The sequence below is a fragment of the Halobaculum halobium genome (assembly GCF_030127145.1).
Lineage (GTDB): Archaea > Halobacteriota > Halobacteria > Halobacteriales > Haloferacaceae > Halobaculum > Halobaculum halobium.
This window is the reverse complement of sequence record NZ_CP126160.1, coordinates 1-115,343: the sequence shown is the minus strand read 5'-3', so window position 1 is coordinate 115,343 and position 115,343 is coordinate 1. Positions and strand designations below refer to the sequence as shown.

Below are 115,343 nucleotides of genomic sequence, written 5' to 3'. Positions count from 1 at the left end.
TGATCCGCGACCGTGATGTACCCGTTCCGGGTGGTGCCGCCGATTGGATACTGACGGCTATCGTCGAGCGCAATCGGCGCACCAGTTTGATTGTCCCGCAGTTCGACCCTGAGCGTGGCTTGCGACTGATTCTGTTGGATGACCTCGACAGTGAGATTACTGCGGCGGAGCTGTCGCTCGGAGCCGGCGTCCGGCTCGACGATTGACGCATTCACTCCCCGGACGATTCCCCCAACGTGCAGCGCCTCTCGATCGACGTTCTCGGCTCGAACAGCGACGCCGTACGTCGTCGTGTACGACTGGTTGACGATGTCGATATTGATGTTCTCACCAATGGTCCCGACCGGAGACGGACGGTCAGTTCCCCAGGTCTCGATGAGTTCCGGCCCGTCTCGAACCGGCTCGGCACGCGGCCCGATCCGCGAGGGATAGGCGTGGACGTACACCGGAATCGCGTCTGACTCGACGGTGGCGCTATCCGTGCGGTTCGACCGAACGAGCGTGTCCCAGTTGGTGTTCCGAGCGGTGTAGAACCGCCAGATGCCACGGACCCGTGCCTCACCATCCTCCGTGAGCGTGTACCCCTGCCACGGCCGCGACTGGAAGATGGCCACGCCGGCATCGCCGTTTGGATACTCGGCGTAGTAGGGGTACGCCGAGAGGTCGTAGATCTCGACGGCGATTGAATCGGAGACGTTCCGTGTTTCCGTCCGATAGGTAACGTCGACGTCCGTCTGGTCACCCAGGTCGGTTCTGACGGTCTTCTTCAGCCGGACGCTAATCTCCGCTTCCAGCGTGAGATTCGCACTCCAGTCGTCCTCGATCTGGTAGTCGAGGGCAGGCGTATGGGCCCCGTCACGCTCGGCGATGGTCTCGCCGTTCTTCTTCAACCGGACTTCTTCGATCTCGTGCTCCGTGAGCGACCACGAGATAGTCGTGTTGCCGGAGGAACTCCCGTTGGGGACGCGAACGCGGTAATCAACGAACCCGCGCATCGTCCCATTCGGTGCGATGTACAGTGGGGTTTCACCGGACTCGAGGTGTCCACGAGTAGAGGGCTGGACCGCGAAGATCGTCGCGTGAGCATCCTCGATGAAGACGCCGTCCTCGAGGTCTGCATGCGGTGGATGTACGGACGTATCTGGGCCGCCGGCGTCGAGGTCCTCGAAGTCGTTCCGCGTCCACGTCGCCGCTGTCGCGGGCGGCCGTTTGAACGTAATGTCCGTCCCGTTCGCGACTTGATGGACAGCGGAGCGGTCCTCGCCGTAGCGCTGGCGGTACTCCTCTTGAGTGATGTAGTTGTCCGCATCACGTGACCACAGCGCTGCCGACTCGTTTTCCGTGAGCCCGTTCCCCTCCGTACCTGGTCGTGGCGGGTCAGCGGCGACGATACCCGTGACTAGGCTCGTCACGAGCAAGCCGGCCATGAGCACGGAGAGCTCTCGATGGTTCATGGGGCTCGCAACGGGGACTGTGGGGTGGTTACCAGGGGACGAGGTCGACGCACTGCGCCAGCGGGAGGCCCATCATCGACCCGGCGACGGTGTACAGCGGGCCGAGGACGACGAGGACGACCGCGGACTTCATCGCCGACCGTTTGTGGCGCTTGAGGCCCTTCTTTTGCTCGGGATTGAGGGTGAACATCTCGATGAGGGAGTCAGCCTGCCAGACGATGGCGAGGCCGACGATCCCCAGCGCGGTGGTCAGCTGGAAGAACCCCTCAATCATACTCGGGAGGTTGTCTGCGCTACAGACCGCGTTACTCTGGGCGGCGACCGGCTGGACAGCGAACAGGCTCAGGAGGACGACAGTGAGCGCTGCCTGTCGAGGGATCTTCCCGGTCAGCGGTGACTGGTTTTCGACGCTACGCTCAGGGTCGGAGGGAGTCTGGTCCTGTGACATAGCGGGCTAATCATCGGTGGCGTCTCCAGCCGTTGGCTGGCTTTGCTGCTCTTCGACGAGCGACTGGAGGTCGTCGAATCGGTTGGTGTCCTCTGCGATCTCTTCGAGTGTGTAGCCCTGCTCGCGGGCCCGTTCGAGGAGGTCGCGGAGTTCATCGGGGTCAACACCGCGGACTTCCATTTCCTCGCGGAGGGCGCGGCGATAGAGGGCGGAGGCGTTGATGTGGTCGTTCCACATCAGGTACAGGTCATCGATGTCTTCGATGGTGACTGACCTCGTAATCATACATGCGGGTATGGGTATGCACCGGCTCAGTCCCGGTACATATGGGCGCGGTAGTTGGATGATACCTAAATGCTTTCTGGCTATCAAGTGGTGCAAGTTTGTCGAGTAAATTATAACCAAATTACTTGTTGCCCTCGTAGAAAAAGGACTTAACCAACAGAGGGGGAGACGCGATAAGGAGATCGTTGGTTAAAGTCGAGAACTAGCTCGCTTACTCGAGCTCCACAACTTCGCCGCTTCCCTCGTCGAGGATCTCTCGAACTTCGGTCAAGAGTTCCTCCCCTTCCTCATGGAGGGCTGTACCTTCATCGAGGTCGCATTCGTCCGCGTCGAGCTGTTCAATGATCTCCTCGACGCGACTCAGTCGATCGTGGATTTCGGAGTCGTTTGCCACGGTTAGATCACCCCCAGCCAAAGTCCGGTGATGACCAACAACAGCAACAGCAGCACTACGATGGCGACCTTGTAGTAAATCGGTGGGAGGCCCTCGGGTGCGGTCGCTTCATCGACTGCTTCGGCGAGCTCCTGTTCGTGTTCGTGGTCCTGCTGGAAGGTCTCGTACGCGGCGTCGAGCTGTTGCTCCAGCGGCTCGATCTCGCCCGCAAGGAACTCTTGGCGGGAGTTCACGATATACTCGCCCGCGGCGGTCGGGGTGATCGTCGCGACGTCCGCCACCTGATCCGCGATGAGTCGGTCATCAGTGTGTCCAATGGCGGTGACTACCGGGGTATTGGCGGTGAAGATCGCCTCCGCGACTCGCTCAGTGTTGAACGCTTGGAGGTTCGAATCGCTCCCCCCGCCGCGACCGACGATGATGGCGTCGACGTCCTCCGAGCGGTCGAGATGGTGAATGCCGTTCGCGATGGACGTCGGCGCGTTCGACCCCTGGACGGTTGCGTCCTTCACCAGGATGTCAACGGTGGGGTCCTGTCCGTGGATCGCGTTCTGGATGTCGTACCGGGCGTCGCCCCGAAGCGAGGTCACGACACCGACCCGCTCCGGGAACGCCGGCGGTCGCTGTTTCTGCTCGTCGTCGAACCAGCCACGCTCTTCGAGTTCGCTTCGCAGTCGCTCGACGGCAGCCGCTTGGTCGCCGTCGCCGACGACGATCACTTCCCACGGTTTGAGGTCGATTTTCCCACCTTCGACCCAGTAGTCGATATCGCCCTCGAGGATGACTTCGGTCCCGTCCTCGAGGTCGGCATCCATCTCCCGGTAACGGTTTGCCCAGATCATACAGGGGAGTTCGGCGTCGCCGTCGGTCAGCGTGAAGTAGAGCGCCGTACTGTTTTTGTGGAGGTCAGTGACCTCCCCGATACAGCGGACGCCGTTGAGGGCAGGCGTGTCCTGGACGACCGACGCGATCCGGTCGTTCAGCTGTGACACGCTAAGGACATCTCCTGCATCGGGCTCGGCTGCCTGCCGTTCAGCATCCGGTGCGTCCGCCATACACGTCTACTAACTTTTGAACAAGATCCTCAAAAAGCTATCTTCGTGCTGAGTATACCACCTCACCAAGGGAATCGTAGTAGGGAACGACCCAGATATCAACAGATCATCTCGCTTGTGCAGCGTAGAACTACCCCGTTAGCTCCCCGTCGTCGAGTTCTTCATTTGCGACCTCGATTAGTTTCTGCAGTCTGTCGTTGAACTCGTCCTCGAACTCCGTATGTAGTGCGTCATCGTACATCCGAAGAGTTCGCCCCAGCCCAATCGCAGCAAGCCATTCTTGGAACTGGTTGTTGTTCATATCATCGACCGATTTACTCAATGCAGCCGTGTTCGAACCAGTCGCCCAGAGCTGAAGAAGATCGAGATCGTTGACCATTGCCAGACGAGCGAAATCCGCAAATGCAGCGCTCACCTCTTGCGACAGCTGTGTGTAGGAGACAGAATCTCGGTCAAGTTCCTGTTCTCCGCCTAGTAGTTCATTGACGTACGAGAGCGAACGCAGTGACAGGAATCCATCTCTCTCGACCGCCATTGGTGGATCGCTCTCCGACCCTGCAATCTCAGACAGTGCTTGGCCACAGGATCCGCAGTAGTGGTGAACCGCCTTGACTTGGCACCCACAATTCGGGCAGTAGGGCATACTGTGAGCTACGAGTCAGAGGTACTGAGATTTTACCGGTACAGAATCCATTTCGGTCTGGTCCAGCAACTCAGTCACCTGTACTAGAACACCCCTATTATTCTATATTGATAAATAAAATGTAGAAGGTGCTGAGAGAATACTGGAATACTCGACGATTCATCTGATGCAATTCCTCGCTTCGCGACTACGCTGTCAACTGCATCAAGTTGGTGTTCGTTTTGGATGATCGGACCGATAGTGACCAATCAATCCCAGCGTACTGACTATCGGGAAAGAAGCGGTTTCGAAGTGCTACAATTCAGTTAGATCGCCAGTCTGTGACCAAGACGTCGACTCGTATAGCTCAGCGACGGGAACCGAGGTGGAGAGTGACTGCTTTGAGCTAATTCGAACCGACCACGTTGTTGGGCTACCCAGATTTGGCACTTCGACTTCGTATAGGTAAGCAACGTCCTGAGGCACCGAATCACGCGAGTCGAGAACTCCCAACCCAAGGAGTCCGCGTGGCTGATCGAGGTCCGTGAGCCAATCCAGCGAACTCATATCGTCCTCCTTCGTGCAGTTGTCAGCGGCATCGGCCAGTTGCTGGAATTGTTCGAGAGTGATGAACTGGGCAGCAGCATAGGTGGGTCCACGGACACATCCTGTTGCAATTAGAATTACGCGTAGTGTCTGTAGACGTTTGATCACGCGCTCCGGAGATCCATCATAGTGCTTGTACACCTGTGCGACCTGACCGTGATCCGGACTTTTGAACCGGATCAGACAGTTTGTTGACATCGAATCGAGTAACGATGACCGGTTTTACGCACCGGCACCCATTCACGGTGCCAACAAACACAACCACCGCGGCGCGAGGAACTACACAACAAGTGTTTTTTGACGACGGCAGTGGAATTCCTCTGTATGCCAGCCGGGGATCCGTCGGGAAGCGAAGAAGAACAAGAGGCCAGCGGTGCTGACCTCGGTGACATTCTGGAAACGATCGCCGGTGATGTTCATAATCGGATGAGCGAGGGAGACGTCGAAGACGCGTTCATCGATCGTGGGTTCTTTGATGCGCTTGGTTTCGAACAACACGGTGGTGACATCCAGAAAGAACGACGACTCGAGGACGGAACGCGGCCTGATATAACGACCCTGCGAGATAGTAGTGCCGTCGTTGCAGTCTACGAATTCAAGTCACCGACTGAGTCGCTGAATGACCACACCTCCCAACTGGAAGGGTATGTATCCACGCTCAAGGCGGAGTATGGAGTGCTCACGAACGGTCGAAGCATCCGCCTGTACGAGCGAGATGGTGAAGGAATGGAACGAGTCGTCGATTTCGGGATGGGCGACGCATCCGGTGTCGATTATCTCGATACTGTCGCCGATGCGCTCGACAAAGGAGAGTGGTCGTTAGGGTCGACAGCCCACGTCGAGGAGTACCGGGAATGGATCGCGACGAACCAGCTGGGACTCGAGTCAGAGATTGCTCAAACATTCTTCTTCGATACTTTTCGATTCGATCGGCAGGGGTCATTCGGTGAACTAGTCGAGGCAACGATGGCGCTGTTAGCGGAACTTCGCGATGAGCAAGATCAATCGTTCGTTCGCGGCGCGTTCAAATTCTGGCGACAGAGCTACGCCGATATACCCAGCAAAAAGAACGTCCCACGGGCTTGGTACCCGTATGTCGTTCCTGACGGTGAAAACGAGATTCAGGACAACATCAGCCAGGATTTGCTTGCTGATTTCATGTTCTCACTGGAGACAGGATTCGCTCTCCTCTCACGGCTCTTTCTTGCCAAGGCTTGTGACGACTACGGCTTCTTTGAGAACGATCCGTTGCGTGGTCGACTTGACAGCCTCGGTGATCGGTCGGATAGTATTGACCCTGCTGAGTACCCTTCGCTCATCGATTCGGTGTTCGGTCAGCTTCGGAATGAGCTGATCGAGAGTCTCTTTGAGGACGATCTGTTTGTCTGGTGGACTGACGGCTATCGGGACACGATCGCCGAGTCGGAGCATGCTGCGCGTTTCGGCGATCTTAGCGGGGCGACCGACGTCGACCCGTCAGTTGAAGCCGTTCGCGACTCGTTCAGCAAGGCTCTCGGAGAACTGTTCTTTGCGGTCCTGAAGTTCGACTTCTCAGAGGTCGATAATGTTGACCTTCTCGGCGGGCTATATCAACGATATTTCGATGCCGACACTCGGAAAGCCCTCGGTGAGTTCTACACGCCGTCAGAACTCGTCGATTTGATTTTGGATCGGGTCGGCTACCAGCAGGGAGTTGGCCGCAAACGACTGATCGATCCCTCCTGTGGGTCGGGGACATTTCTTACGGAGGCGTTACAGCGACATCTCGACGATATCGAACGCCGCTCGGCTGACCCTGACTGGGCGGAAGAACTCCGTTCGCTCTGCCTTGAACCCCGAATCGTGGGGATCGATATTCACCCCTTTGCGGTGCTGATGGCACAGATCAGCTTCACGCTCACTATCCTCCCACAATATCGCGAGGCAAAACACAAGAATCCCGAATTCACGCTGCGGCGACTACCCATCTTTCGGGCAGACACGCTCGAAAACGAGGTAAGTGGACCTGGAGCGGACATCGATGGTGAGGGGCAGCAAACGTTCAACACGATCCAGGAAGACAGTACGGACGTCAGAGTACCGATCGACCTGCCGCTTACAGCCGACAGCGAGGCAGGCGAAAATGGTGATGACTTCCTCACTCGTGAGCTGACCCTTCCGACCTACGACGCCTTGAAAGAACGAGGCGGGGCGACAGTCGGCGTCGTCAACTACGGTGATTACTTCCGCGTGCTTCAGGCGATGCTCGACGTTACTCGAGCCCACGTCGATGCACCCACGCCAGGGGGAACGCTCACGGAATACGACGCGACTATCGCCTCACTCGATCGGGCGCTGGAGCAGTATCTCGATCATGCGGCCGGTCCCTTGTCGTCGTTCCTCGAATCGTACGTTGAGGAACTCCTCGAACTGGTGGCTGAACTACAGTCTGATCACGGTGACGGTCGGTTATTCAAGATGTTCGAGGACGTCACTCTTGGGATCGTTGTGAAGAACTATCTCGAATATGATTACGTCGTTGCGAATCCTCCGTATGTCGAGAGCGGTAAAATCCCTGCAGAGGACAAGGACACATACGAGCAGGTCTATTCAGAAACGTACCCAGACCGAAAGACGGACCTCTACTGTCCGTTCTACCAGCGCGGTGTCGACTGGCTCAAGCCGGACGGCACACTCGGATACATTACTCCAAACCAATTTATGGTCGCCCGGTACGGTCGTGGGGTCCGATCGTACCTCACCCAACAAACGGAACTGCAGGACCTCTTCGATTTCCGTGACGCTGGCGTCTTCCAGGATGCGACGAATTATCCAGCGATCGTCGTCGCTTCGAAACTCGCGGAGGGGCACGGAGCGCCTAAAAATGAGATAAACTGCGTTCGCGTCAAGGGCCGTGACGAGGAGGATACGGAGGTTGCGGCTGGTCAAGACAGTAACGAGGACGGGCTCGACATCGACCAATGGGTGGACACGCGCCATCAGTCTGAGGAAGAGGGAACGTCACTCGATATGGATCTGGATACCGCTGTTGTCTCCGAGATCCGCGATCACTGTGAGGACTCCGGACGCTACACACATATTGACACCTTCCCGTTTACACAAGGTGATCTCCGGGAGGAGTTCTGGGCACCGATGCCGGCCGATGAATGGGCTCTGTTCCAGCATTTAGAAGATCAGCGAGACACCCGGTTATCTGGGTTGATCGATCTCCATGCAGGGACCCAGACCGGTATGAACGACGTGTATCTCGTCGTCCCAACTGAAGGATATCGTATCGATGCCGATGAGACTGGAGGAACCGTTGAGGTCGTACCAAAGGGCCTGGACGAACCCGTCGAGATCGACAGGGCATTGCTCCGACCATGGCTCCAAGGTGAGGATGTGACTCGCTGGCGATCGGACTGGTCTGGTGAACACGTTATTTTCCCATACGAGCGGACCCAAGGGGACGGAGGCATCGCTTACGATGCTATTGCCCCGGAAACGATGGAAGATGCGTACGAAGCCACGATGGAATACTTCGAGCGATTCGAGGAAGACCTCAAAGGGAGAGAGGGTGGGAAAATGGAGGATGAGGAATGTTGGTACGAGTTTACCGCACCGAAGAGCCACAAAGAACACTCCGAACCCAAACTGATCTGTGCGGAGACTGCTGACGAAACCCGATTTATGATCGATGAAGACGGGACATGGCTATTCAAAGCTGCTTACGGTGCTCCGTATCCACCTGAGTATGCAGACCGTCGGGCGTATCTCTCCGCGTTCCTCAATTCGACGGTTTTCGATTATTACCTGAAGCATGTCACTTCGCTCAAATCGGGTGGCTATTACAAGTATACAACCCAGTACGTCGGCCGCATTCCGATCATTACCGACCCCGGCACACAGAAAGGGCGTTTTGAGGACCTCGTCGAGCAGATACTCGAACTACGCGACATTGAGCTTCGGACACAGCGGTTCCCGGAGGCATATCTGGACGCTGTAGACGGAGAGCAACGGATCTTGACGCACGAGTGGGACGAGAGTCACTCTCCTGTGTCTAAGGCCAATTATGATGAGGACCTTGAGGGGCCGATAGTCGACGCCGAGGGAGAACAAATCGTCGACGACTGGATCCGTGAAAGTGAGGCGAACGCAGCGTACGTCGCCGCTGCAATGATGAATCGATCTGTAAAGGCGGGTGACGTAACACGAATCGTCTACCCTGATAGCGACGCGACGGTCAAGGAGATGCTGGCTGCCTGGCGGACAGACCGGAAGAATGTCAAAGACATTGATGCCAAGATCGAGGAGTTAGAGACGGAACTCAACGATCTCATTTACTCGCTGTTCGGATTGGATGAGGAAGACGAGTACCGCGAGACACTCGAACAGTTCCTCGAAGCGTTTTAGCTTTCAGGACCAAGTTCCGTTGTCTCGGCAACCTTCGTGAGAGTCTCCTGGATGGTCGTGCGGATCTCACCGATCTCTTCAGGGGTGATTTTAGTTCGCTCTACCTGATCAGCATCGGTGAAGTAGAGCAGTGCGTGGATATCCCGTTCCCGCGGGTCCTGCTGTGCAAGGGCAACAGCGTACGCTCGTAGCTGTGGCCAGTAGCGCTCTGCGATCTCAGTAGGCGCTCTCGCTGAGGTATCACTCGTTTTGAAATCGAGGATGTAATATGCATCGTCAGTGACGGCGAGGTGATCGATATATCCGATTACCGCTCCGACATCCAACGAGGCCCTGACGAACAGCTCGTTGTACGTGAGTGGGTTCTGCAGCTCGCGGTGAAGCGTTTGGACGGCCGCAAGCCCCCGTCGGCTATGGGTGATAATCTCATCTCGGTTCGCTCGTGTCGGGTCGATATCATGCATTTCGAACGCTTCATTAATGATATCACCCCACTCTGATTCAGGCCGGTCAAGTTCACAGATCCGGTGGACAGCGTCTCCAAACGCGGCAGCGAGACCATCCTCACCGCTGTCCGTATCCGCATCTTCCTCGGTTTCTTCAGCATTAGTTACACTCCCATCATCAGTCGAATAGGACACAGGCTCAGTCGCTGACTGGTCGTCCGCGTTTTCAGCGGCGAGTGAAGTCGGATCGGGCTCACCAGGATCGAAGCTCACGCCCGTGTCGTCAGCATACCCGGTGACGATCTTTGCGTAGTTCGTCGCAGAGAGTTGCACTGGCCGTGAACGTCGCTCGGGGGAGAGGGTATCGATCGACGGCGCTGTCTCCGGTGTTGTATCGTCCGTTCCGCTCCACTCCGCTGGCGACGGGGGGAGCCGGATCTGGTAGTCGCTCGTCGATAGTTCGCCGTCGAGCGAGTCAGCCACGAGTAGCTCACTCAGGTCAACCCCTTCAAACAAGGCAGACTCAACAAAGTCACGCCAGCTGGAGGCGTCAGCCGGATTGCTACCCTTCGGATAGACGTCGTCTTCTACAACAGTCAAGCTGTTTGTCCCACTGAGAATGACGTGATCCCGTGCCCTAGTGAGTGCCACATAGAGGAGTCGCTTCTGCTCGGCACGATCCTCTCGCTGATGGCGAGCCTTTAGCCGATCGCGAACAAGCGTATCCTTCATAACAAACGGGTCGGTCTGTGTCGGCGCTTTCAGACCCAGGAACGGAACATCGTAGATCTCGTCGAGGTAGACCTTCCCGTACTCATCGACGTTCGCTCGTTGATTGAATCCAGTGTTTAGCTCCGGTACGACGACGATTCGCGACTCTAAGCCCTTGGCTGAGTGGACTGTCCTGATTTCTACACCCTCCGTTTCGGTGTGTATAGTCGCCTCGGGAGTACGTTTAGCCAATGTTTGCTGCCGGTCGATGCGATCCAGCAAACCACTTATCGTGAGTGCACGCTGATCCTCCCAGTTTCGGAACTGCTCGCGGAGCTTTTCGACGTTGACGACCGCCTGTTGTGAGCGATCGTCTGCGCTGATGCTTGCGAGGTAACCGGTCTCGTCGATCACGCGGGTAAGCAGAGAACTCCACATCGTGATGCCTGTTTGCTCCCCCGAGCTGGCATCGAGACCGGCAGCGGCTCGCCAATCTGTGAGGAGTTCGTATGCGTCCGCGAGATTCCCATCCGCATCCTGAAGGCCTGCCCACAGCGAGTCGCTGTCCCTATTCCCTGCCGCGAGCGAGCGTGCCAGTCGATCATCAGTGACCCCGAAAAGCGGTGATCGGAGTACTCCATAGAGGGCAATATCGTTAGTTGGATCTTCGAGTACTCGAAGTAGATTCACCAAGGCCGTAACCTCGGGGCTATCGTAGAATCCCATCCCGGAGACGACGGTATAGGGAATCTCGGCTTCATCAAAGGCGCGCTCGTAGAACTCTAGTCGGGTCCGAGCCCGGAGTAAGACTGTCACGTCACGGGGTTCGGCATCGCGGTATTCATCGGTCTCCTCATCGTAAACTTGTGGTGGGTCCGCAAACAGCTGTGAGAGACGTGCTGCGAGAGCGCTCGCTTCGCGATGGGCGGTATTAATGAACTGATCTTGTTCCAGTGGATTATCGGCGTCAAGCAGTCCGTTTCCGGATGACTCTGGAACGAGAAGATATTCACAGAGTCCATCAATATCTGTTCCCTCTCGTCGTTCAGCAGTGAGACGTTGTGGCTCGGCTTCATACGGCTGCCGCTCGTCACTTTCCGGTTCGAAAACCATCTCGAAGAGATCATTAATGAATGACAACGTCGGCTCGACGGTCCGGAAACTACCACTCAGGGGCAATTCCGCAGACACGCCCTCTGGGTTTGCCGCGGAGAGCCGATGCCGCGCTTCACTGAACGCGGTCACATCGGCGCCACGGAAGCGATAGATACTCTGTTTTTCATCACCCACGAGGAAGACGTTCTGCGAATCGAACTCGCGCGGATCGGTCCCCGTTAATGCACGGACTAGGCGCCACTGACGTGGGTCGGTGTCCTGAACCTCATCGACCATGACGTAGTCGAACTGTTCCTGTATCGCGGTCCGTGCGGCATCGTGATTTTTCAGGAACGAGATTGTCCTTCCGATGAGGTCCGTATAATCGAGAGCGTTGCGGTCAGCTTTGACCTCATCGTACGCGGTTTCGAGTTTGTCGTATACTCGTGCGAGCGCGAGAACGTAGTAACTGCTGTTGCGCTCCGTCGAGAGATCTTCGACGATTGTCAGCGTCTCCGGTTCGATCGTCTCAAGGATCGTGTCGATCGCAGCCCGCAACTCCTCCTGCTCGGCCTCAAAGTCATCCCAACCGTTCGAGCTCGCACCATAGATGCGGTAATCTTGACTGTACCGGTCGCCGTCGCCGGTTGTCAGTGCGTTTGCGATGGTATTCACTGCCGTCTGTCGGGAGCGTGTCGTCGCTTCTTCATCGAGGGCACCCGTACGTTGGAGAGTCTCATCGATCGTCTCGAGCTTCTCCATCGCATCGTCGCCATCATCGATCGCCAACTCACGTGTGTGGATATCTCGGAGTGTTTCAAGCGCGTCGACGAACATTGGATCGGCGAACCATGATTCAACCAACTCACCGTCGATCGGTATGAACTGCTCCCAGGCGACATCGAGATACTCGTTTGGGCTCTTGTCTTTCCAGTGGGTTGCCCAACGCGTGCTTTCGGGACGGGAATCGAGCAGACCGACTAAGACTTCCTCAAGTGAATCGCGGGACCACAGTCTCGCTAAGAGGTTGAGGCCGTGTTCATCTTCGTGCTGATCGATGAACTGCGTAACAACATCGCGCTGGAGGCGTGCGGCATCCGTTTCATCGAGCGTTGTGAAATTGGGATCGACAGGGGCCTCGACAGCATGCTCAGTTAGCAGCCGGCTACAGAACGCGTGAATCGTGTGAATATAGCCGTTTTCGAGTTCATCGCGGATTTCGCGCCAGTCGTCATAAGGGGTCTGTGAGTCGGCCGCTGTCAGTTCTTGGTCGACCGCAGCACGGATTCGCTCGCGCATCTCGTTCGCGGCGTCTTTTGTGAATGTGATCGTCACGATGTTCTCCGGCGTAACGGCACCGGGATCAAGCATCGTAAGGTACCGCTCGGTAAGTGTCGTGGTCTTGCCTGTACCAGCACCAGCGGTCACCGCGATATTGCGTGACAGATCAAGCGCGGCCTCCTGCTCGTCAGTGAGCTGGATCACGTCGTCGGCCTCAGAAGAGTCATCTTCCGACCCACTCATGCATCACTACCCCCCGGTAGACGATCCTCGACGGCAATCTCACGGCTCCGATCCGCGACGTATGCGGTCGCATTCTCCTCGTCGATATGTTCGATAAGATCGTAGCGGTCGTGGTGTCGGACATCACAGACATCGCTGTAGTCACAGTACTTGCACCCAGCCTCGCGCGGACCGAGAACCGACGGATGAAAGGCGCCGTTTCGGATCGCTTCGTCGATCTGGTGAACCCGTCGTGGTGTTAGATCTTCAAGGAATGCCTCGTAGGAAGGATCAGCCGGGCCGTCCCCGACGCGCTCAGAGAGCGGTCCTTTCCGTGAGACGCCATTCGGGACGTCGATATCGTAGAAATGAGCATCGACGGTTATAGCTGCCGATGGTTGGTCAGTTGTCGTCGCGATTCCATGTGTGGCGGCGATAGCATACAGCGGGAGTTGGAACTCGACGCCTTCAACCGTCCGCTTGAGGTTCGTGCTACCAGTCTTGTAATCGAACACTGAGGCAGGTTCCGATGTCACATCCTGCGTAATATCGATACGGTCGATGACTCCCGAAATAGTCGCCGTCGTTCCATCCGGAAGCGGAAGTTCGAATGTGGGGGTGTCGTGGTCAAATCCTACCGGTGTTTCGAACCACGCTGGGTGAAGTTCGCTATCGTTACTGTATTCCTCTTCTAAGAACCGCAGGAAGAATCCGCGATCTCGACGGCTATGTTCCGACTCCGGTGCTGGCTGTCCAGTCGTTGAGGCATCGTAATGGTCATTTTCGGCTGGCGTCGCCAGACCGGCAAGTAAGTGGCTCTTCCAAGTGGTATAGAACGGACTATCGTACGAGAGGTCGAGTTCTGCTTCGGCGTCGAGTGCTGCCGTGAGAAGTTGCATTTCGAGCATCTCGAAGTCATAGTCAGAGAGGTCAACTGGTTCGCCGGGGGTGGTTTGCAGTCGCGAAAAGAATCGCTCGAGTGTTTCATGAACGACATCACCGATGTCAAGCGTGTCCGGCTCCGTCGAAATATCGTCCGGTGCGTCAAGCCCAAGCCCTCGGTTCATGAAATAGGCGAATCCACATTTCGCGTAGCCCTTCAAGCGACTTGGGCTAAGCCGCTCGAGTTTCTCATCCGAAAATACTGCCTCGACGGTACTCGTATCGAGCTGGCCGTCATAGTCAGAAAGAGTAATATCGCTACGATGGGCCGCACACTCTGCGCCGTCTTTGAGCCGAGTGGCCTGTGAGTCAGTCAGATCACCGGCCGCGACGCAGGCCTGGACCATATTGTGCAACTCCGCAGTGTCAGATTTCGCGAGGGTCCGCTGGAGATCCTCAGCAGTTCCATGAACAGAGAGCGGTTCCGAGGGCTCGAGTTCAGTAACGCGGGCTAGTTCATCCAGGATCGGTGATGGAAGGACTGTGTCGTCATTGATCGTCGCTTCCGGCGTAGTGAAATGTGCGGTCTGAGTACTAGCTAGGAGAGTAGCTACCTCGTACCGTGCGTCTAGCTGCGGATCCGAGTCGACGACTGCGTCCGGATCTGTCTGGAGTGCCGGGACAATATCCTCGATTTCTTCAAAGAACAGCGGTCGCTGAGGAGATGCCGGAAGGGCATCTGCCGTCGCACCGATGAGATACATATGCTCGAACGCTTTGCCCCGTACGTCGAGGAGGCCCATCACCTCGACTCGTCCCGTCGTGTCTTGTTTGGGAGCCGGCGCGCGAACGTCGCTCAACGCTCGTTCAATACGGTCGACTGGATCGTCGACGAGGCCAAGTGCAGCGACCTCGGAGACGGAATCTAATACACTCTGGATCTGTGAGAGCGTCCGTTGTTCGAGGGTAGCGTCGACACGATCACCGGAGTTGGTGTGGTTGGAGATGTGTGACGCTAACCTGAGTTGATCGAGTAGCGTCTCGATCTGCTCCATAGCCGCCGCTGGGGTGATATCGGATCCCCGAACCATCTGGCAGTCGTTGAGAATCTGCTCTAACTGTGTCGCAGTCGTCCTGTACCCCTCGTTTGACAGCTCTGTGAGAAGCCTTGTGCAATCTTGTGAGGGGAGCCGGCGATTCATCGCCGCTACGGTGGACGGATCCACGTCATCGATACCAACAATTGGATTCGATACTAACTCGACAAGCGTGTCTGTCTGCGGATTCTCGCTGCAGAGAGAGACTAGTTGTAGGACTGCTTCCCCGACGTGTGTTTGCTGGAGTACTTTGTTGGCGTAGCTTACGTACGGGATCTCGTACGCGTCGAAGCTATCCGCCAGCTGTTCACGGTAGGAGATCAGGCCTGGGACGACGACTGCGATCTCTTCCGGAGGAATGCCGTCAGAAAGCTGCTGCCGGATGCTCCGTGCGACGTGACGCACTTCCCGCTCCGGTGTTGGAGCCTCGTGCCACACGATGTCGTCTAGAGCTGTAGCTGTCTCATGGTCATCGCGCTCGGAAAGGACGTATAGCTGCTGTGCGATCTCGTGAGTCGATGCCTCCTCTTCCGCTGGAGGAACGTACTCCGGGTCGCACCCGAGCGCCTGAAACGCCTCGAAGCAGTCGACGATTGCACGATCAGTTCCGATGCCATCGGTGTCTTCGTGGATGGCAGGCAGCGTCGCGAAGAACGCGAACTCGTTGGCGAGTCGGTCAATGAGCTGGTATTCCACGCTCGGTAGCGATCGACGATCAGCAACGATCACGACGTCAACCGAGGGGTAGCATGTCTGGAGCGACGGTTCGGCTTCAGCAACGGCCCTGATCCGTTCGTTTCGTGGCTGCGTCCGTTCGTTCGTGTAGTCGTCACGGAGAGCTGTGTACCGTTCAAAGGCTGTTACAGTCGGATCACGAATCCGCTCTGGGAGTGTCGTGTCGGCGAGCGATTCACGGAGCATCTCTACGGTCGAGATGCCCGCCGCCTCGATGGTCGCGAAAACCTGTGAGAATTCTTCGAGCAGTGCAGGGCCTCCGTTGAGATCCCCAGCCTCGTCGACGTCGATGAGTGCTTGCTCGATCAGGCGGAGTCGTTCCTGTCGTCCCAGCGTCTCTCCGACGCCGAATAGCTGCTCGTAGCAGTGGTCAACGACGTCGTCGAGCGTCGTCACCTCTATCGCGAGCGCCGGATGCTCAGCTGCCCATGCATCCGCAACGTCGTCGCTCGCTCGATTGTTTGATTCGATGTAGAGGACTCGTCTAATTCCTTCATCGGCAAGCTCCCATCCCCGATCGAAGGTGGCCTTCCGAAGCGTTGAAAACGAGGGCCCAAAGAGGAGTTTGGCGGTCTCAGACTCAGACATTTAAGGATAACATATCCTTTACTGCGGTCCACTTAGTGATTTGGCTAGCTGATATTGGCCAGATCGGCTTATCGACGTAAGTGACCCTCCAATCGATCGTGTGCAACCACGATTGCTCAGTGCTAAGATGTCGATAGAACACCCAACGTGATGGGATTATGGCCCTTCATCAGGAGCGAACGCATAGACTTCTAAGCACTACTACTCCAACTGCATCGCTTTGCTAGCGGCCTCGATCGGATCAGTGTAGAACACTAGCTCCAGCTCGTCGAGAAGCTCATCTGGAATCCTGGCGAAATCCTCTTTGTTTTTTGCGGGAAGCAGGACTGTTGAGGCACCAGCGTCGACCGCCAGCTGAAGCTTGTCTACGAGGGAGTCTACTTCAACGAGCTCTCCCGTGAGACTCAGTCCACCGAGTGCGACCATTTGGGACCGGACAGGCCGATCCAGAATGCCGGAGATGATGCCGATAAGAAAGCCCATACTGATCTCAGTTCCTGTCTCAGCGTCCGAGGGATTCAGCACCTGCACCTTGATATCGTAGTCGTCGAGCGACTCATCCCGGGACAACTCCCGGATGTTCGCTTGCAGGTAATTTGTCGCGGTCTGGAACTCCTCTTTCATCTCTGTGCCTGTCGAGCCGGCGATGCTCGTCTTCCCGGAGCCGGGCAACGCCTGTGTTTCGATTCGGAAGACGGCGTTCTTGGATCCGGATTCGCCGATCGTATAGAGCGTGCCTGGCTGCTGTGTCCCGGGGGGGATCAGGGACTCCTCTGCTTCCTCGGGCACACTCACGAATGTTTCTTCGCGTGTTTCAAGATCGATGTATGAGAAGTTCACTGCCCGGTACTCCATACCCCCCATCCGTTTGAGCTGCTCTTTCACACGGCGTCGCCCTTCCATCGCCAGTTCGAGGTACTCTCTGAGTTCCTCCTTCGTGTACTCACCGTGCGGGTGAAGTAGTTTCAGTAGTCCCGAGACGGTCTTGCGGACGGCCTTTTCGTCTCGCTGGTTGAGATGATCGCCGAACGTGAACACCTCATTGATTGCGTCCCCGTACGACTCCTTGCGGAGCTCGCGAACGAACTCCGCGAAGTAGTCGACGATGAAGCCGAACTGATCACCAAAGAACGACGACTGCATCTTTGGTACTTCCCAGCCTGGTAGGTAGTAATGGAAGCGGTCGATCAGTGCGAGGTCCTGCATGTCCTCTGGGAACGGCTTGAACAAGTGAGAGCTCTTGAGTACACCCTCGACGTCAAGGTCGATATTGCCGACGTAGACCATTGACGCCTGTGCGGTCAGCTCCTCAGTACCGCGCGAGAAGCTTCCGGACTCCATATAGTCCTTGAGCATCTGGACGGCCTCCGAGTCCGAGAACTGCAGACCGCCGACCTCGTCGAACGCGACGACGTCCCAACGTCCAACGAGGCCAATCCGCCCCGTGTTAAGGTTCAAGAACAGTTTTGCGACGGTGGTTTTCCCACCGGAAATTAGTATAGAATGCGGGCTGATCTCCCGGTACAGGTAGCTTTTCCCGGTGCCGCGAGGGCCGAGCTCCACGTAGTTGTAGTTCGATTCGACGAGAGGGACACACCGGAGCAGAAATAGCATTTTCTCCCTGCGGTCAAATGAGGAAGGGTCATAGCCAATACTCTGGAGCAACAAGTCGAGCCACTCGTCGCGTGTGAACTCCCTGCGGCGTTCTTTCAGCTGGTCGAGATCGAGATTCGACACCTGAATCGGTTTGAACGAGTCAATACCGAACAAGCTCTTCTGGGAATTTGCGTTGTCGGGCAGATACTCGAGATCGATAACCGCCCAGACACCGCCGCCGAGTAGCTTCGGATGCTTGCTAACGAGATGCTCGTTGATCTCAACGTCGCTGAGCCCCAAGTTCACGAAGGACCCGATGTAGGCGTCCTGTTGTTCGTCGAGCCTGACGGTCACTTTGTCGATGACGCGATAGCGACCGCGTTCACGGACTTCACTTTTGACGAATTCAGCCTCATCCGGGCGGACGTAATGCTTCGAGAGAATCTTCTTAACCGTCTCCAACCCTTCCTCCATCGATTGCTCGTCATCGGTGGCACAGTACTGTCCGACGAGATATTCGAGGACATACGTCGGGACGTTTGCCCCGGCCTTGATATCCTGAACAAGGTCCTTTCGGACTACGCGGCCGGAGAAGACGTCGAGGGCCTTTTGATCGACGTCTCGAATAGACATACAACGGCAGAGGATTGGTGGCGTCAAAGGAATGTCGGTTATCTCATTCACGGTATCCACTCTGAGCGAAGAGCCGCGATCCTGAAAATTGGCGACGGAGGGAATCGACTCCGTAGCCATCCACGACCGTAACCTACCGCTCCGTGCCAAAGGACGAACTAGGGATGATCAAAAATAGCGTATCAAAGAAGAGAGGGTGTCAACGTTAGCGAGACAGACGCGAGGTAGAGAATCTGAGACTGCCCAGCCGAACTCTAATGTTGACTCCCCCCAAAGAAGAGTCACGAACGCTTCTCCACTTTCGGTACCAGCCGTAACCGACAGGGAAGAGCAGCAGTAAAACCAACCAATGAGACGATTTGAGACCGGAGATCGGGTTCGAATTGATATTCCGAATGAGGATGATCCCGATCATGAGCGACTCCACCGAAAACAGGGTACAATCGTCGAAATTCTCGAGGATGACGCTGGCAAAGAAACCGGCGATCAACGCGACTCACACTTATTTGCCGTTGACATTGATGAGGACACAATAGAACACCTTCGATGGAGAGATCTCCGACCTGCCTCAGATCAATAACCGTCTGTGTCGACCTGTACTATGGTCTCTATAACACCCTCCGTGAATGATACGGGATTGAAACAGGGTGGGATTTTTCACCCAATAATCTGAACTGCGGTTATGGCAGAAAACGAGGGTGAACAGTGCCACGCACTCACGAACGCTGGCAGTCGGTGTAGTCGACTCGCCAAGGACGGGCAGTTCTGCTTTCAGCACGATGAGACCGATGAGACGATCAACAGCGCCCCATCCACATCAGAGGGATACATCAATATCGTTTCTGAGCAGTTAAACTCAGCCTCTGCCGAACTTTCGGGTGCTTCGCAGGATGTCGCTCAAAATGTACGTGATATCCTTAACGAGACCGGTGATGTTGGGGCGGCGCTTCGCTCATGGGAATTCGGTGATGCGCTCGATGGATTCAAACGAGTAGTCGGGAAGACAGGGCCAACCGCGGGAACAGGAGCGCTGATCGGCGGCGTTCTTGGATCGCCGTTTGGACCCGCGGGGATTGCGGCGGGTGTATCGGTCGGGAGCTGGTATGGTGTCTATCGAAGTATCGATGACGACCGGGCAGTCGCAGCGTCAGTTGCTGAGGATGTCCCTGACGATGCGCCGATCGTGTCTTCAGAGAATGCAGCGATTGCGGAGGTTGGCCCGATACAAATGGCGATCCAGAGTGCCGTCGAAACTGAAGAGGAAGGGAGTGTCGAGTGGCTGCGGAGTACGCTGACTCGAGAACGGGATATGGACTCTGTCGCTGACGCACTCGACCAGGTGGAAGCCTATGAGAGGGCTGACGAGGCAACAAAATACTTCATAAGAGATGAGCAGAGCGGAGGCGTACTCTTGCTGATTTTCGGTGTCCCACAGGATAATTAAACATCCGCCCTTGCGTGGCAGTTTAGACGGGAAATTCTCTACACGTCGAAACCCATATCGTCGTCACCGAACAGCAGATCAAGCGCCACGCTTCGGCGCTCGATCGTTTCCCGTGTGTCTGTACTCACGAGTTCGAATGTGACGCTCGATTCACCGGCGAGCGCGCCCTGTTTCAATCGGATGGACGCACTATTTGAGCCAGGAGAGATCTCTAGTTCCACGGGATCTGCGACAGGCTCGTCATCGATACTGGCGCGGATTTCCAAGGTCGGTGTTCGATCGAACGAAACCTGCTCACTTTTCGCTTCCACATCGATAGAAACGATCGTATTCGTGATCGGGTCCGGAATCGACACATCATACGAGATGCTCGCACTCTCGTCGAGTTCTTCGGTTGTGACGGTAAGACATGGAACAAGCAATTCTTGAATCGATATCCCACCATGGAAGTAGCGCATATTCCCACCGCGAGCCCTGAAGCAGGCGACGCTTCGCGGGAACAGAAACTGCACGTTAGGAGCATCGATGCCCAGTGATTCGAGTGCCGCGCTCTCGAGCGTGATGTACTCGGCATCGCCGACGAGCGGGGTGTCCACGTCTGCGGCTGCAAACCGACGTTTGACGATCGGGGCCAAATCTGGTGCGTCGAGTTTCAGATCGTCGCTCAGGCGATCAGTGAAGAGGAATCCGTGATCAGCAGTGACAATAAAGCGCTCGTAGCCGGCGTAACGAAGCCGCTGGATTGCCTTTTGAACCTGAGTGACGTGGCCTTCTGCGCGCGCTAGGGCCTCGTCGTCGTCGATATTCTCGCCGAGTTTGTCGATGATTCCGGAGTAGAGGATCCTAGGTACTGGCTCCGCAGTCTGAAGATCCTCCAACGGTGTATCGAGAATATCGGTCAGATCTGCTACCTCGAACCCAGCACGTGCAAACCGATCGACCCGGGACTGTTTGTTCTCAGTTGGCTCTCCGTCAACAGTGATCTGGAGTTCATCATCCTCGACTGCGAGGCCTAACTGGCCAGGGAGGTGGGCAGCCATACCGACCTCAGTCACGGATGGCAGCGCCGCACTGACGGCTTCGAGCTGATGATCGAAATCATAGCTCAACTCGTCACGAAGCGTTTCGGCCAGCTCGTACCGGAGGCCATCACAAATGAAGATGGCCGTTTTCTCATTGGTCGCGGCATATTCATCGAAAAACTGTGTCTGCGGAGTCGTGAGTCGTGGTTCGTCGCCTAACCCCTCCGCAAGTGGGCGATTGACTGCTTTGAGAAAATCCATATACTGCTGAGTGATGCGATTCTTGAGAGTACTAAGTCCAGGTACGGGCGCAGCATCTTCCGTCGTTGCTTGGATGTACTGTCGGTAGTCCCGGTCGACGGTCCACCAGTCAGCAACGTAGCGGTCATGAAGTTCGCTTGGAGAGAACACCTGCTCATCGAGGGCTGTCTGTGCGTCGCCAATCCCATCCAGAGCGCTGAGCGCCGGTGCTAGCACGTCCCAATACCCGGCGTAACCTTCCTCATACCAGAATCCACGTCGACGCTCGCTGACGACCGAGTGGAGGTCGGCAGCGATTTCGGGGAGATCGACGTAATCGGCATCGTTCAACCGGTCGAGACAGAGCCGGACGAGGCCCTCGTCAATTCCGCGGAATGCCGTCGAATGCCAATCGACATTGCCGGAGTCGAGGACTGCAGTCTTGAGATCGTATTCCGCTGCAACCGAACGGGCGTACTCGACGTACGTCGCTGGATCGTGTTGCTGCCAGTACTCGCACAGCCGCTTGCTTTCAATTCGCTCGTCGGCCGCAAGTTCATCGTAACGGCTTGTTGGCGAACTGACTGCGACCTCGCCAAACAGGATTTCCGTCGCGATGTCTTCCGGGTCGAGGCTAGCGGAGATCCCGTACCGCTCATCAAGCAATGCCGACCAGTCGTCGGTCTGTCCGTACTCCTGAATCGTCTCTTCGTAGGCGTCTGGATCGTCGAGATATCGGAGGATCCACTCTGCGGGGTTGTCCTCCTGAGTGCCGAACAGAACACAAAAGAACGCCTTCCGTCGGGTAGCTTCATTCTGCCCCCAGGTACTGAACTCGTCGGGAATCGCGGATTCGTGTTCGATAAGGTACTGCGAGGCCGGAGAGCTAGAATCGACGTCCGCCCCCGTCCGATACTGCTTGCCGAGGCTGTGGATGTCCATAAACCACTCGGCGTCGTTTTTCGACGTCGGGACGTAGAACAGCCATTGCTCGTCGAGATCGGGATCTTCCTTCCAGACTCGGTGTTTCAGCTCGAGGAAGCTGTCTTCGTAGACGGCAACGTTGATGTCATCCGCGGCGAGCCCCGAGCGGATATCATCGATAGCGCCTGTGTAGGTCTCTTGGGAGTCGTACCAGACCCAGACATCGTGGCGGTGGAACTTCTCCCGGAGCTCGGTCACGATCCGTGCGGCGGTGTCTCCCATTGTCGTGGCGTACTGCAAGTAGGTTGATGTCTGTTTCGGGAACTCAGTGCCGGATGCTCACCATCTTTACAGTTGATGGCTCACTTTTCTCACTCAGCAATTCGATGACCCATCGGATTCAGAATGACAGATTTACGCGGTAGACATCCTATGCGTCGTTATTTCCGAACACCTCCTCATATACCGAGAACCGTCGAGATACCAAACGGGCGCTTTCCTCGATCCCCTCCTCCGAACTTCTCCGATAGCCCTCATATTCCTCTTTGACGGTATCGTAATCCAACGAATGGATCAGCCCAACTTCTGCGATCGCCAACCCTGCGAAAGTCGTGATCCGGAGCCCCTCGTCGATAGCGAATTTGTAGCCCCCACCATAGAGCCGGCTGAAGATCCCTCCACGGTGGTAGTTTGCCCAATGTCGGAGGTCAAGAAGCAGGTCGAAGAATGTTGGGCACGGGGAATCGGGATTTCGATGGAATCGGTCTCGGAGTTCATATATCGCTTCCAGCTCGTGTTCTGCGTTGGTGGCCAATCGTGACTCCAGCCTTTCCGGCTGCTCTGCCCAAGCGGGATACGGAATCGTCCAGTCGAACGCCTCATCCGAAAACCGCCCGACTGGAAACGGCATAAACGGATAGGCGTAGAGCGCGTCCTCCAATTCCGTCAACATAGAGGTTCGATGCTTCTTCCACATCTGTCCGTGGCTCCCGCCTCCACCCGATGCTCGAATCTCTTCGAACGTCGCTCGCATCAGGCCACTAAACGCCTTGTAGATTGCGTAGTAACACATCGTGATTCGCCACTCGGCTGTTCGCATTCGGTCCTCCACCGAACCATCGAGTGGGTCATTAAGCGCGAACCATCGCGCCACGCGTTCGAGAGGTTCTGTAGCGCCTTGTCCGGCGACGGATCCTCATCAGGGTTGGCGAAGAATGCAGTCAGTGTCTCACGGTTGGACTGGGCGTTCGCAACAATATGGTAGAGGACGTGGTTCTGGACTGATCGGAGACAAGATTCCCCCCATGCGGGCGTATTGTGCTGAACGCAACCGAGGTCGAGACCCCAACGAGATTCAGGATACTCATCTGGATAGGTATCGTCAACACCCTCACCGAACGGCCGTCCCTCTTCGTAGGTGTCGAAGTAACTCTCGGAGAGCGTCTGGAACAGCTCACCGACAGGCTTCCCGTACTTATAGAAATCCTTCGCATCGTGAGGCATGATCGGACTATCTCCTCCGGATTTCAAATACCTCCGGGGATCAGCTATTCAGTCCTAAACCAGTGAGGATCTCACCCCATCTACAGAGCATACGTCTTAAACGTCAGACCATCACGTTGTACTCGGAGACTCCCCCAATTAATTTATATTTTGTTAGATACTTTGTTCAGATAGCGTATTATCTATATTACGATATGCTTCTTCAAGTAGACCTATGTCTGGAACGCCATCAATAATAATAGAACCCGTTGCGAACAAAATTGAAAACCAATCTTGTTCATCTGGTCGATAGAATAGCCCAGGAAATTGCTCAGGTTCGTACTCTGTCTCGTCGATCCCCAAGGCTAGCACAGCAGCAGAGAGATCTATTTCTCTCTCGAGGTCGCCAGTTGTAACGAAGTATCGAATTTCCAATTCTGGGTGTATCTCAAGTCCCGTTTCATTTGTAATGCTAGAACAAAATATGTCAAATGCCTCTTTTGTTTCAGAGGTGGATTTGCCACCGGCAATATTGGATTTGCCAGATCGGTGTAATATTATAGTGGGTTCTAAATTATCGGAACGGAATACAACACCTGGAAATGACTCCGGTTCATACTGGGTATTGAACGGTTCAAACTCTACTTTAGCTATCGAATATAGATCAATTTCTGTACCGATTTGACCTCCACCAACAACATTCTGAATAGTAAGTTCACCCATTATTTCTGAATCGTTATAACCATCATCTCTTCAAGAGATTTCAGTTGAAAATCTAATTCTTATTTATCTGGAGTAGCTCGATTTTAATTTTGGCAGTCCTGTTTCAAGAATTTCGTATTGATCCCATTCTTTAATGTTCTCCCAAATTCCTTCGTTAGCATCAACGGAAACACCGTCGTCAATCATTTCGTCAATTGTATTTCGGAATTCTCTGATATCGTTGAGATCGTTTTGAACTTTCTCTTTTCGGTTCAAGAGTTCCTTGTCTGGGCTATCACTACTAGTCTGTGCGTCCAGGGTCTCAATTTCGTTTTCAAGCTCTTCTATGCGTGGGTCAAGGTATTGGCCGCGAAGTTTCGGAAGCGTGTTCGCATCTATTTCATGATAGTAAACGAAGCAACTGAATGCGCCTTCCGGACTTTCGAGTTGCCAGTAAATCGGAATACGCTGCCCTCGACGACGGTACTCTTTGCAATGATGATATCGGAAGAAGGATTCACGTAGCCAGTCTTCTATTGAACTTCCTAGGGAATCTTCAAGAGATGCCTGCATACTCGAACTTTCATCGAAAAGCCTTTCAAAGCAGGTCAAGATCTGCTCCCTTACGTTTTGACCGGCACTCTGGTCGAAACTTAATATCCCATCATCAACAGTTTCTATCTCCTGATTGACATCCCATCGTTCAAATATCAAACCTAAGGTAAATGATATAATATGGCCTGCAGATTGTTCGAGCCTCTCGTCACGATAAAGGTTCTCTCTATACCGAGCATCTGCGATTGTTATAGGGGATACTTCCAAATCTTCAGCTGCATCACGAACGTTTTCTGGGCCTTCAGCAATATTAGAAATCAGTTCCTCATATCTCTCTGATGTTAGCGTCTCTTCCGGAATTTTGTCACTGATGTTTTCATAATCAGTTTCTAAGTTTTCAACGGTGGGATATGATGAAAGGTTCTTAGGTAGATTATTGTAAAGTCGGTCACGCTCTTCTGTTGGGATTGAGTATTCGTCGTAGATTATCGGATCAATAAGTCCATGGATCACACCCACTTCTGCGTTGAGCTGATCCTTTTGATACAGAAGGTCTCTTACCCCACTCTGGATATGGTCGGTGAAAACTTCCGGAGCAAATTCATCACTGGTCTCATCCAATGAGACTAATTGCCTCCTGCGGTCCAATGCTTGGTTGACGAGATCCTCTACCTTTTTTTGTTGTTCAGGATCCGGATCAATTGGTAGTCGCTTTACGTCTCCAACTTCAAAATTCAATGACGGATTGATGCCATTTAGGAGGAATCGAACTAGGGTAGAGTTACCATATCCAAGTAAATAATTATCACTTATCTCATACGAGTATACGAAGTGCGATTTATGATAGAAGATAGTGTCATCTGGTTTTTTGCGAGCAACGGCATAATTTCCGAAACCCCGGAATGAGATTCCTTCTCGGAAATAGTAATCAGGGTTTTGGGGACGACTTCCGCTATATTCCTTTACTGCTTCACCTTCATTCTCCCAATTGAGATAATCACGTTGTGTATCATAGTATGGAGAGGAAGACCCACTTTTCTGATATGGGACATACTGACTTTCCAATTCTTCAGGTGGGACCTCCCAGTGCTTTCTTACAAACCGGTCATCGTCCCCCGTAGCTAGTCCTTGCTTCACTTCAACCGACTCTTCTATTGCAGGATATTTGGAGAAGAGATTAAGGATAGAATCACCAAACCAATACAGGAATGGCTGTCTTCCAATTGATAAGAAATCATCGGAATTAATCACATAAATGTCGTCTGGATTATTGTCATTCCTGATTTGTCCGACTAAGTTTTGCAATCCCTGTATTTTCTTCTCATAGTCCTCGTATTGATCTTGTTCATGGGTCATACGGTAGAAGCGTGTTTTGTCAAGTTTCTTCGGCTCACTATTGCGAAGAAGGAATGGAATAGTGTAGGCATCTTTTTGCTGGTCAAATCCATAACGAGAGAGGTGGACACCCTCGACAAATTGATGATTTTGGAGTAAAATACGGCGGAGTTTCCGGTAGCTATACGAGAACATATAGTTCTCCGGTGTGACTAGTGACGCATATCCCTCATCCTTCGCGAATTCCCAAGATCGTTGAATGAAGGCGGCATACAAATCGCGGGTCCCAACATATCCATCCTTAACATATTGTTTCAGATTCTCCCCCATTTTTGCGCTACCTAAGTAAGGCGGATTAGCGACCACAACATCATAATCATGAATGAGAATATCAAGAAGTTCAACAGTCTTTGATACCTCTGAAGCGAACATTTCGTCAACCGGGTTATCCTCATCGAGAGCAATGCGAGCAATTTCACGGGTATTCTCAAGTAACCGCTCTTTCACAGCCTCCCAGGACTCAGATTCACCATCCGAGAACGAAACAACAGAAGCCTGCTTTTCAAGTCCTCCGCTTTGCGTAAACTTGGATTGACCCGCTGATTCGAGTTCGTCCCGATATTCGTCGATGATTTCCTCGATACGCTCTTCTACTCGAACAAGGCTACCCCACTCACGGATATGTTCAAAGCTAGTCCATATCTGTTCGAGAATTTTTCTTTCGAACTCCGACTGTGACCGGCTGAGGACCTCCTGTTTTTTCTCACCGTTTATTAAAACAGCATCTGCCGAGGCGATATTTATTTGCTCAACTTCTGTATCGGGAGCCCGTGCTTTCGCTTTAAGATATAGTGACAATGCTGCGATTTGTGCTGCACCGGTATCAATATCGATCCCATATAGATTGTTTCGAAGAATCTCGCGTGGGATATACTTTTCAGGGATTTCTCCCTCCTCCAGATACATCTGGTAGAGTACGTCGAAGGCGTAGAAGAGCATATGTCCACTGCCACAAGCAGGGTCAACCACGGTAATGTCTTTCACCGCCTTTGTTTCTCTATCAATTAACGAGTCTTCCAGCGGGGCAAGATAGAAGCAATTCTCCTCATCATCGATATTCGTCCGTTCGCCCTGCATTTCGAGCCACGTCCGGCCCAGTGAGTTATCCACCATCCACTCGACGATATACCGGGGAGTGAACAGCTGGGTCTTCGTAGCGATGTCTGTCCCAGCGATTTTGTAGTTCTCTTCGTCGACGCGGTCGTCGATCTCTTCACGTTCTTCCTCACCAAAGTACTGGTATACCCAGCCCAGTGCCTCGTCGCTCTCCCAAGCCTCATTATCAATCGCATCCAGTTCGTCGAGAACGTCTCCCCGAACCTGCGCATCCAGATCGATAGCGGTGTGTTCGGACTCCTCGAAGATCATCCGAATCTCCGCACCGATCTCCTGATACGCAAGATCAAGTGCGGCACCGAAGCCGTCGTCGGGAGCAGCGGTTAGCTCGCCGGCGATCTCGGCCACGGTGTGATGCATATACGATCGACCGCCATACTCCGGGCGCTCGGTGATAGTCTCCTCGACGAGCCCGCGAACTTCGATGCATTTCAGTGCGACAAATCGGTTGAGATAGGCCTTCGTCGCTTCGCGGACGTAGTTAGTGATCGACCGCTCCAGATCCCCGTCTGTTGATTCGAGTTCCCGTTCGAGCGCGGCATCTATTGTTCGCCGCGTGTGGCGGTCCTCCAGCGAAAGATGAGAGAGCTCTTCCAACGGTAGCCGCTCATCCTCATAGACCCCATATCGTTCCAGCTGCCGGCGGATCTCCGACTCAAGCGTATTCCGGGCCGAAAGGATGGTACTGCGAATCGTCGAGCGTTGCTCCGAACTCAAACCAGGTTGGCCGTGTGTCGTAGACATGAATTGAGGAGGATCGGACTCAGTAAGCCGCAGACGGGGGACTCGGTGAGAAAGTCACTCCCACCGCGAATCACCCATCGGCGGCGACATACCCTCAGTGAGCGCAGCCGGGGGCTTATACTTAGGGGAGTAGGATTGTTTCCCTCGATTCCAACGACAGATGGAAAACCCCCGACAAAAGCGACAGCCTAAGAGAATCGAACCTCGACGTCTTCCTCTTCGTCAAGGGCCGTGGCGACCGCATCACGAAGCTCGTCGATCGGTTCCTCAAGCTCCTCGATATCGGTGATCGTCTCGCTTCCGAAGATCGACTGGAGTTCGACCGTCTTGTGAACCGTGTCCTCGGGGCGCCGGCGATCGACCGCCTCGCGTGCCTGCTTCTCGTAGGAGTCGACCGTCTGAATGTGTTCGACTAACCGCCCGATGTCAGGCGAACGATCGAGATGATCACCAGCACTCACGTCAAGTGAGATCGATTCGTTACCGAGCCGACTAGCCAACGGCTGGAGTGCTGCCTTGAGGTCGCTCTCTTCCAATTCACCGTCAGCATATGACTGAACGCGGCCGATTGCGTCGGTATACACCTCGTGACGCTGCTCGTACAGATCCGTATAGGCGGATGCATACGCCTGAGCAGCCTTCTGGTATTCCGTCTGGGCGTTAGTCCAGTCGTCGACGACCTGCTCGCTCGAGAGAATAGTGTCCAACTTATCCGCCGCTTTGCGGGCCTCTGCGGAAACGGTCACGTGATCGGGTGTCTCGTCGGCCTGTTCGATGAGCGTCGCCCACTCATCGTTGAGGAACTTCGTGTACGTGCCGTACGTCTCGAGTCGGTCGGCCTCCACAAACGACTTGACGGCCTTGACTTTCGGTGTGAGTTGTTCCAGCTCATCCTCGAACTCGACGAACTGCTTGATTCGCTTGGCTGCCGTCGCCTGCTGATCAAGATTCTGGAGACGAGTTTCGAACGAATCCACAGCACCAAGGAGTGGGAACTGTACGCGTTCGAGCTCGCGCTTGATGCCCGCAGTCCAGCTCGTCCACGTGTCTATCACCTCACGGATCCCACCCTCGACAGCTTGGTCAGTGCGCTTGACCTTCTTGTCGAAGAGGCGGTCGAGGAGCTGCTTAGCGGCGTTGCGCGTGTCGGGATCAACCGTTTCTCGCTCATCGAAGGACGTATGCTTGAATTTGGAGACCTGCTCGAACAGCTCAGTCGCTCCGTCCTCCGTGTAGTTCTCGTAGGGGCGTTCCTGGTGAGTGGCGACGATCGATCCATTACGGAACAGCACTGCTGTCGCGAGACGCACGACGTCACGGCTCCATCCATACGGCGGCTGGCCGAAGTGTGCCACGAGGTCGCTTCCAGTGCGGTCCTCGCCGTCCTGTTCCCGCTGTTGGATCTCATCTTCGACCTCCGACGCGATTCGTGCCTCCGGGTTTAGCTCCCCGTCGAGCACGACATCCAGCTCTCGGAACACGCTCGGAGCTGAGGAGCCTTCGAGATCCTCGAAGATCTGCTCGAGATGACGGTCTTTGACGTTCGCGAGCCCGTGTTCCAGCTTCGTGAACACCCGCGGAATCGCCTCAGTAACGGGATCGCTGACAATCGAGGCGAGGTTCTTGTTCGACTCGTTGAGCTCCGTCGCGGTCCCGTTGTAGATCAGCGTTCCCTTCCGGAAGGCATCCGTCAGACGACGTTCGACCTCGTTTTGAAGTCGGTTGACGTCTTCCTGCTTCTGGGCGACCGCATCCTGCTGTTGTTCGCTGAGTTGCTCGCCGCGTTTATTGCGGAGAGTCTGCTCCACCTGTTGGATGCGCTCGAGATCGGACTTGAGATCGGCAGCCTCCTCGGCGTCAGCGATCCAGTAGATCGTATCTTCCTGAGAGAAGCTCTGCTGTTTGAGCGTTCGTTCGTCGACGTCTTCGTACAGCTGTTGGATCGGCGAGTATGCCTGGAGGAAGATATGCCCACCCGTGGAGAGCGTATCATCATCGACTTCGACCGTCACGTCGAATGACTGGCTTTCGTACCTGACGGAGGTGGTGCTATCGAGGAGATCATTAAGCAAGCGTTTCGAGAATCGCCGAACATCGCCCGGGCGAACATCTACGGACTTGATCTCGTTTTCGAGTTTTCGCTCGGTTTCCCTGAGGAACCGATATCCTTCCTCGCTCCGACCGACATACCCCGCCTCGACAAGGGCATCGAGGGCATCGTCAACGTCGTGGTGCAGCGAGGTGAGATCGGATGCATCCGTGATCTCCCCCTGTAGCGTAGTCGCAATATTGTCGGCCGTGTTCGGCACCCAATCGAGTTCTTGGAGGAGATACAGTGACTTGAGCACTCGTCGTGCGAGTTCATTGTCGGAGTTTTTCGGGGCGGCCTCCTCGATAGAACTGACGTCGGCGTCCGGAATCTCCTCTTTGATCTCGTCGAAGATTAGATCAAGCGTGACCAACTCGCCAAGCTGGCTATTATACAGCAAGTCCGAATCCTTGAGAACGCTTTGAGTGACGTCGATGAGTGTTCGCTCGCGTCCAGTCAAGCGATCATCGGATCCCTCACCCCTGAGTGCTCCGAAAATTGCGGGGAGGATATCCAGCTGATACGGGAGGAATGGGTAACACTCGATGAAGTTTTCGCGGCTGATCTCTTTGAGATCGCGGCCGGAGTCGATCTTGTAGCGGGCCGAGAGCGTTCCATCCCGCTCGTCGAAGAGTTGCCCGAGTTCCTCGTGGTACTGCGGATCTTTCTGGAGAATGCGCTCGCGGACGATTTTGTCAAGATCCTCCGACCGAAGGTTGTACCGGTTCGGGAACCGGTCACGGACCTTATTCTGCTCCTCCTGGTTGACGAGCACTCCTTCGACAAGTTCCTTCAGTTCCTCTTGGGAAGTCACGCCGAGCCACAGTTTACCCTGGCCCTGCCGGCCGAATTCCTCGACAATACTCTGGAGTGTGAGGATCTTTTGCTGATCGTCACCGATGAACTGAGAGATCTCGTCGATGAAGACGAAGTATCGGTGGTCGTTCCCTGTTTCTTCCTCCTTCCGCTCGACGTGATCGAGGATCTTTTCAGTTAGCGTGGTTGCGTTGATGAGCACACCTTCCTCGACGTCCTCGATTGCTTGTTCAGCGTTCTCCTCATCAAACGCTGGCGTACAGGCAGCGAGCGCCTGTTTCACGTGCGGCCGTAGGAAGGCTGCACGGGTACGGACCTCCTCCCAGGGTTCCCCACGCTGTTCCTCGATGGCCTCTTTGAACGCTTCATACCGGCCTTCAGCTTCGAGGTCCTCCTCGAGCGCTGCAACCCACGGCATCGCTGCGTAGCCACGTTGGATATTGAACTCGCGATGGATGATCTCCGTGATCGACTCCGCTTCCGTCGCATCGGCTTTCGCGCCGATCTGGAACATCATCACTTCGGAGTCGAATTTCCGGTTGACACCTCCCACTGATCCCCGGAGCATCTCGTTTTCCGTCCGCTGGGTGAAGATCTCGGAAGCCGTGTTCCCTCCTGGAAGTTCCTCGTTTTCGAGGATATAGCCGAGAATCTTCATGAAGTGGCTCTTCCCCGAGCCGAAGAACCCCGAGATCCACATCCCGATGTCCTCTGTTTGGTTGTGTTCGGTGTCCGTGATCGCCTCAAGGGCGTCGAGGAAGTATTGCTCGAGCTGCGGCGTGAGGATGTATTCTTCGAGTTCCTGCTGAACGAGCTCCGGGTCGTCATTATCGACTTTGACGACCTCGTTGATCTCACGGGTGATTTCCCGGTAGAAGATCTCGTTTATTTTGGTCGCGGATGTGGTTCCACTCATATTAGAATACCTTGGCGCGGTAGTACGTTCCTTCTGTCCCGTTGAGGAATCTTAAACTCTTATCCTCTGTTGTCGCTGGATAGAAGAACACGATCGGGACATCCGACTCGACTTCACCCTCCAGCAACGACATAAGCAGTGAGGCGCTCGCGAACGGGTACAGAATTCCCATCCGGTATATGAGTACGGTATCGGCAGCTTCAGACGCTTCGATAATTCGGGTCGGCAGCGGGCCCAGAGAGTTTCCGGGTTCGAGCAGTGCCTGCTTGAGCCCATCTGACAGTTCATCCGGTGCGTGCTGTTCGCGCTCAAACACCCCCTCAGTAATGCCCTGATCCTCGAGTGTCTGGAAGAACAGATCACGCATATCGATGAGATCGACGTTCTGGTCGTTGAACTGTAACTTCTCAGCGAACCCCTCGATTTCGGGTTCGACGTCGAGTTCGTCGTTCGGTGGGTATGTGAATACAATGAACGGTACGCCGGTTCGTTTGCCCACTTTATCTCGATTCCGCAACACAAGATCCTCTAGCTCCTCGAGCCGATCGTTGATGTTAGAAGGCATTGATGAGTGCCTCCGTATCGTCGTATAATCGTTCGAGCCGTTCGGTGCTACCTAGCTTCTCGTATCGAACGTATGAGGAACTAATATCCTGCAGTCGGCGGCGAACGTCTTCTTCGTCGAGGAGAAGCAGCTGCCAATCTTCATGCTCGATGATACCAGCGGCCGTATCCACGCCAGCATCGAACAGGCGATACACCACGTACGCGATCGCCTCGTCTGGAATGTATGTGATCGCGAATTCCTTGCGCTGGCGTCCTTCGAGCAGTCCGAAATTTTTCATCGCAGCGAGATACTTGCTTGCCGCTTCCTCAATGGTCGTATCCGTCCGATCGCGCAGGCCGTCGTACTCGTCCTGAATATTTTCGAGGAACTCTACGACTTCCTCCGAGCGAACCGAAAGGGTTCCTTGTTCGAACTCCGGATATAGGTATTCGAGAGTCACCAGCCGGATGAACGGATCCTGTGCGAACTCGTAGTAAAGACACCAGTTCTCAACATCATCCCGCAAATCCGCATCGAGCACACGCATCAACGGCGTCGTCGTGTATGTCTCCTTGTCGGGAATATACCGCCGTGCAACCTCTCTGAGGATGTTTTTACGATAGTAGTCGGTCGACTTGTTGAGAATGTTCTCTTCGACGACGCGTTCCTTCAGGGCATCAAACGACTCGAGCCGTCGGTACTCACGGAGCAGAAGTTTCGTCTCATCGAGGTATGCGCCGTGGTGGGCGATTTTCGGATCCAATTCGAGTGTTGACTCTTCATCCGATTCCTCCTGTTGCTCATTCTGGTCGTCAGGGGCATCCGAACGCCCCGATTCGACATCACCGCCAGCTGGTTCGTTATCTTGTGGTGTCATGCTTGGATACTGAAGTATGGAACTCGTAGCGTCTCCTGTGTCGAAGCTCCGTATGCCCCAAAGCACTGTAGGGCGACGTCGCGGAGAGAGTCATGATCTTGCAGCGCATCGGCATCGATGGAACCAATCTCGATCGGCCCTTGAGTTCCAGTCTCGATATCACTCATCTCATCGACTACGGATGCCGTCCAGCCTGGCTCAGTAAACGCCGCCTCCAGTTCTTCCAGATGCGAGAACGTAGACTCACCGTCAATATCCTCGAGTAGTGCTTCGAGCTGGGCCTCACCCGTCGGGCCAAGATAGAACAGCGACAGTGAATCATCAGGGGTCGCTTCGCGTTCGACCTTCCGCCCGACCTGCATTGCAAGATCAAACCGCGCCTTTACGCGGGTTTTTGGCGTCACTTCGGCTAATGAGTCACGCCCCAGCGACGTGAACACACGGGAGTCCCACCAGGAGTTGTTCTCCGACTCACCAAGACGTTCGACGAGCAGTCGAACCGCGAGCACATCGCGGAACAGATCTTCCTCGATACCTAAGGCCTGCAGTTCCTCCCGTGTAGTCTCGAGGACATCATCGAGCGCAAATTCCGACATAGATATCGCCACACGGGGTGGAATTATAAGGCTACGGACTGCCGGATCCGGGCTTCGTCACAACTCATAATGAATCGACTGGTGTCTCCAACACTCCAAACTCATCGACGGTTTTGAGGTTCTCGTGGATTCCATCATTAAAGTCGGGATCGAAGCCGCTATCGATGACTGCGTCGAGCCGCCCGCCGAACGTTTCCAGCTCGTCAATCTGATCCTGCAACGTCTCCATCTCACGCCGTTCGTTCGGCTCTAATTCGTCGCTCGGAGTCGCCTGTAACGTATCGAGACGCTGGGTAAGCTGGTCCAGGCGTGCATCGAGATACTGTCCCCGTAGCCTCGGGAACGTGTCGGCATCGATGGCGTGGTAGTAGAGATAACAACTGAACGCGCCCGTTGCACTTTCAAGGTGCCAGTAGATCGGGACACGTTGACCGCGCCGCGAGTAGTCGCTGTTGTGCTGGTACCGGAAGAACGTATCAAGAAGCCAATCAGCAGGCGATTTTCCGAGATCTCGGGTCAGTCGGGATTCCAGTTCGTATGGATCTTCGACCGCGAGTTCCATCGCGTCACGGAGCCGCGCCTCGATACCCTTCCCTTGGGAAGCTTCGAACAGGAGGATGCCGTCATCAACTCGGTCGAGATCGGGGATAGCCGTCCAGCGACCAAATAGCTCGCCGAGGAGATACGAGACGATTCGCGCAGCGGCGTTCTCGCGTGCCGCTTCACTGTAGAGATCGTGCTTCTGCCGAGCGATTGCAACCGTGTACGGCGACACTTCAAGAGCGGAAGCGACCTCGTTGACGGGGTCATCAGCCCGTACCTCGATCTCTTCAAGAAGCTTCTCGTAGGCCTCGCTATCGTACTCTTCCCGCGGTACGCGATTTCGGTGGTCGTTGGTCTCGGGGATGGTACCTACGTTCGTTACGTGTGGGTACCCACCGTGACGTGCTGGGAAATCCTGCGTAACGCGGCTCCGTTCCTCGGGGGAGATATCATAGTAGTCGAACACGACCGTATCGATCTGATGGCTGATCGTCGCGATATCGGCTTCCATCACCTCCTGTCGGTATGGGAGTGATCCGATCGCATTAAGGAAGGTTTGGGGTTCGAACTCCACTTTCGACTCGACGAGTTCGAACCACGTATTTCGTGAGTCTATAGCCGCACTTGCGAGTTCGCTGAGTCGAGACGGATAGTCGGCGATCGTCGTCGACGGTAGTTTCTCGACATCACCTTTCTCGAAGCGTAATCCTGGATTCAGTCCGTCGAGGATGTATCTTGATAGGGAACTATTCAGGTAACCGAGCAACGTCCGATCGGTCTCCCGAGTCTCCGTCGTAACCATATGCGCGGTATGAGAATGAATATGCCCATCAGGGTGGTCACGCCCGATGAAGTGCGAAGAGCTGTACCGGAACGTGAGTCCGGCTCGCCCGTAGAACGAGGGGTTGCGAACGTAGCTGTTGTCATACTCCTTCACGGTAGCACCGTTGTTCTCCCAGTCGATCACCTTCTCGGTCGAATGGTAGAAGTCGACAGGATCGCCATTCATCGCGTACCAACGGTAGCGGTCCCCAAGGAGGCCACGTGGAACTTCCCACCAGCACCGGACGAAGCGGTCGTCATCGTCCGTCTGGAGTCCAGTTTTGATTGCAACGTCGTCATGATCACCAAGGCCATCGTAGTCCTCGAATAGCTGAAGAAGTTCGGCGCCGAACCAGTAGATGAACGGCGACCGATCGATCGCGGTGAACGACCGCTGGTCGACGGTGTACACATGCTCGGACTGAGCCTCGTTGCGAAGCGTCGCCATCAGCTCACGTGTCGCCCCTGGCTTGTCGTCGGCATCTACTAGCCGGAGGAAGCGGGAGGGTCGCGGCTCACCATCGAGCGGCTGCATGATGAAGGCGATATTCATATACTCCTCGTCGCGGTTACTCAGGTGCAGCGCGTCGATGAAGTTTGCTCGCTCGAGAAGGAATGGTCGGAATCCCCGGAAGACGTACTGATACATGAACGTCTCCATTGTAATCATCGCGACATAGCCATCGTCGTCAGCGAACTCTAGACAGCGTTCTATGAACGCAGAGTAGAGATCGCGGCTTGCCTTGTAGTTCGCTTTGACGAACTCCTTGAGCTCCGTACCCATCTTATTGCTGACCAAGTACGGGGGGTTCGTTACGACGACATCATAGCTCCCGAGGAACACTTCCGTCAGCCGAAGGCCAGTCGAGATCTCGTCGGCGACCAACTCGGCAGCGGGATCGGAGGTTTCCAGCGCCTCCATCGCTAAGTCGTCGACAACCGAGAGGAGATGGTCCTTCAGTCGATCCCACGAGTATGCCTCGCCACCGACGATGAACTCCGTGTCCGTCTCAATACCCTCACTTGTGAGCTTGGCCTCATCCGAGGGGCGAAGATCATCGAGCTCCTCCTGCTCTTCTTCCATAACCTGCTCTATGCGATCTTCAATGCGGATGAGGCTCCCTCGTTCCCGGGTTCGGCTGAATGCATCCCACACCTCCTCGATAACGCGACGCTCCAACTCCGTCGACACATTCGACAGCAACTCAGAACGCCGGTCGCCGTTGGTAAGAGTCGCGTCCGCGGCAACCACGTTGAGTCGGTCGATTTCGGTGTCCGGTGCCTGGGTCTTCGCCTTGATATAGAGCGCGAGCGCAGTTAGTTGAGCCGCACCTGGATCGACATCGACACCCACGAGATTATGCCGGAGGATCGCTCGCGGAATCTTTGACTCCGAAACGGAACCCTGTTCGAGATACATCTGGTACAACACATCGAACGCGTAGACGAGCATATGTCCGCCACCACAGGCAGGGTCGAGGATAGTGATGTCGCGCACATCGCGAACCGGTCGCTCTTGGAGTCCCTCGGAACCAGGCGCGAGGTTGAAGCAGTAGTCCTCATCAGACAGGACGGTATCTGGGTGCATCTCTGCCCAAAGCCGCCCCAACGAGTTATCGACGAGCCACTCGACGATATGGCGGGGAGTAAATGTCTGGGTCTTAGTACCGACATCGGCACCATGTACTCGGTAATCGTCGTCAGAATCGTTGATCCGGTTGTCAAGCTCCGACCGCTCCTCCTCGCCGAAGTATTGATACACCCAGCCGATCGTCTCGTCTGATTCCCAAATCTCGTCTTCAAGTGCATGTAGCTCGTTAGTCACCGACCGGATGACTGCCGGATCAATATCGATCGAGCGGCTCCTTGACCTAGAGAAGATAGATCCTAACTCTGCTTCAAGTTCCTGAAATGCAAGTTCAAGAACAGGCTCGAGTCCGTCAGCCGTTCCAGCCGTGAGTTCACCAGCGATTTCTCCAACCGTGTATTGGAGGTACGACCGTCCGCCGTACTCAGGCTGCGTATCGAGCGTGCCAACGAGTAAATCGCGGACCTCGCAAATTTTCACCCCGATAAGTCGGTTCAGTATCCGGCGAACTTTCTCAGTGACGTAGGTATCGTATGCTTCTGTAGCCGTTGTCTCGCCACGGTAGTAGTGATCGATCGCTGCCTCCACGTGTCGTCGCTGATGCCGGTCGGCCTGCGACAGGTGTGGTAGATCCTCAAGAGGTGTACGATGAGAACGTTCGATACCGAGACGCTCGAGGGAACGTTGGATCTCGGTTTCGAGCTGCTCACGTGATTCGAGGACTGTCTGCCGGATCGCCGACCGCTGTTCGTCGCTCAGCCCTGGGGAATCGAGTAGAGGTACCATTTGTGCTGAATAGAACTGCTGACGGAATTGCGCCTGGACAATTAGTCAAAGGAACGTATTGTATCTTTTTCGCTTGGGGTGCGCTACGAGAACCCGATGGATGTCAACCGATTCGTTAAACCAACCGGAGACCGATCGTAGTGTCCGATTTTACTCATATTCACGACACTCGATGATGCATAGGATGTTGAGCGGTCACCTGATGAGATTGAATCGATGAGGAAGCAGATCAGCGAGGCGATCCGGAAGCAGTTTGACTCTCTTGAGCGCTAAAGCGTGAGTTGAACCCGCTGATGTCGAAGCGAATTCGCGTCTTGAGTGAAGAGTCCGACTACGGGCTTGATCGAAGCTTGGCGGGCTCGCTGCGGCTCCGTGGTCCCGCCGAGTACGAATGGCAGTCCCTCGTTCCAATCAATACCCGTGCGGTGGAGATGCCCAGCAGCAATTACATGGACGTGAGGCCCAACAGTTGCGACGACATCATCGACCGTACACTCGGGCCAATCACTATTGCTAATCGGCTTGATCGATTGGTGAATTGCAGCGATACCGAACCGATCAGTGGAGGGGGAAGTGGGTGACCAGCTTGTAGACTCCCATCCCGTAGCTGGAGTGAAATCGCGACCATAGAGGGCCAACCCCTGACCGACTAGCTGTGGCGTTTCGTTAAGCTGCGTAACGAGCCCGTCTCGTTCGAACTCTTTGAGAACTTCTCGACCGGCATCGCGCTCGTGATCCCCGTCTATCGAATAGAAGGGAATATCTCGCTCAGCCAACCGTGTGAGTTGATCCTGTGCCGCGTCTTTCACCGTGCGAGGGATACCATGCCGGTCATTATGGAAGAGATCTCCCGTATTGAGTACAGCGTCCACCTCGCGCCCTATCGCGATGTCTATCGCACGACAGAAGCCCGTTAGACACCGGCTGTCGGACGAATACTCTCCTGTCTTGGTTAGTGACGCTCCTAAATGAGAGTCTGAGAGATGCAGCAGAGATGTCTGCGACTGCAGCTCATGGCCAGTAGTCGAGATCTTACGCTTGTACGCATTTGCACCAGCGTATCCAAGTTGACTCCAATCATGTTGTGAGTCCCGCTTGCCACTCACATGGCCGGCCACCGATGCTGGTTCACCGGTGTATTCACAGCCGGAAACAGGACAAGCGACCGTTCCCGAAGAGGATGTCGGCAGTTCATCATACAGTTCGACGTCGCCTATGACTGAACCTTCCCGGCCGCCGGTCGGGGCGGTGTGCTGATCGACAGGAGTTCCGGTAGCTGTGACCCATTGTGAATTAGATCTAGAAATTTCCTCGATTTTGATTTTGACCTCCTCGTTAAGCTCTGCTCCGGGAACTTCGATGCGGATACCCTCCTTCTCAAGTAGAGCAACCCCCTCGGCGGATTGCTTGAGAATACGCCCCGAAACGATATCGCCCTCTGAGAGGTCGGAATCCGTAGATTCTGTTCGTTCAGCGTACACGTCCTTCCGCAAATCAGAGTCCACAAGTTCGGCCTCATTCGGTCCAACCATCCGAACTTCGACCGTCCTCCCTACCGCCTCTTCCCGGACTGGACCGACAATGAAATGGCCGCCGTCGTCCTTCTCGACTACGCCATTCCCTTGATTACTGATCCGGTCAATCGTAGCCCAAAAAGTCTGACCACCTGAGTTACCCATTATCGATCAGACCTCCGTGTTCGTCAAAATGTTTTCCGACAATTTTGGGATGAAGCTCATTTCGTCGCCTCGTATTCGGTTGTGACTGCACGATCACGTCGCAGTTTCTCACGAACGTTCTCGCTTCGGCAATCGATATCCAGACGCCGGCGTTGCCAATCCTCCCCAGATTTGCCGTTCCACACCCCGTATAGCGTTACCTTTGGGAGTCGCAGAACGCCGAACAGCACCGAGAGCGTGTAGAGCGTATCCTGCAGTTCATCCCATGTAACGGTCACCTTCCGTGGAATGTCAACTGGGAAGCTCACATGCTGTGCGAGTACCCCCTCCTCACGAGCCAGCTCGACGAACCCGTGGTCATTGCTAAGGAGAATTACTCGCTTTCGACTATCTTGGTCGTACTCCGCGTAGGCGTCTACGATGGCTTCGTCGCCCGTCTCACTCTCGATCGTATCCGCATACCGATGGTCGCGGAGACGGCGGTACTCATAGAGCCCGAGGAACCCTTCACGATTGGCCCCAGCCGGCTGATTGTCCAGACGCGCGAACTCGGAGCCGAACGCATCCTCGAGGGCTCGCGTCTCGTAGTGATTGTAATGCCAGTTGAGTTCCTCGTAGATACCCGTCGCGAGGGCAAAGCCATTGACTGGGTTTCGTCCCTTGTCGTCACTGTATCGCTCCGGATCCAGTCGGAGTACATCCGGCATCCGCCAGGCGAGGAGGTTCGTATCGATGCCCAAGGCCACAGGCTGATGGCCAGCGTCAAGATCGGGATACCCCTGTCGGCGGAAGAACGTCTCCACGTCCTCGCGGTTTTCGGTGTCGATAAGGCCACCAGCAACGAGCGCTCGGATGTAGGTATCCTTGTCAGGCAGGTCGTCGTATGCCTGTTCGCCGTATGTCGTGTGGAGTTCCTCGCGGGAATCCTGGTACGTGAGCGCGCCCTGCGTGAATCGGACCGTGGTTGCGACGGGATCGGAAAGGTCGATTTCGAGGAGTTCTCCGATCTCCTCACACGGGTGCCGAACACTAACCGACGTAATGCCCTCCGTGTACAGCGCGTTGAGGAGGTGCGTGATGTGGTGGCGAGCAAGCTGCATTAGAAGACCTCCTGGAAGTCGACGAGTTCGACAACTGGTCTGGGGACATCGGGGTACAATCGGCCGTAGAAGCGGTTGTTCGAGACGTAGAGATAGAAGACGTGGTCGGCCTCGAACTGAATCCCCGCCTGAAACGCGATCGCCGACATGAACTTTCGACCAGGGGTGACGTCGACCGCCGCCGTACCCCCCTCATCCTGTATCTGGGCGATCGGTTCACGGAAGTGATCGACGATACCCTGAAAATCAGTCTCCGTCTCAAGGTTCGTCACGGAGAGGTCCGGGTCCTCACCGCCGTATTCGACGACAACACGCTCCATCATGGACGTGATGTCGTCGAACTGGTCACCGACCCCAGGATTCTCCAGCACGTACAGTTCGTCGGGGAGGAATCCCTCTTCACAGGCCGCGATGAGAGGATTGATGACCGCCTCCAGGTTCGTGCTCATAGTTGTGAGCCACGCATCGACCATTGCTCATCGACCCCCCGACTGAGCGGTGCTATCTTGCCATTGCTCGTGCTCGATCTCTGGATGCCGGACAGCTACTCGTCGAAGCGATTCGTACATGACGTGGAGTTCTCCGACCATCGTTTGGGCCTTATCGCGGAGGTCCGCAAGTTGAGCCTCTGGACTGGTGTCCGTCAACGTCTGTTGCTGCTGCGGGGGACGAATCTGCGTGAGGTAATCCAGAATAGCGCTCGTACCGCTTGCTAATTGCGGGAAGATCTCGGCAACTTCGTAGACGGCACGTGGGTGGTCAGCAATGACCTCCTCAGCGACCGAGATATCGAAGGTTGCTTCGATCTCCGCTGGCGAGTCGTAGCCACCGCTCTCGTTGCTTCGCAACAGTGCTTCGCCGGCGTCGGCGAACGTGCCGACTAGCACTCGCGTCGACCCGGCAATCGGATCCATGCGTTCGATGCCGACTGTGTCGGTCTCGGTTTCGGTTATCGGGTGCCGAATCCCTGCGAACGCCGCGTACGCCCGAACGAATGCATCCGCTGCTGCCTGCCCGTCACGCATGATTCGTTGCTGGTCTTGTTCGGGAAGTTCATCGAAGGCGTCGACGAACGGATACTGTGGCACAGGGACGAGCGTCGGCTGCGAGAAGCCCGGTTCCTCATCGAGATCAATTTGTGGGCCAGCGTAGGTGGAACATCGACCACTGTCGACCGCGTACGCTCGCCGTTCCCAGTCGAGCATCGCAGCTGTCGCCGGCGTCAGATCGTGGTACTCGGTTCTGATAGTGCGATGTGGCGCGGGATGAGGACGGTGTCCGATGGTCGCCTCCTGAAATTCGCGAGCGGAAATGTACGCAGGTCCCTCGATAGTCCGTTCCTTGAAGATGAGGGTACCGTCATCCATAGTCGTGCATCCTCTACCAGGAATCTGTATCCGAATCGTCAGCAATCGCTGCGCTAATCGCTTGAGGCGGTCAGATTCCTCGATCTCTTCCGTCCATCGATTCGGTATATCGGTCGATCCGAATCGAGCGCCAGCGACAGCGCCGGCGATCGCACCGACAGTGTCCGTGTCGCCACCGCTGTTCACCGCCTGAACGATCGCTGTTTCGGCGGACTCAGCGGTCAAACCATAGTAGAGCCCAGCCTGGAGCGAGTTGACGACGTATCCAGTAGTCGCAAGCTGGGCTTCGAACGCTGCCGAGTCGCGGTCGACAGTGACGACTTCCTGCACCTGAGTGAGTGCCGTTCGAAGTTCGTCGGGAGCTCTATGGGTATCCTTGAGCGCGGTCCCGAGTGGGTCGCGTTCGTCGCGAATCAGGTTTGCAAGCGTCCGGTTGAGAATCACACAGCCCCACTGGCAACGCGGGTCGGCATGTGTGATCGCCGACGAAAGCTGACTGACCTGGGTGAGTTCTACATCGAAGTGCCGAAACGCGATAGCGTGCGGCGCACATCGCATCACGCTCCCGTTGCCGGCGTTAGAACCCTCAGGCCGCGATTCCCAGACGTCCGCGCCAGCGTCGTCCCACGACGTTCCCTGCCTGATCTGTGACAGGGAATCGCGCGTCATCAGTCCGATATCGAATGGATCAGAATCAAGCCAGTCGACGAATCGATCCGCCACATCGGCCGGATCGAATCCACGGCGGTCGACGAGACTCTCCGCGATACAGAGCGCCATCTCAGTGTCGTCAGTGATCGTCCCCGGGGGCTGGCCGTGCGTGCCGTGACCGAGCATCTCCGTCACTTCGCCGTGCTGGGATGCGATCTCCTCGACGCTCTTGAATTCGACTGGTCGACCTAGTGCGTCACCGCAGGCCAACCCGAGGAGACATCCCTCTGCGTTACGTTCAATTGTCATGGAATCACGATGTCATCCCACCCGTATAACTCTGGACCAGCGAAGCCTCTAGAAGCCCTTAAAATTGAGAATCTCTCCGCCCAACCCTCTCACGGTAGTTGCAAAAGAAAGGAATTGTGCAAGGTTCCAGCGATCAGACCAGATTGATATCCTTCAGTATCAGGGGTGTGAGTTGTTTTGGCGCAAGTACTGGAAGAAACGGAAGTTGGTTGTTTCCAACTACGAACGTGCAGCGCGCTCACACTCGCGTGCACTCTCAATCATCTGCTCTGCAATCTCCTCCCACTCCTCATTCGTCGCTACACGTTCACCATTGCGGTCTGTGTCTGTCTCGATGAGAAGCGGTGCAATATCGTCGACATCGAACTTCCCCCAGTCGTACAGCTCGCCCACACCGAGTTCCTCCTTCACATCCTCATAGGCGGCATCAACGACCTCTCGCTGGTTCGGTGGGGCATCAACAAAGACATTCACAGGGATAGCAGCGAGCAGGTCACGGACTCGAATCTTCTTTCCGAGTAGGTTGTCGATTGCCACCTCAGTTACAGCACGTGAGCTATCGCCAGTCTCGAGGAACTCAATTGCATTCACAGAATCGCGTGTCCACTGAGGCAGGTGTTTGCGCGCTGCTTCCTTGGAGGGCTCATACGCGGGCGTCTCCACTTTGAGTTCGTAGGCACTCACCAATCCCCCGTCCAGTTCATCATCGGGAATCAACTCCGTGACGTTCTCTAAGAAGTCATTCGGGCCTTCGTAGTCACGGTCGGTGAAGATGACATCCGTGGTAAGGTAGATGTCTTCTGGAAGCGCGGAAACGTCGTTTTTGTTCTTTGTTCGTCCGAATTGTATGTGGTCCGGAAAGCGGTTATAGACGCGCTCTCGAGCGTTTCCGCTGGAGCTTTTCGAGAGCCCGGCATCCAGCGATAAAAGCAGGTATGCATCCCGTGTATTGAGTTCGTCTCTTACCCGTTTCCGCTCGATCTGGATTTTTTGCTCGACATCTCTTGCGACCGCGGATTGATCCAGCTCGCCCCGGTCAACAACGTCGATGATGGTGGCGACGAGTTCTTCGGAGAGGGCGTTCCGGTCACGAAACGGTAGGAAGTACTCTAGGAAATCGTCGTAGTACTCTTTCGGTGGTTCAGCCGGTGTTCCGTCGAGTGGGTCAGACGAAAGTGGTTCGTCGTGGTGGATTGCGTCGTAGGCGGTGCCGTACGCTGCGAGGAGCTTCTCGGCTGTATCGTTCCACTGCTCGAAGTCACAGCCGGACGCCGATAGTGCCCGGGAGATACCCGATTGTAGATCGTGGATTGTCTCGCCTGTTTCGAGGGTATCGTCTGCCTTGATGTACTCTCGGCACAGGACGAGAATCAGACGGATGTACCGCTGTTCATCGGGTTCGTTCGCGAAAACTGATTCCGCAAGTAGGCGGTACCCATCGCGTTTCAGGTGTGTGGTGTCAGTTGAGATAGTATCCGCCATCTGATCTATCTCGTCAACCGACGGGCGGAGTGACTCATCCATAGCGAGTTCATCGAAGGCGATAGTCACAAAATCGTCAACGACTCGGAGAGCTTGCTGACGCGAACGGTTCTCCTCAAAGAACTTCACTACATAGTCCAGTGATGGAATGCGCTTAGCCAGTTGTTTGAACGCGTCTTTTCCAGCGCGGGAGCCCGGAAGTAATACCCGGTGCTTCACGAGAGCGCTGTGGGTGTGGTCGGACTCATCGATTCCGTGGTAGCCCCAAAGAAACGCGAGGCCGGCTAGCAGTGAGACGAGCCATAACTGTAGGGTAGTGAGCTCAACGAATCGAATCTCGAAGAGGTTGATGTAGAGCCCACCAACTGTGATAACTGCGCCGAGTTCTGCGAATAGTCGCTGGAGTGGGTTGATGCTGGTAGTCATGGTGTTGGTGGTGCTTTCAGGCCCAACACAGAGGGCTGTCAATAACCAAGGATAGTTGGCCGTACATAAAAGAATTCGAGATAAGGTATACCGACCACCCCTCTCGAACTCCATATAGCGATATAAGATTTACAGTGAGACCGGGTGACCAAGCATCTATTTTCGGTTTTCACACAGACTCCAACAGTCTGTTTGTCCCCAAAATCTATATTCTATCTGTGATAAACGCGCTACCAACCAAAAATGGCAGGCTTAGAATTGAGAACTGACTCAGTGAGGGTTCTCTCGCCGAGTCATAGCCTCGAACAGCGGACACCGTGGAGGCCAACACAGTGAGCGACGCAACGACACCAGAAATCGATCGGGACTGGGAGGACGTCGACGACATCTCGTGGACCCTCCTCGAACTCGAGGAGCTCGTCGACGCGTACTGGGCTGTCGTCGCTCCGGTGATGGAGACAGACGGGCTCGATCCAAAACGAGAGAAACCGACACACAGCTGGCTCCGCGACCACGGCTTCCGACCGCTCCTTTACGCCCTACGGGAGTATCACGACAGGACCTTCGCGGAGTTTTGGCGCGAGGACCTCGAGCTCGACGCCGTAGAATCGGGCTACGACTGGGCAACCAATCACGAACGGACGATCGAGGCACTCGAGTCCTTCCTCACGTCACGGCGAGAGCGCAAGGGCCTTGCAGACTCGTCAATCGATACTCTCCGCTACCGATTGAACCGCTATGTCGCCGCCTACTGCGAGGAAAATGACACCGATGACCTCGTGACCCCCGTTGCTCGGGATGGTGATATCCCAGCCTACAAAGCAGTCGATGCGTGTTGGGCAGCGTTCGACCGCCTGCACGCGGATCTCGACGGTGGGCAAACCAAACGCCGGATTCATCTCGCGGTTTCGAACTGGTATGCGCATCTGGTGCGACGGAAATGGGCAGCGGTGAATCCCGCGGACGGCCTCGACGACGAGTTCGACTGGTCGAACGGTAATGACGATGACACGGATACACCATGTCTCGCAACCGAGCACGTTCGCGCACTCTACAAGGCGGCAGACGACCAGGAGGATCGCCTTCTGGTACTCGCCCTGTGTGCATGGGGTCTACGTCCGAATGAGGTGGCTAGCCTACGAGCGCGTCAGTTCGTCCTCGACGTCTCTACCGACGAAATCCCGTATATTACGTTCGAGGAGCGGAAGAACGGGCCCGGCGAGGTATCTCTCCTCTTCGGTAAAGAGGTACTCGAGGACCGCCTCGCGATGTTCGCCGATTACGAGGACTGGGATGGCTATCTATTTCCGTCGCCACACGCCTCAGGCGACTCGATTTCCCGGTGGACAGTCTGGAACCGCTTCACACAGCTCGCTGACCAAGCCGGACTCCCTGACGAGATTGGTGGTGCATCACCCTCGCCAAAGATGGGGCGACGATTTTGGTATGACGCCTATTCCTCGTCACTCGACGTCGTCCTCGGTAGCCTTGACGAGATCGCGGCCGAGCAAGGAAGCGCGAGTGCCGACGTCGTATTGCAAAATTACCTCTCAGATTCGCGGGCTCGGAAGCTTCGTCGAGAGTATATGCGGGACCAGCTAGCTGCCGCCTTCGGGGAGGAGTGACTGACGCCAGAGCGATCTCATCCGTGTCTGTTATCCGGTGAACGGTTGAGGACATAGCTCAGTGAATCACAGAGTCAGTGAATCAGTGAATCAAAGAGTTATTGAGTGGTTGATTTTAGGATTCAGTGAATCATAGAGGAGCGCTGAGAATATGTGAAGCACTAAATCAATGAATCAGTGAGTCAAAGAGATAGAGATTCAATGAATCACCTACCACGAGAAGTACAGAGTCACTGATTCAGTAACTGCCAGTAGCAAGCTCCAGTCCCCGAGGAATCAACAAGCGAGGATTCCAGAATGTGTTGACTCAATGAATCAGTGATTCTTTGATTTTCACTAAGTACAACGCCATAAGCGCCTGTTAGCGGTTTATACCGCGGAATACAGCACTTTACCATTCCCAGAGCGGGATTAGATGTCTGACGTGGATTTATGAGTCATTGAATCAATGATCGTACTATGACCGAGTCACCTCGTGGCTGGGGCGTCACACCATCGACTGGCATTCCCACGATCGCCTTCGGTAATCAGAAGGGTGGGACTGGGAAGACAACGGCGACAATAAACAGTGCAGCGGCACTAGCCTCGCGAGATCACGATGTTCTTGCGATCGATATGGACCCACAGGCCGACATGACGAAAGGGCTTGGACTGGGTCCGGGCGATGACAACGATCCATCAAGCCCGAAGAACGACATTCCAAATACGCTCGCTACGGATGATGCAAATCTTCTCGACGTCCTCGTCGACAATCCGCGCACGGACGACACGACTCTTTCAGAAATCATGATCCACAGCGACGATTACGAACACCTGAATTTCGATCTCGTACCGAGCCACAAGGACATGGGGCTTGCCCGGGATTGGATGGACGACGCAGGCGCTCGTCTCTCGTTGAAAGTTGCTCTCGAAGAGTTGGTCGACGACGGCTACGACTACGATTTTATTTTGATCGACTGCCCCCCTGATCTCTCGGTCCTGACAGATGCAGCGTTCATCGCGGCGCAAAACGTCTTCCTGGCTGCGCAAACCCAAGCGACATCCCGGGATGCTCTAGACGATCTCTGGGATCAGCTGGAATCCATCGAGGACAACCAACAGATCGAGATTGCGATCGTGGGACTGCTGGCAAACATGTACAGAGACGATGGTCAGTCACAGAAGTTCCTGGAGGCATTTGACGAGTCATATGCATCACTAGCGCCGATTTTCAAACTTCCAATGCGGGTAGCGATACAGCGCGCGTGGGACAACGGCTGCGATATTTTCGAATGGGAGGACGCGAACGATCAGCAAGTTGAGCGCGATCTTTTCTTGGAGGTTGCTGAAACAATGGAACGGGCGTTCGACAAAACGCAGGTGGAGGTGTAAGTATGCCCCGAGGAATGGACGAGCGATTTGAGGACCCATCAGAGGAAGCAGAAGACGAAGAAGTCGCCGGCAGCGACGAGACAGCAGAGGCGACATCGGAAACAGAGAGACAAGACCGTGAACCTGGAGCCGCCACAGAAGAGCAATCAGGTCAGGGGAAGGGTGCTGGCTCGGCGGATACTAAGTCTCCCACTGAGGAGGCAACAGAAACGGATGATGAACCATTGAACATCCGCGAGGACTGGGACTCAGCCACAATATACGTTGAACCGGAACAGAGCGAGGATATCGAGGTCACATTCACGCGGCTGAAGAAACAGTTGAAGCGAGAGGACGTCACGCTCGAGAAGAACAAGCACTTCTACCGGGGGATTTTCGAAGTGGCGTTCGGCGAGCACCGCGAAGAGACGAAGGAAAAGATCCGCGAACTAGCAAAAGAAGACGGTGATCAATGAATCACTGAGTCTTGGATTCAACGAAAGGAGATCAACGTTGTGACCCCTGAACTACAGGAGTGAAAGTTACTGTCTGGTTCAGCACCTCCTCAGCTGGATTTCCTCCGTTGAGAGCTTGGTTCGGTCGTTCCTGGTTGTAGTTTGACGGGAGGGCGAAGGAGCCGGACTCGTACAACAAGGCGTATCGACCCTACCTTTTATTTAAGTGGGGAAAGACCGCACAGGCTACAGGTTTAGAGTTTCAGTGAGTGGCTCAGGGTCCCCAAAGCAGACGGTCGAAGAATTATGTCGCACTGAACATCAAGACCTCCTCGGTGCATTAACGAACGAAAGCCGATGGAGCAAGGAGGCGGATCTTGGCGTCGGCAATCAAGTCGTCGCCTCCACGCACGAGAGTCGGACGGTTTTGGAACTCATCCAGAATGCGCGGGACGCGATTCGCGACGGATCCGACGATGACGGACGAGTGGCTGTTATCGTCGGCCCAGAATCCTTACTCATCGCGAACACTGGTCGGCCGTTTGAACTCGACGATGATGATGTGTTCGAGGCGGTCACTGGACTCGGCCGATCGGAGAAACTCGACAACAGCGACTCGATCGGTGAGAAAGGGGTTGGTCTCAAATCGTTACTCCAGCTGAGTGAGCGGTTTTCCGTCCATTCGGTCGTCGATGACGATCAGCTCTCGGCGCAGTTCTCTCGCTATCGCGCGGGCCAGATGCTGTTAGCAGGGTACGACCATTACCTCAAGACAAATCTCAGAAATGAACTCGATGTCGAGAGTTCCGTCATCGAGTCGTATCAGTCTATTCTCGACGAAATCCTAGATGAAGAAGCATGGTCGAGACTCCCATCAACGCCGGATATCGACACCATCGCTGAGCGGGAGTCGACCGAGGAGCAGGCGCCGCCAGCGCCAAGCGAGTTCCTCACCGATTTGCCTCGACTCTCTTTATTCCGGTACCCATTCCTCATCAGTACCGACCGCGAGGAGTCAGATGCAACAGGCCGGCTCGTTGACGCCCTCCTCAAGACAGGTCAATCCTCTTCATCAACCGCAACGCCGGACAACAAATGGCTCGAGGACCATGCCGACACTTACCAGACGGTCGTCCGGCTTGATTATGATGACCCGGAATGGACCGGGTTGCTCGATTCTGTTCAAAACGCACTCGCCGAAAGTGGTCGCGATATCGTCGACGCCTTTGAGACTAACCGGCGAAGCGCAAACGTTGGCGGACTGTCCAGCGACAAGACACCCCAAGCGCAATTCTGGGATGAGTGTACCGACCTCTCTGCGTCAACGCTAGTCCTCCTTGGGGAACTCGACGAAATCGATTTCCTCAAACTCGAGGGCGATGACACCGAGGAAACCGGTTCGCTTGAGATTAGTGACCGCCGGGAAGTGACTATCGAGACCGACAGTACCCACCAGTCGTCCATCGGCGATGATCCCGAACTCTCCCGAATTCCGCATACAGTCACAGAGGAAACGACCACTACTGCCGGCACAACCACCCATGAGCGAGAGTTCCTTCGATACTCACAGACACTGACCCCAGAGGTCCATCAGTGGTTGACGGATGAGGACCGCGACATCGACGCCGAATCGGCAACGATAGATATCCTGCTGGAACAGCCGCGCCCCGAGGCAGCCGATTGGGAACCAACGCCAGAACCTCTCCACCTTTACTACCCAATTTCGGATGTTTCGACGCCGTTCCCGTTCGTAATTCATGCTCCCTTCGAGGTGAGTTTCGATCGCCAACATCTCGCGACTGCTGAAAAAAACCAGACGCTCCTCAAGGAGCTCCCGACGCTCATCGCGACCGTAAGCGAAGACCTCATCCAAAGCAACGAGGCAACTCACGCTCCACCGTCGGGATATCGATCGTGGATGCCGTGGCTTGTTGCCCCCATCGACGTCGCCGAGACTGACGCCGAGACATCGCTCGCAAATGGAATCGCTGACACCCTCAGTCGACTCCAAGACACCGCGATCGTCCCGACTGACTCCCAGGAACCGTTGCAGCCGACGGCGACACTGCTCGACCCGACGCGGTTGGAAGCCTTCGAGGCATTGCGTGGGCGGGATGCCGCGCCGCCGATCCCTGCTACAGAGGTCATCGCGAATGGGAAAGCGTGGAAAGCCGACCTCCCCGAATCGGGGCCGAGTGACCAATCCCAGTTCAACGGGTTCCTTTCCCAGATCGGGTTGACCACGATTATCGAGACGATTGCAGCAGATGCATCGGAGGATGACCTCGTGACGGTCCTCTGTGACTTCTGGAAACGAGCCAGTACAACCACACCGGATGGTGGGTTCGATGCGTGGCATGTGACTGTCGAGCAGCCAACCCACGCAGAGCTGTACTTCGAGGCCATAGCGGAGGCGCTAGCCGGCCACGGCGCAGATGCGGATGACGACGATGAAAACGATGCAGAAGTCGATGCAGCGACCCGCCTCGGTAGACATGGTGTCCCCCTATTGCCGGCAGAGAAACACAAGGAAGGCACATCGACGACTGAGTCGGAGGAGGCAACCGTAACCAGATTAGTTCGCGCGAGGCCTAGCGAGGGGCAATCCGATGATGGATCCCGCCAACGGAGTGAACGCATCGTCTTCCGCCGCCAGGAGCCCGGTGAGTCACAACAATCCATGGCGGAACTCCCCACTCCACCCCAACAATTACCGGTCTATATCATTCCGTATCAAAACGAGTGGGTCGGCCCGCTCAAGCGGCATAACCGACGCTGGGGAACCCGAGAGCTGGAAGGGCAAGCAGCTTTCTATCGCCGTGTCGGCGCCGAAGCGGGTGGGTTCTCGGGCGACGAAAATGGCGACCCAGACGTCGTCGGCTACCTAGCCGATCTATACAAGCAATCCACAGCCGGACAAACTGCCGAGTGGGTGACCCCCCAGCCGTTCCACAACAAGCAGTTCGACGACGTCGAGGAAGTCTTCGCGTATGATACACTCACCGGTACCCCAACGGACTACGATGCGTTTCTCGAGCGACGATACGTGCAGACGATCCCGCTTCCGACCGACGACGGCAACCAACTCCCAGCCGAGCGACTGGTGTTCGGCCCCGAATGGGCGGAGAGATTCAGCGCCGTTGCGGATTCGCTCGCAAGTGAAAATGGCGTCGAGTATCCATTTTCCGGGACTGATGATGGTGAGGCCGAGCCGGCCGCGAAGTTCCGACGATGGGCCGCAGCAATCGAGTGCCGCCAAGACTTCGAACCCACGGACACCCCAACCCTCGCGCCGCCCAGTGACGAGCAGTGGGAGGCCATCCATGCACAGATGGACCTCTCAGAGGCAGAACGCAAGCGGTGGGAACTCTACTTCTTGTTGCATCTGGGCGTCCAGGTCGGCCCCCACATCGATTGGGGATGGCTCTTCCCTGGCCGAGGCACCGACGACCGTCGTACGGGCGCGCTATCACTCTCGGAAGTACAGTCCCTCGCGGATGCCGATCCCGAGTTCGAAGCCAATCCACCGATTTCCCCACCCGAAGACCTGCTGGAGCGGTACCAAACGATTAGTTGGCGCTCAGAACACCATCCAGCGTTCAGTGCCGGCCACTCGGGTAGCTGTCAAAAAGATTGGTTAGACTGCGATATTGAGGAGTGGGAGTACAACAAGGACTTGGCGATCCCAACGTGGTGGCATCTCACGGAACTCAATCCAGACGCTGACCGGGGTCATCGGGAGGCAGTTCGGGATGCGACGGCGCTTATCTGGCCAGAACTCACGGCGACCATCACAGACACTGCTTGGTACTGTGACGGTACGCATTACAGTCACCAACCGAATACACACGACGCCACGATTCCAGCGCTCGGGGTCGTCCAACTACAGGATGCGGCACTCTGGCCGGTCACGGAACCAGATACAGATGACGATCCTGCGGAACCGCCCGGTGGGTTGATGCCAGAGGACCTTCACACAGCAAGGCCACTGATCACCGCCGATGAGCAACGCGGTGCGGCCAGCTATCTGCCACGACTCGATCTCGACGAAATTATCGCAAGCATCGAGTCGCGGTTCGATTCGGATGGAGAACTGCCGAACGTCGACATTGCATCGCTGCCGACAATGCTTGGTGCACGGCCGCTTGATGGACTAACCCCGGCCCAAGCGGCCGATCGACTCAACGAGTTCTTAACCAGCCGTGCGGTTGCCGATACACATCGCACATACGACCATCAAGCGCTTTCGGCGATGGAATCAACATGGGATTCCCAGTCGAATACAGTGCCCACCTATGGATTGTTACGGCGGCTCACGGCGACCTCGCAAGTCAGTCGAAAACTCACTGATGAGGAACCCAAGCGCCAGTGGATTCGTCGAGATATCTGGCATACTGGCGTTCGACTCCCGGTCCGATGGGCCGACGACTCGCTCATCCTCCACGTTGAGGAGGACGTCCCACAAGTCGAGGAGCCTGAGCTACGAATCTACACGCAGCAAATCCCACAGCATGCACGCGAGCAGTTCGCCAATGACGAGTCCATTGCGATCGTCGAACGGCCCAGTCGAGAGGCACGAGCCATTGCATACCTGCTCGGGGGTGCCCCCGATGGGCCAATACCTCCGTTTGGAATTCAAACAGAGACGGAACAACCGGACCTCGGAGTTCCCGAAGACGAGTCCGAGCCAACAGCGCAAGAACAAGATGCGATAGAGGATCTCAAATCCACACTGAAGCCCCGGATAATCTATCTGCTAGCCGCATACGATGCAGATGTATCTGAGCCCGACCATAGATCGGTCTACAACCAGCTTAATGCGATCATCAACAATCCAATCGGGATTATCGAGAACCCAGAAGGTACGAGTTCGAGACGATCAACGCAGTGGTCACCGCCAACCACTGCTGAGGAAAAGCCTAATCAGATCGCTATCTATCGGAGCGCAATCGACGAGCACAGTGACGATTCGACAGAGATCCCGCTATACCTCGTAGCAGATGGCCTTGCCCAAGTTATCGACCAATATTCGCTTAGGGATGTCTTCGAGAACATCCTCATCAAGCCAGATTACGCACTTGATTACGATTACGCCGAACAGAAAGAGAATGTCCGCAAAGAACTCTCTGAGCTCCGAGAACAGCGATTCAAGCTGGTTCAAGCGGCACTAAGAACACTGCTTTCGAACATCGACGAGACGGCAAGCCCACCGGAGTTGCATATCGATCCGGACGACGATGTCGAACCCACGTTGGAGAAAATGGCGAACGCACCGAACGGGACGGAGGACACTGTCGTCAATGCGTGGGTGGAGGCATTCACGACTGCGGGGCTTGCCGAACCGGTCACCCGGCATTGTATTGCGGCCGCAGCGACGGAGGAGTTCTACTCACGACTCCAATATATTGCTACAGCACTCCAGAACGCCTCAGAGCTTCATCGCGATGACTTAAGAGGCCACCAAGTTTGGGATGAACTCGATTCGTGGCCGACCGACAGCGACGTCGAGCCCCTCCGAAAGTACCTCACTGCCGTCGCCAAAATTGACGCCTTCTGGGCGACGTACACAGATAGCGAATCAGATGTAGAAACCGCCTTCGCCCTGGCCGTCGAAACAGCTGCCAACCCAACAGCGCCACCGGCGCCACTGACACCAGTCATAGAGGGCATTCCCGCAGGCGACCGCGTGGCGACAGCGCTCAGGGACCGCTTGCTGATCGAACTCCCAAAACAAAGTGACGGGCCCATTCCCGAGTCCATTATAACGACCGTCGCCGAGTGGCACGCAACCCGCCACGAAACGTTCGCCGCCTCACTAAGTGAGGACGATGACACCAGCAAGCTCCTCAAGGCGTTCACAACGGCGCTCGAGAACCCCACCGAGTCGCTCGCGACTGTTATTGACGCACTGAACGGGTATCGTGAGGACACTGGTGGCGGTGGCGGCACTACGAGCCACGCCAAGCGACGGGAGCTCACCATGCAGTGGGTGTCAGCGTCGGATGCCGAGCTGGATGACGCGGTTAACTCATCTCTCACACTGGAGGATGCACCTGAAGATGGGGGCGCTCCCAGTATTGGATCGACTTCATCTAGCACCCCGACATCAAACGCAGAGATTGCTGATGACCGAGGGCGTGAAGCCGAACTGCTGTGTCTGGCGCGTACGTGGAACCAGTTCCGGACGCAAGACCAATCAACACGAGAGCGAATCCTCAAGGAACTCACTCGATGGCGGAGCGCCGATATCTGGCGAATGAAACCGGTTGAAGCCATCGCCGATATCGAGACAGATGAGCCAGCAATCGTGGGCGAACGGCCGGAAGTGGTCCTTCGACAGGCAACAATCCCAGATGAATCAGCGTATCGGACTGCATTCCGCCTGTTGTTCGACGTCTCTGACGAGCGTGGGCCCGGATTCGATTATATCGACCCTTTCGCCGGCATGGACGAAAAAGCGAACTCTGACTGGCGTCCGGAACATATGAGACGGGTCGAAGTCAAGGCCGTTACACCGGATCGAGCGACTAATGGCCGCGTCAAATTGACCGGAAACGAATTCCGGATGGCCCGCCGGCGAGGTCCCGAACCATTGGCGGGTGAGTTACCGAAGCAAATCCGTGAATCAACAGACCGCTACCTGCTCCGCTTAGTGAGTCTCCCGCGTGCGTGGCGCAGTAACAGTGCGAATGGCATCACAGTTAGAGACATTCAGGACTTCATTGACTACGGGAAATTTGAAGAGGATGATGAACCCCTCTGGGAGAAGCTGCGGGGTGGAGAGTTCTACGTGAGCTTTGGATCTGGCGACTGACTTGCTCCTCGATACATTCGGTGACTTGTCTGCGATCCAACCCCTCCCCCACACCACTACACGTTCGGCGCTATCGACAGAGTTCCTTTCTCAGCCTCCATTTACTTAATAGATCGAGTTCGTGCGTGTCTGTCAAAGAGGACTCAAGACATCCTCCTGGAAGCAGACGGTTTCAGCCGAGATTTGGAATACACATTCGTCGACCAACTACCCTACACACTCGCTGAGCAGGGTAATTAAGGAACTGATAGGTCGTGTTTTGTTGAGCGGAAAAGTTTAACAGTACTTTGGGAAGGTCGCCGCGACAGCGACTTCAAGATCAGAGGTATCGAAGCCCGACAGCGCTCAACCCCGCCGTTCATCGAGGACGTCCAGCGGGACTGTCTCGAACGGCTCGACGCGACTCGATCTCCGGACGCCGTACTCGACTGTCTTCAGGACGCGATCAAGCGCCTCCACGCTGGGACGGTGCCGGTCGAGCAGCTCGTCGAACGGAATCGTGTCTCCAAGCCGCTGGAAGGGTACACGCAGAATACACAGAACGTGTCGGCGCTGAAGCGGGCTCGGGATCAAGACCTCGCCATCCACCCGGGACAGGATATCGAGTACGTGGTCGTCGACGACGAGAAGAGTTCGCGAGAGCGGGTCGCGTTGGCTCACGAAGAGACGGAGTCGTACGATGCGTCGTACTACGAGACGCAACTCGTCAGAGCTGTCGAGAGTGTGCTGGCACCGCTTGGCTGGGATCGGACAGAGATTCAACGCGAGATCGCGGAGACTCGGGAAATGGACTTGGCCGCCTTCACCGAGATTGAGAGAGGTTAACCAACACTATCGAGGTATCGGGAGATTTGTTGGTTAACACTGAGTGGAGGCACAGAAGGGAGTTAGAGAGAATACCTCGCCCACACACCCCTCGTCCAGAGTGAAAACCAATCAGAGGTGTGGGGTGAGGTCCACGGGAAATAGGGGTTCTCGTGAGAGGAGATCAGCGAGAATCACGGAAGGACAGCCTGAGACGGGTGAACACGGAGGAAATGGAGCAGCAAACACGAGCAGCGGTTCGAAACCACCCGGACGAATGCCGCCTACGTCCTCTTCCCTGTGCTGAATGCACTTGGGGAGTGGTAGGAGGTAGATAGTAATAAAACCTCTAGGTAATACTATGCAGGTTGGTATGTTTGGAGGATCTTCGACTGTGTGACGACTACTGTTCGAGGGATACTCGTCTCACGTCTTGTGATTTCGATACTTCCCAGCCGACTCGTCGTGTGGTTTCTGCTGGATCAACCGAGGGACTCTCGTAGCGTTTCACTCTGGACGAGGGGTGTGGGGGTTCGATTCTGTCGTCCGTGTATTATGAGACGTTGAAGGAACAATCGCCATTCTGACTATTCGCCAACCACCGAAGCGGCATCAAAGCCAAAATCGGGATTGGTATCTCCCGATCTTCCTCGTCAATCGGAATCAAGACACCCGATCCCGACAGTTCCGATTGTACCCTGCTTTGCTTCGGCTGGAGATCTGACCTGCGTCTTCACTCTTGATTGGGGGTGCCGATGAACGCTCGTCACCATCACTTGAGGCTCACACTCCACTCCAGCTCGTCACACCGTCGCTTTCACTCTGGACGAGGGGTGTCTGCCGTGCGTCAGACGCCCAGTGCCGATGTGTCTTCTCATAGAAATGATTGATTACCTGGTTCGGGAGATACACTCTGGACGGGGGGTGTCGTCTCAACCAAGTACTTTGCTCACCGGGTGGCGGGCTATTCACTCTTGACCAGGGGTGTGTCAAACCCGCTCCAGTCCGGCGTTTTCACTCTGGATTGGGGGTGCCGGTCTGCGTCGGTAACTCACGCTCGGAATCCGATTTCACTCGGGACCGACTCGACCCTTTGTGAGGATGATACGCCAGCGACAAAACATCAGAAGACGACCATAGCCCGATTTACACTCTGGTCGAGGTAGCCAAATCATTAAGTAGGTCCCATCCGCGATGTCTGATATTGATGGCTGAGGAACCGTCCCAACTCTCTGACTTCGACGGCCGCTACGAGGATCCCGCCGACGATCCCCTCTTTGACTTTGATGAAGACGACCCCGACCGGGCCAATATTTTCGCTCGAAAGGAACTGCTGAAGGTTGGCCACGTCCCTGAAAGCGGCCGTATCGTCGGCCGGGATGGCGAGATCAAGGCCGTTGCTGCTGAACTTAGGCCGATCGTTCGTGGCGATCCGCCCAACAACGTGATTATTTACGGCAAAACGGGGACCGGGAAGTCGCTCGTTGCCCGTCACGTCACAGAACGAGCCCGCCGAGCCGCGGAGTCGAACGGTGTGTCCGTCGGCACGGTCTACGTCGACTGCGCGCAGCACAACACACAGACACGCGTCGCGAGGACGGTAACTCGTTCACTCAACGAGACGGACGAGACTGACTTCGATATTCCACGCGCAGGGATTGGCAGCGGTGAATACTACGACTATCTCTGGGAGATTCTGGATACTGCCTACGAGTCAGTCATCATCATTCTCGACGAGGTGGACCGACTCGATGACGATGATATTCTTATGCAGCTCTCGCGGGCTCGCGAATCGGGAAAAGCGGATTGCCACCTGGGCGTCATCGCAGTCAGCAACAAGATTGAGTATCGCGACCAGCTGAACGAACGCGTCAAGTCGAGTCTTCGCGAGGAAGAGTTCGTCTTCCAGCCCTACGATGCGAATCAGCTGCGCGAGATTATGAAGCACCGACGGGACGCGTTCCACGATGGCGTTCTCTCGGATGATGTGATCCCGCTGACGGCGGCACTAGCCGCTCAAGAACACGGTGACGCCAGAAAGGCCATCGAAATTCTTCGTCACGCCGGCGAACTAGCCGAACGAGAAAACGTCGACACAGTCGTTGAGGAACACGTTCGTGATGCTCAGGAGTGGGCTGAAATCGATCGGTTCGAGGAGCTGCTACGCGGATCGACGACCCAGGTCAAATTCATCCTCTATTCGCTCGCGCTGCTCACCGAAGAGAATCCGAACGAGGATGGATTCTCTACCAACCGGATTTACGAACGGTATCAAGCGACGACAGAGAAGGCCGATGCGAAGACTCTCAGCGAGCACCGCGTCTATGAGCTGTTGAAAGAGCAGGCGTTCCTCGGCGTCGTTGAATCAACTCGGACCGGGGGTGGCCGGGGTGAAGGCAGTTATCTCGAGCACCGGCTGGTTCAGGACACCGGTATCGTGCTGAAATCTGTCCTCCGGGATAGCCGGCTGGAAGACCTGGCCAGCTCCCGTTTCGGTCGCTGACCACACCCCTGATCACGAGTGTATCTCTCGATACGTCGGAAACGTGGGGTGGGTGATCCGAGGTCATCTTCTACTCCCAATAATCGACTTTGGCCGGGTGACGAAACGACGGAAACGTGGGGGGTGTGATCCCCTCGATCGTGGCTGCGTTCCCTCCACCAACCTCCAGTTACGACGGAAACGTGGGGTGGGTATCTTCTCTCCGAGTGTTACCTGTTTGGACTGACCGGACCCATTCACACTGAGGGGTGTGGGGTGGGTTGAACCCATTCACACTCTGGGGGGTGTCCTCTGCTACGCTACTAATTGCGCTTGACAAACCTCCGGCTACGGTTCACCACCGTCTACTCGTCGGGACTGACGGGGCCTTTATACTGGGAACGAACTTTTTCGCCTTCTCGCCACTGCCAGTAGTAGTAGCGGTTGTCGTTAATCTCCTTGATCGTGATCGTTGCTTTGGCCGGGACGTCGTCCGGGAGATCGTCTGGCCGCTCCTCAACCTCTTCTTGATCTTCCGACTCCTCGAGACGGGCCTCTCGCTCCTTGTGCTCGGCGAGCGCTTCAGCATACGTCGCAACGTCTCGGAGTTGCTCCGGATCCGACTCGTTGAGCGTCTTGACGATCTCTGTCGGTAGGTTCGCCGGTGGGGTCGGGGGTTCGTAGGACATCAGCTACTCTCGTGTTAACCAACATGACCCACGAATCCATAGTTTTGTTGGTTAAGACGGTGGAGACGGCTCGCGTGCTCGCTGGCTGTAACACTACTCGAAACTTCTTTATATAGTAGTTTCGTACTATGTTACACCGTGCTCCGGCGCATCGAACTCGAGGTCCTCGCCACGGTCGACCGCGGCGACACGATCTCCGAACTCGCGACGAAACTCGACCACAGCGAGAGCTACCTCTCTCGTGCCGTCGCCGACCTCGTTGAGAAAGGGCTCGTCTACACGGAACGCGATGGCCGGCGAAAACGAGTCGCCCCGTCGGATGCTCGCGCCGTCGAACTCTATCGGGACCTCGTCCGCCAGCACTCCCACATCGACTTCCCCGAACTGCTGACCGGGAAGGCACTCGAGGTGCTGTACTACCTCGACCAGCCGCGAACCGTCTCCGAGATCGCCGACCGGAGCGACAACTACCGCAACACGGTCAACCGTATCCTCAAGCGGTTTCGTGACCGTGGTCTCGTCGGGACGGCCGACGGCCGCTACGAGTTCAACGCCGACTTCGACCGCCTACACGCGTTCGCCCGTGAACTCGCACACCATCTGCATCGCCAACGCCTCGAAGCCGTCGCCCCGAAGGGCACGATTCTCTGGGAGGACTACGACGAATTCCTCGCACAGGCCGAAACGGAGATCGACGCGGAGGCGTTCCACGAAACCGGCCTCGCTCGATTCGCGGCCTTCGACCTCCAGTTCCTGCTCACCGAGCACCGCTACTACGTCTACTCCGAAGACCTCGACGTAGTCTCACCGGCGGAGCTCTGCTGTCACACGCTGCTGATCGACGACGGCAGCCGCCACCGCTCGTACTGTCTCCTCCTGCTCAGCCACGTCGACGTCGACGAGGAGGATCTCCGAGAGCAGGCGGCGAAGTATGGCCTCGAAGACGAAATCGACGCCTTGCTCCGCTACCTCGAGACGCACGGCGAGGTCGACGACGACCGGCTCCCGGAGTGGGACGAGTTCCAGGAGTTGGCGGCTGACTACGAGGTGCCACTACCACCATGAGACCAACATTCGGACGTGAGTACATCGAGAACGAATTCCAGCGAATCGGAGACGGGCTATCTGAACCGCTCACGGTCTACCTGATCGGTGGTGGCGCGATGTCGCTGCGCGACCTCAAGGGGGCGACGAAAGATATCGACCTGGTCGTCCCAGATGGCGACGCGTACGGTCAGCTGTGGGCCGTCCTGATGGACCTCGGGTATGCGGAGGTTCAATCGCTGGATCCAGATTACCGGGCGCTGGGGGCGACGAGCTGCGTCGAGAACGACGATGGGTGTCGCCTCGATATCTTCAACCAGCAGGTCGCGAACAAGCTCGTGCTCACCGACGGTATGCAAGAGCGCAGTGAGCCGTTCCTCGACACAGATCGACTGACGGTCCGGCTGGTTAGCAACGAGGATATCTTCCTGTTCAAGGCGATCGCAGGCCGCGACGACGACATCGAGGACATGAATATGCTCGTGCAGGCCGGCCTCGATTACGACGTCGTCCGGGATGAACTCGAAGCCCAAATCGAACGCTTAGGAGATGATCAGTTCGCCACGTTCGCGAACGAGGCGTTGGTCGAACTCGAGGAGCGGTACGGGGTAACCACGCCGATCGAGGCCCGCGTCCAGGAGCTCACGAATAGGTACTACCGGGGGCTCGAAGTCCTCCAGGCACTCGATGAACCGATGACCGTCGACGAACTGGCCGCCGAACTGGAGCTGGATACCGACGAGGTTCAGGACCGGATCGCGTATCTCTCAACGTTCGACCGAGTCCGTCGGGATGGCGACACGGTCCGACCTGTGGAGTAGCTCAATCGCTACCCTACGGGGAAGGAAGGCGGCCGTCTGGGCGGGGAACGCGGCCCCGTTTGATCTCGTGATCGACGCGACGAAGGTGCTTGCAGCCGCCCTCGGGTGAGCGCTGCTGCCAGTCGGGACAGGTACACGATTCGTCGATGACGTCGACTTCGTACCTGTTACCGGACGCGGACTGCACCTCGTAGCAGCCACCTTTCGAGAGGAGCGAGACGTCCATCGCTTCGCCGACGGCACGCCTCGTGCGAGGCTCAAGATCGTCCTTCGACTGTGCGTTCTCGTCGACGACCAGTCGGTCGCGAACGTCGCCCGTTCGGCCACCGTCCGGAGCGACGGCTTCCGCAGGGCCACTGAGCCGCTCGTGGAGCAGTTCCTCCACCGGATGGCCCCGGCCACAGGTAGTGGACCTCGCGGCGCTCGCGATGGTCGTAGGAGCCGCACGCCGCTGCGCTCCCGGTCCAGACGCGCCAGGCCCCGAGCGCGGCCATCACGTCGACGATGTCGCGGGGAACCGTCTGGTGGTCGTCCGGGAAGAACACCCGGAAGCGGGTACACGCCTCCTGCGGCGGGACGGTCTCCCACCAGTCTTCGCTGGAGCTCCAGCTGTCGTACATCGCCTCGTCGCTCCCGTAGCCGACGGTCACGCCGTTGATCGGCGTCCAGTCTGCTGGGAGGTTGTCCGCCTCGCCTTCAAGCACCCGGAGGACGGTGTATCGGAGGTACTCGTGAGCTTGGTTGTCTGTCGTTCGAGCGACTTGGTCGTGCTGCTCGGCAACGTTCTCGGCTTCCTCAAAGACCGTCGTGAGATATGGTTCAGTCATCATTCGACGGAGATCTGAATGCGCCTCCGCCCCTCGGCGGGCGCAGAAAAACTTAACCAACAGAGCGGAAGGAATCCATCACTCTGTTGGTTAACTGAGTGAGGACGAGGATTCGCTCTCGAGAACGTCGATGAGTTCTTCTGCCGTTCGACTAATCCGGCCGAGGCGCTCGCGAACGATCTCGGGATCGTCCGACTCCCACGCAGCGAGGTAGAACGCTGACCCGCTCGTGTCGAGCCCGCAGTAGCGCCCGACGACGTACGCAACGGCTTCGGCCTCGACTTCGCGTTTCGCCCGCTCGGTGTCGTCGTCGACATCGAAGTGGAGCAGGGCGTGTGCGTACTCGTGAATCAGCGTCCGCGCGAGGTCGGCCTCGTTCTCCCGATCACGCACCTCGACGAGCGGCTGAACGTCGACGAGGCTCAGCTGCTCGCAGATGCCCTTCGCCTCGCCGTGGGTCCACTCCTCGGCTGGAACGATCCGCACCGTCACGCCGAGGTCATCAGCGGCGTCAGTCAACTGTTCGACGAGATCGCCAGCGTCGCCGGTCGCTTCTGTGTCCAGGTCGGGAAGCGGCTCGCCCTCGGTCTGGGAGACATCGAACACCGGCGCGGGCTTGAACCCGACCAGGCCCTCGGACCACTCCTCGGGCGACGTCTCATCGTAGTCACAGTCGCTATCCTCGTGATAGCTCGGCGAATTCTCACACTCCGGGCACTGAGTGGTGATGATCGGCGCCCAGATCCAGATGGCCGACTCACCCTCCTGAACGTGGCGGTCGAACTCCTCCTGCCACGTCCGGTAGCCCGCCACTCGGCTCGCTTCGGGATACTGCCGCTTGATGAGGAGCGTGTTCCGGTAGGAGTAGTCGTGGAAGCGACTCTGGACGTCGAGCCACTCCTGGAACTCGTCGCTGGCCTGCGCGTCGTCGACGCCGGCGACGAGGTCGTCGATCCACTGTTCGATGGTACTGTTCATCTCGTCTGATCGCGTGTCGGTCTCCTCGAAGGAGACCGACGAGTCTCTGGTCGTGGACATCGTGTTCACCGAATCGAGTTCACGGCAACTGCGTTTGTTCAGATCGCGCCGCACCCCTCAGGGGCGTTCAAAAAACCGCTCTGTCGGTCAGCGGAGCTCGTGGCGTTCGTCCGCGAAGCCGACCTCGACAAGGTACTCAAGGAACTTGTCGAACCGCTCGACGTCACTGGGCGTGTCGGTCGCAAGATGACGCGTCCACTCGATGGCCCACTGGAAGGCAGGATCCGTGCCGCCCTTGCCGTGAATGTACCACCACCGGGCCGCTTTCAGCACGACCAGCGGATTCGTCGGCGGCTGCTCACCGGCGAGCCCACGGGTGATGGATTCGATTTCGTGGGGGACGTCGGCGGAATCGACCTCCGCTGATTGCGTGTTGTCGATATCGACCGGGATCTCGTCGATCGAGACGTTGTCGGGACTCTGTTGTTGACTCACTGGAAGTCACCTCTGAGGGCTCTCGAAGAAGCCCTCGCCCTCTTCGGGGGCACGAAAAACAGAGCAAGCTTATTAACCAACAATACTGAAGCTCTCGCGGAAATGTTGGTTAAGAACAGAGCTCAATCTTCTTCCTCACGCAGTTCTTCAGCTTTCCACTTGAGCCGGCGCAGAATCTGCGTTCGATTCTGGTGGGCGTTCTCGTAGGCAACACACTCCCGAAGCGTCTGCATATCGGGAATCGTCGCGATACCGGCCTTGACCAATCGGTAATTCGGTGCTTCAAGACGCTTCTCAGGTGGGAATTCGTCGTCACTCCCGTCGCTAATCGTGGACTGTTCCATCTCGGTAGCCCTCCACCCCTCTAGGGCGAGAAAGACAGAACAGGCGACTACATCACCGACGCGGCGTCAGGCCATCGCCTCTTGGAACCGCTCACGCAGGGCGTCCTCGCGTTCTTCGAATTGCTCAACTTTCTCCTGCAGGTCGTCACTGATGCGCTCTATGCTCGCCAGTGCTCGTTCGCCGGCCAGCGAGGCCTGTGACCCGTCGTCACCGTCCGCCTCTAGCTGCTGCTCGTACGCCTGCTCGACGCGCTCGATTGTACCTTCCGGGTTGAACAGAATGTCGTTGGCGATCCGAACGTATTGATCGAGGGATGCCCCCTCTTTCCCCTGGAAGAAGTGGGTGAGAGCGTACGTCGCGCCGGAATGCAGCGTCCACATATCGATCTCGAAGGGGGACGCCGCATTGGCTTCTGCATCGCCGGCGGCACGCTCGGCCAGGTAGTCCGGGAAGCCCAGCAGGGTGTAGAACTCCGTGACGGTGAACGGGAGCTCCGAGAAGTCGAGGTCGATATCCTGAGCGTCTCGGATGAACTCGAAGAGGTCGTCGGCGACGAGTTCGACCTGTGCGAGGAGTTCCTCCCACCAGGTGCGGAAGTTCCGTACGTCGCCGACGTGCTTGATAACCTCCTTGTCGGTGAGCGAGCGCATCGTGTTCGAGCAGTAGCCATCCTGGGCGAACCCCTCCACGTAGACGGCGTGCTCGCCGAAGAAGTCGTAGCCCGACGTGACGCCCATCGTAATCGGGTCCGACCGACCGGGGAGGCGCACCTCGAGGCCATCGAACATGATGTCCATGTGGACCTCGCCGCCGCCCCGGTAGCGCCGAATCTCGCCGAACATTACCTCGCCCAACGGCGTTCCGTCGATGGTCTCCTCGCGGAGGACCTCTTCTAGCGGCCCGTAGACGTCGACCGGGTTGATGATCGAGTAGCTGTCAGTGGGAACGTGGAACAACGGGTCTGTCTCCGCGTCCTCATCTCGGGCCTGCTCCCGAGCCCGACTCGGCTCGACGAGCGCGTTGAACCGCTCCGTCTCGACCCACTCGTCGGTGTACGGATTCTGGTACGCCACGGTCGTCTCGACGGCCTGCGGAAGATCACGAACCGCCTCGGCGAAGGTCACGGGGTCTGCATCTGCATGATGCTCTCGGTACCACTCGGGTAGTTCGGTGTCGGTACGTCCATCGACGCCAGCCAAGATGGTTCTGGACTCTGGATCTTTCATTGCAGTCACCTCACTGCAGGAATCCTCGTCGACGAGCGCCTGCCTCGTCTCGCGCCCTGCGCCCTCTCCCGGGCGCAAAAACAACACAAACGAGAAGAGGTGGTTGTCTGGTTGTTCAGATGCACTGTCCCCCCTGCTGAGGTGGATACCGCAACTGGATTCAATAGAACCGGAACGCTTACTCGCTATGACAAACTCCAGTCAACTATTGTGGCGTCATTCCTTGAGGCATTAGCCAAGCAACGAGTTTGGCACTGGCTGGAGGAGTCTAAGGGATACACAGTCGATGGTGAGGTCAATATCGGGACTGGTCGCATCGACCTGCTCGCGGAATCACCGTCGGGAGAGATTATCGGGGTCGAGCTGAAGCGAGCATCTGAATTCGGGCTCGATAGAGACGTATATGCCCAAACCCATCGGTATATCGACAGCGGAGCCCTCGATAAGCTGTACTTTGCTGCTCCCGACGCCGACAAACTTGGAACCAATCCAGAATCGGATCCTGTCGACCAGATGAGTATCCGTGCAATAAGCTATCGGTTAGCTGCGGGCGTTGATGAGGACTGGTACACACCATCGGAGGTTATCACTCACATTCGGGACGCGATCTCTGCAGACTTTCTTGCCTACTCGCTGGAGCATCGTACTGTCGAGGACCTAATTCGGCAACTGTTAGATCGTTCCCCGGAGGATAACGAGCCGATATCTCTCGACGAGGCTGTTCAAGAGCTAAGACGGACACAACTTCCAGAGGAGTTGGGTGTGATTCACGTCCCGATCGAAAAGAACGGATCCAAGTCCGACTTTTCTAGCCTGCTTACTTCCGGTGACGGTCCGATGCCCTCGATCGTCCGGGATGCCGAGCCAGTCTATGCTGGCGATGATACCACTGGCCAGATCTCTCCGACAGAAGAACCATCGGTGCGACATCATACCTGGACTCATTTTGGTGGCATCCCGGAAGCCCATATCCCGAACGACTTGGATTCGGACACTCCCACTCGCCCAATCGACATTCTGGCCTTCGAAGGGGATATTGATCCGACTGCAGCGGTCGAAACCCCCGAATCGAATGCGGTCATTGGTATCGAGGCAAAGGGTGAGAGCTCTTTTTCGGGTTCGCGAAAAACCGAGCAATTAGAACAGTTCTTAGCAACTGAAACTCTTTCAAAACTCTATCTTGCTGTTCCAACAACGCTAAGCGAGCGTGCAGTCACATTTCTTGAGAAGCACGGATTTGACACAGTTGGACTCATCACCGTAGACGACACCGGTGGCGTCAACATCGTTCGCGAAGCGACGCACCTGACGCCGAAATACGATGGCTATCTCGAGAATCATCATGATCGGAAGGTCGGGTATGGCGATCTCGACCTCCCGTGGCTTGAACCAGTCTCAAACCTATACCTCACCGACGAAGAAGCCGAACGGGTCAAGCATCCCGATCCAGTCGCCTACGCGAAACCCATTATTGAGGCAGCCGACTTGGACGCGCCCGCAGGGAGCTGGATTGACGTCGACGACTGGACGGGCGCCGAACGAACAGAAGATGAGTTCACAAAGGAGCGAGTGCGGTACTACCTCCTCCGTGGAGTGAAAGCTGGCCCGTACCTCCTCGACTCTGATGTCGACCAAGATGAGATGATGGGCGGCTACACTCGTTTGGCATTGGAGTGGTTCGAGGACACTGACGAACCAGGGCTGAAGTTGAACTTTGGCGGTGGCTCGTGGGTTGGGGGCTATCTCTGGTTCACTGGCAAGTCCATCCAGCAGCTGCTCTCGGTTCTCCTGAACATTTCGGACCTCAATGGGGCGACGATACGTGGACAGGGCAAAGTAATCGATTTGGAAACATTCCCGATTCGGGGTGACAGTAAACATCTTCGGCTACAGGGCCGTTTCGGAGAAGAGGATCTCTTAGAATTAGAGATCCGGAGTCTTGTCGACGAGGGCGAAGGCGACGAAATCTTCGAGGTGGACTTAGGTTCGGGTGAGAAAGCCGGCGTGACGGCGCAGTTTACCGAACCACAGTGGTACGATTTGGTGGCTACGTTGGATCACCTGCTGGCTGGTGGTACGTATCGAGGGCTGCCTGGGGAGTTTGACTCGACTCCACGTATTGGCCCGTTAGGTGAGGACACCTGGGACATCGGGACAGATATTGAGGAAACGTCGAATCCAGTCTCGATTGAGATGCGTAACTCGGATACCGACTTCCTCAGGGAATAGCCGCCGTTAGCTTATTCGTCGGTCGCTTGGTGCTTAGGCTCTTGCCGGTCGTTGTATCGCTCCAGTTAGCGCTCGATTTTCTCGAGCGCCTCGACACCACGTTCGAAGAGCTGGTGGGTGGCTCGCGCTAGCCGAAGTGTCTCCATCAGTGCTCCCCCTCCGGGGGTTCGATGAGGTCGTTGCTCTCTTCGGCGAGTTCCTGGATTACCCGTTCCACGTCAGCCTCCTCGGCAACCGCCCGATGTGCGAGCGGGGCAGGATATGCACGGTCGCCTTGGCTGCAGAGTACGACCAGCCACTCCTCCCTCCCATCCCCGAGTACGATGTAGTGGTCGCGATCAGCGCGCTGGAAGACCCGCCGGTCCGGGCGAGAGACGGCTCGCCAGTTCTCGGGGAGCGTCGGTGACGGCCGTCCACCGTCGGCGAGGGCGACGACGTCGTCGGTAAGGGTCGCCATCGCGGCGTCGATCTCCTCGCCGGGGAGGTGCCAGCACGCCGCGGCACCGTCGCACTCCAGCTGCGAAACCACCTGATTCCGGAACGCGATGTAGTGCTCACGGGCGAACTGCTCATCGTCGTAGTAGTCGAGGAGGAGCGCGCACGCGAGCTGGGCGGGCCCGCTACCACTATACCCCCACTCGAACCCGCTTGGACTGTGGTTGACGAGGTCCAGACTGCGCTCGAGGGAGAGTCGCCGATGCTCCGAGAGGTTCAGGATGACGGCTTGGCCGTCGACGCGGAAGCCGACGTATTCGACTGTGTCTCGGTGGGACTGACCGGGCGATGCGACTGGAACCGATTCCGAACTGGCCATAGGTACATTCCCGTTCATCGTTGCTCGCGGGCGGTTCGGTGACCCCCGCACCCCTCTCAGGGGTTCAACAAACAGGACGGCGCCGCGTTCGGCAACGTATTTGGCAGTTGCAACGTACTGTCCACATAATTGAGGATGGCTGTACTGGACGATCTCTCGGGGTTCGAGTTCGAGGACGTGATGGAGGACGTGTTCCGCAACCTCGGCTACGAGAACGTCCGCCAGGCCGACCGCACGGCTGACGAGGGGCGCGACGTCATCATGGAGGAGGTCGTCGACGGCACGCGGCGCGCGATCATCGTCGAGTGCAAGCACACGGGGACGGTCGGGCGGCCGGTGGTCCAGAAGCTCCACTCGGCGATCGCGACGTTCGACTTCGACGGCCCGAAACGTGGGATGGTCGTCACGACTGGCCGGTTCACGAACCCTGCTCAGGAGTACGCAAACCGACTCCAGCAGAACGACGACCCACACCCAATCGAGTTACTCGACGGCGAGGACCTCCGGGAGATTGCCGACGAAATTGGCCTCGACCTCTACAACGGTCGCATCGAGATCCTCTGCGACAAGACCCTGCGCCCGTACGACCCGGCCGCCGACGTCGACGCGCCAGTCACGGATGCGTTCCGCGACATCGAGAACATCGAAGCCGCCGACCTCCCAGAACCGCACTCATCGGTGACGTTCCGCCCAGTGGTCGCGGTCACCGCGAACACGAACGCCGTCTTCGAGACGTCGGTTGGCGTTATCCACCGAATCAACGACCGGACCCGATTCGTTGCCAACGCCGAACGCGGGCAGCCGCAGGTCGTCGAGGAAGACGTCGCGACGCTGGTCACCGAGAACCTCCACACGACGGTCGACCTCGACGCCGAGCAGTTCGGAGAGGTGTTCGACGACGTCGAGGAGCGCCGGTTCGGGCAGACGCAAACGGAGTACAAGGAGTGGGCCGTCGAGCGGCTCCAGCAGCACCACACGACGACGGTCACCTACACCGGCGACAACAACGTCACGTACAACAAGACCTGTGAGCCGAACCGCTCGGACATCTCTGTCCAGTCGATCGAACCAGTGTACCTCCCGGAAGTTCGGCACACTACCGACGTCCAGGAGTACACCTACCCCTACGAGTACTACGCGGCAGGCCCGTCGAGAGTGACCGCCGAGGACGGCATCCATCAGTGCGTCCACTGTGATACGAGTGGCGTCACCGAGACGTACACCTACTGTCCGAACTGCGGGGCCATCGCCTGCTCCAGCCACACCAAAACGGAGCGGCTGGAAGGCGAACCGGTCTGTACGGGCTGCGCGGTGACGGAACGGTTCGCATTGAAGACGAAGTACTTCTACGACGAGGAGAATCTCGAGGCCTTCCGCGAGGAGTACGCCGCGATGCCGATCCACGAGAAGGTGATGGAGAATAAGCTCCTCACTGCTGGTGGAGGAGTAGTTACGGCTGTTCTACTACTGCTTGGCATCCTCGCACTTGGTGGTGTAATCTGAGTATCGAGGTGTCGAATTGGTTATCGCTCGGCCCAGGTCCGACGGTATTCAATAAAGTCTCGAGGATGTTGATGATCTCTCGCCCACTCTTTTGCTTCGCCAGGTGAATCACACCGCTCAGCGGTTTCGCAGAGGGTACATTTCGCTGTTACCCGAATCACCATTACAGGATTTTCTGTTTCCGGCGGCTCATCCACGTAATCCATACTGGACCAATCGGACTTATCGATTAAAACGGGTATTGTTCTCTGTTGTCCTGGCAATGGTCTGCTCTGAGCGCAAACACCTGGTTCTGATACGACCCTTTGTTCCCCCTGTCAATTTTGTCGAGCAACGACTATTCTACAGGTATGCCTTCCAATCAGGTCGGAGATGAGTGGACCGTCGAGTGGATGACGCCCAAGCCGAACAGCGATGAATACCTCGATAACTTGGTGCTGAGCCCGGAACAAGCAGCTGAATACGGGGACGACCTCGTTATGGCTCTGCGTGTCGACGACGAAATCCTTCGAGAGCGGGGATTAGACCCTAAAGAACCGTTTGGCTGGAAAATCGAAAACGGTGAGCTACTGATGAAACAAATTTCTCGCCAAGCGTTTGAATGGGTCGCGGAAAGCGACCGAGAGGATTCACTCTATGCACAGCAGGTATTGGATTCTCGAGCTCGACGGCGGATTCGTAACTCTCAGTAGCAATCTGCAAATCATTCGTTCCGAAGAATCCTATACTGGGTGCTCCTTCTCTTCAGAACTCGAACCTTGGGAGTGTCCAATTAACGATTAGCTTGGTTGAGCTAGTAGTTCGTCGACGGCGGCCGAGAGCGGTCCTTCAAACTGCCAGCTAGCCCGATCGAAGGCTTCCTCGGTCGGACCATCCCAGCGCGGGAAGGCGGAGTGACCACTCACTTTGACGGTCCACTCGGACGGCTCCTCGAACGGATTCCGTGTCGGGAGTTCGACGACGTAGAGGTACTCTTCGTCGCCGTGGATGCCGTCGGCCGGATTCTCGACGCCGTGTCCGAGCAGAAACATCGGCTGGTTGAGGTGCTCCATATTGTCCGGGTCGAGGAGATCCGAGGGTTGGTCAGCGTGGATGCTCCGGTCACGCCCTTCGTCCATGTAGAGGGTCATCGTCGAGAGCGTGTCGAGGAACAGAAACTGGGCAGCGGCGTACGCAGCCCCGCGCTCTGTTCGTGTCTCGTCAAGCAGCTGCTTCAGCTGGTCCAGGTCATGGAGGACGCTATCGGGATACCCGTCCGAGTGGCGGTAGATTTGTGCGATGCGGTCGGTATCGGACTGTTCGCCTGCGGTCTCGCTCCGTTGGATGAATCGGAGTTGACTTCGTGTCGACATCGATCACCGCCGACGCGGGTGCGCCGGCACCCATCGCCGGCGCAGAAACAACCGTCAGGAAACCTTCTCTCCAGTCACCGCCTCTTCTCCTGCATAAGATTGAACGCCTGCCATTTTGCAATTCCTTCAATTGCCTCATCTATCGTTTTCGGTCCGTTCCATTGGCTACTGAGCGCCTGATTAAATTGGGCAAGGTGTGCGAGTGCATCTGTTCCGTCCTCTACTTCCCTCATCCACAGTGTCATCTCAGAGTCGCCCCGATAGTAATCCGCTGAGAGATCAAGATCTTCTAATCGAGGATCCTCGTGAAGCTGCATTGTGGGGATAGATTCCTCGAATTCGAGGTCAATTTTCACGATTGCTTGAAATGAGGCCATATCCAATATTCGCTTGACTCGATAACTGATCCCCGTCCCGTGTTCACGCACTTCTACATCCTTAATCCGATATGATAGGGTGTCGTGTTCGAAATCGAGATCACTCTTCTGAGGGGACATATACATATCAAATAGAAGGTCTTCATAATCTGGCCGTAGTCTAATTTCCTGAGCCTGTTCGATCGTGAATAAGGGCAAAAAGAACTTTTCACCACCAACTTGTTCGCGTAGATCCGATTCCATTGATTTTCTTCGCCGTAGTCGTTCTACAGCGCCTTCGGTTTGGACCATAAACGATGTGTGCAATTGGCAGAGTAAAAACAACCAGGCTTGGCGTATCTGCTAAGTTCTACGCCAGGTGCGACACCTCGTTTGGCTCCTCGACGTCGTCGAACTCGCCGCGTTGGACAGGTTCCCAATCCTCACCAGGCTCTGGACTCCACCAGTCGACCTCGTAGGCGCCCGGTGCGCCGAGGATCTTCACGCGGGCCGACCCATCAGGCAGGTCGCGACGTAGCTTCTCGTCGACGTGGAGGTTCCAGGTGGTGGTAGAATCGAAGCAGGCGAGCACGGCCTCCTCGTAGCCGCGTGTCTCGCGGGATTCTTGGAGTTCGACCTGGGTGTTGCAGTTCTTGCAGAACACCCCCTCGAAGGGGATGTGAGTGAAGACCTCCTTCCCGCAGACGGGACACCAGAGGAACTCGAACAGTGCCTCGCTGTGTCGGTCAAGTACTTCGAGACTCATTGGTTGACTAACCCGTTCGTACCGGGCCACCACCTCGTGCCCGGCCGAAAAACAGCGCCCACCGCTCACTCACTCACCGTTCGGCGCCGTAGACGATGCGTGAGGGGGCTTCGTACCCACAATCGGGGCAGTCATACCACCGCTGGACTTTCGCCCCGTCTGCCGCCTTCTCGCCGACGCGAACGTCGTCGTTCGGACACTCCGGGCAGTTGAGGTCCGGTGCGGGCCGCTCCCGGAGCTCGTCACGGAACGATGTCGCATCCTTCGTCTCGTATCCCCGCGACCAGACCGGGTAGCCGTCGACGAGAATCACCCCGCGCCACTTGTACCGATAGGAGTCCGGCGCACGATGCAGCACGGCTCGCGCACCGGTCTCGGTGTTCCGATACGCGAGTGTCGGCGAGCGGCTCTCGCGTCGCCAATTGGTGATGGGAGGCATTATTCAGAAGTGGACGTCAGCGGGTACGATCCAGAGCTCTTCACTCTCCTCGAGGAGTCGATCCAGCTGTCCACGGTGGCGAATGCCGGTTCCGTGTTCGGTGTACAGGAAGATCGTCGGGCCGTCGTACGCACCGACCTTGTGGAAGGCGTGCCGGGCGAGGTCCTCGTCGCGCATGATCTCCTCGTCGGAGAACTCCTGGATGGCCTCTTTCACCCGGTCGAGATTACGCTCGAATTCCTCCTTCGTCGCCTCCCAGCCACGCTCGAGCAGGTCTTCGCCGTCATCGGAGTCGACGGGGGCTGCCGTCGGCAACTCCCCCCATCGTGCCTTCCCCGCAACGGACGTGTCCTCCTCGTCGAAGGTCACATAGTAATCGAAGACGGCGCCGGCGTGTGGGTCCGCGCCGACCAGTCGGTCGAACACCGTCTTTCCGGTGGCCAGCGCGTCGTCGTGCGTCGATGCCTCTACCAGTGCGTAAATCACCATATGCATCTCGAACACCTCGAAACGCCGACGCACCGGGGGTCGTTGCTCGCTCCAGCTGCGCCGGCACCCATCGCCGGCGCTCTAAAAACTGCTCGTGACGGCGGATTCTCAGGCCTCGTCCGCTCGTTCGACAGTGATAGTCAGGTCGCCCGATTCGTAGTCGGCCTCGAAGTCGACGGCGAACGCGTCCGACTCGTAGGCGGCGTGGTAAGCACGGTGGCGTTCGAGCGAGCCTGTCGCCTTGAAGTGGAAGAATGCGGCCGCCGTGTAGGGCTTGCTCTGTGTTTCGACCTGCGACTCGACGGATGCGGGGAGCGCGATCTGGGGCGTCTCCGTGTCGATACTCGCAGCGAACTCCTTCGCTTCCTCGACGGTTGCTTGCGAATGTGCCGGTGTCTCGCCGGTCAGCACGTTCACCGGGGTTTCCGTGTCGTCGGTGAATAGGACGTCTTCGAAGGTGTGTGTTCCGAGGATCGCTTCGGGATCCAACTTGCAGTCGTGAAACGGGTCGTCGTCTGAGGTCATCGAATCACGAGCCTACGGCGGGGCTCACCCATTCCGACCCTTGAAAAACAGCCGTTGCCACGTAGCAGATCCAACAGGAGTGGTTGAGGCTCGCCTTCTCGAAGGGCGATTCTCCGGTCGGAATGAGCAGCTCCTGTCGGTCCCCGACCCGCTCAGCGAGCTTCCGTTTTAGGTACTGCCTCGCCGTCGACGGCGTGAAGACGCCCTTGTCGAGCATATCGCCGATGACGTCTTTGAGGGCCGCGAACTGGCCCTGCAGGTGGCCGTCGCCGACCGGCTCGCCGTCGTACCAGCGCACCGTCGCGAGCGCGCCGTTCCCGACTGTCTCTCCCTGTTCGACCGTCTCCGAGTCGTACTGGAGCCCGGACCACAGCGTCCGATAGGCGGTCACCTCGAACGTCGTCGACACCACGAAGAACGCCTCATGGTGGAGGTAGTCGAGATGGTCAGCGACGATCTCGTCGAGGGTGAGCCCGGTGGCGCGGGGCTTCGGCTCGACGACCGTCGACGGTCGATCCTCGCCGGCGAGGTAGGCGTCGACCGCATCTGCCTCGAGGCCATCGGCAAGCTCTGCGAGGAGCTGTTTCGCCCACTTGGAGTCGGTGTCGTCGCCACCGAACGGCGACTCAGCAGAGATTCGGTGCTTGAGCTTCAGGTTCGCTGCACCCCAATGGCTGTAGTGGAGTGTGTACTGTCCGTCCGTGCGTTCGTACGCAACGAGTGCGCGGTGTCCCATCGAACAATCACCTCACTGGGCGACCGCGACTGGATCGCCCCGCACCCCTCCCGGGGGACGAACAACGCTACCAGTAGTTGCTATCGAGGCTTCTTTATTCGGGATGAGTAGTGAAATCGGGGCGGCTAAATCGGTAAGTAGAATTGCTTAGTTATTTGAACGAAGTCAGTGTAAATGCGTGTATGGATATTGACGCCGGCGAGTTCAAGAAGAACACAGAGAAGGCGTTAGAGGAGCAGTCAGGGCTCCGGATGAACGAGCAGAATGAGATCCCGTTCGAGCAATTGTTCACAGAGGAGTTCATGCAGCTGTACACAGAATTCGACTCTTTCGAAGCGTTGCTTGAGGCAAGTCAATGGGATGTTGAGGACGAGGACGATTTCGAGGCCATCCCGGAGGATGAGTTCGATACCTATGTCGACGAGCACACGGATTTCCCATCGTGGGAAGTTATGTCTCAGACTGCGGCTCAGCGGTTCCTTGAACGTCAATTCAACTGAAGTGGGTTACTGACTGACCTGCCGCCCGAGCTTGGTGATCTCCGCCTCACTGTACCCGCCGTCACTCGAATTGATGTAGGCTTGTGTCTCGACGTATCCTTTCTCTCGGAGCAACCAGAGGTTATGATCCACGACGTCTGACGACCGGCCCACTGCCTCAATCAACTCGTCACGATCAACCCGTGGATAGGTAGGATCCGATCGGTATGACTGGAGTAACACGTCCAGGATTTCATCCTGAACCGCGTCATCCAACAAGAGTTCCTCACCCAACTCTTTTGCTCGCCACAGCGTCGTCGGTGTAATCGTCAGTGACCGCTTCCCTGGCCGCCGCTTGAAGAACCCATCATCCTTTGAGAACCGCCACACCTTATCGATCACGTCCTCATCAACGTCCTCGAATTCATCGTTGAGATAGCTGCGTAGCCGTTCACCTTGTGGACTCGGCCAGAACGTAAACGGCTGCTCTGTAAACCTACGATATGACTCACGGATCAATTCATTCTGGACCCGCCGCTCGGTCGCCGATAACCCCTCTGTCGCACCTACGTCATGCTCCGTCGATGTCCCATCTCCATCCCCATTCACCACATCGTCACTGGTATCGGACCGATCAGTCCCGTCCACGTACTCGCCAGCGTCCTCCGGCTCGACTCTATTGTTCGACGTGTTGTGGACTTGGATCGCTAGAATACCCAGAGTGCCTAACATACCGATCACACCAGCAATCTCCACGAGCGAAAAAGGTGTATAGACGGTTCCGATCCCTGCGAGAATCAAGGCAGCAAGCCAGGCAAGGATGAGCTTCCCGATGAACCGCTCAGTCACGTACTGCCCAACCGACATCCTATCACTGCAAGTATTCACAGACCAGTATTATAAGTCGTAGGAGATCAGCCTCAATCAGACATACCCACCTGATTTTTCAAGAGTTGCTGAGAAGTACCGAATTATGAGTCAAAACGACAGGACATCTTGGTTCATCGATTCCGAGGGGCCAAATGAGGAGGCTGTCGAACTGGCCTTCGCGTGGGTGCAACAGCTCGGTGAGCAGCATGAAGAGAAACGAGATGCTGTCTTGGCAGTAAACACGAAAAAGCAGCTGGACGGTGTCGTATCTACTGTGATCGGTGACCAGGCAGCAAAGGCGTTGAATAAAAAGAAGCCGGTCGGCGTCGGTGAAGCAGAGATCCAGCTGATGACGAAACGGATTGATCCATCGGGGTGGCAAAGCGGTCCTGTCCTTGCTATCTACCCAGACAAAGACCTGCTGGACAAGATTGACGGAATGTATGGTGTGACCGATGTGCTCGTCGTGCCTTGGTCGAAGGACACCGTCCAGTTCTGGATCGATACCTGGGGCGCGTCAGCACTCCAATCAGATGCGAGTGGCGATGCACCAGAAATCGATAATCCGGTCGCCAAGGAAGCTGTCGACACGCTCGATGCATTGGTCAACACCTCGACTGGGATCACGCATTCGTCAGATCGTGCTACCTGTATCGAGATCTTCAAAACCCTCCATAGCAACGGCATCAGCTTCGATCCTGAAGCAATCAGAGCCTGGTTAGTCGCTGAAAAAGGCTGGGACCCGGATTATGCCGATGACGTAAAAGAGGTCGCCGAAGGCGTCCAAACGGGGAAACGCTTCCAGTACGACTCTGGCCGTCTTAGCAACGACATTATGAACCAGTGGAAAGACGCCGCAAATGTTAATTAATCCAATATAAATGCCGGAGATCGTTTTCACTCCGTTTGCTCACGTCCCTGTAGTGGCGGCTCTGATGCATCTATGCTCTGTACTGACCAGCTGTTTCAGCTCTCACTCTAAATAAAGAAACAGTATCGGAAACTAATGCTACTCGTCGATCGGGTCGGGGGAACTGAGGTCCGCGTGGAGGACTTCGCCGTCGCGAACGACTTACCGCTTCGCCAGGACTGGGAAGCGGCACTTGGTGAACCCCGCCGTCTGGATATCGAACTCTTCGTCGGCTTCGAGGTGGTCGGCGAGTTCTCGCAGGAATTCGTGGGTCACGATGCCCCCCTCGTAGTCCGGGAGGCCGTTCTCCCGCGCCTCGTACACCTCGAAGTCGTCGTACCCCCAGATGGTGAGCTCTCCGTCTTCGGTCACCTCCCAGTCGAGCGTCCCGAAGCAGTAGCTCTCACAGAGCTCGCGGACTGCCTGCGGATCCGATACGATCGCGCCAGTCGACGTCGTCGCAGCTTGCAGTGTCGCCATGTCTGGACTTCACGGGGTCGCCCCCGCACCCCTGTCGGGGGCGATAAACCGACGCGAGAGGTGCCCCCTGGTCGTGGTCGGCGACGCCAGTTAGGAATCTGCGTGGGCGTCCGCCCCGGCTCCGTCGCCCGGCCGCGTGAGAAGGCTCACCTCTTCCAGGAGGTCTCTCGCGGTCTCGACTCGCTCTCGATCCGCGTCGTCCAATCGGTCGACGTCGAGTCGGTCGAGATTGCTGAGTATCCGATGCATCCGGTAGCCCTGTTTGAACTCTTGCTCCATCGGAAGCGCCTCACCGCTCGCCGGCGCGGAGAGACTCCCTATCGAGACTGGCGTCGGGCTTGCAGGAGATCACGCTCTTAGCAGTAGGTCAAAGCACTCTTTCTTCATTCTAAAACCGGTCTGGAACGTCTGGTAAATAGGTGTGCGTAGTTTACATTAACCGCTCTATCATACCGGCCGATGGGAGATCAGCTCTCACAGGCCTTGCATTCGAGGATGTCTCGGCTGAACTTCTGTGCGGCGTTCACGCTGTGTTGGTAGTAGAGACTCTTCACCCCTTTCTTCCAAGCCTCGATGTAGAGTTGGTTGATCTCCTTGACGCTCACTTCGCTCGGATCGATCGAGACGTTCAGGCTCTGTGCCTGATCGATATGTTTCTGCCGCTGCGCTGCCTGGTTGATGATCGCCATCTGTGGGATCTCGGCGAAGGTTTTGAACACCTCCTTCTCCTCGTCGGTCAGGCAGTCGAGGTGTTGCACGCTCCCGTCGTTCTGTGCGATGCTGTCCCAAACCTCGCGCTCGTCTCTGCCTCGCTCTTTCAGTATCGCCTCGAGGAACCGGTTCTTCTGCGTCGACTTCAGCTTCGCACCGTCGCGGACGAAGTAGTTCGATTTCAGCGGTTCGATGCTCGGACTGACCTGCCCCAGGATGACACTGCTGGATTTCGTCGGGGCCACGCTCATCGTCGTCGCGTTCCGGCGACCGTAGCCCTCGAGCACCTCCGGCTCGCCGAACTCGTCGGCGAGCCGACGACTCTCCTCGTAACTTCGCTCCTTGATCGTGCGGAAGATTGCCTCGTTTTTCTCCATGGCCTCCATACTGTCGAACGGAATCATCTCGCTCTGGAGGTAGCTGTGCCAGCCGAGGACGCCGATGCCGATCGCCCTGTGCCGTTTCGCAAACCGTACTGGGCGTTCCATGAACTGCGTCCCCTCCGCCTCTTGGATGAACTCCTCCATGACGGCGTCGAGGAACCGCGTCAGCGTCTCTACTGCGTCGGTATCCTTCCACTCGTCGTAGTGGAGCGCGTTCATCGACGAGAGACAACAGACGAAACTCTCGTTTGGCGTGGCTGGCAGCGCGATCTCGGTACACAGGTTGGAGCCGTTGATCTCGTAGCCCCTGTCCTTGTAGACCTGTGGCTTCCCGTCATTCATGTTGTCCCGGAAGATGATATACGGGACACCGATGTTAATCCGCGTCTCTATGATCTCTGCCCACGTCTCTCGCTTCTCCTCGTCGCCATCGACCATCGCCCGGAACCAATCGTCACCGATGATGACGCCGTAGTAGATGTCCTGTACGGGGTCGCCCTCGGTCTTGATGTTGAGCCACTCGTCAGGTCGTCGTGTTCAACGTCGATGTACCCCGCGAACTGGCCGCGCCGCGTCTCGCCCTGGCTGACGACGTTGATGATAGTGTCGAACAGCTCGGTGAAGCTGTAGCTCCCGTTGCTCTTGCCGTTGTTCGTGATCGGGCTGCCTCGGGGCCGGATTTCGCCGAAGTACCCGCTGGTCCCGCCGCCCAGCTTGGTCATCTCGCCCACTTCGGCCTGCGTGTAGAGGATGCTCTCCATGTTGTCCTCCATGTAACTACCGAAGCAGCTGATGGGCAGGCCTCGGTCCAGACCGAAGTTCGACCACACCGGACTCGCGAGGCTGTAGAAGCCCCGACTCATGTAGTCGTAGAACTTGTCCGCGAAGCCGTCGTCGTCTAGGATCTCCTCGGCCCGCTCCGCGATCTCCCTGACCCGCTCCTCGGCCGTGACGCCCTCGATCAGGTACCCGTCGTCGAGGAACGCCCGGCTGTCCTCGTTCAGCCAGTAGAACGGTTCCTCGTGCTGCTGGTTGACCTCGTCGAGTGCTGGTTCTGTTTGTGCCATCGTTAGAACATATCCTCCGCGGTGACGCTCTGTGCGTGTTTGTTGTACGTGGTCGACCGCTTGCTGAAGAAGTCGTTATCCTTTGTCATCATGATGTCCTCGTCGAACCACCGTGTCTCCTCGAGCAGGTCATCGTCCGGGTCGAATATCGGCTCGACACCGACGTTCTCGAGGCTCTGATTGAACCGGTCCCGCAGGAACGCGTCGACGTGCGCCCGGGGAAGGAACTCCAGTTCGCCCTCACCGAAAATCCAGTCCAGTATCTTCATCTCTGCCTCGAACGCCTGCTGACAGGCCGCTTGGACCTCTTCTTCGAAGTCCTCGTCGAAGAGGTCCGGATTCTCCTCGCGAATCGTCTCCACGAGTTCGACACCGAACAGTCCGTGAATCTGCTCCTCCTTGCTGGTCGCTTCGACGGCGTTCGCGATCCCCTTGAATTTCTTTTCGTGTTTGTCGAAGCTCGTCATGATGAGGAACTGCGAGAACAGCGAGACGTGCTCGACGAACGTGGAGAACAGCAGGAGACTCATCACGTACTCCTCTTTGTCGTCGCTCTCGCTCTTCTCGAGGTACTCGTCGAGGTAGTCGATCCGCTCCTCGATTGCGGGGACGGCAGTCACCTCCTCGAAGTCCTCCGTGATCCCCAAGATGTCGAGGAGGTGGCTGTACGCGTCCATATGTCTGACCTCGCTCTCCGCGAAGGTCATGCCGACGTTCCCGATCTCCGCTTTGGGCATCTCGTCGTAGATGTCTGCCCAGAAGGTCTTGACTTGGACCTCGATCTGCGCGATGGCCAGCATCGTCCGCTTGATGACGGTCTTCTCGGCGGGAGTCGTGTTGACCTTGAAGTCTTGAACGTCTCCTGAGAAGTTGAACTCCGTGTGAACCCAGTAGCTGTTTCGTATCGCGTCTTTGTACTCGAGGACGTCGGGGTACTCGTACGGTTTGAGCTGCGTTCGTTCGGAGAAGATGTCGGTCTCCGGATCTCCGCCTGTGGTTTTGTTTTCAGTCATTGGCACGTACCCCGGAGGAATCGTCCTCTGTTGGTTGGTTTCTGTTTCCGTCGTTCTCTGTACGTCTGGACATGGATCATGCTTGCCCGGTCAAGGATGACCGAACATTCGTTTGATCTGCGTATGTTTGTGTCATAGTGAGCTGTTCGAGGCATCGAAGTCATCGAGTTCTGCATCCAAGACTGCGTCAAGTTCTCTCAGGAATTCCTGCGGCTCAGAGAATGCTTTGTAAACGGAGACAAATCGAATGTAGGCTACCTTATCGAGCGTGCGGAGGTTCTCAGAGACGAGTTCGCCGATGAGACTCGAAGAGACGATACGTGCCTCTCGACCTTGCAGTTCGCTCTCGATATCGTCGACGAGAGCAGTCACTGTTGTCTCGGCCACATCGCGCTTCTCAACGGCTCGCTCGATCCCTGCGCGGAGTTTCTGTCGGTCGAACGATTCGATGGTTCCGTCGCGTTTTTTCACCTGGAGTGACTCCCACTCTGGACGTTCGTAGGTCGTAAAGCGGAACGAACAGCGTTGACATTCGCGGCGCCGTCGGACGGAGGTTCCGTCGGCACTAGTCCCTGTATCGATGACGCGTGTTCGCTCGTTCCCGCAATCCGGGCAGTTCATAGTTGTCACTACTTAATCCTCCAGGGTCTTAACCCCAGATGTGGGGGCTCTCGATTTCGACCGCAATATCTGGTGGTGAGGACTGTCACATAAAACTTACCCAATTGAATTGATGTAGTACAACTAAACTTGAATAGTGGGCGCGGAAAATTGGGATCATATGCATTGAGTGACCCAGTCTCAACTATTGCTCTCCATCCCCTCACATAGCGATTAGTATTCTATCTGTAGTTATCGATTTTACACCAGTTAGCGGCTGCGAGTCTGAACAAGGAAATCGTACTTCCTATTACTGTTAACCAACGAAACCCGGAGCCACCTGCAGAGATGTTGGTTAATCGACGCCGAGCACTGGGGCTACTCGAGACTGGGGCCGTAGCGAGCCGAGCCACACACCCGACACTCCCAGATCGGTTGCCCCGTCCACGCTTCATCCGGGACCGACTCGTGGGTCTTGAACCGATGGTCGGTCGCCTGTCCACAGCTTTGACAGTCGAGTTCCTGCGTCGTCGGTACCGACGACACCTGGCGATCAGCCCCAGCTTCGCCGGCGGATTCGGTCAGCGTCATCGCTGGAACCAGCCACACCGCGTCGTCGGCGTCGTCGAGGACCGCGTCGAGACGCGACGTGGCGAGGATGCCGTCCCCACGCTGGTCGTATAGCCGCGTCGGGGCCTGTTCCTGACGCTCCGACGCTTCCTGCCCGTGCCACCCAGCCCGGTCACGGGCGGCACTGAGAAGCCGCTCTCCCTCCGCTGACGACACCTGTACGGCGTCGGGAAGTGAGGGCCATTGCTCGGCCAGCTGGCGCGCCGGCGCCTCGTCGAGATCGTAGATGAGCGTATAGTCGTCGACGGCCGGCTCCGCCTCGTTAGCGGAGAGGAGGTTCGCCGCCGCGCCGCCCTTCGCCACGGCGCCGTAGAACGTGGTCGACTCGACGACCAGGTGGACGATGCCGAGGCACGTCGTCGACGCTGCCTCGTCCGTGCTAGTGGCGTCACTTCCGAGATGGTTGGTGAGACAGAACCGGCATTTCGTCTGGCCGTCTGGGACTGAGGCCCCACAGGACCGGCACTCGCCGTCGGTGGCCGTCGGCGCATCAGGGTAGCCACCAGCGTTCGTCGCGACGCGTTGCCGCCGGGGGGCACCCTCACAGCCGTCGTCCAGCCTCGTGTCCGGAATGGGGGACGCCTCGCCAGTCGGCCGCAGTTCCTCAAAGTCGGAGTAACGACCGTTCATAGAGCAGTCTACAGAGAACATGGCTCGTCTTCGTGTTTAAATCGTAACGTGGATAGACCGATGTGCAGTACAGACCGAGAGACAGTGGACTGCGTCAGGCGACCCGTTCCTCCAACGTATCCCGGTGTGCCCGAACAGTCGCCTTCGAGGCGTTCGCTACGTCCGCGGCCTCGGATTGCGTCAACCATCGGCCCTCTTCGCGACCGGCCTTGTAGAGGCAGGCCGCTGCGAACCCGGCCGGATGGACGCCCGTCGTGACGCCGCGCCCCTCGGCCTGCTCCGCGAGGGCTCGGGCCCGCTGTCGGATTTCGTCCGGACACTCGAGGTCCGAGGCGAGGCGCGGCACGAACATGCTGGGGGAGACGGGCTCAGCGGGGAGGCCCAGCTCCTCGTTCAACGTTTTGTACGCGTTCGTGACTCGTGACTCCGCGACGCGGGCCATCTCGCTGACGTCGTCCACCAACCGCGAGCGGCCGTTGCACCGGCAGGCCCCGTAGACGCTGGCCGCGGCGATGGCCTCGATGGATCTGCCACGAAGCAGATCCTCGTTCTGGGCGCTCCGGAAGAGCTGACACGCCTGGTCGCGGACCGAATCAGAGAGTTCGAGCGCACTCGCCAACCGACGCACCTCGCCCAGTCCGTGTGCGAGATTCCGTTCCGCTTTCGACCGCCAGCGACCGCGAGTCTGCTCACGGCGCATCCGCGCGAGTCGCCGTCGCTTCTGCCCAGAGATCTCGTTCCCCTTCGCGTCGGTGCCGCGACCGATCTCCGTCGACAGGCCGCGATCGTGGCGGGCCGCAGTAAGTGGGGCGCCCGTTCGCTCGCGCTCCTCGTCGTCGTACGCCCGCCACTCCGGCCCGTGATCGATGCGCTGTTCGTCGACGACCAGGCCACAGTCCTCGCAGACCGTTTCGACCGCGTTCGTGGTGACCCGACCGTCGCACTCGGGACACTGGTTCGCACTCGATTCCGTTCGGACGTCTTCGTCGAATCCGCTCTCGTAGATGTCTCTGGTTGCCATCGTTCTTACCGTGTTTCGGGAACTCGCCAGTACAGCGAGCCCCTCACCCATTGAGGGGACAATAGACTCTCTGCAGGACTGTAACCCCTTCCGGGGGACCGATGCCGCCAAATCCTTATTAACTGTAAATGGGTACTACCCGGTACAAGAATGCCTCTCTGCCCTGATTGTCGAGATGACGCGATGACAGGCCTGATCCAGAACGCAGAACAGGTGTGTGACGAGTGCGGAGAGACGTTCTAAAACGATGCCGTTGTGCCCTGACTGTAAAGACGGAGCACTGACCCACAGCGCCGAGCTTGGGGACGGAGAAGAGAAAGACAAACGAACTTGCGACGAATGCGGAGAAACCTTCTAACGACATAGCCATGCCTGTATGCCCAAAGTGCAAGGACGAGTCAAGTTTCAGCACCCTCAAGAAAAACAAGGGAGACCGCATCTGTGATGAGTGTGGCAGAGAATTTTGAATGACCGACGACGAGGGCAGCGACGAAGAAGATGGCAGCAGTGATGTAGATCTGTCTCAACTGGCCCTCGAAGAAATCCGGCTCCGATACCAGGAAGAATCAGACCGGCGAACTTCAGTCGAATCCAAGATCGGTACCGTACTGACCGTTGACGCAATCATCGTCTCCGTAGTCAGTATCTTCTCCAGCCTCAACATTCTGCACTACGCGGCGATGGCGGTCGCACTGATCTCAGTGGTCAACGGAATCTCAGCTCTCTGGGTCCGGGACTACCACAGACCAGGACTGGATGAAGAAGATTATCTGCAGTACATCGATAATCCGCCGGAACCGGTTCGACGTGAACTCGTCAAATCCTACCTCACGGTGATCACAGGCAACGAGGAAACTGATGACCCGGAGATGTTCTTCAAAGGAAACCGGACTAGAAACGACGAGAAAATGGCGAAACTGGACCAGTGCTTGAAATTGACCGCTGTATCCTTGACGTTGATACTATTACATCCTATCCCGGGAATAATACAGAGTACTGGGCTATTGGAGTATCTAATTTGAGGGATAGGCAGTGACCTTGGTGGCTTCAATGTTCAACACTCGCGTCGGTTTCTGCTAATTTCCAGCAATTGGTTGGCGAGGATATTCAGCCAAACGTTGATATCCACTGATTCTGAAATCTTCGACAACGTGACTCAGCTATGGCCGGTGCAACAATCAACTCGGTACTCGTAAAAACCGCTCCTTCAGAACTCGAAGATGACGACAACCTAGGATACGAGTTGCAGAAAGTCAGAGACGACTACGAACACGCCATCATCATCCAGGAAACGGAAATGCGGAACGCAAGAGGTAGACGATACACACTGGTCAGCAGTGGCCGAGTCTTCCCCGAAGACGTCCAGGCCACGATCAAACCGTACCTCGACCGGGCTGAATTCGATCATCATCTCAATCCGGGAACCTCCGACACTGTCGAAGAACAGGAAGTACGTGTCATGGTCGAAGCAGCGGACGGAGAAGACTATCATATCCAGAAGCTCGACGAAGAACGGTACTACGTATCCCGCGAGAACAAACCGGTAAAACCGCCGCACGCCGTCAACCAGAAAGCAGGACAGGTGTTCCCTGACTACGAACCAATGCTGTAACCCATATTAGCACAGATCACGTCTCGGCTACCTTCTCTATAATCAGCTCTTGCCTCTCTACCGTGGTTTTCTTCTGACCTTCCGTTATCTCTGTCTCGTCTAACAGGGTTTCTGCCGTCCCTGGGTCACCCTGTTCCCGGTAGAAATCGGCGGCGTCCTTGACGTACTCCTACAGACAGGCTCCGTATATACGATTACTCCACCAACAGATGGTCTACTCACTCTGCGGAATTGTGAGGGGAAATGGCTTAGTGGAAATATTCTCCATTCGTTGATAATGGGTTCAGAGACCTCTTTTGAGGACCGTGCGAAACGGTTCATAAGTAGGACGCCAGGAGATCACGATCACGACCAGACGATACAGTTCATCAGCGAGATATTCAGAATAGAAAGCCAGCTAATTGCCTTAGAGAAGCGGTTGGACAATCTCAGTGCCGGAGTCTGGAGCAGCGAGCTCGCCAGAATAAATGACGAACTCTCGGCTCTCTCCTCTGACTTCTTTGAAGTACAGCGTGTGATCTCGTCGCCGGAAGACCATCTACACGAGCTTATTGATATACCTCGAGACGAGGTAAGTGAGAAAGCGGTCAGCGAGATACTGACCCAGCTCGGCTGGGAATGGTTCCCCAGAGAACTGAACAGGGTGTATTCCGTTCAGGAACGGGTCTACAGGAAGGCCGATGCGAAAAGCCAGCAGATGCTGACCAACCGGATCATCCTCCTGTCCTTCCTGGCGTTCGTTATCTCTGCATCCACCTTCGCCATCCAGTACATATAGATCAGAGAGATCGAATTGGAACCGTTTCTCCACCTGCACAATTATCTTTCTTCAATAGAAACGCACTTGACAGTCAATGAAAGCCGTATTTCAGGGAGAATTTCACATCTCTTCTACGGACAGAGAATCACTTGACTCGCACTTAGACGCTGATGCAGATGCATTGTTCGTGGAACAGAGAGAAGACCGTGTCAGCCCGGACAACTGGTCAATCGGCTACCTCTCCTTCCTGATCGGGGCTCTCACACTGTACTGGCTGCAAGCAGCGCTCTACGAGGGGCCGGACATCAAAGAGAAAGCAGAGATCCCTGTCTACGACGAAATCGACACCGATCTCCCAGAACTGTACCCCCGATTTCCTAAAAGCTGGATACTTGGCTCAGGGGTGATCTCCGGCTTAGTCTTCGCTGCCGGATTGTTCGTCCCCGTATATCCGTTTCCATTTATTGATGCTCCAGCGGTTGCCTCCCTCACATTCACGGCAGTGGTCAAACCAATGATGGTGATCGGGGCACCGCTTTTGTTCTCTTTCTTCTTGATCATCCTCGAGGAACGACGGCTTGGAACCCGTGACCAAGATATGGTGGAGGAAATCCACAGAAGCTCCAAAGAAAACGGGTACGATACTGTTGTAGTCTCCTGCGGTGATGCACACCTCGACAGTCTTCCGAACTTGTTAGAGGAGAAAGGGTGGGAGACAGAAGTTAACGAGTCCGACCACAGCTGGGCAGCCAAAATCTGGCGCTGGTAACCCTAAGTTTAGTTCTCATACCAAGCATCTCAGAAAGGACTCTCGACCTCGTCAAATTGAACGACTATCTCTTCCGATTTTAATTTCTCAACCACATCTGCTTCGGAGATATCACCGGCTTCCAATCCACGAAGCATCTTAAACAACTCCAGCGAGGTAACCACTTGTAAACCGTTCCTATCCAGCATACCATACCGCTCTTGATCTAACTGGAACTCTCGCTCATTCGGCTCAGTTAGCCGACGATGGTTCATCACTAACAATCCCGTCACATCCCTTTCAAACTCGTCTCCATCTCTATCCACCCATTTAATCAGCTGAGAAATATTCTCCTCAGAAACATCTCCTTCCTGCCCTTTGATCTCCAGTAGGATTACGCGGTCATCCAATTCAATAGAACCGTCACGTCGATTTTTTACCTCTCCACCAACAGTCAACCCAGCATCCTTGAACGCCGAACGAACCGCATTTTCAAGCTCATCATCATACTCCCAGAGAAGATCCTTCCTCAGCCGTTCCTCCTCAAGTTCATCTTCAGCTCCCGAATCTTCCCCAGTAATTCCTTTTCTCGAGGTGCAGCGTACTCGCTCAACCAATCCGGATGTCGACCTACCGTCTCCAGATCAACCTCAGGATAGAAATTGTCCACCACTTTTTCTGCAACATCATCGAAGCTATGACCTGTCTTCACCAGCGGAAGAAGATACACTGTTCCCTGATTAGACTCAGAGCCAGTGGGGAGCATCCCTCCCTTGCTTTTTACCATGATTTCCGCAGCTAACGCCTCACCATATCGATTGCTAACTAAGGAGTGGAACTGGTATTCAACGCTATCCTCATCGGGGATATGGTTCTTAAAAGAAATTTCCCAGCTAAATTGGCCGTCAAAGTACCATTTCCAGCCATCGTCGATACTCCCCTCGTCAACTGATTTTCCAGGCTCATCACTCACTTCCAGCCCGAATGGAAGCCACGAAAACAAATTGAGAATAGGCGTTCCTGGGCGTATCAACGCATCATCGGGTATCGGTTCCTCCGGTTCCCACTCTTGATCTTCCGAAGGCTTCACTGATGTAGTGGTTGGAAGACAAACAATCAGGTCCCCTCCAGATGTTAGAAGCCTCAGAACGTCTTTAGGATTCGGGAGATTGTACTGGCGTTTGTACCCAGCCGGAACGTAGGAATGTAGGAACTCATCCTTTCGCTTCTCCAAGTCCAGAAGGTCAACAAATACAACCTCGTAGTCTTTGATATTCGTCGTTTCATTCCAATCAACATAATCCGCAAACTCGAGTTCAGTACCAAGCGATAGGAGTTCAGACATTCTCTTGTTGACCGCTTTATCCTCTAATCCAATATACTTCTCCCAACTGGGTGACTGCCTATCCGATTGCCATTCAGTCAGCTACTCGTTCAACACCCGCCGGCTACGAGATTCACCGTATATCGAGTCGGAGCGGTGATGCCCGCTCCCAGAGATGATGGTGTTCGGCACACACCGTAACGAGGTTATCCAGCCGGTTGGCCCGCTCGAAATCCACCTCACTCTCGTCGTCGCCGAAGGCGCTTAGCGGTCGGATATGATGTACGTGGAGTCCTCTCGTGAATGTCTCGAGATGCGCCTCCTGCGTCCACTCACAGTCCGGCGTTTGACAGGTATAGTTGTCGCGTTCAAGCGCTTTCTGACGTTGTTCATTCCAGTTGTCCCCGTACTCGCGCCACTCGTGGACTGGCTGTTCTTTCCAGTTGTGATGGTCTGGGCCGGCTGGACGGCCGACCGGTTCGTAGCCCGCTGCTCGGATCGCAGCTTGCCAGCCCTCCCAGCGAGTAAAGTAGGGTCGATGCGAGAACTCTCCGTGGTCTTTCATCTCCTGCGCTGTGGGGATCTTCCCTAGTTCGTCGGCAAGCCGATGGATCTCTTCGAGTAATTCTGCATCCGAAATCCGATGCCGATGGTTGGGGTCGTACCCAGCTGCCTCCAGCGCTTCGTTCCAGCTCCCGAAGCGATTCTGCGCGATTGTGACCGTGAACTCGCCCTCCGAGCGCATGTCGGCCGCCGTTGGCGGCGTCCCGTCCTCCGTTGCGAGCCGTCTAATTTCGTCGAGGAGTGCGTCTTCGGACACTCGGTGTTGTTTCACCGGTTCGTATCCCGCTTCCTGGAGTGCCTCTGCCCAGCTGCCGAATCTATTTTTGTACGTTCCAGCTGAATACGCCCCTAGCTCATTCATCTCTGTGGCTGTTGGGGAACGGCCCAGCTCGTTTACGAGACGGTCGACCTCGGCCAGTAACTGGGTGTCTGAGATGCGGCGGCTGTGGCTACTGTTGTGGCCGCCCAGCGCGTCCTTGGTGTCGAAGGACTTTCCACAGACATCGCAGGTTAGCTCACGTTCACCCGTCATCTGTCCTACCCGGAGCGCTCGTACGCCCGCACCCTTCTGGGGGCCAGATAAACTCGCCCGAGTCGCACACTCCTTCCCCCGGTTTGCCGGATAAATGTTGGACTGGTGAGCGAGGTCGTGGCTGCGCGCGCAGCGAAGCGAGCACGGAGCGGAGGGTGGGGAGGTGGGGTCTGGGCCGGTCCGGCACACAGCAAAAAAGAAGGTTGTCTCAACTGCCTATTCTTCCCACCACCGACCGCGCCCCGGGAACTCGATCCGCGACCACCCGGTCAGCGCGATTGAGCACCGGCCTTCGTACCAGTTTTTGGCTGCTGCCCGGAACCGCACCTTTTGACCTTCACGCACCACCGTCTGCCCGGATTTCTCCCAGCAGGTGAACTTGATTTTCCCGCTATCATCCGCTATCAGCCCGACTTGCTGGATGCTTGAGGAGGAAGGCTCCCAGAGGGTCTCGATTGTTCCTTCGACCGTCACCTCACCAACCGGGACGTCCGGCACGTCCGCGATGGGCACGATCGCCCCCGGCGCCGCCTTCAGCTCCTCGAGGGTTTCCAGCACCGCCTTCGTGACGTCCCGACCGCGCTGCACCTTCTCGGCCAACTGCTTCGCGACGACCGATCTCGACCAGCCGCCCTGCACTTCGTCGCTGATCCGCATGGCTTGCTCGTTGACCTCTGCGAGCTCCTCTTGCGTCAGCTTTTCTCGGGGATCCGTACGCTCCGCCGGCGCCGGCTCGTCACGGCCACACTGCTCGCTGACGACCTCTCGCGTGCGCTGCTCGCGACCGTCCTGTGTTCCCAGCTCGGCCTGGGCACTGATGCGCTCCAGTTCGGCTTCCCGCGCCCGAATACGCTCCTCCTGTTCGAGGGTGACACCGTGAATCCGGTCCTCGCTCGTGTCCGCGATCCCATCCGGGTGGTTCGCATCGACCTTGGCCTGCGTCTCCTGCTCGACTGCCGCCTCGAACTCTGGCGTCTCGTCGACGACCGGGAAGCCGTCCTCATCGACCGCCTGCTCGTCCGCTTTTTCGAATGCCTGTTCATCCACCGTAACGACCTTGCTACCAGAGCTGTTACTTGACATTGGTCTCACCAAAGACCGAAGGCGCTCACGCGCCGACACCGCGATGCTCCTACATCGCGGTTTTCCGACGACAACGACCGACAGAACCATCTGCGCGCTCTCGCTCGCGCCTTCGCGAGCGCCCTACCGGGCGCGAGCGAGAGCGCGCCTGCATGAGGTGGCCCCAACCAGCACCGCGCGCCGACCCGCCCGGAGCGAGCGGCCAGCGGAGTAAGCGTGGGGGTGAGCAGCCACGCCGCGCAACCCCTCGCGCTTACCCGCTGGCGCCGAGGGCACATTTACTTTAGCCCGGAACGGGCGCGGGCGGTGCAGAGAGCGCCCGCACGCCCGGAATGGTCGGTCGCGAGCGACGCGGAGGGCGGCAGCGGCGAGCGGGGCGAGCCGTCACGTACGCACCCGTTCAGCCGGCTACGTCGCTCGGTGGGCCATCCACTGTCCTGGCGGACTCAAAAGGGCGAGGCCGCCTCGGCCGTCCCCCGACCCCGCAAGCACCGCAGGGACGAGGCGCGCAGCGGTGGTCGCGGGACGTCGAGCGGCCGAGGGCTTTCAGGAACGATTCCTATCTCGGACCCGCACGTCGTTATTCGCCGACGGACTGCGATTCGTCCTCGACGATGACGTCCACACCGTCCGGTGATACATCGAGTGGGATCCCCTCGACAGTGAACTGAACGGTGATGTTCTCATCGGCGGAGGCGATCACCTGTTCGAGCGCATCGGGGTCGACGTAATCGTGGAGCTGGTAGGAATCGTCCTCGAGTCCACACGTCTCCAGCGTCTCAATAATCTCTACGAGAAGGTCATTCGATCCGCCCGAACTGTCCGATGGAGGGGAATGCATCTGAACGCTCGGGAGTTAGGGTGGCAGGCGTTTAAAACGTAAGGAGTCAACTGTAGAAGCGCTACGCTTCGTCACTTGACTTAGCGCGTTCGGGATAGCGTCGGCGCAACCAGAAGCGATTATGCGCTTTGACGCCGACTGGATGTCTCGCGCTGATGACCGCATTCTGAGCATCTCTCTGAAGCCGGCCCCGATACCCCAAAGGAAATGGCAGACAGCGATCGAGTTCGCTTCTCCCGCCAACACATCAATGCCCGCTGCAAGACGCTGGTCGAATACGGCCTCCTCGTCCACCTCGGCAACGGCGTCTACGATATCACGAGAACGGGAGAGCAGTATCTCGCCGGCGACCTCGACGCTCGTGACCTTGACTCCGAATAGCGTCAGCTGTCGCCGGCGACCAGGTCCTCGATGAACCGGAAGCCGTTCACGAACGTCACCGAGTCACCGTAGCCCTCGCTCGCGAGCACGGTTTCGGCCCCTTCGCCGGCCGCGATATCGGTCGTGTAGATGTACGCCTCGGTCGCCGTTCCCGCGCTGAGATGCTGGGCAGCGAGGGCGGCGAGGGCGGCGTCGGCACGCTCGACCTCGTCGGCAGGGCGGTCGTCGGCGTTCGCGATGTACCGCTGGACGCCGTCCATCACCCGCGAGACGACCGGTTCGGAGAACTCGAGCGGCGCCGCAACCGTCACCCAGCCCTCGTCGATCGCGGTGTCGACGGGCGGGTTTTCGACATCCGGATCGTCGATAGTCAGCTCCTCGTACACCCGTTCGGGCAGGACGAAGGTAACGTCGTTCCAGCGAGCGAACCGCCGAACGGCCTGGTACCGACTGTTCGAGGGCTGTCCCATCGCGACGAATAGGCCGGTGTCGGCGATGTGGAGCCGGCTCACGCGTCGTCAGCGCCGTCGCCGTCGTCGATGTCCAACTCGTCGAGTCCCGTCCCTGACTCCTCGATGTCGTAGTGCTCGTGGACGACGGGCCGGAGCGCCTGGAGGATCATCTCCGCAGCCAACGGCGAGATGTCCAGATCCTCCGCCATCAGCCGGTGGGTCACCTCGCCGCGCTCGCGGGCGACCGCGTAGGTGAGCGCGGTCGCGAGGCCGGCGACGCCGTGGCGGTCGATGTAGGTGTCGATGTCGGCGTCCGTCTCGCGGCGGCCGACGGCGTCGATGAGCGCCGGCGTGATCGTGTACTCGCGGTCACCGGCGGCCGTCGTCACGGTCAGGTCGATCTCCCGGGCGGCGTACCGGCGTGGCTGCTCGTCGTCGGTGACGTCGACGACGCCGGCGTCGACGAGCCGGTTGACGTAACTGTAGGCGGTCCCCTGGGCGAGCTCGAGGTCGTCCATTACGTCTTGGACGGTCGCCTCGCCCTCCCGAGCGAGGTACGCGTACAGCTGAGCCAGCTGTGGCTCTTCGAGGAGATCCGCGACCGAGAGGAAGTCCTGGACGATGTCGCCGTCGGCGCAGTTTGAGGTGCGTGACACGATCCGTTCTTGATTACAGTTTACAGCGAATCAGTAAAGAGTGTTTGGGTCACTCCGGCGGCGTTGCGACGAGATGCTCCTCGAGGTCGCGCGTCCAGTACGTCGCGAGCCCGCCCGGACTACAGCGGGCGCACAGCTGTACCGGGCCTTCTAGATGCCCGAGTTCGACCCGGAACCGCGTGAGCGCTGCGAGCGTGTCGACGACCAGCCCACAGCCGTCACAGGCGACGTGATCGCGCTCGTCGGGATCCGGCTCCGTCTGAATCGCGCAGTCGACGCAGATCGGGTGGGTGACCCGTTCGTCCTGCCCCCAAGTATGCGCCTCGCCAGTCTCGGTACCAGGCGGTGCGTCGCAGAACGCACAGCCAACGAGGGTTTGCTGCATCACTCGCCCTCCCCGTCGGCGTCGCGGCCGGCCGTCCAGCCACGGTGGAAGACGGCCAGCTGTGTCATCGAGTCGAACGTGGTGCCGCTCGGCTCGTGAACCAGAACTTGGTCTTCAGGAACCGGAGTGACGACGTCCGCGTCGACGAGGTCGCTGACCAGGCGCTGGGCCGTCGTGTCGTCGATGTCCGCCGTGTCGACGCTGGTGGCGTCGCGGTCCTGGGCGAGCTGTTCTTTCTCGAACCGTTCGTAGTCGCGACTCGTGTCGTCGTGCGGATCGGGACCAGGCATGGTGAGTCACGCAGCGCACACTGTCGCGCGCTGCACGCCTTCCGGCGCCGATAAACAGTCAAGACGGACAGCTTCAGTCCGGTCTGGGGTCGCGATAGCCGATGACGGCGACGTCGTCGATGAACAGGACGCCCTTCATGAAGTCGAGCTTGGTCAGGCTATGCTGGTAGAGGTTATGCCGGCCGAGATAGTTCACCGGCACCACCAGACAGCCGAACTCGATCTTCGGCCGGCCGTCCTTCTGGGTGCGGTACCCCTTTTGGAACTTCAGGAGGTCGTCGCTGACGTTCTTCCGCTTGCTCTTCTCGACCTCGATGGCGATGCGGGCGTCGGCGTCGTAGAGGTCGACGCTGTAGTTAAACCCCTGATGCGACCAGAGCTTGCAGTTCGGGTTGTAGCCGCCGGTGGCGTCCCCTTCGTACTCGTACTGCGAGAGCCCGTCGGCGATCGCGGCATCGAACCCACCGACCTCTGTGTGTTTCGTCGAGCCGTCGAAGACGCTTGCTGGGACGGCCTCGACAGCCGACCGAATCGACGCCAACGAATCATCCGGAAACGCCTCGGACGAGGTTTGGGTACGGCGTTCGCTCAGTTTGGTGAGCTCCTCGACGACGACCATACTCGCTCTCGACGAATAGTGGCCCGATAAAACCCGTCGCGACGGCCATTCGAGCCGACCGGTCGCCAGGATTCACTCACTCGAGGAGTCGGGCGGTGGGTGGGGGCGAGGGAGTGGATCCAGCCCCAGCGTTAACCAACACTGTGCCGGTATCGGTTCCGCGTGTTGGTTAAGGCTAGCTGCTACGGCGTTCGGAGCTCTCGAACTGGCTTCACGACGAAGGTGTCTGGCTCGCTGGCTGCTCTCTCACCTGCCCCCTCTGCCGGCGTTGAGGCCGACCGCGTGAGCTGGGTGATGAGCTCGTCGCGAACGGTTCGTCGAGGGACAGTGGTCTCGTGCCAGCCAAGCCGGTCGTCGAAGTGCCGTTTCTGGAACTGCTCGCCGACGTCGTCGGCAGCGACGTACTGCGTCCGCGTCGACCGCCCGAACTGGCGGGAGACGAAGACGGCGCCCACAGCCTCGTGTGTGAGCTCGACGAGGGCACACTCCACGAGGGCGACGACCGACGCGTGATCCCGGTCGGTCGGAACCGCCATCTCGAGGTCCGCCCACGGCGCCTCATCGTCGGAGGTAGTTCCTGCATGATCCGCTGCTCGTTCCCTGCTGCGTTGTTCCGAAGCCATCGTCTATCGGGGGCACGTGATGCGCCCCGCCACCCCCTCGCGGGGGCAACAGACACCACCGAAACGCACCCTGTCAACCAATGCGCTAAATCTGATAATTCCGTAATTCCGCTACCCCTGTGATGGGCCCCTCGGCCTGAGAGAGCCGGCGGCCTTCGCACACTGCATATCGCCTCTTTCTTTGGACGAAAACCGCGATATGCAAGACAATATGACGCCCTCAAATCGAAGAAGAACCCCGTCGGGCCGATTTGAGGCGGTAGAAGATACCTCGACGAGTTCCGGAGTAATGCCGTAATCTCAAAAATTGCTCGACGGCAGGGTAACGAAGGTGATTACGGCCGTATCTGGATAACTTGGAACCGTTGCTTCACCTGGACTGAACCTCTCAAAACCCTCCGACTCGGCACTTCGAATTGTGGAATATCCCCGATTCCCTCGATTTCGGCTGTGTCAGACGCTGACAATTGCTCGACGGGGTTATAGTGGATCTGTTTCTACTACACAGGAAATTCTTATAATTCATCTGTTTTGATGGGTTTCAGCTGACGTGCTGAACACGGGGCGCGTATCTTGCTTGATGTTCCATCTGATTGTCGCTGGATAGACGGCTGTGCAAATACTTACAGTTAATAAACCTCGAGAACCACTCCCTGGAAAATGGCGGAATTATTTATATTCACACTTTTCGCCACCATTGTCGCCATCTACAGCGTTCTACCGCGTTATCGACAGCTCCGAGTTACCTATACACTCTGGAACAAACCTTTTGCAGCCCTTCTCACAGCTCTCGGACTGACCGTTCTGCGAGCTACGCCGGAAGCATCTACTTACAGAACACCGACAATACCACACTTTGGAGCCTGACTACCTCTTACACACAATCCCCTATCGAAATCACTGCTCTCGAAATCGAATTCATCCAGTTAGCTGCGGCCATCACGATCATGGGCATATTCCTCGGAGTCTTCCTAAGCAAAAGCGTGCGTATTCGCAACGAACAAATGCTCTTATCCACACTTCGAGACCTCTACAACCGGGGCGAATACGCTACGCTCGTGGAAGTGCTTCGGGACAACTATACACCCCTTATCGACCACCCGAAGAAACCCACTCCACCGAGTGAACAACAATGGCGAGACATCGATATTACAGTCACACACACCCTTATCGAGACTGAAGAAGAAGCAGAAGAACTCGATGACTCTTCGCCTTTGATCAAATATGTAGAGGAAGATAACGCAGAGCAAACTGCTCGTGAGCGTGTACGAGACAGCTTTGAACTGAAGCGTCGGCAAGCAACATACTACCTCGCAGCGCTACGGTACCGGCTTGCAGACTCGGCAGAAGGCGCCTCCAGTTACACAGAAACTCTGCTGTTGGACCCTGAATTCGGCGCTAAACACCCAATTCTTGACCCTGGGCTCGGGATTGACATCATCTTAGACACCGACCTCGACGGGTTTCGGCGTCGAGACGTTACGCACCAGTACCTCACAACGCTCCTTCGAGAAGAAAACAGCTTGCTGTATCAAGAAATCTCGAATAATATGTCGATGGACGGGATCTACCGATATCGAGTTGATCCCGATAATCGGTTGTTGCATGCGTTGTTCTCGGATTGCTCTCGTGCTGAGGAATTAGATGCGTACAAGCCGGTCGGGGATACGGCCAAAGAGATGCTGCGCGATCAGGGAACGAAGGACTACGATAAGTACAACGCTCAGCGGTTGACATCCGTGAATCGCTCGAAGGACTACGTGTTTAACGACCCGCTCTTCATCGCCATCAGTTTCTTTGATATTATGGTGCGTGAGGCGTTCTACCAGCGAATTGACTGGCATATGTGGTTGTATTATTACGAATCGATGACGCGCCTAATGTGCGAGAACTACGAGAATACGGAGGAAACTGATCCAGATAGCGAATGGCCGAACGACTACTCCCGATTAATGTATGAGATGATCAGTAACATGGGAGATTTACTCCGGATTATGGAGCAGCTGGTTAAAAACGACGAGTATGATGTGAAGGATGAGGATGGTGACTTTGACGAATTCATAGCGCAGAATCGTATCGGCGAGATCGAGGTGGAACCATTCCTAAGTCGGCAGTAGAGATTATGTTGTCGTGTCACCAAGAGATTCTGACGACTGAAGAGATTCCACACCAGTTCAAGAAGTATATCACGGAAATCCTATTCACGAGGTGTAGCGACTTGAGAGAGTATGAAGAGGGATCATTGCCGTGGAAGTATAGTGAGTTCATGTTACGGCGTCTGGAGGCGATGATTGAGGGGCGCTTTGGGCCGGAATATCACCGGGAGCTGAGTTAGTGTACAACGATGGAGTTCGTCACGAAATTGTTGCAAAGGGGGCTACTGGTGGGTGGATTGTGGATGAATTGGACGAGCTGATCCAATCGTCATAAGTTGTTGCTGAGGGTAGTGTTTCTATCATCGACTGTATGATTATAGGACTATACCGGTGCGAAGCCAACGATAGACTGCTGCCATATCCCACTCTCTGAATCAGAATTGCTCAGTGGGGCCGGCGGACTCCTCCTCAACCTGCTCGTACATCTCATCCGGGAACGGGAGGCTGCCCCAGATCGAGTAGGGACACTGGTCCTGGCCGATACAGTAGCGCTGTAGATCGTCGTTATCGCAGTTCATCGGCAACGGCGTGTCGCCGTCGATCGTGTTCGAGAATTCGTAACGAACCTGGTACTCGGTCTCCTGCTCGTCGTACCACGGCCACCGGGAGAAGACGTCCTTGAGGTCCGCGACGATCTCGTCGAGGCTGCTGTCTTGGTAATGCGGCAGCCACATCACCATCCGCGCGAAGTTATAGAGGTCCTTCCGGACGGGCTTCTTCTCGTGTAGTCGCTCCTCCATATTCACCATACAGGGGAGTTCGAAGAGGTCCTCGATCTCTCGCACTTCGATCTGTTCGGCGCCGGTTCCGGCTCGCCCGATTCGGTACGTATTGACGCGCCCGTCGCGGTCGATCGTGACGGCCGAGTGGGACTCGTGGTCGGCCAGCGTCTTCGCGAGACTGCTCGGACTCGATATCCAGTCTGTTACTGAGGATTCCCAGTCATCCTCGGCATCGTACGCCGTAACCGCTCGATAGAGCTCTTTCGCCGTGTGGAACTCACCCTTTTGCGCCACGTCATTGGGCGCGTCACTCAGGGCCCGCCGGAGGACGCGAATCGTCCGTTCTCCACGGCCCCAGTTCCGCCAGATTCGCTCGTGATGGCCGGTCTCGAGGAAGCGGTCGATCCGCTCCGTAATCGCCGACTCGTTCGTGGTCAGCCACGATAGCTGGTCGTCGGAGAGTCCGTCTTCTTGCACCCGCAGGAGCTTCTTGAATGCCCGCTCAGCGTAGTCCCGATACTTGCTGTCGAAATCACCGACCGGGACGTACAGGTTGTTGTCCTTCACTCGCGTCAGTATCTCCCCGCCATCGTCACTCCCCGTCGATGACTCGCCCTCCGCTCGAACGAGACATTTGCGTGACGCCGCCGCCATCGGGATTTCGAGGTACAGGCCCTCCCCGAACTCCGGCATCTCTGTGATGCCCGTACAGACCCGACCCGGATGCGGGCCATCTTCACCGGGCTCCTTGCTGTACAGCACGTCGGCGATGTCCTGTTGGAGCGACCCATCGCCGTGGGCCCGAATGAGGGAGGCGAGATTGTTGACGTACAGCTCTCGGATGTCGTAGAGTACCTGAATGTTCCGTGGTGACGCGTGCTCGAACTTCGGGTTTTCTTTCACACAGATCGCACTCAGCGTCGCGAGCACGGCGAGCGTCCCCGGTTCGTCGACGAACGGCTCTTCGGCGGCGTCGACACGGACCTGCTCTTTGAACGCCGCCGTCCCGAACCGCTCGACGTCGTTCACGAGGTCCTCTGGTTGGTCCTCGCCGTCGACGACGTATCGGTTGTAGCCACGCGTAAACAGCTGGTTGATGCGGGTCTCACCGTACTCCAGCGGGAGTGCCGCAACCCGATACGCCATGTCCTCGTCGTCGGTGGGGGTACTCGGACTCATTCGTCGATCACCTCGGGTGTCGCCGACCGAACGTCGAACGCCGGACTCTCGATTGGTTGAACGATGCTACAGACGTCGGCGTGCAGCGAGTAGGGCAGGCGAGCGACACGCCGGCGGTCGGCCGTCACGACGGGATCGATCGGGATGTCGTACGTCTCTAGGAGGAGGTCGTTCAACACTTCGCGACTCTGCTCGTCGTATCGGTGCGCCGGGTCGGTATCCAGCAGGTAGACGTGGACACCCTGCCCGCTGTAGACGACCATCGTCTCCTCGGCGTCGAAATCGTCCTCGAAGATGTCGCGCACCTCGAACCCGTACTCGATGGCGCGGTCGACGTCTTCGAAGTCGTACGGATACCCCTCGGGAGCGGCGTCGAGGATACCCGCTGCGTCGAGGAGCGCATCGTCGTCCTGATCATCGACGGCCGCCGACACCATCTCGTCCGCTCGGTCTCGGGCGATCTCTTTCGCGTCGATGTCGACGAGGAGGACCCAGGGTCGTTCCCAGTGATCCAGCGCGTAGTAGACGGCGTCGGGACGTGGGTCCGGTTGTTCCAGCACCTCCGGATCAGCAAGCGCGAACTTGCTCCGCCCCAGCGGGTCGTTGCGAGCGGGGTGTCGAATGAAGTCGACGACGTCCTCGAAGTCGTTGAACTCGGATGTCGTTCGGTACCCCGACGGATCTGTCTGCCACGTATCCCGCCGGATGAAGTCCTTGGCCGGTACCTCGTCTTTGCGAACCGGGTGGGACTCTCGGAAGGCGATGGCGTACTGTTTCGGACCGTTCGCCGTGATGAATTCCGGCAGGTCGTCCAGATAGCGGGGAACTCCTCGGCGTAGTAGGCGTAAATCTCCTCGCGGGTCGCCTGTCGCCAGGTCATTGGTTGAGTTCTTGGTCGAGATTTTTGAAGCCCCGAACGGTGGTCAGGCCCGCAGCATCGAACTCGTCGACAGCGTCTCTGATGGTCGCGAACGACCGTGCCGCCCGCCCGCTGACCCGCTCGCCGATCCGATCGGCGTCGGCAAGGCTATCCAGGACGTCGAGCGCCGTCTCGCGATTGTTGAAGGCCCAGATTGCGTCGGCGTCCACCGCGCTGAGTTTGTCGTAATCCTCGACCGGGGCGTGCCGGTTGTTACTCGCGAGCTCTGCTTCGCCGGCCCAGACAAGCTCGCCGTCCTCGTCGAAGCCGGCCACGTCCAGTACCGTGCCGTCTTCGGTTTCGTAGTACGGCCCCACGCGACCGACGTCGTCCCGCTGCTGGAGCCACAGCTCGAGGAGCCGGACGCCAACCTTATGCGGCGTTTTCTCGCCGAGATCGCCCGCTCCTGGCCCCGCCTTCAATTCTCTCCCGAGGAGGTCTCGACCGTCTGGGAGGACGGTGTAGTACTTGCGCCCCGCCGCGGAGTCCGCTTCCAGGAGGTCCTGTTCCGTGAGCCGCTCCACATGGAGGTCGTCGTATTCGTCCTGAAGCTGGCTCATCCTGTCCAGTAGCGTGTACTCGTCGTCCTCTCGGTTCATCACGTCGAGGACCCGATTCAGGAATCGGACGTCGTCACGGCTGAGCCCGCGTTGTTGGAGTTCGTCATCGGGGACGGGCACGCTACTTTCCTGAACGGGTGTTGCCCCGTTCTCCGGCCCCGCTGCTTGGTCAGCAGCTGACTCCTTGTCCGTCTCGGTGGCCTGCCCGAACAGGGGGCTTATCCCTGACTCGTCTGCATCTGGGTCGCTGTCCGTCTCGACCTGGGTGGTCGACGTCGACGCGTCCTCGGTCGTCGAGTCGCTGATGAACGCGGATTGCGTCGGGTCGGTCGCTGCATCGCCGTCGGCAGCCGAGCCCGTCGTCTCGGCCCCCGAACTCCCCCAGCCGGTCTCCTCCGGAGTAGTGTTCGACTCAGTCGGCTCTGTCAGCCCGTACTGGGCCTGTGTTCGCTCGACCATCCGTGGCCGGGACACGGACTCGAAATGGTCTTCCTGGGACTCTGTGAGCGGCTGGTCGCTTTCTGGATGGCCCGGCGCAATCGGGAGCGGCTTCAGCGAAAACGGCGGCGGCCCAGTCTCGCCGAACGACGGACTGGGGAGCTGTGCGATCCACTCGCCACTTGGGAGCGTATTGATACGGTTGCGGAGTTCGGTCGGGCTGAGGTCCTCGTGGGCAAGGGACTCCGCGAGGTCGCGCTCGATCGAGATATTGCCGATGAGCTTCGTCTTGATGTTGTTCAGTACCTCGTCGTAGGCCCGCTCGTTCCGGTTCCGCACCTGTTCAGGGAACTGCATCACGAGCCCCATACTCAGCCCGAACGATCGGCCCTGCGGCAGTAGTTGCTCGGAGACGAGCTTCGTCGACGCGACCGGCGCCGCCTCCTCGATGATGAGGTTCGTGAGCTTCTCATAGTCGGTCTGATCGTCGCGCCGGCGCACCTGCACGGCGTCCCAGAGGTTGCTCAACAGTAGGAGTGTGATCGCTCGTTGGGCCTCCGGCCGCAGGTCGCCGAGGTCGAAGATGATGGTGGCGTCTTCATCGAGGAACTCGCGGAAGTCGAAGCGGTTGTCGACATACTCGCCGGCGTCATTCTGCTTGGGGACGTGGCTGAAGATCCGCCGAAGATGCGCGTCCTCTTTGAGCTTGTCGAGGCGGTTCCCGACGGCGTCCATCGACACCTGGAACTGGTGGTTGTCCTTCGCGAAGTGGCGCGTCAGTGATTCCTCGATGTTCTGGTTGTCCGCCGAGACCGGGGGAATCGTCTGGTCGCGCTGCATCCGGAGCGCGGCGGCGAAGAGGTCGTCCAGCCCGAACACATCGCTCCCGTATTCCTCGTCGAACAGCGCCTTGATCAGGTAGCTCAGAATCTCGTTCGCGACGAACGCCTGGCCGTACTGCTCGCGACCCATAATCATCCGAAGGATGTCGTGGAAGTGGTCGACTTTGTCCTGAATCGCGTCCTCCCGGTTGCGACCTGCTTCGAGCGCGGGGCGGATGTCGAAGAACGAGAACGCGGGGATGGTCTCTGGGACGCGGAAGTGGTAGACGTCGTCGAGGCCACCAAACCGTTCGTAGTGGCAGCGCAGGTAGTTCTCACACATTCCGTCCCCCTTCGGGTCGACGAGGACGACGGGGCCACCCGTCGACTCGCGGAGCGAGAGGGCGTCGTTGATGATGGCCTTCGACTTCCCGCCACCAGTCGACGCGAACCGCCCGTAATGCGTCGGCAACAGGTCCGGCGGAATCCGAATGGGATCCGGCCGTGGCTCACCGTTCTCGTCGAGCGCGTAGCCGATTGCCATCCCGTCTTGGAACTGCTGGATTAGATCCGGATTCGGCCACGGGAGCGGGTTCCGACTCTGCTGTTCGGCCCTCGTTCCTCGCGTCCCTTCGACGGTCAACTGTTCGGAGGAGGGGACGAGAACGAAGTTCGCGAGCTCCGTCCCACAGAGGACCAGCTCGGGGCGGGTCTTCCCCCGGCCCGTCGTCAACTCGCGATTGAGGAGGCGCTGGAGAGCGGCCCGTGCCTTCTTCTCCTTGGTTTTCTCACGGAAGCCGCTGTCTCGGAGGCGTTGTCCCTCGACCTCGTAGAACGGACCATCAAGCGGGTCGAACACCGGGAGGAGCGAGTCCATCCGACCATCGAGGTCGTCGCGGATGGTGTCGGTGGGGACGCCGACGGCCCGGATGTTGACCGTGAACGACCGTTTGGCGTTCTTCGCGTCGATGTACTCGATGCGCTTCTCGACGGCCTCGCTGAGCTGCCGGTCGTCCTGGTCGCTCCGTTGCTCCTCGACCTCGAGCAACGACCCGACGACTTCCTGGAAGAACGTATCCCGGCCGTCGACGAGGTCCTCTTTCCGTACCTCCGAGTCGGACTGCCAGCTAGCACGCCGTTGGAAGACGACTTGGAACGCGGTCGGCGCTGTCGCCTCCATCAAGTGGTCGATCAGCGACGCCAGCGCCGCGCCGGGCTCGTCGACGGACGAGAGATCGCCGTTCGTTTCCTCCGCTGTGAACGGCGTCAGCGAGGTCATCCAGTCCTGCTTCCGCGACGCGGAGCCACACCACCGGACACCGAGCGGCGAGACAGCGTCTTGTGCCGGGCGAGCTAGAATCGTTCCCGTCGGTGTCATCGTCGGCTTCTCGATGGCCCGTCGCTCTTCCTCGTCGTCTGGAAGTGCATCGGGCGGCGCTAGTTCGAGGGCTGAGCCCCCGACAGTAACGTGATGATCGGGGACGCTCGTGGTTGCCGAACCGCCGTCGACAACGGGGTCTGCTTCGGCTGCCTCGGAATCCACTGATTCCTCGTCGATATCGTACTGTTCTGCCGGGTCAAACTCGTACTGCAGCCGCCCGGCCTCGTAGTGGTCGACGAATTCCTGCGGTGTGAACTCGACTGGCTGAATGAGCCGGGCGGCGACGTCGACGTCGACGCGCTCGATGTCGAACGTGGCCGGATAGATGGATCGGAGGCGCTTCTCAAGCGTATCGAGGTGGGCGTCGGCCCCGTAGAAGAACTCCACCGGGTCGTCGGGTCCATCACTGATTGCGATGAACTCGAATCGGGGTGGTGTCTCACTGTGGAGTGGGTTCAGCTTCGCCCCGAGGCCCGACGAGCCGGGCGTGGTCAGTTTGTGGAGGCTGTCGAGGACTCGGGGGATGCTCTCCGGGTCAAGCCGCTCGGATGTCGGCGTGACGCGCAGGTACTCAGCCATCGTTGGTGTCCTCCGTAGTCCCGCCGTCTGGCTCAGCTTCGACGGCGTCTGATTCCTCGTTCAGTTCGCTCGTTTCGTTCGTTCCGTTCGTTGCTCGGTGTTCGAGCTCTTCCTGGAACTCCTCCATCTCGGTATCGACGGCGTCGTCGCCGGCGCCGGGCAGCGAGGACCGGATCTGTGAGGTCGGGTCGAAGTCGATGACCTGCTTCTCCTTGGGCATCGCTTTGACCTGGATACCGCGCCACTCGCCGTCGACGCCCACGAGGGCCTCGGAGAAGCCGGCGTCCTCGTTGCCCGGCACGGCGTCCTGGACGAACCGCATCTGCGCGTAGTTCAGCCCGAACTCGTCGGCCCACTCCTCGTCCATCCCGTCGAGGCGGTGGAACTGCTTGACTGCACACTGATCCAGGATCGCCTCGGATTCGGCGTGCTCGAAGAACTCGTCGACCGTCTGCGTGACCAGCCGGATCGAGAGGTCGTGGTGGCGGTGGTGACGGAACACCGTTTCAAGAAACGCCAGGCTCGCGGCGTCCTGCATGATGTACCGCGCCTCGTCGATGTAGAACACGACCTCCTTCTCCGAGACTTTCGCCCGCTCGTAGACGAGCGAGATGAGCAACTGCATCGTCAGCGCCGTGCTGCTGTCGACGCTGCCCTCCTGCTGGGCGAGATCGAGGTAGATAACCTTCTCGTCCCGAATGTCGAAGTCGGACTCTTGGCCGAGGTTGGCGTGCCGACCGTCGTCCTCGAAGGGGCGGAGCTGGTCGAGTAGCCACGTCGCGTCTTCCTTGATCTTCCCCGCCTCCTCGTCGGACCGGACGACGAACTCCTCGGGGTCGTCAACCATGTCCTCGAAGACGTCCATCATATCCTGAATCGTCGGGCTCGGGTTGCCGTGCGTCGAGATGTCGTCGGTAATCCCGTTTCGCTTGTACGCCCGCTTGAGCCCGAGTTCGAGTGTTGTCCGGCGGTCGCCCAGCGAGATGCCGCGGAGGGCGAAGAAGTTGGTGAGGAAGCTCATCGCGTCGTCGAGCTTCTCGTTGAACGGGCTGGCGTCCTCGCCCATCGCCCGCTGGACGTGCTCGGGCGTCTCCCGAATCTCCAAGGGGTTCAGCCCGAGCGTCCCGCCGACAGTGATGCGTTTGGCGTCGAGCGCTTCCGCGACGCCGGCCCAGTTGTTCAACGGCTCAAGGATAATGCCGATACGGTCCTTGCTCTGCTCGATCGAGCGGATGAAGTTCTGCTTCGAACTGAACGACTTCCCCGAACCGGTGTCCCCAACGGTGAACATTGCGTACCCGTTGTCCCGGGCGAACGGGTCAATGACCACCGGGCTCTGGTTGTCCTTGTGAATCCCGAACTCGACGCCGCCCTCCTCGAGAATCGTCGCGTTGTGCGGTGAGGAGAGCAACGCCCCGACGGCGCCGCCGAGTGCGATCGACGTCCGCCCGAACTCGTTGTCGCCGATGGGCGCGGCGGACTGGAGGGCGAGATCCTGCCGACAGATCGCCGTCTTCGGTGTGAGGTTCGCCGGATCGTCGCGGAGCGCGCTCTTGACCTTCTGGACGGCATCCCGGAGGTCCTCCTTCTCGTCGGCTCGTACCGTGATGAACATCCCCTGGTCGAAGACGTTCGCGCCATTCTCGACGGCCTTGTACGTCGCTGCGGCCTCGTTGGCGCGTTCCTGTAGGTAGGCACTCCGGACACTCTGTTCGAGGTCAGCATCCACCTGGAGGTCGTCAGCGATATCCTGCAGTTCGTTCCGCGCCCGCTCCTGGTTCTTCGGCGAGATGTGGGCCGTCAAATCGAACTGCACGTCGGTCATCTCGAAGAGCTCGGAGAGGTAGCCGTCGTTGGGGTAGTCCGGGTAATCAGCGATGTACAGCGTCGTCGTCCACTGCTCGCCGACCCGTGCCGCGCGCGTCTCCCACTCGATCGTCGCCGGCGCCGTCACCGTCTTGTGTGACTCGGCGATGTCGTCGAGGAGCTGGCGTTCGGCCGCGCCCTGTTCGATGGTTTCCTCGTCGAGCAGGTCCGAGAACTCGACCTCTTCCTCGTCGTCTTCGGTGTACCAGTCCCAGAGGAATTTCCCGCCGATCCCGACCAGTACCGCGAGTAGGATGTAGAGAGCCGCACCTTCAGCTGAGGTTGGGTTCGTGAGCCACTCTGTGAGCTGGCCGACGGCTCCGCTGCCCGTCTGGAGGACGAGGTTACGCATCGTGGTCATCCTCCCGGCGCGAATGACCGATGATGGGTTGTTCGCGAACGACGCTCTCTGCGGCGTCGTACTCGTGTTCGCGGCCGTTCCAGAAGTCCATATTCAACACGAAGAGCTCGACCGTGCTGAGCCGACGTGCGGACCAGCCAGACGCCTGCTGGATGAACTCCGACCGCACGTCGTTGACTCGGCTATCCAGTTTCTCGAACATCTGTGCGCGGCGCTCGACGTCGGTGAGGTCCTCGCGGCGGGTGACGAACGGGTTGAACAGGAACCCGATGACGGGGAACTGCGTCAGCTTCTCGGCCGGTGTCCCCTCGTCTCGGAAGCGGTCATAGACCTCCAGCGGGGTGACTTGGACGCCGATGTAGTACCGCATCTGCTGGATACCCCGTTCGCGCATCTCCTTCGGCCGCGTCTCCCGATACTCCTCGAGGAGTTCCCGGAAGATCGGATTTTCTTTGACGTCCTCGTCGTTCAGGCGATCTTCGATGTTCTCGGTAATCTGTTCGACCGGGAACGAGCGGGTCGTCGCGTGAAGTTTGAGTTTCGAATCCAGTTCCTTGTTGGCGAACTCTTCGCCGGCGTCTTGGAGCTGTGCCCAGTCGTCGGACATCGCGAAATCCATGTTGCCGGGGTCGATCTCGATGAACGCCTCCATCGTGCCGTCCGCGCGCTGGATCGCGCCAGCGCCCGGCCACGCCCGTTCGATGTTCGTGAGGTCCTGCGTCCGCTCGTCGGGCTTGAACGGCGTGTAGTTCGCGAGCCCGCCCTCGTTGCGCTCTGTCTCGTTGGTACTACTGTCGGCCTCCTCCGGGGCGCTGAACGTGATCTGGGGGCGCTTGACGTAGCGATAGACGTCTTTCGTCCACGTCCACGCGTTGAGGTGGTCGGGCGAGACGTAGACGATCGCGACGCCGAACCCGAAGCCACCTGCGACGAACGGCAGGGCGAGTGATTCGATGCCGGTGAGGCCGGCGATGAACAGGCCGACGATCGGGAAGGCGATCAGGACGCCGACGTCGCCTTCCTCGATGTTGAGGTAGGGGATGCGACTCTCCTCACCGAACTGGTCCATGATGCGCCGTGCGGCTGCGTCTTCGTCGATGGACATGGATTGTTAGTAACCTCCAGGGTCGTTCTCGGTCCGTCGGTAGGACGGCGTCCCGCCGTCTTCGTCGCTGTTCGCGCCACGGGCTGCAGCTTTCTGCGCCACAGCGTGTCCCGCTGCGGCCTTCGGTCCCCATCGGGCCGCGGTCGTCGCGACGCCGGCGCCGCCGATGTAGGCTCCAGCGGCGACACCGCCGATGAGGGCCGCTCCTTTCGTCGCACCACCGAGAACCTTCGCCGTGAGTGGGGTCGCGTATTTGAACGTCTTCCACGTGACATAGAGCGCGACGAGAGGAAGTGAAGACGCGACGAGGTACTTGAGGAACGCTGTTCCCGGCGTCAACGTCCCTCCAGAGTAGAGTAGGTCGTATCCTTTGAGGACTATCGCCGCAGGCAGGGGTAGGATGGCCAATGGGACGAACCGTTTGCTGAACCCCATCGCGACATCAGAGAGGACAGGAATGTTGCCATAGGCGACGGCGAACGCGATGGGCATCCCGTACAGGTAGACGTAGAGGAGAATCTGCCGGATGTAGAACAGCGCCTCCAGTGCCCACATCGAAATTCCTCCGATAAGAGCAAAGAGGAGACCAAGACCGGGGTTGGTAATCGACCCCGTTATGAACTGCAACATAGCAGAGCCCAGCGAGGACAGCTCCGGCATCAGGGCAATCGTGAACCCATCAACAAGGTAGAGCGCGAGCGCTCCAATCCAGTACCAGGTAATAATCAGAAAGGCTCCGACCCAGGCAGTCTTCTTGGTCTTCCGAGCCTCGTACGCACTCCCGATATTGAAGATGCGGATAGTGTGTCGTCCCTGAACGCTCATCACAAGTAGCAGCAGAGAAATCAACATGATCTCGCCGCCGATGAGCCCTTCTTGGATTGCTGGCCAAGGGGCGTTACTTGGTTCTCCGAAAATGAACGTCCCGTCAGTCTGGGGAGTCGGAGTGCCAAACATCTCTTCGGTCAGCGTCTGATACCCCGACCGAAGCCCGTCCATGAACAGACCGATGAACCAATCGACGACGTCTTTGAAGCCCTCGAGAACGACGTCTATCAGGTCCACCATCGTTAGGCCTCCGTGATTGAAACCTCGCAGTCACTCATCTCCGTGGATCCGGAGTACTGTACATCGAAGGATTCCGACACCTGGTCGCCGCTAACCTGGGTTCGGACTGTGACAGTGAACTGGCCGCTGTTCCCGTCCGGGGAGCACCCCATTCCCTCCTCAGATTCGGACCCAAACGGGAACGAACCACTGAACAAGTCGGTAGTTTCTCCCGGCGAGATCACCACCTGCTCGGTTTCATACATCCCGCTACCTCGGGGATCTTCAACCGGGTTTGGAACATCACCGGAGAAAATTAACTCAACAACCGCTTCTGGTCCGCTTCCGGTGTTTTCGACGGTGACGTACGCTTCCCCGTTCTTTAGCCGATCCGTCTCGGTATCTCCGTAGACTTCGTCCCACGGCTTCTCAGGGTTATTCCGGTAAAGACCGACCTCTTGAATTCCAATTTCCGGCTGAATCAGTGAGGAACTCTCAGCTAGCGTTTCTTCACCGCTGAGAGCCACAACAGTATATTCTCCAGGCTCGTAAGAAGTTCCGATCTCGAAAGAGACCTGCTGTGACCCAGCAGCGGTTTCTCGCTGACCGAACAGTTCCCCATTCGGCTGGACGAGGTTGATCTGGTCGACTTCCTCCTCTGAGGAGTATTCAACGACGAGTTCTGTCCCCTCTACAGTGACTTGCTGGATGACTCCTCCTTCATCAGACGGTGTTGAGTTCCCGTTACCCGGGGAATCGCCGTTGTTGAGGCATCCGGCCATGCTCACGAGAGAGGCGCCGGCGACTGTTCGGAGGGCGGTCCGTCTACTGAGGTGGGGATTGTCCTGAGTCATGGTTTCTGTCCGAAGATGTCTTCTGGGCCGAGCATTCGCAAGAGGCGCTTGCCAGCGTAGAACATCACGAAGAACGGCAGGAGCTGCCAGCCGACCTCGAACACCAGCGCAAACCAGCCGTCGATCGTCCCTAGTGGGTGCCAGCGGGCCGTCGCGGTATCGCTCACGTACGCCGGGTCGTGACCGAGCCACGAGCCCGGATGGTACCGAGCCGTGTAGATGCCCGGTTCGTCGATGGTCACGATCGCCACCCCCGAGGCGTTGGTCTCGACGCGCTGATCCGCGACCGTGATGTACCCGTTCCGGGTGGTGCCGCCGATTGGATACTGACGGCTATCGTCGAGCGCAATCGGCGCACCAGTTTGATTGTCCCGCAGTTCGACCCTGAGCGTGGCTTGCGACTGATTCTGTTGGATGACCTCGACAGTGAGATTACTGCGGCGGAGCTGTCGCTCGGAGCCGGCGTCCGGCTCGACGATTGACGCATTCACTCCCCGGACGATTCCCCCAACGTGCAGCGCCTCTCGATCGACGTTCTCGGCTCGAACAGCGACGCCGTACGTCGTCGTGTACGACTGGTTGACGATGTCGATATTGATGTTCTCACCAATGGTCCCGACCGGAGACGGACGGTCAGTTCCCCAGGTCTCGATGAGTTCCGGCCCGTCTCGAACCGGCTCGGCACGCGGCCCGATCCGCGAGGGATAGGCGTGGACGTACACCGGAATCGCGTCTGACTCGACGGTGGCGCTATCCGTGCGGTTCGACCGAACGAGCGTGTCCCAGTTGGTGTTCCGAGCGGTGTAGAACCGCCAGATGCCACGGACCCGTGCCTCACCATCCTCCGTGAGCGTGTACCCCTGCCACGGCCGCGACTGGAAGATGGCCACGCCGGCATCGCCGTTTGGATACTCGGCGTAGTAGGGGTACGCCGAGAGGTCGTAGATCTCGACGGCGATTGAATCGGAGACGTTCCGTGTTTCCGTCCGATAGGTAACGTCGACGTCCGTCTGGTCACCCAGGTCGGTTCTGACGGTCTTCTTCAGCCGGACGCTAATCTCCGCTTCCAGCGTGAGATTCGCACTCCAGTCGTCCTCGATCTGGTAGTCGAGGGCAGGCGTATGGGCCCCGTCACGCTCGGCGATGGTCTCGCCGTTCTTCTTCAACCGGACTTCTTCGATCTCGTGCTCCGTGAGCGACCACGAGATAGTCGTGTTGCCGGAGGAACTCCCGTTGGGGACGCGAACGCGGTAATCAACGAACCCGCGCATCGTCCCATTCGGTGCGATGTACAGTGGGGTTTCACCGGACTCGAGGTGTCCACGAGTAGAGGGCTGGACCGCGAAGATCGTCGCGTGAGCATCCTCGATGAAGACGCCGTCCTCGAGGTCTGCATGCGGTGGATGTACGGACGTATCTGGGCCGCCGGCGTCGAGGTCCTCGAAGTCGTTCCGCGTCCACGTCGCCGCTGTCGCGGGCGGCCGTTTGAACGTAATGTCCGTCCCGTTCGCGACTTGATGGACAGCGGAGCGGTCCTCGCCGTAGCGCTGGCGGTACTCCTCTTGAGTGATGTAGTTGTCCGCATCACGTGACCACAGCGCTGCCGACTCGTTTTCCGTGAGCCCGTTCCCCTCCGTACCTGGTCGTGGCGGGTCAGCGGCGACGATACCCGTGACCAGGCTCGTCACGAGCAAGCCGGCCATGAGCACGGAGAGCTCTCGATGGTTCATGGGGCTCGCAACGGGGACTGTGGGGTGGTTACCAGGGGACGAGGTCGACGCACTGCGCCAGCGGGAGGCCCATCATCGACCCGGCGACGGTGTACAGCGGGCCGAGGACGACGAGGACGACCGCGGACTTCATCGCCGACCGTTTGTGGCGCTTGAGGCCCTTCTTTTGCTCGGGATTGAGGGTGAACATCTCGATGAGGGAGTCAGCCTGCCAGACGATGGCGAGGCCGACGATCCCCAGCGCGGTGGTCAGCTGGAAGAACCCCTCAATCATACTCGGGAGGTTGTCTGCGCTACAGACCGCGTTACTCTGGGCGGCGACCGGCTGGACAGCGAACAGGCTCAGGAGGACGACAGTGAGCGCTGCCTGTCGAGGGATCTTCCCGGTCAGCGGTGACTGGTTTTCGACGCTACGCTCAGGGTCGGAGGGAGTCTGGTCCTGTGACATAGCGGGCTAATCATCGGTGGCGTCTCCAGCCGTTGGCTGGCTTTGCTGCTCTTCGACGAGCGACTGGAGGTCGTCGAATCGGTTGGTGTCCTCTGCGATCTCTTCGAGTGTGTAGCCCTGCTCGCGGGCCCGTTCGAGGAGGTCGCGGAGTTCATCGGGGTCAACACCGCGGACTTCCATTTCCTCGCGGAGGGCGCGGCGATAGAGGGCGGAGGCGTTGATGTGGTCGTTCCACATCAGGTACAGGTCATCGATGTCTTCGATGGTGACTGACCTCGTAATCATACATGCGGGTATGGGTATGCACCGGCTCAGTCCCGGTACATATGGGCGCGGTAGTTGGATGATACCTAAATGCTTTCTGGCTATCAAGTGGTGCAAGTTTGTCGAGTAAATTATAACCAAATTACTTGTTGCCCTCGTAGAAAAAGGACTTAACCAACAGAGGGGGAGACGCGATAAGGAGATCGTTGGTTAAAGTCGAGAACTAGCTCGCTTACTCGAGCTCCACAACTTCGCCGCTTCCTCGTCGAGGATCTCTCGAACTTCGGTCAAGAGTTCCTCCCCTTCCTCATGGAGGGCTGTACCTTCATCGAGGTCGCATTCGTCCGCGTCGAGCTGTTCAATGATCTCCTCGACGCGACTCAGTCGATCGTGGATTTCGGAGTCGTTTGCCACGGTTAGATCACCCCCAGCCAAAGTCCGGTGATGACCAACAACAGCAACAGCAGCACTACGATGGCGACCTTGTAGTAAATCGGTGGGAGGCCCTCGGGTGCGGTCGCTTCATCGACTGCTTCGGCGAGCTCCTGTTCGTGTTCGTGGTCCTGCTGGAAGGTCTCGTACGCGGCGTCGAGCTGTTGCTCCAGCGGCTCGATCTCGCCCGCAAGGAACTCTTGGCGGGAGTTCACGATATACTCGCCCGCGGCGGTCGGGGTGATCGTCGCGACGTCCGCCACCTGATCCGCGATGAGTCGGTCATCAGTGTGTCCAATGGCGGTGACTACCGGGGTATTGGCGGTGAAGATCGCCTCCGCGACTCGCTCAGTGTTGAACGCTTGAGGTTCGAATCGCTCCCCCGCCGCGACCGACGATGATGGCGTCGACGTCCTCCGAGCGGTCGAGATGGTGAATGCCGTTCGCGATGGACGTCGGCGCGTTCGACCCCTGGACGGTTGCGTCCTTCACCAGGATGTCAACGGTGGGGTCCTGTCCGTGGATCGCGTTCTGGATGTCGTACCGGGCGTCGCCCCGAAGCGAGGTCACGACACCGACCCGCTCCGGGAACGCCGGCGGTCGCTGTTTCTGCTCGTCGTCGAACCAGCCACGCTCTTCGAGTTCGCTTCGCAGTCGCTCGACGGCAGCCGCTTGGTCGCCGTCGCCGACGACGATCACTTCCCACGGTTTGAGGTCGATTTTCCCACCTTCGACCCAGTAGTCGATATCGCCCTCGAGGATGACTTCGGTCCCGTCCTCGAGGTCGGCATCCATCTCCCGGTAACGGTTTGCCCAGATCATACAGGGGAGTTCGGCGTCGCCGTCGGTCAGCGTGAAGTAGAGCGCCGTACTGTTTTTGTGGAGGTCAGTGACCTCCCCGATACAGCGGACGCCGTTGAGGGCAGGCGTGTCCTGGACGACCGACGCGATCCGGTCGTTCAGCTGTGACACGCTAAGGACATCTCCTGCATCGGGCTCGGCTGCCTGCCGTTCAGCATCCGGTGCGTCCGCCATACACGTCTACTAACTTTTGAACAAGATCCTCAAAAAGCTATCTTCGTGCTGAGTATACCACCTCACCAAGGGAATCGTAGTAGGGAACGACCCAGATATCAACAGATCATCTCGCTTGTGCAGCGTAGAACTACCCCGTTAGCTCCCCGTCGTCGAGTTCTTCATTTGCGACCTCGATTAGTTTCTGCAGTCTGTCGTTGAACTCGTCCTCGAACTCCGTATGTAGTGCGTCATCGTACATCCGAAGAGTTCGCCCCAGCCCAATCGCAGCAAGCCATTCTTGGAACTGGTTGTTGTTCATATCATCGACCGATTTACTCAATGCAGCCGTGTTCGAACCAGTCGCCCAGAGCTGAAGAAGATCGAGATCGTTGACCATTGCCAGACGAGCGAAATCCGCAAATGCAGCGCTCACCTCTTGCGACAGCTGTGTGTAGGAGACAGAATCTCGGTCAAGTTCCTGTTCTCCGCCTAGTAGTTCATTGACGTACGAGAGCGAACGCAGTGACAGGAATCCATCTCTCTCGACCGCCATTGGTGGATCGCTCTCCGACCCTGCAATCTCAGACAGTGCTTGGCCACAGGATCCGCAGTAGTGGTGAACCGCCTTGACTTGGCACCCACAATTCGGGCAGTAGGGCATACTGTGAGCTACGAGTCAGAGGTACTGAGATTTTACCGGTACAGAATCCATTTCGGTCTGGTCCAGCAACTCAGTCACCTGTACTCAGAACACCCCTATTATTCTATATTGATAAATAAAATGTAGAAGGTGCTGAGAGAATACTGGAATACTCGACGATTCATCTGATGCAATTCCTCGCTTCGCGACTACGCTGTCAACTGCATCAAGTTGGTGTTCGTTTTGGATGATCGGACCGATAGTGACCAATCAATCCCAGCGTACTGACTATCGGGAAAGAAGCGGTTTCGAAGTGCTACAATTCAGTTAGATCGCCAGTCTGTGACCAAGACGTCGACTCGTATAGCTCAGCGACGGGAACCGAGGTGGAGAGTGACTGCTTTGAGCTAATTCGAACCGACCACGTTGTTGGGCTACCCAGATTTGGCACTTCGACTTCGTATAGGTAAGCAACGTCCTGAGGCACCGAATCACGCGAGTCGAGAACTCCCAACCCAAGGAGTCCGCGTGGCTGATCGAGGTCCGTGAGCCAATCCAGCGAACTCATATCGTCCTCCTTCGTGCAGTTGTCAGCGGCATCGGCCAGTTGCTGGAATTGTTCGAGAGTGATGAACTGGGCAGCAGCATAGGTGGGTCCACGGACACATCCTGTTGCAATTAGAATTACGCGTAGTGTCTGTAGACGTTTGATCACGCGCTCCGGAGATCCATCATAGTGCTTGTACACCTGTGCGACCTGACCGTGATCCGGACTTTTGAACCGGATCAGACAGTTTGTTGACATCGAATCGAGTAACGATGACCGGTTTTACGCACCGGCACCCATTCACGGTGCCAACAAACACAACCACCGCGGCGCGAGGAACTACACAACAAGTGTTTTTTGACGACGGCAGTGGAATTCCTCTGTATGCCAGCCGGGGATCCGTCGGGAAGCGAAGAAGAACAAGAGGCCAGCGGTGCTGACCTCGGTGACATTCTGGAAACGATCGCCGGTGATGTTCATAATCGGATGAGCGAGGGAGACGTCGAAGACGCGTTCATCGATCGTGGGTTCTTTGATGCGCTTGGTTTCGAACAACACGGTGGTGACATCCAGAAAGAACGACGACTCGAGGACGGAACGCGGCCTGATATAACGACCCTGCGAGATAGTAGTGCCGTCGTTGCAGTCTACGAATTCAAGTCACCGACTGAGTCGCTGAATGACCACACCTCCCAACTGGAAGGGTATGTATCCACGCTCAAGGCGGAGTATGGAGTGCTCACGAACGGTCGAAGCATCCGCCTGTACGAGCGAGATGGTGAAGGAATGGAACGAGTCGTCGATTTCGGGATGGGCGACGCATCCGGTGTCGATTATCTCGATACTGTCGCCGATGCGCTCGACAAAGGAGAGTGGTCGTTAGGGTCGACAGCCCACGTCGAGGAGTACCGGGAATGGATCGCGACGAACCAGCTGGGACTCGAGTCAGAGATTGCTCAAACATTCTTCTTCGATACTTTTCGATTCGATCGGCAGGGGTCATTCGGTGAACTAGTCGAGGCAACGATGGCGCTGTTAGCGGAACTTCGCGATGAGCAAGATCAATCGTTCGTTCGCGGCGCGTTCAAATTCTGGCGACAGAGCTACGCCGATATACCCAGCAAAAAGAACGTCCCACGGGCTTGGTACCCGTATGTCGTTCCTGACGGTGAAAACGAGATTCAGGACAACATCAGCCAGGATTTGCTTGCTGATTTCATGTTCTCACTGGAGACAGGATTCGCTCTCCTCTCACGGCTCTCTTGCCAAGGTTTGTGACGACTACGGCTTCTTTGAGAACGATCCGTTGCGTGGTCGACTTGACAGCCTCGGTGATCGGTCGGATAGTATTGACCCTGCTGAGTACCCTTCGCTCATCGATTCGGTGTTCGGTCAGCTTCGGAATGAGCTGATCGAGAGTCTCTTTGAGGACGATCTGTTTGTCTGGTGGACTGACGGCTATCGGGACACGATCGCCGAGTCGGAGCATGCTGCGCGTTTCGGCGATCTTAGCGGGGCGACCGACGTCGACCCGTCAGTTGAAGCCGTTCGCGACTCGTTCAGCAAGGCTCTCGGAGAACTGTTCTTTGCGGTCCTGAAGTTCGACTTCTCAGAGGTCGATAATGTTGACCTTCTCGGCGGGCTATATCAACGATATTTCGATGCCGACACTCGGAAAGCCCTCGGTGAGTTCTACACGCCGTCAGAACTCGTCGATTTGATTTTGGATCGGGTCGGCTACCAGCAGGGAGTTGGCCGCAAACGACTGATCGATCCCTCCTGTGGGTCGGGGACATTTCTTACGGAGGCGTTACAGCGACATCTCGACGATATCGAACGCCGCTCGGCTGACCCTGACTGGGCGGAAGAACTCCGTTCGCTCTGCCTTGAACCCCGAATCGTGGGGATCGATATTCACCCCTTTGCGGTGCTGATGGCACAGATCAGCTTCACGCTCACTATCCTCCCACAATATCGCGAGGCAAAACACAAGAATCCCGAATTCACGCTGCGGCGACTACCCATCTTTCGGGCAGACACGCTCGAAAACGAGGTAAGTGGACCTGGAGCGGACATCGATGGTGAGGGGCAGCAAACGTTCAACACGATCCAGGAAGACAGTACGGACGTCAGAGTACCGATCGACCTGCCGCTTACAGCCGACAGCGAGGCAGGCGAAAATGGTGATGACTTCCTCACTCGTGAGCTGACCCTTCCGACCTACGACGCCTTGAAAGAACGAGGCGGGGCGACAGTCGGCGTCGTCAACTACGGTGATTACTTCCGCGTGCTTCAGGCGATGCTCGACGTTACTCGAGCCCACGTCGATGCACCCACGCCAGGGGGAACGCTCACGGAATACGACGCGACTATCGCCTCACTCGATCGGGCGCTGGAGCAGTATCTCGATCATGCGGCCGGTCCCTTGTCGTCGTTCCTCGAATCGTACGTTGAGGAACTCCTCGAACTGGTGGCTGAACTACAGTCTGATCACGGTGACGGTCGGTTATTCAAGATGTTCGAGGACGTCACTCTTGGGATCGTTGTGAAGAACTATCTCGAATATGATTACGTCGTTGCGAATCCTCCGTATGTCGAGAGCGGTAAAATCCCTGCAGAGGACAAGGACACATACGAGCAGGTCTATTCAGAAACGTACCCAGACCGAAAGACGGACCTCTACTGTCCG

General features: G+C 57.2%; 86 protein-coding genes and 8 pseudogenes (1 of these 94 running past the window's edge). 24 read left to right on the top strand and 70 right to left on the bottom strand.

All coding sequences use genetic code 11. The annotated features are described in order from the left end of the window. From P0Y41_RS17535 to P0Y41_RS17510, 6 genes and pseudogenes are all read right to left on the bottom strand, one after another. A pseudogene (locus P0Y41_RS17535) lies at positions 1-1,454 on the bottom strand (DUF8186 domain-containing protein) (it extends 279 nt beyond the left edge of the window). 28 nt (positions 1,455-1,482) lie between these two features. After that, a complete protein-coding gene (locus P0Y41_RS17530; RefSeq protein ID WP_008364408.1) occupies positions 1,483-1,902 on the bottom strand; it encodes a DUF7985 family protein in 420 nt (139 codons plus the stop codon). Between the two features lie 6 nt (positions 1,903-1,908). Next, positions 1,909-2,187: a hypothetical protein gene (locus P0Y41_RS17525; RefSeq protein WP_284063823.1), complete on the bottom strand. Its 279-nt coding sequence runs from the start codon at positions 2,185-2,187 to the stop codon at positions 1,909-1,911. Between the two features lie 211 nt (positions 2,188-2,398). Continuing rightward, complete coding sequence (xseB, locus tag P0Y41_RS17520; RefSeq protein ID WP_284063822.1) at positions 2,399-2,581, bottom strand: exodeoxyribonuclease VII small subunit; 183 nt, start codon at positions 2,579-2,581, stop codon at positions 2,399-2,401. A gap of 2 nt (positions 2,582-2,583) precedes the next feature. Beyond that, positions 2,584-3,636, bottom strand: a complete 1,053-nt coding sequence (gene xseA / locus P0Y41_RS17515) for an exodeoxyribonuclease VII large subunit (protein WP_284063821.1) — start codon at positions 3,634-3,636, stop codon at positions 2,584-2,586. A 130-nt stretch (positions 3,637-3,766) separates the two neighbouring features. After that, positions 3,767-4,171: a hypothetical protein gene (locus tag P0Y41_RS17510; RefSeq protein WP_284063820.1), complete on the bottom strand. Its 405-nt coding sequence runs from the start codon at positions 4,169-4,171 to the stop codon at positions 3,767-3,769. Between the two features lie 1,017 nt (positions 4,172-5,188). Between P0Y41_RS17510 and P0Y41_RS17505 the strand changes: the two genes are divergently transcribed. Continuing rightward, entirely contained in the window at positions 5,189-9,256 is a 4,068-nt protein-coding gene (locus P0Y41_RS17505) for an Eco57I restriction-modification methylase domain-containing protein (protein WP_284063819.1), read from the top strand. Here the strand turns inward: P0Y41_RS17505 and P0Y41_RS17500 are convergent. The 3 genes from P0Y41_RS17500 to brxL all read right to left on the bottom strand — a co-directional run bounded on the left by P0Y41_RS17500 (position 9,253) and on the right by brxL (position 18,542). After that, a complete protein-coding gene (locus P0Y41_RS17500; protein WP_284063818.1) occupies positions 9,253-13,032 on the bottom strand; it encodes a UvrD-helicase domain-containing protein in 3,780 nt (1,259 codons plus the stop codon). The genes P0Y41_RS17505 and P0Y41_RS17500 overlap by 4 nt on opposite strands. Beyond that, the gene (locus P0Y41_RS17495) at positions 13,029-16,313 is read right to left on the bottom strand and encodes a PD-(D/E)XK nuclease family protein (RefSeq protein ID WP_284063817.1); all 3,285 of its coding nucleotides are present in this window, start codon (positions 16,311-16,313) and stop codon (positions 13,029-13,031) included. Before P0Y41_RS17495 ends, P0Y41_RS17500 begins: the two co-directional genes overlap by 4 nt. Positions 16,314-16,514: 201 nt before the next feature. Further along, positions 16,515-18,542 (bottom strand): protease Lon-related BREX system protein BrxL, encoded by a 2,028-nt coding sequence (gene brxL / locus P0Y41_RS17490; RefSeq protein ID WP_284063816.1) that lies wholly within the window; start codon positions 18,540-18,542, stop codon positions 16,515-16,517. 349 nt (positions 18,543-18,891) lie between these two features. Between brxL and P0Y41_RS18150 the strand changes: the two genes are divergently transcribed. Next, the gene (locus tag P0Y41_RS18150) at positions 18,892-19,122 is read left to right on the top strand and encodes a DUF8139 family protein (RefSeq protein ID WP_284063815.1); all 231 of its coding nucleotides are present in this window, start codon (positions 18,892-18,894) and stop codon (positions 19,120-19,122) included. Between the two features lie 102 nt (positions 19,123-19,224). After that, positions 19,225-19,986 carry a gas vesicle protein GvpO, halophile-type gene (gene gvpO / locus P0Y41_RS17480; protein ID WP_284063814.1) on the top strand — a complete coding sequence of 254 codons (762 nt, stop codon included), beginning with the start codon at positions 19,225-19,227 and terminating at the stop codon, positions 19,984-19,986. A gap of 38 nt (positions 19,987-20,024) precedes the next feature. Here gvpO and P0Y41_RS17475 read toward each other — a convergent pair whose 3' ends face one another. Together P0Y41_RS17475 and P0Y41_RS17470 are read right to left on the bottom strand one after the other, a co-directional pair. Then, positions 20,025-22,454, bottom strand: a complete 2,430-nt coding sequence (locus tag P0Y41_RS17475; protein WP_284063813.1) for a PglZ domain-containing protein — start codon at positions 22,452-22,454, stop codon at positions 20,025-20,027. Positions 22,455-22,602: 148 nt separating this feature from the next. After that, positions 22,603-23,271, bottom strand: coding sequence for a hypothetical protein (locus P0Y41_RS17470; protein ID WP_284063812.1), 669 nt, complete (start codon positions 23,269-23,271; stop codon positions 22,603-22,605). 218 nt (positions 23,272-23,489) lie between these two features. On the opposite strand from P0Y41_RS17470, the gene P0Y41_RS17465 reads away from it, so the two are divergent. Further along, entirely contained in the window at positions 23,490-23,741 is a 252-nt protein-coding gene (locus tag P0Y41_RS17465; RefSeq protein WP_284063811.1) for a hypothetical protein, read from the top strand. An 87-nt stretch (positions 23,742-23,828) separates the two neighbouring features. On the opposite strand, the gene P0Y41_RS17460 is transcribed toward P0Y41_RS17465, so the two are convergent. The 12 genes from P0Y41_RS17460 to P0Y41_RS17405 form a co-directional block, all read right to left on the bottom strand. Beyond that, on the bottom strand, positions 23,829-24,377 hold the full coding sequence (locus P0Y41_RS17460; protein WP_284063810.1) for a TATA-box-binding protein: 549 nt from the start codon (positions 24,375-24,377) through the stop codon (positions 23,829-23,831). Between the two features lie 63 nt (positions 24,378-24,440). Beyond that, positions 24,441-28,139, bottom strand: coding sequence for a BREX-1 system adenine-specific DNA-methyltransferase PglX (gene pglX / locus P0Y41_RS17455; protein WP_284063809.1), 3,699 nt, complete (start codon positions 28,137-28,139; stop codon positions 24,441-24,443). A 215-nt stretch (positions 28,140-28,354) separates the two neighbouring features. Further along, positions 28,355-31,987 (bottom strand): BREX system P-loop protein BrxC, encoded by a 3,633-nt coding sequence (gene brxC, locus P0Y41_RS17450; RefSeq protein WP_284063882.1) that lies wholly within the window; start codon positions 31,985-31,987, stop codon positions 28,355-28,357. A gap of 1 nt (position 31,988) precedes the next feature. Then, positions 31,989-32,552, bottom strand: a complete 564-nt coding sequence (locus P0Y41_RS17445; protein WP_284063881.1) for a BREX protein BrxB domain-containing protein — start codon at positions 32,550-32,552, stop codon at positions 31,989-31,991. Further along, a complete protein-coding gene (locus tag P0Y41_RS17440) occupies positions 32,542-33,411 on the bottom strand; it encodes a BrxA family protein (RefSeq protein ID WP_284063880.1) in 870 nt (289 codons plus the stop codon). Before P0Y41_RS17440 ends, P0Y41_RS17445 begins: the two co-directional genes overlap by 11 nt. Next, on the bottom strand, positions 33,408-34,007 hold the full coding sequence (locus tag P0Y41_RS17435) for a BrxE family protein (RefSeq protein WP_284063879.1): 600 nt from the start codon (positions 34,005-34,007) through the stop codon (positions 33,408-33,410). The genes P0Y41_RS17440 and P0Y41_RS17435 overlap by 4 nt, the downstream gene beginning before the upstream one ends. Before the next feature lie 64 nt (positions 34,008-34,071). After that, complete coding sequence (gene pglX, locus P0Y41_RS17430; RefSeq protein WP_284063878.1) at positions 34,072-37,746, bottom strand: BREX-1 system adenine-specific DNA-methyltransferase PglX; 3,675 nt, start codon at positions 37,744-37,746, stop codon at positions 34,072-34,074. 269 nt (positions 37,747-38,015) lie between these two features. After that, positions 38,016-39,425 (bottom strand): metallophosphoesterase, encoded by a 1,410-nt coding sequence (locus tag P0Y41_RS17425; protein WP_284063877.1) that lies wholly within the window; start codon positions 39,423-39,425, stop codon positions 38,016-38,018. Between the two features lie 56 nt (positions 39,426-39,481). Then, positions 39,482-40,525: a PIN domain-containing protein gene (locus P0Y41_RS17420; protein WP_284063876.1), complete on the bottom strand. Its 1,044-nt coding sequence runs from the start codon at positions 40,523-40,525 to the stop codon at positions 39,482-39,484. Next, on the bottom strand, positions 40,525-40,974 hold the full coding sequence (locus P0Y41_RS17415; protein WP_284063875.1) for a CRISPR-associated ring nuclease: 450 nt from the start codon (positions 40,972-40,974) through the stop codon (positions 40,525-40,527). Before P0Y41_RS17415 ends, P0Y41_RS17420 begins: the two co-directional genes overlap by 1 nt. A 27-nt stretch (positions 40,975-41,001) precedes the next feature. Further along, a complete protein-coding gene (locus P0Y41_RS17880) occupies positions 41,002-42,852 on the bottom strand; it encodes an ADP-ribosylglycohydrolase family protein (protein WP_321170871.1) in 1,851 nt (616 codons plus the stop codon). Positions 42,853-43,071: 219 nt separating this feature from the next. Further along, positions 43,072-44,802, bottom strand: coding sequence for a hypothetical protein (locus P0Y41_RS17405; protein ID WP_284063874.1), 1,731 nt, complete (start codon positions 44,800-44,802; stop codon positions 43,072-43,074). Between the two features lie 290 nt (positions 44,803-45,092). Here P0Y41_RS17405 and P0Y41_RS17400 point away from each other — a divergent pair, with 290 nt between their 5' ends. The 6 genes and pseudogenes from P0Y41_RS17400 to P0Y41_RS17375 all read left to right on the top strand — a co-directional run bounded on the left by P0Y41_RS17400 (position 45,093) and on the right by P0Y41_RS17375 (position 58,311). Continuing rightward, on the top strand, positions 45,093-46,385 hold the full coding sequence (locus tag P0Y41_RS17400; protein ID WP_284063873.1) for a tyrosine-type recombinase/integrase: 1,293 nt from the start codon (positions 45,093-45,095) through the stop codon (positions 46,383-46,385). Positions 46,386-46,844: 459 nt separating this feature from the next. Beyond that, positions 46,845-47,756, top strand: coding sequence for a ParA family protein (locus tag P0Y41_RS17395; protein ID WP_152120828.1), 912 nt, complete (start codon positions 46,845-46,847; stop codon positions 47,754-47,756). Positions 47,757-47,770: 14 nt separating this feature from the next. Beyond that, on the top strand, positions 47,771-48,211 hold the full coding sequence (locus tag P0Y41_RS17390; RefSeq protein WP_284063884.1) for a DUF8160 family protein: 441 nt from the start codon (positions 47,771-47,773) through the stop codon (positions 48,209-48,211). A 205-nt stretch (positions 48,212-48,416) separates the two neighbouring features. Next, entirely contained in the window at positions 48,417-55,004 is a 6,588-nt protein-coding gene (locus P0Y41_RS17385; protein ID WP_432764903.1) for a sacsin N-terminal ATP-binding-like domain-containing protein, read from the top strand. Between the two features lie 280 nt (positions 55,005-55,284). Then, positions 55,285-55,829 (top strand): annotated as a pseudogene (locus P0Y41_RS17380) (DNA polymerase domain-containing protein); the annotation flags it as partial. Between the two features lie 1,186 nt (positions 55,830-57,015). Then, positions 57,016-58,311, top strand: a complete 1,296-nt coding sequence (locus P0Y41_RS17375; protein WP_284063871.1) for a Cdc6/Cdc18 family protein — start codon at positions 57,016-57,018, stop codon at positions 58,309-58,311. 344 nt (positions 58,312-58,655) lie between these two features. On the opposite strand, the gene P0Y41_RS17370 is transcribed toward P0Y41_RS17375, so the two are convergent. Beyond that, the gene (locus P0Y41_RS17370) at positions 58,656-58,979 is read right to left on the bottom strand and encodes a DUF6788 family protein (protein ID WP_284063860.1); all 324 of its coding nucleotides are present in this window, start codon (positions 58,977-58,979) and stop codon (positions 58,656-58,658) included. A gap of 138 nt (positions 58,980-59,117) precedes the next feature. On the opposite strand from P0Y41_RS17370, the gene P0Y41_RS17365 reads away from it, so the two are divergent. Then, positions 59,118-60,044, top strand: a complete 927-nt coding sequence (locus P0Y41_RS17365) for a helix-turn-helix transcriptional regulator (RefSeq protein WP_284063870.1) — start codon at positions 59,118-59,120, stop codon at positions 60,042-60,044. Continuing rightward, entirely contained in the window at positions 60,041-60,844 is an 804-nt protein-coding gene (locus P0Y41_RS17360) for a DUF6036 family nucleotidyltransferase (protein ID WP_284063859.1), read from the top strand. Before P0Y41_RS17365 ends, P0Y41_RS17360 begins: the two co-directional genes overlap by 4 nt. 13 nt (positions 60,845-60,857) lie before the next feature. Here the strand turns inward: P0Y41_RS17360 and P0Y41_RS17355 are convergent. The 5 genes and pseudogenes from P0Y41_RS17355 to P0Y41_RS17335 form a co-directional block, all read right to left on the bottom strand. Next, positions 60,858-61,671: pseudogene (locus tag P0Y41_RS17355) on the bottom strand (hypothetical protein). Positions 61,672-61,761: 90 nt separating this feature from the next. After that, positions 61,762-62,709, bottom strand: coding sequence for an ArdC-like ssDNA-binding domain-containing protein (locus P0Y41_RS17350; protein WP_276278820.1), 948 nt, complete (start codon positions 62,707-62,709; stop codon positions 61,762-61,764). An 87-nt stretch (positions 62,710-62,796) separates the two neighbouring features. After that, positions 62,797-63,144: a DUF8013 domain-containing protein gene (locus P0Y41_RS17345; RefSeq protein WP_276278821.1), complete on the bottom strand. Its 348-nt coding sequence runs from the start codon at positions 63,142-63,144 to the stop codon at positions 62,797-62,799. 122 nt (positions 63,145-63,266) lie between these two features. After that, positions 63,267-63,488 (bottom strand): DUF8129 domain-containing protein, encoded by a 222-nt coding sequence (locus P0Y41_RS17340; protein ID WP_276278822.1) that lies wholly within the window; start codon positions 63,486-63,488, stop codon positions 63,267-63,269. 66 nt (positions 63,489-63,554) lie between these two features. Further along, on the bottom strand, positions 63,555-64,715 hold the full coding sequence (locus tag P0Y41_RS17335; protein WP_284063869.1) for a hypothetical protein: 1,161 nt from the start codon (positions 64,713-64,715) through the stop codon (positions 63,555-63,557). Between the two features lie 141 nt (positions 64,716-64,856). Here P0Y41_RS17335 and P0Y41_RS17330 point away from each other — a divergent pair, with 141 nt between their 5' ends. Beyond that, complete coding sequence (locus P0Y41_RS17330; RefSeq protein ID WP_284063858.1) at positions 64,857-66,944, top strand: PDDEXK family nuclease; 2,088 nt, start codon at positions 64,857-64,859, stop codon at positions 66,942-66,944. A 145-nt stretch (positions 66,945-67,089) separates the two neighbouring features. Here P0Y41_RS17330 and P0Y41_RS17325 read toward each other — a convergent pair whose 3' ends face one another. Further along, complete coding sequence (locus P0Y41_RS17325; protein ID WP_284063857.1) at positions 67,090-67,758, bottom strand: DUF6166 domain-containing protein; 669 nt, start codon at positions 67,756-67,758, stop codon at positions 67,090-67,092. A gap of 135 nt (positions 67,759-67,893) precedes the next feature. Here P0Y41_RS17325 and P0Y41_RS17320 point away from each other — a divergent pair, with 135 nt between their 5' ends. Beyond that, a complete protein-coding gene (locus P0Y41_RS17320) occupies positions 67,894-69,261 on the top strand; it encodes a restriction endonuclease (protein WP_284063856.1) in 1,368 nt (455 codons plus the stop codon). Positions 69,262-69,611: 350 nt separating this feature from the next. Continuing rightward, complete coding sequence (locus tag P0Y41_RS17315; protein WP_008458758.1) at positions 69,612-69,953, top strand: hypothetical protein; 342 nt, start codon at positions 69,612-69,614, stop codon at positions 69,951-69,953. Positions 69,954-70,040: 87 nt separating this feature from the next. Here the strand turns inward: P0Y41_RS17315 and P0Y41_RS17310 are convergent, their stop codons facing one another. The 7 genes from P0Y41_RS17310 to P0Y41_RS17280 form a co-directional block, all read right to left on the bottom strand. After that, a complete protein-coding gene (locus tag P0Y41_RS17310; protein WP_284063855.1) occupies positions 70,041-70,613 on the bottom strand; it encodes a hypothetical protein in 573 nt (190 codons plus the stop codon). A 74-nt stretch (positions 70,614-70,687) separates the two neighbouring features. Next, entirely contained in the window at positions 70,688-71,233 is a 546-nt protein-coding gene (locus P0Y41_RS17305) for a hypothetical protein (protein WP_284063854.1), read from the bottom strand. Between the two features lie 106 nt (positions 71,234-71,339). Next, positions 71,340-71,735 carry a DUF7567 family protein gene (locus tag P0Y41_RS17300; protein ID WP_284063853.1) on the bottom strand — a complete coding sequence of 132 codons (396 nt, stop codon included), beginning with the start codon at positions 71,733-71,735 and terminating at the stop codon, positions 71,340-71,342. Positions 71,736-71,808: 73 nt separating this feature from the next. Next, on the bottom strand, positions 71,809-72,174 hold the full coding sequence (locus P0Y41_RS17295) for a DUF7568 family protein (RefSeq protein WP_284063852.1): 366 nt from the start codon (positions 72,172-72,174) through the stop codon (positions 71,809-71,811). 3 nt (positions 72,175-72,177) lie between these two features. After that, positions 72,178-72,669: a DUF7995 family protein gene (locus tag P0Y41_RS17290; RefSeq protein ID WP_284063851.1), complete on the bottom strand. Its 492-nt coding sequence runs from the start codon at positions 72,667-72,669 to the stop codon at positions 72,178-72,180. 102 nt (positions 72,670-72,771) lie between these two features. Then, entirely contained in the window at positions 72,772-73,188 is a 417-nt protein-coding gene (locus P0Y41_RS17285; RefSeq protein ID WP_284063850.1) for a DUF8025 family protein, read from the bottom strand. Between the two features lie 4 nt (positions 73,189-73,192). Further along, on the bottom strand, positions 73,193-73,924 hold the full coding sequence (locus P0Y41_RS17280) for a DUF6735 family protein (RefSeq protein ID WP_284063868.1): 732 nt from the start codon (positions 73,922-73,924) through the stop codon (positions 73,193-73,195). 182 nt (positions 73,925-74,106) lie between these two features. Between P0Y41_RS17280 and P0Y41_RS17275 the strand changes: the two genes are divergently transcribed. Further along, positions 74,107-74,424, top strand: coding sequence for a hypothetical protein (locus P0Y41_RS17275; protein WP_284063848.1), 318 nt, complete (start codon positions 74,107-74,109; stop codon positions 74,422-74,424). Positions 74,425-74,430: 6 nt separating this feature from the next. On the opposite strand, the gene P0Y41_RS17270 is transcribed toward P0Y41_RS17275, so the two are convergent. Continuing rightward, entirely contained in the window at positions 74,431-75,252 is an 822-nt protein-coding gene (locus tag P0Y41_RS17270) for a hypothetical protein (protein ID WP_284063847.1), read from the bottom strand. A 124-nt stretch (positions 75,253-75,376) separates the two neighbouring features. On the opposite strand from P0Y41_RS17270, the gene P0Y41_RS17265 reads away from it, so the two are divergent. Then, positions 75,377-76,144, top strand: coding sequence for a DUF1889 family protein (locus P0Y41_RS17265; RefSeq protein ID WP_089649930.1), 768 nt, complete (start codon positions 75,377-75,379; stop codon positions 76,142-76,144). Between the two features lie 138 nt (positions 76,145-76,282). On the opposite strand, the pseudogene P0Y41_RS17260 reads toward P0Y41_RS17265, so the two are convergent. The 7 genes and pseudogenes from P0Y41_RS17260 to P0Y41_RS17230 all read right to left on the bottom strand — a co-directional run bounded on the left by P0Y41_RS17260 (position 76,283) and on the right by P0Y41_RS17230 (position 82,718). After that, positions 76,283-76,663: pseudogene (locus P0Y41_RS17260) on the bottom strand (hypothetical protein). 90 nt (positions 76,664-76,753) lie between these two features. After that, positions 76,754-76,942 (bottom strand): DUF8012 family protein, encoded by a 189-nt coding sequence (locus P0Y41_RS17255; RefSeq protein WP_284063846.1) that lies wholly within the window; start codon positions 76,940-76,942, stop codon positions 76,754-76,756. A 188-nt stretch (positions 76,943-77,130) separates the two neighbouring features. Beyond that, positions 77,131-78,824: pseudogene (locus P0Y41_RS17250) on the bottom strand (ribonucleoside-diphosphate reductase subunit alpha). A 2-nt stretch (positions 78,825-78,826) separates the two neighbouring features. Then, the gene (locus tag P0Y41_RS17245) at positions 78,827-79,837 is read right to left on the bottom strand and encodes a ribonucleotide-diphosphate reductase subunit beta (protein WP_284063844.1); all 1,011 of its coding nucleotides are present in this window, start codon (positions 79,835-79,837) and stop codon (positions 78,827-78,829) included. A gap of 132 nt (positions 79,838-79,969) precedes the next feature. Then, positions 79,970-80,458: a transcriptional regulator NrdR gene (gene nrdR / locus P0Y41_RS17240; protein WP_137704849.1), complete on the bottom strand. Its 489-nt coding sequence runs from the start codon at positions 80,456-80,458 to the stop codon at positions 79,970-79,972. Positions 80,459-80,815: 357 nt separating this feature from the next. After that, positions 80,816-81,697, bottom strand: a complete 882-nt coding sequence (locus P0Y41_RS17235; RefSeq protein ID WP_284063843.1) for a biosurfactant protein 1 — start codon at positions 81,695-81,697, stop codon at positions 80,816-80,818. A 94-nt stretch (positions 81,698-81,791) separates the two neighbouring features. Next, complete coding sequence (locus P0Y41_RS17230) at positions 81,792-82,718, bottom strand: transcription initiation factor IIB (protein WP_284063842.1); 927 nt, start codon at positions 82,716-82,718, stop codon at positions 81,792-81,794. Between the two features lie 467 nt (positions 82,719-83,185). Between P0Y41_RS17230 and P0Y41_RS17225 the strand changes: the two genes are divergently transcribed. The 4 genes from P0Y41_RS17225 to P0Y41_RS17210 all read left to right on the top strand — a co-directional run bounded on the left by P0Y41_RS17225 (position 83,186) and on the right by P0Y41_RS17210 (position 85,859). Beyond that, positions 83,186-83,740, top strand: a complete 555-nt coding sequence (locus tag P0Y41_RS17225) for a hypothetical protein (protein WP_284063841.1) — start codon at positions 83,186-83,188, stop codon at positions 83,738-83,740. A gap of 140 nt (positions 83,741-83,880) precedes the next feature. After that, positions 83,881-84,330, top strand: coding sequence for a hypothetical protein (locus P0Y41_RS17220; protein WP_282352360.1), 450 nt, complete (start codon positions 83,881-83,883; stop codon positions 84,328-84,330). Between the two features lie 277 nt (positions 84,331-84,607). Further along, positions 84,608-85,108 carry a hypothetical protein gene (locus P0Y41_RS17215; protein ID WP_284063840.1) on the top strand — a complete coding sequence of 167 codons (501 nt, stop codon included), beginning with the start codon at positions 84,608-84,610 and terminating at the stop codon, positions 85,106-85,108. A 76-nt stretch (positions 85,109-85,184) separates the two neighbouring features. Continuing rightward, the gene (locus tag P0Y41_RS17210) at positions 85,185-85,859 is read left to right on the top strand and encodes a hypothetical protein (protein ID WP_284063839.1); all 675 of its coding nucleotides are present in this window, start codon (positions 85,185-85,187) and stop codon (positions 85,857-85,859) included. 29 nt (positions 85,860-85,888) lie between these two features. Here the strand turns inward: P0Y41_RS17210 and P0Y41_RS17205 are convergent, their stop codons facing one another. The 5 genes from P0Y41_RS17205 to P0Y41_RS17185 form a co-directional block, all read right to left on the bottom strand. Continuing rightward, on the bottom strand, positions 85,889-86,455 hold the full coding sequence (locus P0Y41_RS17205) for a hypothetical protein (RefSeq protein ID WP_284063867.1): 567 nt from the start codon (positions 86,453-86,455) through the stop codon (positions 85,889-85,891). Beyond that, positions 86,368-87,183 (bottom strand): hypothetical protein, encoded by an 816-nt coding sequence (locus P0Y41_RS17200; RefSeq protein ID WP_284063866.1) that lies wholly within the window; start codon positions 87,181-87,183, stop codon positions 86,368-86,370. The genes P0Y41_RS17205 and P0Y41_RS17200 overlap by 88 nt, the downstream gene beginning before the upstream one ends. Positions 87,184-87,295: 112 nt before the next feature. Further along, on the bottom strand, positions 87,296-88,258 hold the full coding sequence (locus tag P0Y41_RS17195) for a homing endonuclease associated repeat-containing protein (protein ID WP_284063837.1): 963 nt from the start codon (positions 88,256-88,258) through the stop codon (positions 87,296-87,298). A gap of 216 nt (positions 88,259-88,474) precedes the next feature. Beyond that, positions 88,475-89,341 (bottom strand): DNA-binding protein, encoded by an 867-nt coding sequence (locus P0Y41_RS17190; protein WP_284063865.1) that lies wholly within the window; start codon positions 89,339-89,341, stop codon positions 88,475-88,477. Positions 89,342-89,921: 580 nt separating this feature from the next. Then, the gene (locus tag P0Y41_RS17185; protein ID WP_204749961.1) at positions 89,922-90,182 is read right to left on the bottom strand and encodes a HalOD1 output domain-containing protein; all 261 of its coding nucleotides are present in this window, start codon (positions 90,180-90,182) and stop codon (positions 89,922-89,924) included. Between the two features lie 121 nt (positions 90,183-90,303). Here P0Y41_RS17185 and P0Y41_RS17180 point away from each other — a divergent pair. Beyond that, positions 90,304-90,563, top strand: a pseudogene (locus P0Y41_RS17180) (MarR family transcriptional regulator). Between the two features lie 2 nt (positions 90,564-90,565). Here P0Y41_RS17180 and P0Y41_RS17175 read toward each other — a convergent pair. The 6 genes from P0Y41_RS17175 to P0Y41_RS17150 form a co-directional block, all read right to left on the bottom strand. Then, a complete protein-coding gene (locus P0Y41_RS17175) occupies positions 90,566-91,075 on the bottom strand; it encodes a PIN domain-containing protein (protein ID WP_284063835.1) in 510 nt (169 codons plus the stop codon). Further along, positions 91,072-91,671, bottom strand: coding sequence for a DUF7437 domain-containing protein (locus P0Y41_RS17170; protein WP_284063834.1), 600 nt, complete (start codon positions 91,669-91,671; stop codon positions 91,072-91,074). The genes P0Y41_RS17175 and P0Y41_RS17170 overlap by 4 nt, the downstream gene beginning before the upstream one ends. Before the next feature lie 49 nt (positions 91,672-91,720). Beyond that, positions 91,721-92,056, bottom strand: coding sequence for a DUF7558 family protein (locus tag P0Y41_RS17165; RefSeq protein ID WP_284063833.1), 336 nt, complete (start codon positions 92,054-92,056; stop codon positions 91,721-91,723). Next, positions 92,056-92,346, bottom strand: coding sequence for a DUF8069 family protein (locus P0Y41_RS17160; protein WP_095637973.1), 291 nt, complete (start codon positions 92,344-92,346; stop codon positions 92,056-92,058). Before P0Y41_RS17160 ends, P0Y41_RS17165 begins: the two co-directional genes overlap by 1 nt. A gap of 73 nt (positions 92,347-92,419) precedes the next feature. Further along, on the bottom strand, positions 92,420-92,965 hold the full coding sequence (locus P0Y41_RS17155) for a hypothetical protein (protein WP_284063832.1): 546 nt from the start codon (positions 92,963-92,965) through the stop codon (positions 92,420-92,422). 182 nt (positions 92,966-93,147) lie between these two features. Continuing rightward, positions 93,148-93,588: a DUF8030 family protein gene (locus tag P0Y41_RS17150; protein WP_284063831.1), complete on the bottom strand. Its 441-nt coding sequence runs from the start codon at positions 93,586-93,588 to the stop codon at positions 93,148-93,150. 947 nt (positions 93,589-94,535) lie between these two features. On the opposite strand from P0Y41_RS17150, the gene P0Y41_RS17145 reads away from it, so the two are divergent. Next, positions 94,536-95,705: a hypothetical protein gene (locus P0Y41_RS17145; protein ID WP_284063864.1), complete on the top strand. Its 1,170-nt coding sequence runs from the start codon at positions 94,536-94,538 to the stop codon at positions 95,703-95,705. A 413-nt stretch (positions 95,706-96,118) separates the two neighbouring features. Here the strand turns inward: P0Y41_RS17145 and P0Y41_RS17140 are convergent, their stop codons facing one another. The 14 genes and pseudogenes from P0Y41_RS17140 to P0Y41_RS17075 form a co-directional block, all read right to left on the bottom strand. After that, positions 96,119-97,645, bottom strand: coding sequence for a primase-associated protein (locus P0Y41_RS17140; protein ID WP_284063829.1), 1,527 nt, complete (start codon positions 97,643-97,645; stop codon positions 96,119-96,121). After that, positions 97,642-98,525: pseudogene (locus tag P0Y41_RS17135) on the bottom strand (bifunctional DNA primase/polymerase). The gene P0Y41_RS17140 and the pseudogene P0Y41_RS17135 overlap by 4 nt, the downstream one beginning before the upstream one ends. Then, positions 98,522-102,343, bottom strand: coding sequence for an ATP-binding protein (locus P0Y41_RS17130; protein WP_284063827.1), 3,822 nt, complete (start codon positions 102,341-102,343; stop codon positions 98,522-98,524). Before P0Y41_RS17130 ends, P0Y41_RS17135 begins: the two are co-directional and overlap by 4 nt. After that, positions 102,336-104,570 (bottom strand): VirB4 family type IV secretion system protein, encoded by a 2,235-nt coding sequence (locus tag P0Y41_RS17125; RefSeq protein WP_284063826.1) that lies wholly within the window; start codon positions 104,568-104,570, stop codon positions 102,336-102,338. The genes P0Y41_RS17130 and P0Y41_RS17125 overlap by 8 nt, the downstream gene beginning before the upstream one ends. After that, positions 104,554-105,675 (bottom strand): TraC-like domain-containing protein, encoded by a 1,122-nt coding sequence (locus P0Y41_RS17120; protein WP_284063825.1) that lies wholly within the window; start codon positions 105,673-105,675, stop codon positions 104,554-104,556. Before P0Y41_RS17120 ends, P0Y41_RS17125 begins: the two co-directional genes overlap by 17 nt. Before the next feature lie 6 nt (positions 105,676-105,681). Next, positions 105,682-106,743 (bottom strand): TrbL/VirB6 family protein, encoded by a 1,062-nt coding sequence (locus tag P0Y41_RS17115; protein ID WP_053772807.1) that lies wholly within the window; start codon positions 106,741-106,743, stop codon positions 105,682-105,684. Positions 106,744-106,745: 2 nt separating this feature from the next. After that, positions 106,746-107,576 (bottom strand): hypothetical protein, encoded by an 831-nt coding sequence (locus tag P0Y41_RS17110; protein ID WP_284063824.1) that lies wholly within the window; start codon positions 107,574-107,576, stop codon positions 106,746-106,748. Next, positions 107,573-109,306 (bottom strand): DUF8186 domain-containing protein, encoded by a 1,734-nt coding sequence (locus P0Y41_RS17105; RefSeq protein WP_284063863.1) that lies wholly within the window; start codon positions 109,304-109,306, stop codon positions 107,573-107,575. Before P0Y41_RS17105 ends, P0Y41_RS17110 begins: the two co-directional genes overlap by 4 nt. 28 nt (positions 109,307-109,334) lie before the next feature. After that, the gene (locus P0Y41_RS17100) at positions 109,335-109,754 is read right to left on the bottom strand and encodes a DUF7985 family protein (protein WP_008364408.1); all 420 of its coding nucleotides are present in this window, start codon (positions 109,752-109,754) and stop codon (positions 109,335-109,337) included. 6 nt (positions 109,755-109,760) lie between these two features. Next, on the bottom strand, positions 109,761-110,039 hold the full coding sequence (locus P0Y41_RS17095; protein WP_284063823.1) for a hypothetical protein: 279 nt from the start codon (positions 110,037-110,039) through the stop codon (positions 109,761-109,763). Between the two features lie 211 nt (positions 110,040-110,250). After that, positions 110,251-110,432 (bottom strand): annotated as a pseudogene (xseB, locus tag P0Y41_RS17090) (exodeoxyribonuclease VII small subunit). 2 nt (positions 110,433-110,434) lie between these two features. Further along, on the bottom strand, positions 110,435-110,782 hold the full coding sequence (locus tag P0Y41_RS17085) for an exodeoxyribonuclease VII large subunit (RefSeq protein WP_284063883.1): 348 nt from the start codon (positions 110,780-110,782) through the stop codon (positions 110,435-110,437). A 16-nt stretch (positions 110,783-110,798) separates the two neighbouring features. Next, a complete protein-coding gene (gene xseA, locus P0Y41_RS17080) occupies positions 110,799-111,485 on the bottom strand; it encodes an exodeoxyribonuclease VII large subunit (RefSeq protein ID WP_284063862.1) in 687 nt (228 codons plus the stop codon). A 130-nt stretch (positions 111,486-111,615) separates the two neighbouring features. Continuing rightward, positions 111,616-112,020, bottom strand: a complete 405-nt coding sequence (locus P0Y41_RS17075) for a hypothetical protein (protein ID WP_284063820.1) — start codon at positions 112,018-112,020, stop codon at positions 111,616-111,618. Between the two features lie 1,018 nt (positions 112,021-113,038). Here P0Y41_RS17075 and P0Y41_RS17070 point away from each other — a divergent pair. Further along, complete coding sequence (locus P0Y41_RS17070; protein ID WP_284063861.1) at positions 113,039-113,932, top strand: type I restriction enzyme HsdR N-terminal domain-containing protein; 894 nt, start codon at positions 113,039-113,041, stop codon at positions 113,930-113,932. Positions 113,933-115,343: the final 1,411 nt, after the last annotated feature.

Coding starts and splice junctions, on each gene's coding strand:
- P0Y41_RS17530 (WP_008364408.1), bottom strand. CDS start 1,902: ATGTCACAGGACCAGACTCCCTCCGACCCTGAGCGTAGCGTCGAAAAC.
- P0Y41_RS17525 (WP_284063823.1), bottom strand. CDS start 2,187: ATGATTACGAGGTCAGTCACCATCGAAGACATCGATGACCTGTACCTG.
- xseA (WP_284063821.1), bottom strand. CDS start 3,636: ATGGCGGACGCACCGGATGCTGAACGGCAGGCAGCCGAGCCCGATGCA.
- P0Y41_RS17510 (WP_284063820.1), bottom strand. CDS start 4,171: ATGGCGGTCGAGAGAGATGGATTCCTGTCACTGCGTTCGCTCTCGTAC.
- P0Y41_RS17505 (WP_284063819.1), top strand. CDS start 5,189: ATGCCAGCCGGGGATCCGTCGGGAAGCGAAGAAGAACAAGAGGCCAGC.
- P0Y41_RS17500 (WP_284063818.1), bottom strand. CDS start 13,032: ATGAGTGGGTCGGAAGATGACTCTTCTGAGGCCGACGACGTGATCCAG.
- P0Y41_RS17495 (WP_284063817.1), bottom strand. CDS start 16,313: ATGTCTGAGTCTGAGACCGCCAAACTCCTCTTTGGGCCCTCGTTTTCA.
- brxL (WP_284063816.1), bottom strand. CDS start 18,542: ATGTCTATTCGAGACGTCGATCAAAAGGCCCTCGACGTCTTCTCCGGC.
- P0Y41_RS18150 (WP_284063815.1), top strand. CDS start 18,892: ATGAGACGATTTGAGACCGGAGATCGGGTTCGAATTGATATTCCGAAT.
- gvpO (WP_284063814.1), top strand. CDS start 19,225: ATGGCAGAAAACGAGGGTGAACAGTGCCACGCACTCACGAACGCTGGC.
- P0Y41_RS17475 (WP_284063813.1), bottom strand. CDS start 22,454: ATGGGAGACACCGCCGCACGGATCGTGACCGAGCTCCGGGAGAAGTTC.
- P0Y41_RS17470 (WP_284063812.1), bottom strand. CDS start 23,271: ATGCGAACAGCCGAGTGGCGAATCACGATGTGTTACTACGCAATCTAC.
- P0Y41_RS17460 (WP_284063810.1), bottom strand. CDS start 24,377: ATGGGTGAACTTACTATTCAGAATGTTGTTGGTGGAGGTCAAATCGGT.
- brxC (WP_284063882.1), bottom strand. CDS start 31,987: ATGAGTGGAACCACATCCGCGACCAAAATAAACGAGATCTTCTACCGG.
- P0Y41_RS17445 (WP_284063881.1), bottom strand. CDS start 32,552: ATGCCTTCTAACATCAACGATCGGCTCGAGGAGCTAGAGGATCTTGTG.
- P0Y41_RS17440 (WP_284063880.1), bottom strand. CDS start 33,411: ATGACACCACAAGATAACGAACCAGCTGGCGGTGATGTCGAATCGGGG.
- P0Y41_RS17435 (WP_284063879.1), bottom strand. CDS start 34,007: ATGTCGGAATTTGCGCTCGATGATGTCCTCGAGACTACACGGGAGGAA.
- pglX (WP_284063878.1), bottom strand. CDS start 37,746: ATGGTACCTCTACTCGATTCCCCAGGGCTGAGCGACGAACAGCGGTCG.
- P0Y41_RS17425 (WP_284063877.1), bottom strand. CDS start 39,425: ATGGGTAACTCAGGTGGTCAGACTTTTTGGGCTACGATTGACCGGATC.
- P0Y41_RS17420 (WP_284063876.1), bottom strand. CDS start 40,525: ATGCAGCTTGCTCGCCACCACATCACGCACCTCCTCAACGCGCTGTAC.
- P0Y41_RS17415 (WP_284063875.1), bottom strand. CDS start 40,974: ATGAGCACGAACCTGGAGGCGGTCATCAATCCTCTCATCGCGGCCTGT.
- P0Y41_RS17880 (WP_321170871.1), bottom strand. CDS start 42,852: ATGACAATTGAACGTAACGCAGAGGGATGTCTCCTCGGGTTGGCCTGC.
- P0Y41_RS17395 (WP_152120828.1), top strand. CDS start 46,845: ATGACCGAGTCACCTCGTGGCTGGGGCGTCACACCATCGACTGGCATT.
- P0Y41_RS17390 (WP_284063884.1), top strand. CDS start 47,771: ATGGACGAGCGATTTGAGGACCCATCAGAGGAAGCAGAAGACGAAGAA.
- P0Y41_RS17375 (WP_284063871.1), top strand. CDS start 57,016: ATGGCTGAGGAACCGTCCCAACTCTCTGACTTCGACGGCCGCTACGAG.
- P0Y41_RS17370 (WP_284063860.1), bottom strand. CDS start 58,979: ATGTCCTACGAACCCCCGACCCCACCGGCGAACCTACCGACAGAGATC.
- P0Y41_RS17360 (WP_284063859.1), top strand. CDS start 60,041: ATGAGACCAACATTCGGACGTGAGTACATCGAGAACGAATTCCAGCGA.
- P0Y41_RS17350 (WP_276278820.1), bottom strand. CDS start 62,709: ATGTCCACGACCAGAGACTCGTCGGTCTCCTTCGAGGAGACCGACACG.
- P0Y41_RS17340 (WP_276278822.1), bottom strand. CDS start 63,488: ATGGAACAGTCCACGATTAGCGACGGGAGTGACGACGAATTCCCACCT.
- P0Y41_RS17335 (WP_284063869.1), bottom strand. CDS start 64,715: ATGAAAGATCCAGAGTCCAGAACCATCTTGGCTGGCGTCGATGGACGT.
- P0Y41_RS17325 (WP_284063857.1), bottom strand. CDS start 67,758: ATGGCCAGTTCGGAATCGGTTCCAGTCGCATCGCCCGGTCAGTCCCAC.
- P0Y41_RS17320 (WP_284063856.1), top strand. CDS start 67,894: ATGGCTGTACTGGACGATCTCTCGGGGTTCGAGTTCGAGGACGTGATG.
- P0Y41_RS17315 (WP_008458758.1), top strand. CDS start 69,612: ATGCCTTCCAATCAGGTCGGAGATGAGTGGACCGTCGAGTGGATGACG.
- P0Y41_RS17310 (WP_284063855.1), bottom strand. CDS start 70,613: ATGTCGACACGAAGTCAACTCCGATTCATCCAACGGAGCGAGACCGCA.
- P0Y41_RS17305 (WP_284063854.1), bottom strand. CDS start 71,233: ATGGAATCGGATCTACGCGAACAAGTTGGTGGTGAAAAGTTCTTTTTG.
- P0Y41_RS17300 (WP_284063853.1), bottom strand. CDS start 71,735: ATGAGTCTCGAAGTACTTGACCGACACAGCGAGGCACTGTTCGAGTTC.
- P0Y41_RS17295 (WP_284063852.1), bottom strand. CDS start 72,174: ATGCCTCCCATCACCAATTGGCGACGCGAGAGCCGCTCGCCGACACTC.
- P0Y41_RS17290 (WP_284063851.1), bottom strand. CDS start 72,669: ATGCATATGGTGATTTACGCACTGGTAGAGGCATCGACGCACGACGAC.
- P0Y41_RS17285 (WP_284063850.1), bottom strand. CDS start 73,188: ATGACCTCAGACGACGACCCGTTTCACGACTGCAAGTTGGATCCCGAA.
- P0Y41_RS17280 (WP_284063868.1), bottom strand. CDS start 73,924: ATGGGACACCGCGCACTCGTTGCGTACGAACGCACGGACGGACAGTAC.
- P0Y41_RS17275 (WP_284063848.1), top strand. CDS start 74,107: ATGGATATTGACGCCGGCGAGTTCAAGAAGAACACAGAGAAGGCGTTA.
- P0Y41_RS17265 (WP_089649930.1), top strand. CDS start 75,377: ATGAGTCAAAACGACAGGACATCTTGGTTCATCGATTCCGAGGGGCCA.
- P0Y41_RS17255 (WP_284063846.1), bottom strand. CDS start 76,942: ATGGAGCAAGAGTTCAAACAGGGCTACCGGATGCATCGGATACTCAGC.
- P0Y41_RS17245 (WP_284063844.1), bottom strand. CDS start 79,837: ATGACTGAAAACAAAACCACAGGCGGAGATCCGGAGACCGACATCTTC.
- nrdR (WP_137704849.1), bottom strand. CDS start 80,458: ATGAACTGCCCGGATTGCGGGAACGAGCGAACACGCGTCATCGATACA.
- P0Y41_RS17235 (WP_284063843.1), bottom strand. CDS start 81,697: ATGAACGGTCGTTACTCCGACTTTGAGGAACTGCGGCCGACTGGCGAG.
- P0Y41_RS17230 (WP_284063842.1), bottom strand. CDS start 82,718: ATGGCAACCAGAGACATCTACGAGAGCGGATTCGACGAAGACGTCCGA.
- P0Y41_RS17225 (WP_284063841.1), top strand. CDS start 83,186: ATGACCGACGACGAGGGCAGCGACGAAGAAGATGGCAGCAGTGATGTA.
- P0Y41_RS17220 (WP_282352360.1), top strand. CDS start 83,881: ATGGCCGGTGCAACAATCAACTCGGTACTCGTAAAAACCGCTCCTTCA.
- P0Y41_RS17215 (WP_284063840.1), top strand. CDS start 84,608: ATGGGTTCAGAGACCTCTTTTGAGGACCGTGCGAAACGGTTCATAAGT.
- P0Y41_RS17210 (WP_284063839.1), top strand. CDS start 85,185: ATGAAAGCCGTATTTCAGGGAGAATTTCACATCTCTTCTACGGACAGA.
- P0Y41_RS17200 (WP_284063866.1), bottom strand. CDS start 87,183: ATGTCTGAACTCCTATCGCTTGGTACTGAACTCGAGTTTGCGGATTAT.
- P0Y41_RS17195 (WP_284063837.1), bottom strand. CDS start 88,258: ATGACGGGTGAACGTGAGCTAACCTGCGATGTCTGTGGAAAGTCCTTC.
- P0Y41_RS17190 (WP_284063865.1), bottom strand. CDS start 89,341: ATGTCAAGTAACAGCTCTGGTAGCAAGGTCGTTACGGTGGATGAACAG.
- P0Y41_RS17185 (WP_204749961.1), bottom strand. CDS start 90,182: ATGCATTCCCCTCCATCGGACAGTTCGGGCGGATCGAATGACCTTCTC.
- P0Y41_RS17165 (WP_284063833.1), bottom strand. CDS start 92,056: ATGCAGCAAACCCTCGTTGGCTGTGCGTTCTGCGACGCACCGCCTGGT.
- P0Y41_RS17160 (WP_095637973.1), bottom strand. CDS start 92,346: ATGCCTGGTCCCGATCCGCACGACGACACGAGTCGCGACTACGAACGG.
- P0Y41_RS17155 (WP_284063832.1), bottom strand. CDS start 92,965: ATGGTCGTCGTCGAGGAGCTCACCAAACTGAGCGAACGCCGTACCCAA.
- P0Y41_RS17150 (WP_284063831.1), bottom strand. CDS start 93,588: ATGGCTTCGGAACAACGCAGCAGGGAACGAGCAGCGGATCATGCAGGA.
- P0Y41_RS17145 (WP_284063864.1), top strand. CDS start 94,536: ATGGGCATATTCCTCGGAGTCTTCCTAAGCAAAAGCGTGCGTATTCGC.
- P0Y41_RS17140 (WP_284063829.1), bottom strand. CDS start 97,645: ATGAGTCCGAGTACCCCCACCGACGACGAGGACATGGCGTATCGGGTT.
- P0Y41_RS17130 (WP_284063827.1), bottom strand. CDS start 102,343: ATGGCTGAGTACCTGCGCGTCACGCCGACATCCGAGCGGCTTGACCCG.
- P0Y41_RS17125 (WP_284063826.1), bottom strand. CDS start 104,570: ATGACCACGATGCGTAACCTCGTCCTCCAGACGGGCAGCGGAGCCGTC.
- P0Y41_RS17120 (WP_284063825.1), bottom strand. CDS start 105,675: ATGTCCATCGACGAAGACGCAGCCGCACGGCGCATCATGGACCAGTTC.
- P0Y41_RS17115 (WP_053772807.1), bottom strand. CDS start 106,743: ATGGTGGACCTGATAGACGTCGTTCTCGAGGGCTTCAAAGACGTCGTC.
- P0Y41_RS17110 (WP_284063824.1), bottom strand. CDS start 107,576: ATGACTCAGGACAATCCCCACCTCAGTAGACGGACCGCCCTCCGAACA.
- P0Y41_RS17105 (WP_284063863.1), bottom strand. CDS start 109,306: ATGAACCATCGAGAGCTCTCCGTGCTCATGGCCGGCTTGCTCGTGACG.
- P0Y41_RS17100 (WP_008364408.1), bottom strand. CDS start 109,754: ATGTCACAGGACCAGACTCCCTCCGACCCTGAGCGTAGCGTCGAAAAC.
- P0Y41_RS17095 (WP_284063823.1), bottom strand. CDS start 110,039: ATGATTACGAGGTCAGTCACCATCGAAGACATCGATGACCTGTACCTG.
- xseA (WP_284063862.1), bottom strand. CDS start 111,485: ATGGCGGACGCACCGGATGCTGAACGGCAGGCAGCCGAGCCCGATGCA.
- P0Y41_RS17075 (WP_284063820.1), bottom strand. CDS start 112,020: ATGGCGGTCGAGAGAGATGGATTCCTGTCACTGCGTTCGCTCTCGTAC.
- P0Y41_RS17070 (WP_284063861.1), top strand. CDS start 113,039: ATGCCAGCCGGGGATCCGTCGGGAAGCGAAGAAGAACAAGAGGCCAGC.